Raw genomic sequence first — 115343 nt, 5'->3', positions numbered from 1 at the left:
GCTCGGTGCCGAGCCTGGACCACATCAACATGACCATCGCCGTGCTCCGCGGCGCAGGCGTGGTGGTGGATGACTCCACGCCCAACCACTGGATTGTCAGCCCCGGCCCGATCCGTGCGTTCGACCAGCGGATCGAACAGGACCTGTCCAATGCAGGACCGTTCCTGGCTGCCGCACTGGCCACCGGCGGCACGGTGCGGATTCCGGACTGGCCGGAGCACACCACGCAGGTGGGTGACATGTGGCGCAGCATCCTCAGCGACATGGGTGCTGCCGTCACCCTGCAGGACGGCACCCTGACGGTGACCGGAGGCAGCGAAATCAAGGGCGCGGACTTCGCCGAAACCAGCGAACTGGCGCCCACCGTCGCCGCGCTGTGCGCGCTGGCCTCCGGCCCCTCGCGCCTGAGCGGCATTGCCCACCTTCGGGGACATGAGACGGACCGGCTCGCCGCGCTCGTCACGGAGATCAACCGCCTCGGCGGCGATGCAGAGGAAACCGCGGACGGATTGATCATCCGGCCAGCGGAACTGCACGCCGGCGTGGTGCACAGCTACGCGGACCACCGGATGGCCACCGCCGGGGCCATCCTCGGCCTGGCGGTCAGAGGTGTGGAAGTGCAGGACATCGCCACGACATCCAAGACCATGCCGGACTTCCCGCAGCTGTGGGCGGGCATGCTCGGCCAGCGGAGCAATGCTGTTTCAAACAGGGCAGCGACCGACACCGCGGGGACCACCGGTGGCACGCAGCACTGATTCCTGGGACGAATCCGATGTCCGGATCCGGCCGAACAAGAAGGGTTCGAGGCCCCGGACGAAGGACCGCCCCAGCCATGAGGACGCCGTCACGGGGCGGATCATCACCGTTGACCGGGGACGTTACACGGCAGTCGTAGGCGAGGACTCCGGCCATGAGCGGACCGTCATCGCCGCCCGCGCCCGGGAATTGCGCCGCTCCCCCGTGGTGGCGGGTGACTTCGTGTCCCTCGTGGGTGATGTCTCAGGCGCACCGGACACCCTCGCCCGGCTCGTGAAGATCCTGGACCGCAAGACGCTGCTGCGCCGCAGCGCCGACGACACCGATCCGGTGGAACGCGCCGTTGTGGCCAACGCTGACCAGCTGGTGGTGGTTGTCGCTGCCGCCAACCCGGAACCCCGCACCGGGTTCATCGACCGGGCGCTGGTGGCCGCCTATGACGCCGGAATCGAGCCGCTGCTGCTGGTCACCAAGGCGGACGTCAAAGACCCCACCGAGCTGCTGGGCAACTACCGCCATCTCGACTTTCCGGTCATTATCAGCCGCACTGCTGACTCTGACGCATCCGGCATCGACGCCCGGTCCGACGACGGTCTCTCCGCCCGGCTCGACGTTGCCGCGGTGTCCGAACTCCGCGCCCATCTGGACGGCAAGGTGACAGTGATGCTGGGCCACTCCGGCGTCGGAAAATCCACCATGGTCAACGCGCTGACCGGCGCCGAACGTGCCACCGGCGGCGTCAATGCCGTAACGGGCCGCGGAAGGCACACGTCGTCGTCGGCCCTTGCCCTCAAGCTCGCTGACGCCCCGGCCGGGAGCTGGATCATCGACACGCCGGGCATCCGCTCCTTCGGGCTGGCCCACGTCGACCCGGACCGCATCCTGCACTCCTTCCCCGACCTTGAGCCGGGCACCGAGGCCTGCGAACGCGGCTGCAAGCACGACGCCAGCGCCGTCAACTGCGGCGTGGATGCATGGGTCGCGGCCGGCCACGCCGGCCCCACGGGAGCGGCCAGGCTCGCGTCCCTGCGCCGCCTCCTGGGCACCGACCCGCGCGCGGAGGGCCAGGAAACCAAGGAACTCGGCAGCGTCGGATAGCCTCCCCCGGCGCAGCCCGGCCACTGCCTCCCCGCCCCGCCGGGCCTTTGAGGGTAGTTTGGAACCATGACCCAACCCGCTTCAACGTACAACGATGACCTGCGTCTGGCCCATGTGCTGGCCGATTCCGTGGACGACCAGACCATGAGCCGGTTCAAGGCGCTGGACCTTAAAATCGAGACGAAGCCTGATCTGACGCCGGTCACCGATGCGGACAAGGCCGCCGAGGAGTCCATCCGCGGCCAGCTGTCCCGCTCCCGTCCCCGTGACGCCGTGCTCGGTGAAGAGTTCGGAAGTTCCGGCCACGGTTCCCGCCGCTGGATCATCGATCCCATCGACGGAACCAAGAACTTTGTCCGCGGGGTGCCGGTGTGGGCCACGCTGATCGCCCTGGTCGATGAGGGCGAACCCGTCGTGGGCGTGGTCAGCGCCCCTGCGCTCGGCAAGCGCTGGTGGGCGGCCAAGGGCGCAGGGGCGTACTCGGGCCGTTCCCTCGCCGCCGCGACCAGGCTCAAGGTATCCAACGTGTCCAGCCTCGCCGACGCCTCGCTGTCCTACTCAAGCCTCGGCGGCTGGAAGGACCGCGGCAACCTCGATGAATTCCTCCGGCTCACCGAGGATGTGTGGCGCACCCGCGCCTACGGCGATTTCTGGTCCTACTGCATGGTGGCCGAAGGAGCGGTGGACATCGCCTGCGAACCGGAGCTGAACCTGTACGACATGGCGGCGCTGGTGCCGATCGTGACGGAGGCAGGCGGCCGTTTCACCTCCCTCGAAGGCACGGACGGCCCGTTCGGCGGCAACGCCCTGGCGACCAACTCGATCCTGCACTCGGAGGTCCTGAAGCGGCTGAACCCGCAGCTGGACGATTTGCTCTAGCTTTCCCCCCTCCCCCGGCGCCTTAGCGCTGAATATTACGACGGCGGTCGTCCCCTTTTGGTGACGACCGCCGTCGTTTATTCGGCCGTGAGCCGCATATCCATGCTGCGTAATAATCCGCTTAACATTCCGAACCGGCTTTTTCATCGCCCCTCCGGATGTCCTAGTCTCGTAACAGGTCACGAGTGCCAGCGCTAAACCCCGGTTAGCTGGCCGGCAACCCTCCATTCGCGGTGGGGTGCCCCGGGTGACGACCAGGCCGATCCGGAACGGACCCGGCAAGCGCGGATCCCCGTCACACGGGGTCCTTTCTCAGTGAGGTCCCATGACGACTGCAATCATTTCCCCCACCACCGACGCTGGCGTGCTGGACGGCCGATTTGCCGCCGCAGGCCGTCCCCTGGCCGCCGTCACCGGCGCGGAAATCCAGGCTCCGCTGATCCAGGGCGGCCACGTCCGCTATGCCAACCTGGACTACGGCGCCTCCGCGCCTGCCCTGTCCGTCGTTTCTGCATACCTCAACGAGATCCTGCCGTACTACGCAAGCGTGCACCGCGGCGCGGGTTATGCCTCGCAGATCAGCACGTCCGTGTACGAGAACGCGCGGGACATCGTGCGGGAGTTCGTGGGCGGCCGCGCCGATGACGCCGTCATCTTCACCCGGAACACCACCGACTCCCTCAACCTCCTGGCCGGTTGCCTGCCGGTGGAGGGGCACCACCACACCGGTGAAGTGCTGTACCTGGACATCGAGCACCACGCCAACCTGCTGCCGTGGCAGGGTGTGCCGCACCGCAGCGTCGTGGCCTCGGAAACGCTGGAAGCGACCATCAGCAGCCTGCGCACCGAACTGGAGCACGGTGACGTCAGCCTCCTTGCCGTGACCGGCGCCTCCAACGTCACCGGCGAGATCCTTCCGATCCGGCGCCTCGCTGCGCTGGCCCACGAATACGGTGCCCGGATCGTGGTTGACGCCGCGCAGCTCGCGCCGCACCGGCGCGTGAACATCGCCGCGGACGACGTCGACTACCTCGCCTTCTCCGGCCACAAGCTCTACGCCCCCTTCGGGGCCGGCGTGCTGATCGGCCGTCCCGACTGGCTCGACGCCGGCAACCCCCACCTCGCCGGCGGCGGCGCTGTGAGCGAGGCCAGGCTCGACGGCGTCAGCTGGGCCACCGGCCCCGCCCGCCACGAGGGCGGCTCACCCAACGTGCTCGGAGCCGCCACCCTGGCCCGGGCAACCCAGGTCATCGCCGCCCTGGATCCGCAGAGCTGGCATGCCCATGAGGCCGCCATCCGGTCCTTCCTCGTCGAGGGGCTACGCAAGATCGACGGCGTCACCGTCCACCAGATCTTCGAGGACAGCGACCCGGACGACGCCATTGGCGTGGTCAACTTCTCCTTGGAGGGTTACGACGCCGGCCTGGTGGCCGCTTACCTGTCGGCCGAACACGGCGTGGGACTCCGCGACGGCCGCTTCTGCGCGCACCCCCTGCTCAAGCGCCTAGGCCTGCCGTCCGGCTCCCTGCGCGCCAGCTTCGGCGTTGGGTCACGGCTCGAGGACGCCCAGCGGCTGCTCGCCGGCATCGAGGAGCTCCGCCGCTCCGGCCTCGGCTGGGACTACGTGGTGGACGCCGGTCGCTGGGTTCCGGCGAACGACACCCGCACCTACCCCGCGTGGGCACCCAACACCCCCGGCACCGCCGGCGCCGCCCCCTGCGTGCAGGACTAACCTCCGCCCCGGCCTGCCACGGCGGAGGTCCACGCCAGCGCACCCTGTACGGTAAATTCGAAAGGTAATTTTCGACGTCGGACTAAGGAGACTGTGCGTGGCACGGGGCGGTCCCAAACTTCATCACGGACGGCGTCAGGAGCTCGGGCAGAGCTTCCAGGACGGCGGCGAGCATTACCACCGCGTCCGTCCCGGCTACCCTGCCGATTCCGCGGACTGGCTTATTCCGGCCGGGGCCCGCACAGCTGCCGACATCGGCGCCGGAACCGGTAAATTCACGGCCTTGCTGGTGGAACGCGGGCTGAGCGTCACCGCCGTGGACCCTTCCGCGGACATGCTGGAGCAGCTCAGCCGTGTCTTTTCGGGCGGTGACTACCGCCCGGTCCGGGTTCTGGAAGGGACCGCGGAGGAGACCGGACTGCCCGACGCGGCATTCGACGTCGTCAGCGTTGCCCAGGCGTGGCACTGGTGCGACCCCGCGCGGGCCAGCACCGAGATTTCCCGGATCCTCAAACCCCACGGGGTACTGGGCCTGATCTGGAACCAGCTGGACACCTCAGTGCCGTGGGTGCACCGGCTGTCCCGCATCATGCACGCGGGGGACGTCCACAAACCCGACTTCCGCCCCAAAGTCGGCCCGGAATTTACGTCCCTGGATAGCCACCTGACCCGGTGGGAGGATCCCGTCACCCCGGACGACATCCTCGAACTGGCCAAGTCCCGCAGCTATTACCTGGCGGCCAACGACGCCACCCGCGCCAAGGTCACCGGCAACCTGACCTGGTACCTGCACGAGCACCTGGGGCATGCCGAGGGCGCACTGCTGCAGCTTCCCTACCTCACCCAGACCTGGCGGGCTGTCAGGGCCGAACGCCGTGGTGGCAGCGGGTAGGCTTGACGCTGTGAAGACCAGTACGCCCTCCTCCTCGATCGAGGACTACGTTAAGGTCATCTATTCCTTCACGGAATGGCAGGACAAGCCCATCACCTCCACCCAGCTTGCACAGCGCCTCGGCGTGGCCAATTCCTCGGTTTCCGAGATGGTGCGCAAGCTCAAGGACCAGGGCCTGGTCCTCCACAAGCCCTACAGCGCCATTACGCTCACGCCCGAGGGTGTCCGGCTTGCCCTCTCCATGGTCCGGCGGCACCGGCTCATCGAGACGTACCTGGTCAAGGACCTCGGTTACAGCTGGGACGAAGTCCACGACGAGGCCGAACAGCTGGAACACGCAGTCTCGGACACCTTCATTGAGAGGCTGGCAGCCCGCCTGGGCAACCCGTCACGGGATCCGCACGGCGATCCGATTCCCGCCGCAGACGGCACCGTCCGGATGCCGTCTGCCCACCGGATGATCGAGCTCGACGACGGCCACACGGGCAGGATTACCCGGATCAGCGACGAGAACCCGGAGCTGCTGCGTTACCTTGCCGCGGAAAAGATCAGCCTCGACGCCGACGTCGAGGTGCGCGGCCGCAAGCCCTTCGGCGGCGCACTCGTGGTCCGCATCGGCTCCCCCGGGACCAGCCGTGACGTTGACCTGGCCGACGAAGTGGCCTCCGCACTGTGGATCCACAGTGACTCCGCGCATCCCGGCTGCCGCATGGCCGGCCTGTAGGCACAGGTGCCTGCTCCCCTGGCCGGCAGCACCGGCACCGCCCACAAGACGGGGGCCGGCTACGGCTGGCGGGTCTGGACGGCCGTGGCCGCCGGCGGGCTGCTGGGCACGGAACTCCGGTACGCGCTGGGACTGCTGTTCCCGGACCAGCCAGGCGACCTGCCGTGGGCCACGCTGGGCATCAACGTCGTGGGCAGTTTCGTGCTGGCGGCCCTCACCACCATCTGGATCGCGCGGCCGCACACCGCGTTCTGGCTCCGCGCAGCCATCGGGCCAGGCGTGCTGGGCTCGTTCACTACCTTCTCCGCCGTCGTATTTTCCACAGACCAACTGACCCGTGCCGGGCTCCCCGGTCTGGGGCTTCTCTATCTGGGACTGTCCGTCCTGCTGGGGCTGGCGGCGGCCGCCGCCGGCTGGCGGACCGGCAAGGTGCTGGGCGCCCCTCGTGCTCTCCGCGGCACTGACGGGGTTGGACCGTGACGGCGCTCCTCGTGGGGCTTTTCGGCGTCGCCGGGGCCCTCCTCAGGTTCGCCGTGGACGGCTGGCTGGCGGGGTTCCCGTCCCCGTGGCGGCACTGGCCCTGGGCTACCCTGCTGGTCAATCTGGTGGGCTCGTTCGTGATCGGGCTGTCCGTGGGTGTCAGTTCGGTGTTCGGCCCCGAATGGCATTCTGCTGTGGCCACCGGGCTCGCCGGCGGGCTGACCACCTTCAGTTCCTGGACCACGGCCACGGTGCGGCTGGCCAGTGAACGGCGCTACCTTGCCGCCGCCTCAAACATCCTCGCCAACCTGGTGCTGGGGCTGGCTGCGGCCGCGGCGGGAATCGCGCTCAGCGGCGGCTAGCCGGCACGGGGTTGCGGATTCCGACGGCGGAACAGGCCGCACCCAGCAACAGCAGCGCGGCCGTGGCCAGCAGTGCGCGGTGCAGGCCCGGCGTCGTCAGCTCCGGACCGACGATGAAACCCGCAAACGCGATGCAGACCAGGCCGGCGATCCTCGAAACCGCATTGTTCACCGCGGAGCCCACGCCCGCCTGCTTCTCGGGCACGGATCCCAGGATGGCCGCCGTCAGGGGTGCCACCGTCATGGAAAGGCCGAGGCCGAAGACCAGCTGCCCGGGCAGGACCTGGCTCCAGTAGTTCAGGGCGCCGCCAACGGACAGTGTGAGCAGGAAGCCGGCCGCACACAGCACCGGCCCGGCAGTCATGAACCACCGCGGCCCGTACTTGCCGGCAAGGCCGCCGAAGAATGATGCCAACAGCATCAGGATCACGGTCGAGGGCAGCAGCGCCAGGCCGGCGGTGGTGGCCTTCATGCCGCCCACCTGCTGGATGTAGATGCCCAGCGCAAAAAACCCGAGGGAAAACCCGCCGTAGATTGCGGCGGTGGCGATGTTGCCCCAGCCGAAGTTCCGGACCGCGAACATGCCCAGGGGCAGGAGCGGGGCGGCTGTCCGCGATTCGTGGATGAGGAAGGCCACCGTGGCCACGAGGCCTGCGGCCAGCGACAGCCAGACCTGCAGGCTGCCCCACCCCGCGCTCCCCTGCTCGATCAGGGCATAGACCGGACCGCCAAGCGCAACGACGGCAAGGAGAGCCCCCGCAATGTCGATCCTGCCGGAAACGCCGGGTGCGGTGTCGGCCTTCCGCAACCTGGCCAGCACGGGCCAGATGGCCGCCGCCGGCAGGACGTTGACGAAGAAAATGACCCGCCACGAGAGCAGGTCCACCGACACGCCACCGATCAGGGGGGCCACGATGGCGGCGGCACTTGTCCACGCCGACCATTTACCGATGGCCGCACCTTGGCTGCCGCTGTCGAAGTGGCTGACGATCAGCGCGAGCGAGCTGGGAACCAGCAGCGCTCCGGCCACGCCCTGCAGCCCGCGGCTCACCACAAGCATTTCGGCGGTCCATGCTGCCCCGCAGAGGACCGAGGTGAGGGCAAACCCGCCCAGCCCCCACTGCAGCACACGTACCCGTCCGAAGTGGTCCGACAGCGAGCCGGCCGCCAGGATAAGGGCGCCCAGCGTGAGAAGGTAGGCGTCCACCACCCACTGCTGGACGCGGAGGCCACCGCCGAGTTCCCTGCCGATGGCGGGCAGCGCCAGGCTGACGACGAAGCTGTCAAGGATCGCCATGAACGACGCCACAATCGCAACCGTCAGTACCTGTCGCTGGAGTCGCGTGGGCGCGGTGGTCTGGCTGGCATCGCTCATGACTTACCGTATCGTGGACTGGATGATCAGCAGACGTGATGCGGCAATTGCCCTGGATGTACCTCTGGAAATGGCCCAGCGCCACGGCATTCCCAAGCTTCTGACCGAAGCCCAGCTGGGCGAGCTGCTGGACAATCCGCCTGCCTGGCTCGTCCAGTCCCGCGCCAACCGAACAGGGAAAAGGCCGGTGTGGGTGCATCTCGTCTGCGCGGTCTGCGGCTACGAGGAGGCGGCCCGGCCCAAGAAGTGGTGGCCCGAGTTCACGTACGTCGTATGCGACCATCACCGCCCCTCCGAGGTTCCCCCGCCGGCGCCCGGATTCGTACGGAGCGAGTTCGACGGCGTGGGCACCAGGTTTGTGGGCATCGCCGACGTCACGGGCTGACAGGTGATTAGGGCAGTTACATTTGTGCGGGAACAGGCGTAATTTACGTAGGGAGGGGCACCCTCCTGCCCCTCGGACGAGGGAGCACGCAATGCCGGACAAGTCGCCGCACCAGCAACAGCAGAAAAAAGCGGGCAAGACCATCAAGCAGAAACGCGCGGACAAGAAGGCCAAGCACCCAATTGAGGGAGCCCCGGACCCTGTGGCGCATCTGAAGAAACGCTGATTGCCGGATTACACCGAACGGGATGGCCAGGATTCCTTGGCCACCCCGTTTGCTTCTGTCTACCCCCAGTCCGCCATTTCGCCCGGAACCGCCGCGATGTCGGTGACGTGCCCGTCGCGGAGGACGGTTATGTTCATCGGGACGCCAATGGCCTCGGCGAACAGCAGTTTCTGCAGGCTCTCGGCGTTGCTGACCGCGCGGAAGCCTACCCGCAGCAGCACATCGCCGGTCCGTAGCCCTGCCTGCTCCGCCGGGGAGCCGGACAGCACCTCAACCACTCGCAGCCCTTCGCGCTGGCCCGTGCGGACCACGTCACTGGCCGCCAGGCGTACTGGTGTGCTCACCACGCCCAGGTACGCGCGCCGCACCCGGCCGTCCGACAGGAGCGCGGAGATTATCCGGCGCGACGTGCTGTTGATGGGAACGGCCAACCCCAGCCCGGCGCCGGCCACCGCAGTGTTGATTCCCACGATCCGGCTTCGTGAGTCGGCCAGAGCCCCGCCGGAACTGCCGGCGTTCAGGGCGGCATCGGTCTGGATGACATCCTCAATGACCCTCCGGTTGCGTCCGGCCCAGACAGGGATGGCCCGTCCCAGTCCGCTCACCACACCTGCCGTCACCGAGCCCGAGAGCCCCAGGGGGTTCCCGACGGCAATCACCAGTTGCCCGACCTGCAGTGATTCGGCGTCCCCGAACTCCGCGGGCGCGACGTGCGGAGCACGGCCCCGGACCACGGCCAGATCGGACAACGGATCCGCGCCCACCACCTCGAGATCAGTACCGGAGCCGTCAGCGAAGACAGCGCGGCCCTTCTGGGTCCCGGCCACCACATGGGCATTGGTCAGCAGGTAGCCGTCCTCGGTGAACAGGACTGCTGATCCGGCGCCGACCCGGAACCGTCCGTTTCGCCGGTTCCCCGTCATCTCGATGGCAGCCACGTGGGGTGTGACGGTTCTGGCCACCCTGATGACCGTCTCCGAATAGGAGTCAAGGGCCGCGCCGTCGTCGACGGGACCCGGTTCGTTTGCAGCCGCCGTGGACATGGCATGCCTCCCTACCGCTGATTTCGAATCGCTGGATTCGTGATACCTGTCACAACTCCGCCGGCGGGGTGGGTAGTCCCGCGCTGGCTACGCCGTGGGTGAACAGCTGCGGCTGCCGCGGCCGGGATCAGCAGCTTAAACGCCGAACGCCCGGACCGAGGTCCGGGCGTTCTTCGTCAACAAGGCATAGGAAACCCCGGAAACTCGAGGTTTCCGGGGCTCGCTCTTGTGGAGATGGGGGGAATTGAACCCCCGTCCGATGTCGTGTTGTCAGGGCTTCTCCGGGCGCAGTTTGCGTCGGATTTTCTCGGCCCCAGCCGTCCTGCAAACAGGCGGCTGATCCGGGCCCAGTCATCAAAGAGTCCCGTTTACTCCGATGACGGGAGCAAACAGCAGTGGCTATCTAAATGACGCCAGGATCCGGGGCGATAGCATCCCCGGGCTGACGGACTGAACTACTGCTTAAGCAGCGAGTTCGAAGTCAGTGCGCTTAGATTCGGCACTTATTGGTTTGCAGACAGCGTTTACGAGATAATTCTGCATCCTCGGCCCGCTTCACCTGTCGCGACTAACATCGTCGAAACCGATCATCCCCGTATTTTGTTACCAAACCGGCGGGGACAAGGTTCTGGACCAGTTCCCTGCCGGACTATTCATCATAACGCATCGGCGAGGACAATCATTCCAGCCGGCGAAGGGCGCGTCGGCTTTTCAGTCCTAGCGCCGGTTGCGTTCCCGCATGACGCGCTGGGCCTCGCGCTTGTCCTGCTGCTCGCGAAGGGTCTGGCGCTTGTCGTAGTCCTTCTTACCGCGGGCGATGCCGATCTCCACCTTGGCCCGGCCGTCCACGAAATACAGCTGCAGAGGAACAATGGTAAAGCCCGATTCACGGATTTTGTGCGAGATCTTGATGAGCTCCTCGCGGTGCAGCAGAAGCTTCCGCCGCCGGCGCGCCGCGTGGTTGGTCCAGCTTCCCTGGTTGTACTCAGGGATGTGGATGCCCTCCATCCAGAGCTCGTCGTTGTAGAACGTGCAGAACCCGTCAACCATGGACGCGTGGCCCTCGCGGAGGGACTTCACCTCCGTCCCCATGAGCGCGATGCCCGCCTCATATGTGTCCAGGACGTGGTAGTCGTGCCGGGCCTTCCGGTTGGTGGCCACGACTTTACGGCCACTTTCTTTGGGCACGGTTCAACTCCTCAGTTCTCGGTACTGGCTGTTCCGGAGGCACCGGAACAAAGTCTTACTATTCTACGGCAGGTGCGCCGACGGGCCTGAGCCGTCAGGCGGCGGCCCTTCCTTGTCAGAGCAGCCGCATCGGGTCAACCGCTTCACCGTTCAGCCAGGTCTCAAAGTGTGAGTGGCAGCCGGTGGAGTTTCCCGTGGTGCCCGAGTAGGCGATGAGCTGGCCCTGGCTGACCTGCTGCCCGACGGAGACCACAACGCTGGTGTTGTGGTAGTAGATCGTGGTCAGCGAGTTGCCCTGGACCACGCCATGCGAGATCTTGACGTTATTTCCGCCGCCGTCATCCGCCCAGCCGGCCGAGAAAACCGTGCCGGCTGCGGCCGCGTACACCGGCGTGCCGCAGGCGGCACCGAAGTCAATGCCCGTGTGCATGTAGCCGCCGGTGCCGTAGAAGTCGATGGTGCCGGGCGGCGTCGCACGCCATCCAAAACCGGAGGTGATGGGTACGCTGTCGGGGAACGGGTGGCGGAGGCCAAAGGCCGACGGCGGGCCGGCCACCGGAGGCACGTAAGGCGCGGGTTGCTCGCCCTTGGCCTTAGCAGCGGCGGCAGCAGCTGCGGCGATCCGCCGCTGCTCGGCGAGCCACGCCTCGCGCAGCCTGCGGTCACGCTCTTTGATTTCTGCGGCGACGGCGTCCTGGCGCGCCTTGACTCCAGCCAGCTTCTTCTGGATGCCGGGCTTGGCGGCCTCGAGTTCGTTGTTCAGGCGGGTGGTGTCGGCGATGAGCTTGTCCACCTTGGCCTTTTTGGCGGCGGCCTCGTCGCGGGCGGCTTTCTCTTTGACAAGCGCCGCGTCGGCCTTGGCCTTGAGGTCCTTGATCTCGGCTTCAACCGCCTGCAGCCGGGCCTGCGAGTTCACGTTGGTGGCATTCTGCTGGGTGAGCTTGTCCATTGCGGAGTTCTGGCTGCGCAGCGCCTGGTCAGCCAGGTCCATCGTGTCAGTGAGGCTGCCGGTGTTGTTGGAACCGAAGAAGAGGGTGAGGTCCGAGGGAACGCCGCCGGATTTGTAGGCCTGCGTGGCGATCTGGCCGATCAGCTTCTTCGTGCTGGCGATCTTCTGCTTGTCTGCATCCAGCTGCTGGGTGATCTTGGCCTTGTTCTGCTGCGCCAGATCCACCCTGGCAGCGAGTGCTTCCACTTCCTTGACGGCACTCGCCACGCGGCCCTGGGCCTCGAGCAGCGCCTGCTGGGCGGCCGGAAGCTGTCCCCGGTAGATCACGAGGTCCCCGGCCGCTTTCGAAATTCTTGCATCGACGAATTCGAGCGACTGCTGGACCCGGGCGGCTTCGGCCTTCAGGGCCGCCTGCTGGTCCTCAAGGTCGTCTGCATAAGCGGCAGGGGCTGACGCACCCAGGCTCGCGGCCAGCACTAGTGCCACTGCGGCACTGAGAATTCTGCGCTGGCGCCCCGCTGGGCTCTTTCGCATGGGCCTGCCGGAACTCATCATGGGCATTCCTTCGGTGAGCATGGCCTACACCCTCAAGTATCGGCGGAGCGTGAGCAGAGATGAAGTGCCCGCCAGTACAACGCCCAGCCCGATGAGGGCCGGGGCGAGGAGCAGGGTCTGTGCCGGCGAGATGAATGCTGTGTCCGGATACTGCTTGGACAGGTATTCGCCCAGGAAGAAGTGGGCCACGGCCCACAGCGTTCCGGACGCGAGGGCGGCGCCGATGACCGCGGCGATGACGCCCTCGAGGATGAAGGGCAGCTGGATCACCGTCTTTGACGCGCCCACGAGCCGCATGATGCCGGTTTCCCGCCGCCGGCTGAACGCCGAGAGCCGGATGGTGGTGGCGATGAGCAGGATGGCGCACACCGTCATCACTCCGGCGATGCTCACTGCCACGAGGGACGCCGCATTCATCACCGAGAAGAGCCGCTCCAGGACCTGCCGCTGGTCGATGACAGTTTCCACGCCCGGCTGCGAGGCGAAGGTCTCGCTGATGATCTGGTACTTCTCCGGGTCTTTCATGTTGATCCGGAATGAGGCGGGAAGCTGGTCCGGCGTAACCGAATCGACGATGGGAGAGTTCGAGAACTGCTCCTTGAAGTGCTTGTAGGCGTCATCCTTGGACTCGAACTGGAAGTCGTTGATGTACTGGGCCACCGCGGGTGATTCCAGCAGGGTCCGCACGTTGTCCTGCTGTTCGGCCGTCACCGGTCCCGAGGCGCAACCGGCCGCCGTCGACCCTTCACCGCACAGGAAGATGGCCACCTGGACCTTGTCGTACCAGTAGCCCTTCATCTGGTTGATCTGGAGCTGGAGCATCCCGGCGGCGCCCACGAAGGTCAGGGACACGAAGGTCACCAGGATGACGGAAACGACCATCGACAGGTTGCGCCGCAGGCCGCCGCCGATCTCGCCGAGGATGAACTGGAGCCTCACAGCCGGTCCTCCCCTGCCTGGTCGCGGGCTGCCTCGTCATCGCGTCCGCTGGCGTCCTTGAGCCGTCGGGACTGGCCGACCACGGGAATCATCGATGTGTAGAGGGCCCGGGCTTCGTCGCGGATGACTTTGCCGTTCTTGAGCTCCACAACGCGCTTGCGCATCTCGTTAACGATGTCGTCGTCGTGGGTGGCCATGACCACGGTGGTGCCGTTCTGGTTGATCTTGTCCAGCACCCCCATGATGCCCATGGACGTGGTGGGGTCCAGGTTGCCGGTGGGCTCGTCGGCCAGCAGGATGCCGGGGCGGTTGACCACGGCGCGGGCAATGGCCACGCGCTGCTGTTCACCGCCGGAGAGCTCGTGGGGCATGCGTTTCTCTTTGCCCTCGAGGCCTACGGTTTTGAGCACCTCCGGGACGGTGTCCCGGATGACGCTGCGGCTCTTGCCGATGACCTGCATGGCAAAGGCCACGTTGGCGAACACGTTTTTCTGCGGCAGCAGGCGGAAGTCCTGGAACACCACGCCGATTCCGCGGCGCAGGCGGGGCACGCGCCAGCTGGAGATGTTGGCTACGTTCTGGCCGGCGACGTAGACCGTGCCGGAGGTGGCGCGGTCCTCCTTGAGGACGAGGCGCAGGAACGTGGACTTGCCGGATCCTGACGCGCCGACGAGGAAGGCGAATTCACCACGGTCAATTTCAAGGCTGACAGAATCCAGGGCGGGCCTGGCTTTCTGGTCGTAGACCTTGGTGACATTTTCGAATCGGATCATGACCCTAAGACCCTGCAGGACACGGCTTTAAGGGCATGGTCTGCAACCGGTGCGGGGGCTTTCGCTAGGGGGAAGTAGAGCTCCGGCCTCTCGACTATACGCACGGGCTGCCATGCTCAGGCGGGAGTCAGAGGGGCGTGTCGCGGGATTGGGCCCGTTGCCTCCTGATGCGCCTAGCGTTCGGCGTTGCGGTTGTCAGTGCGCCAGCGGATCCCGGCTTCGATGAAATCGTCAATGGCGCCGTCCAACACAGCGGTGGTGTTTCCCACCTCGTGCTCGGTCCGGAGGTCCTTGACCATCTGGTATGGGTTCAGGACGTAGGAGCGCATCTGGTCGCCCCAGGACGCCTTGACGTCGCCGGCGAATGCCTTCTTCTCCGCGTCCTCCTGCTCCTTCTTCAGCAGCAGGAGCCGCGACTGGAGCACCCTCATCGCGGCGGCGCGGTTCTGCAGCTGCGACTTCTCATTCTGCATGGACACCACTGTGCCGGTGGGTATGTGGGTCAGGCGGACGGCCGAGTCGGTGGTGTTGACGGACTGGCCGCCGGGGCCGGACGAGCGGAAGACATCCACTCGGATTTCGTTGTCCGGGATGTCAATGGAGTCGGTCTGTTCGATGAGGGGGATGACTTCCACTGCGGCGAAGGAGGTCTGCCGGCGCCCTTGGTTGTCGAACGGGCTGATCCTGACCAGCCGGTGTGTTCCGGCCTCGACGCTGAGCGTGCCGAAAGCGTACGGCGCATTGACCTCGAAGGTGGCGGATTTGAGGCCCGCTTCCTCGGCGTAGGAGGTGTCCATGACGGTGGTCGGGTAGCCGTGGCGCTCCGCCCACCTCAGGTACATGCGCAGCAGCATCTCGGCGAAGTCTGCGGCATCGACGCCGCCGGCTCCTGAGCGGATGGTCACCACGGCCTCGCGCTCGTCATACTCGCCGGAGAGCAGGGTGACAACCTCAAGGTCCTTCAGCGACTTGCGGATGGACTCCAGCTCGGTCTCCGCCTCCCCCATGGAGTCGGCGTCGTCCTCGTCCTGGCCGAGTTCCACCAGCACCTCAAGGTCATCGATGCGCGAAACCAGGGTGTTCAGCCGTTCCAGCTCGGACTGGCGGTGCGACAGCCGCGAGGTGATGACCTGCGCAGCCGCAGGGTCATCCCAGAGGTCCGGCTCGCCGGCACGCTCGCTCAGTTCTGCGATCTCTTCCTTGAGCGCCTCGACATTGGTGACGTTCTCGATGGAGGTATAGGTGCCGCGCAGCGCGCGGATTTCTGCAGCAAAATCAATTTGAGCCATGGTTGTTTAAGCGTACGCTATCCGCCCTGACCGCCCGGACGGTGACCCGGTTGGCAGCAGCGGCGGACTCGCCTAGCGGGTCAGCCGCGAGCGTGCGGTGGATGAGGCCGCAATGGTGATGCCGTCCGGGATGAGGAAGTTGACCACCGGCGGGTGCACGGTGGCGCTGAGAACCACGACGGCGGTGGAACCGTCGGGCGTCCCCGTTCCGGACGCGACGGCCAGCCCGTCGAGACGGCCGAAGGCGCCGTTGCGGCTGAGATAGTCGCCCGCGACGTTCCGGACCCGGTCACCGTTCAGCAGGGCCGAGGGAGTGCCGCCGGCTGTTTCGACCTGGCCGAGCGTGTAGGAGTCGGCGGCGGCCACCGACGCGCCGTCCGCGAGCGACAGGAGTTTCTTGTGCTCGATGTAAAGGCTGGACGCAGCCATGACCACGGTGCCGACCAGCAGGGCCAGCATGACGAACCCGATGATGAGGACCGTCATTTGACCATCCTCATCATGGCTCGTTGGCGCTGATCCGGTGGGAGTACGGCCGGCCGTCGGAGGTGTCAACGGAACCTGCCCACGACCTGGGTGGCCGAGGCGCTCAGTTGGCCGGCGTTGAGCCGAAGTGCTTCGCCAAAGGGCACGAAAGGCAGCGGCACGGTGAGCCGTACGGTGACAGTGACCGCGGAGCCCGCCGCCATGCAGTCGCCGCCGGCGTCACAGCGGATTTCGACGCCGGCGTTCCCGGCGGGATGGCCATAGTCGGCAAGGGCAACCATGGTGGCCTGCTCTGCGGCAGCCCGCCCGGACAATGCATCGGGCTGCGTCACGAAGACCTTGGCCGCCTGGTCCGCGGCTCCCACCACGGCGAAAGAGCCGCCCTGAATCTGGCCAACCGTGATGATGAAATAGACCACGGGCACCATGAGGAGCAGTCCAAGGAACGTGAACTCGACCACCGCGCTCCCCCGCTGCCCGTCGTCGCCCCTTGGCTTTGCCCGGTCGCCTGCGCCATGGGCTCCGAGACTGCCCCGCGCGCCGACAGCAGTTGAACTCTCGAGACACAGCGCCTCGTGGAGCCTGCGCACAACACGGCTACTGATGTGCCGCCGCCCGCGGTCAACCGGTGATCGCAGCATGTCCGGTGACCTCCAGCCCGTCGCGCGGACCGATCAAACCGATGACCGGCAAGGGGGCCCTGACAGTCACTTCCAGCGTCCGCAGCCCCTGAAAAGTGACCTCGCGCGTTTCGATGTCGCGGGCAAAGTCGGCGTTGAGCGCCGTACCGATGAGCTCGCCGGTGCGGCGCCTGGCGTCGTCGGCACCGCGGTCGGCCAGGGTCCCGTACCGGGCGCCGGATGCCGCAGCGTCGATGAGTGTGTTCCGGACGTGCAGGATGAGCGCGAGCTGGATGATGGACACAAAAAACATGGTCAGCAGGGCGCCCACGAGCACAAAGTCGACCACGGCAGCGCCGTGCTCGCGCCCGGAGGTTTCCGCGCGGGTCCCGTCCACAAGCTACTTTCCGACCGTGTCCATTGCCTGGTTGAACATGGCCTCCAGGGCAGGACCGGCCAATGCCAGCAGCGCAGCAACTAAGACCGCCGACATCAGGGTGATCATGACCCAACCGGGCACATCCCCGCGCTCAGGATGGTCGGAGGCTGGCGCGATCCTCCCTGGCCGCGGTACCGCGGCAAAGGAGTGACCGATCAGCGCCGCCACTGCGGCGACAAGTGCAAGTCCGTGCCTGGCCATGAATGTCATGTGCTTCCCTTTTCTCCGAGTTGTTTGTTGGGCATGGCCCCTGCCGGCGGTTGCCGGAGCAGCGGCGTCAAAAATTCAGGCTCAGCGCCGCTATTCCGGGGAACACGGCGAACACCACTGTCAGGGGCAGTACGCCGAAGACAAGCGGCACCATCATGGCGATTTCCTTCTTGCCGGCCGACTCCATCAGCTCGCGCTTGGCCGTATCCCGGACGTCCTGGGCCTGGGCCCTCAGGACTTCGGCCAGTGGCGTTCCGCGCTCCACAGCCACGATGATGCCGTCAACAAAGCGGATAAGCGGCCCCAGATCCGTGCGGGCGGAAAACTCCTGCAGCGCCTCCACCAGGGGCTTCCCCGCCCGGGTTTCAGACAGGACCCTGCTGAATTCCTTGGAAAGCTCGCCCCGGGCCGTTCTGCAGACGCGGTCGAGGGCCCCGGTGGCGCTTTCCCCGGCGCCCACGGCGAGCGCAATCATTTCCGCCAGGCTCGGGAACTCGGCCAGCATCCGCGCCTCCCGCCGCTTGATCTGCACGCCCAGCCAGTAATCACGGAAGAGGAATCCGCCGATTCCGCTGCCGACGGAGACCGCCACGGCCAGGACAGGGCTGAACCTCCCGGTCAGCGCCGCTGCCACGATGACGCTGACTGCAGCGATGAACGCGCAGAGCGCCCACAACAGCTGCTGGGCCCGGAAATCCAGGGAAGACTTATCAATTCGTGCCTGGGCGAGCCTGCGGCTGAGGGCTGTGGAGCCGAGGTTGAACCGGGCCAGTTTGGCAGTGGCTTCCCTGATCAGCGGGCGGAGAATGCGTTCGAGGGGACCAAACGGAGTGAGGACGCGTTCTTTCGCCCGCAGGAGCCTCGATTCAAGGTTTTGGGACCTGAGCTGTGGTTCGATGCGCTCCACGAAACTGACGGACCGCATGAACGGGAGCCTGACGAGGAGGAGCCACAGACCGGCACCGAGGAGTGCACCACAGACGATCGCGGCCGCTGGAACTGTGGTCATCGAAGCAACGGTGGTCATCGCAACACCCGCTCTTCCTCCGGGAGGGCTCCGATCTTCAGCATGACCGAGTAGCACACCAGCGAGACGACGAGGCCTCCCAACAATACGGCCGCTCCCATGGGGGTGTTGTATGCAGCCACAGCCTCCGGACGGCTGACGAGCAGCAGCATGACAATCCACGGCGCCGCGACGGCCAGCCGGGCAGCGTTGACCGTCCACGACTGCCGTGCTTCGAGCTCACTCCGGGTCCGGGCGCTTTCGCGCAGGAACTCGGCGAGGGTCCCGAGCAGCTTGCCGAGATCGGAGCCGCCCACCTCCCGGGTGAGCCTGAGTGCCTCGATGATCCGGTCGGCTACAGGGTCCGCCAGCCTTTCCTTGAGCCTGTTGAGGGACGCGTCGAACTGGCCGCCGGAACGGTAATCCGAGCCGAAGTCCCGGAACACGTGCCGCAGCTCCTCGGGTCCCTTGTCTCCCAGCTGTATCAGTGCCTCCGGAAGGGACAGCCCTGCCCGGATGGCCGACCGAAGGTGATCGACGACGTCGGGCCACACCCGCCGCAGGACGGCGGTGCGTCGCTTGGCGCGCCACTTCACCACCGCCACCGGAAGCCAGCCAGCGAACAAGCCGAAGCAAAATGAAATCGGCCAGGATCTGCTCACGGCAAAGAAGACCAGTGTCGCAAAAGCGCCAAGGCCGAGGCAGCTGCCGATGAGACCGGCAGCCGTGACCTTTTCAATGCCGGCAGACAGCAGCAGGTCATGGAGACGGCTTGTACGCGGTCCGCGCTTGGGACGCGCAGGCTGGTCCCAGGCCGACCACCAGATGAGGAACAGACCGGCACCCGTCAGAACCCCTAACAGCGCAGCCATCAGCGCGGATCCAGGAGTGCCGCGACCTCATAGCCGGCCCTCGCGAATTTTTCCTCAGCCGGCATGGTGTTGGCCGTCGGCTCCAGCACGCCGCCGATCATGGAAAAGATCATGGAGGACTCGATGATTCCGTTCTCGACCCGCCTGCCCAGCGAGAGAATCTCCGTCACCTGCCTGCGCCCGTTCGCAAGGCGGCTGCAGTGCACCACCAGATCAATGCACGAGGCCACGGTAGGAACCACAAACGCGCTGGAGATGTTGTCCCCTGCGAGCAGCGGCAGCGTGCACAACTTGGTCACGGCGTCGTGTGCCGAGTTTGCGTGGACGGTGCACATCCCGGGAAGGCCGCTGTTGAGGGCGATCAGCATGTCGAGGCTCTCTGCTTCCCGCACTTCACCTACGACGAGCCGGTCGGGCCGCATCCGGAGGGCTTCCTTGACCAGCCGGCGGAGCGGGATCTCCCCTTCGCCTTCCAAGTTGGGCTGCCGGCATTGCAGGCCGACAACATCGCGCAGCGGAAACTGCAGTTCGAAGATCTCCTCCACCGTAACGACGCGCTCGCGGCTGCCGATGCTGGCTGCGAGGCAGTTCAGCAGCGTGGTCTTTCCCGCCTGCGTGGCTCCTGAGACCAGGATGTTGAGTCCGCTCGCGACGGCGGCGCCCAGGAAGCGCCCGGACTGCGGAGTCAGGGTGCCGAGTTCCACGAGGTGATCCAGCCGGGTTGCCTTCACAACGAACTTGCGGATGTTGACGGCCCAGTGGCGCCTGGTGACGTCCGGAATGACCACGTGCAGGCGAGACCCGTCGGGAAGGGCCGCGTCCACGAAGGGCGATGAGATGTCCAACCGCCGGCCCGAGCTCTTCAGCATGCGCTCAACCAGGTCCCGGACCTGCTGGTCCGTAAGACTCAGTGATGTGAGTTCGGATTCACCGTTCCGCGCAACGTAGATTTCCGTCGGTGCGTTGATCCAGATTTCCTCGATCCCCGGATCATCCAGCAAGGGCTGGAGGGTCCCGAACCCGGCCACAGCATCAAAGACAAACCGCCGTGCTGACTCCAGCGGGCCAAGCGGCGGAAGCGGCCCCATGAGGGCACGCTCGTCGTAGTCGGTAATGGCTGCTTCCACGAGCCGCCTGACCTCGGCAGTCTGATGCAACGGATCGAGACCCCGCCGACGGATCAGCTCCCGGACTTCATCCTCGACAATGCGTACTGCATCCATGAATTCCCCCGAACGACTGCCGCCCCCAGCGGAGGCAGTACATCTGGGTTAAAGCTAGAGGATGCTGTCCCGTGAGCCAAGACACAGACCCCGGGTATGTGGATAAGCCTAGGGCCGACCGGGCAATGGATCCGGTTGGATCGAGCGCGGCTTTCCTGCCCTGGGCGTGCCCAGCATCAACGGGGCCAGCGGCGTACGGAGGACGAGCACGGCGAGAAGCCAAGGTATGACGAGTGACCCGGAAAACACGAGCCAAGGCTCCGCTCCCCACTGCATGAGAACAATCAGTAGAAGTGCATGCGTGAGAACAACCAGGAAACCACACCTGGCCAGCAGGGTCACCCCGGCGGCAAACCGCGGGCCGGCCAGCGGAACAAGAGTCTCGGCAACAAGCACCATCCCGGCACAGATAGCAATGGCGACAACAACAGTTGTTACGGGAACTCCGAGCTTGGCATTCTTGAGGTCGAAGTACGACGACCAGTCCGCCAGGATCGCGCACACACTTCCCAGGAGCAGAAGACTTCCAATTAGCAACGGCCGCATCAGCCGACTCCGGAGTCGCTTGAACACCCGCCCTGCCAAAATAAAAACAACGCAGGTGCAACCGATTCCCGCAGCCAAGGGAATTTTGGCGACCAAATTGCTGTCGGCGTAGGTAACCGCAAGGGCACCCAGCGCAACGGCCCATTGAAGCCACTGCGGGAATCGCTGAATTGCACGAAGAAGAACTACTGCCACAAATAGCGCCGTGACGAACCAGAACGCCGCAAACGGGCCGGTAAGGCGAGATCCGCCCTGAATGAGCCTGCTGAGCGTGGAGAACCCGACATCATCCAGCTGGGAAATCCACCAGGCCCCGATAACAACCAGCCAAAACAGGTATGGAACCAGCAGGGACTTTGCACGGTTCCTGATCTCAGACGTCAATGTCCTGTTTTCTGACCAGAAGTAACCGGACAGAAAGAAGAACAAGGGCACATGCCACGGGTAGAGCGTCTCCCGGGTCAGTGGGCCGGCCCACGCTGTTACATGCCCGGCAACCACTGCGGTTATCCCCAGAACGCGAAGAAAGTCCACAGCGCCGGAACGGCCAGGAACGGGCCGCCTGCCCTCCCCAACTTCCCCCCGTGGGTTGGGCTCGTGAGCGCGCCCTTGGTTCGAGACGTGTCCGTAATTTGGCTCCATGGACACTAGGGCGTGCCTGAGGCTGCTACCGGTTCAGCCGCTTCTGCGCCGGCGTAGCCGAAGGGGTTAGCGCTCTGCCAGCGCCAGTGGTCAGCGCACATCTGGGCCAGGTCACGGTGCGCGGACCATCCCAGGTCCGCCAAGGCTGCAGAGGCGTCGGCGTAGCTCACGGCCGCGTCCCCCGGCCGCCGGGGTGCAAACTCATAAGGAACCGGATGCCCGGCCGCGGCGCCGAAGGCGTCGATCACTTCCAGGACGGACGATCCGCGTCCGGTGCCAAGGTTCCAGCGGAACGAGCCAGTCTTCGTCTGCAGGTAGTTAAGCGCGGCCAGGTGGCCGGCCGCGAGATCCATGACATGGATGTAGTCGCGGACCCCCGTGCCGTCGGGTGTGGGGTAATCGTTGCCGAACACCATGACCTTCTCACGGCGACCCACCGCAACCTGGGCAACAAAGGGCAAGAGGTTGTTGGGAATACCGTGTGGGTCTTCGCCGATGCGCCCTGACTCGTGCGCGCCGACGGGGTTGAAGTAGCGCAGGAGCGCGATACTCCACCGCGGGTCGGCGTCGCTCAGGTCCGACAGGATGTCTTCGATCTGCTCCTTGGTCCTACCGTAGGGATTCGTCGCGTCCAGCGGCGACTTCTCGATCAGGGGAACATGCTCCGAAGCCCCGTAGACCGTGGCCGACGAGCTGAAGACCAGCCGCCGAACACCGGCCTTCTCCATGCCCTCCAGGAGGTTGAGCGTGCCCACCACGTTGTTCTTGTAGTACCACAGCGGCTTGGCCACGGACTCGCCGACGGCCTTCAGGCCCGCGAAGTGGATGACGGCTTCAAACCCGCCTTCCGCAAAGACCCGGTCGACAGCCTCGGCGTCGAGCAGGTCGGCCTCGCGGAACTCCACCTTCTTGCCGGTGAGCTCTTCGACGCGGTGCACTGCTTCGATGTTCGAGTTCATGAGATTGTCCAGCACGACGACGTCGTGCCCGTCCTCGAGCAGGCAAAGAACCGTGTGTGATCCGATGTAGCCGGCGCCGCCGGTAACCAAAACCTTCATGGCCATCAGTTTAGGCGGGATGCGGCGACGCCGTTAACTAAGTCACGTCCCCGGCCCGGAGAGTGGGAAGAGGTGCATCGGACGGTGCGGCCAGCATCACATTGGTCACATTGGTCACATGAGCATCTTCAGTGCTAGGATGGGCCGCCTGTACCGCCGCCGGCGTGCTGGGAGTCAAGACGGCGAGGACGTCAGCCATGAGCCGGCTCTCTGCCCGGAATTTGAAGGCTACGGAGTATTACATGCAGTGTTCCCCAAATAACAAAATCTCCGCGGCTCTCACCATCAAGGTGAAGCGCATCGGTCTCCTGGGCGGCACAGCGCTCCTGTCCATGATGCTGTGCCTCGGCGGCGGCCTTCCCGCGCAGGCAGCCCCCACCCCCGCGGATCCGGCAACCCCCCAGACGCCGGCGGACTCTCCGTCGCCCATGCAGACCCCACCGGACGCGCCAGCCGCTGTTCCCTCCCAGTCAGCGGCGCCGGGCCAGAGCCTAAACACCGCCCAACCGAGCCAAACCGCTCCACAGCAGGACCCCGGCCAGATCGACATGGCTGCCCTGCGCGCCGAGATCGGAAAAGACGGCGCCTACCTCGGGCAGGGCGTCAAGCGCCGGGCCGCGACGTTCGCAAAGCAGTCCACCGCATCGTCCCTGAATGCGATCTCCACCGAAGCGGCCAACACGTGGATGGCACCCGGCGTGCAGGGGTTGGACGTCAGCAGCCACCAGACAGCTGTCAACTGGGCGGCCCAGTACAGCATGGGGGCACGGTTTGCCTATGTGAAAGCCACGGAGGGAACCACATACAAGAACCCCTACTTCGGGGCCCAGTACGGTGGCGCGCTGGACTCTGGCTTGATTCACGGGGCCTACCACTTTGCCCTTCCCGGGGTTTCAACGGCCGCAGCCCAGGCTGACTACTTCGTCAACAACGGTGGCGGCTGGAGCGGCGACGGAAAAACCATGCCCCCGCTTCTCGATATCGAGTACAACCCCTACCCCTCGCTGGGAAACACCTGCTACAACATGAGCCAGGCAGCGATGGTTAACTGGATCGCGGCTTTCTCCAACAGGGTGCTGGCCAGGACCGGGCGCCTGCCGATGATCTACACGACCACCGACTGGTGGACCCAGTGCACCGGCAACTCCGGCGCCTTCAGCCGCCAGCCGCTGCATCTGGCTTCCTATTCCCGCTACGTGGGATCCATGCCCAACGGCTGGGGTACGTACAGTGTTTGGCAGTACAGCGCCACCGGGCCTTTCGCCGGCGACTCCAATGCCTGGAATGGAACGCTTGCCAGCCTGCAAAAGTTTGCCGCGACGGCCGACGGCACCGTGCCCACGCCCTCCATCACATCACTGGGCGACGTGGTGGCGGCGGATTCTTCGGGCATCCTCTGGGATTATCCGGCGACCGGCAGCGGGACGTTCCGCACGCGCAAGCAGATAGGCGTCGGCTGGAGCGGACTGCGGTCCATCAACGCCATCGACTGGAACGCTGACGGCGTTCTTGACCTCGTTGCCCAGTGGAACACGGGACGGGTCAATGTCTATCTGGGAAACGCCGCCGGCGGGTTTGCCGCCGGCCCGGTGCTCGCGGCGTCGGGCTGGGAAAACTACCAACTGACGGTGGGCTACTGGTACAACAGCAGCTACTACCCGCAAATCATCAGCCGTGACGACTCAGGCGTGCTGCGCCTGTGGCAGAACACCTCGGGTGCCGGTGTCAGCGGCGGAACAGCCATCGCCCAGGGCTGGGGCGGGCTCAACCTGACCATGATCGACTTTGACGGTGACGGCAACCAGGACATCCTGGCCCAGAACCCGGCCGGCCAGATGCTGCTGTACCGCACGAACGGCAGCGGGCTCTTCGTCGCCGAGGCCCGCAGGACGATCGGCAGCGGATGGCACAGCATGACAAGCGTCACGGTCACCACGAACTTCAAGGGGGCCGCAACGAACGGCCTCATGGCCCGCAACACCAGCGGACAGCTCTACTACTATCCGGTGCCCGGCAACTCCGCCTGGGGCCCGGTCACCGCCATCGGGACGGGCTGGAACAATTACCTTATCGCCGGCGGAGAAACCGTCAACGTCGCCACGGCCACCCTTACGCCGCCGGCCGCGACACCTTCAATCACTTCGGCTTCCGACGTCGTAACCGTTGATGCTGCCGGCAACCTCTACCGGCGCAGCTCGGGTACCGGAACGCTGGGGACCGCCGTCAGGATCGGCACCGGCTTTACCGGGCTGGCGTCCGTCCACGTCACCGACTGGAACACCGACGGCATCCAGGACCTGGCCACACTGAGCACCACCGGCGTACTGGGAATACAAACCGGGCTGGCAGCCGGAGGCTTTGCAGCACGGACCGTTCTCGCCTCGGGTCTGTCCGGAGCCGATGTCACCTTCGGCCCGTGGCTCAAAGCCGCCAAATATCCCGGCGTTGTGGTCCGCCGTGCGGACGGCTCGCTCCAGTTCCACGCGAACCCTTCCGGAGGCGCGCTCGCCCCTGCGACCACCCTCGCCTCCGGCTTCGCGCGGACCGACGTCTCGATGACGGACGCTGACGGCGACGGCAACCAGGACCTGGTCGCAGTTGACTACTTGGGCCGGCTGACGCTGTACCGCTCCGGCGGAACAGGAACGCTGGTTTCCGAAGCCCGCCGGCTCTTGGCGGGCGGGTGGAACACCCTGAACAGCATCAGCGCGGCAAGGGGCTTCGCAGCCGCCGGATCAAACGGGCTTCTGGCCCGCGACCGCTCAGGACAATTGAGCTACTATCCGCTGACGGCCGGCGCCCTCGGTGCGAAGTCGGTGCTGCCCTCCGGCTGGAACGGTCTCCTTATCGGGGGCAGCGGGCTCCTGGTCCCGGGACGGGCCATCACCAGCACTGCAGACATCCTGACCGTGGACGCCGCCGGCGGCCTCTGGAACCGCCCGGCAGGGAACTCCTCTGTTGGCAGCCCCTACCAGATCGGAGTGGGCTGGTCTGGAATGAAGTCCCTGAACGTCGTTGACTGGAACGGCGATGGCGTGGCCGACGTCCTGGTCCAGAGGTCCAACGGCGTGTTGTCCCTGTACCCGGGTTCGGCGTCCGGCGGGTTTTCGGCGCCCTTCACGGTTGCTACCTCGGGCTTCGCCCAGATCAGCCTGGTCACCGGCAAATGGGTCTCCGGATCCCGGTATCCCGGCCTGGTGGGCTATGGCCCCGACGGCGCCCTCTACTACTGGGCAAATGCGGCCGGACGGTCCGTCAGCGCCCCGGTACGCATCGGAGCCGGCTGGTCAGGGCTCAAGCTGGCCATGATCGACTACGACTCCGACGGCAAGCAGGATCTGCTGGCCGTCAACACCGCAGGCGCCATGCGGCTCTACCGCTCCACGGGCGCGAACAGGTTTGTTTCGGAAGCCAGGAAGACCGTCGGCAGCGGCTGGCAGTCGTTCCGTCAGTTTTCCGCCAGCACGGGCTTTGCCGGAGCAACGAGCAAGGGCGTGATGGCCGTCCAGACCGACGGACAGCTGCGCTACTACCCGGTGACGGCCGGAAGCCGGTGGGGCACCTCCTATATCGCCGGGTCGGTGGGAATGGCGTCCACCGTCTCGTCCACCTCCGGCGCCAGCTAAGCAGCGAACGAATACAAAAGGCGGCTTCCCCGAACATCGGGGAAGCCGCCTTTTCTGTTTAGCTGTGTGTACCGCCGCTACGCCTCAGGCACGCGCTGTCTGGGACGCCACAATCTCCTCCACAGCCTTCTGCCAGGCCAGCACCTGCGACTCGGCGGAGAGCGGACGGGCTGCTGCGTCTGCCGCCCGCTTCCACTCCGAAATCTTCTCCGCCGTCAGCCCGTGCAGGGTGTTCCGCAGCGAGTCCGCCGAGAAATCAGCCGTCACTGCACCCAATCCGTGCTGCTCCACGAGCGCGACCATCGCCGGCGACGGGCCCACTATGAGTCCAATGCGCGCCTGGACGGCCTCGAAGAACTTGTTCGGCAGGGCGTTTTTGAGGTTGAAGTTCGTGGGCGGCAGGAATACGAGGGAAACGTCGTACTCGCTGAGCGTGGCTACCAGCTGGCTGTACGGCACCGGGTCACGGAACCGGATGGCAGGCACCGAAGCGGCCTTCTCCTTGAGCTCGGCAACGTAGTCCGGCTCATTGGGCATCACAATCATGTCCAGCGTCAGCCAGTCGGGCGCATCACGCATGGCGTCTATGAAGTTCTCGAGCTTGCGGTAACGCTGGCCCGCAGCGCTGTGGATGAGGCGGACCGGCGTGCCCACAGTGCGCACCTCACGTTCGGAGTACGGCGCTGCGTTGGTCACCACACCCGCGGCCACCCCGTAGTCCTTCGTGTATTCGTCCGCTATTCCCTGGGATACGGTGGTGACGGATTCGGCCAAGGGCAGATAGCGGCGGCAGAGCCAGCGCATGAACGGTGCCACGAATAGCCTCCACTTGAGGTCATCCTCTTTTTCACGCGGGGCGAATTCGTGCAGGTCGGCGTGGACGCCCAGCCGGGGCTGAAGTTCCATCGCCAGCGGAAGCGTATTCAGGTCGTTGGCCAGAATAACGTCGAACTCCCCGCGCGGAAGAACGCGGCGTGCAGCCGAAACGGCGGTCAGGCCGTTATAGACGCGCGGATAGCGGCGCGCGATGAGACCCAGCTTGTCGGAAGGCCAGCCGCGGGAATCGGCCGGAAGCGCGAAATGGTTGTCCACGCCGTCCGGCGCGTCACCGTAGCCGCACGTTGAAACGCGGTACTTCCCTTTGAACAGCTCAACCTGCTTGAGGACCCTGGGATCCGAGCGAATAGGTGAAAAGGTCAGGATCAACAGCGAGGGCAGCTCAGTCATATGGTTCATTATCCCAGACAGCCGCGGCCGAAAGTGGCCGTACAGCTCAGCGGAAGGCACTGAGAGACGGCACGGCTTGGGCTCAGAAGATGCTCCGCAGCACGGGCACCCGGCGGGCGGCGATAGAGACCGCAAAGCTCCCCACCAGGGTGGCGGCATAAGCGAGCCCCATGGCCTTGACCGACATCCCGGCCGCCACGGCCGGAAACTGTAGCCGGATGGCTTCGAAAATGACCAGATGCACGAGGAAGACCCCGAAGGTAGCGTTCGACAGTGCCGTAAGCGGCTTCCCCGATCGCCCTACCCTCAGGTTCGAGGCCAGCGACAGTGTCACCACGAATATGCCCAGCGCTGCCAAGGCCACTCCAACCCCAAGGTAGGAGACTGAAACTACGGCATCCAGAAGGCGAATCTCTCCCTTGTTGCCGTAGTGCCACACCGTTCCGGCTATCAGAGCGGCAGTTGCGAGGGCGGTCACTGTGAGCTTAAACCCGGTGAGGCGCACATTTCGCAACGCGTATCCGGCGAGGAAGTAACCCACGTACGGCATCCAGTGCGTCAGGAAGTTGAGGCGGACCGGACTCGATACGCCGAAAAGGCCGAGTACGCCGGGAAGCATGTAAAAGAGCACTGTCGCGGCAAGGAAAGCAGCCGCCGCCTTCGCGGCCCGGGCCTCACCTCCTCCGCGCAGGAATCCGGCGAGCACGGGGGCCACCGCGTACAGCCCGGCGATAAGCCAGAGAAAGTACAGCTGCGTGAACACCGAACCATCGACCAGCAACTGAAGAGTCCGCTGCGGGGTCAGGTCCTCGCCCCGCATCCAGATGCGCACTCCGATGAGGTACACCAGGTTCCACGCGACGAGCGCGGGAATGAGCCGCGTTGCCCGGCGCCGGTAAAACAGGCCCGGTTGTTCCGCCACCATCCTGGAACCGAGCATGAGCGCCCCGGAAATCATCACAAAGACGGGAACGACCCAGATCCAGCTCACGTCCAGCACTACAGCGATCCACCACGGACGGCTCTCGCGCGGTGCCCGGCCCAGCATGTAGCCGAAGACGTGGATCGCGACCACACCGCAGATGCTCACGACCCGGAGAATGTCCAGGCCGTATTCGCGCGGAGGCGCCGTTTCCGGAGCCGAGGCCGCGGCGTGGGCTGTGCCGGACAGAACCGGCACTACTGTCCTCCGTGCGCCGGTGGGGTCAGGCGCCGGTCAGGTTCCGCTTCCTTGCGCTCAAGGGGCCCGTCAGTGCCGGGCTGCGGGGTCTCGTCCAAGGCAATCCTTCGGGAGAGCTTGGTGAGAGTAGATTCCATGTGCCGGAACCGCTGGTAAGTCGTTGCCATGAAGACCAGGAAACTCACGATGAGGCCATAGAGCACCAGGTCCGTTCCGCGGCCGATGCCAAGCAGTCTGGCCACGCGGGTGAGCAGTTCAGGGAAGAAGATCGAGAGCGCCGCGAGGCAGGCGAAGAGAACCAGCATGATACGGCGGATGGCGAGGTGCCGTGCGTTGGAGCCGCCTCGCATCAGCGCAAGCGAGACAATGATGACGGCAAGGACGAGTGCTACCTGGACAATGATCTGCACAATTTCACCTAAAGAAGAGGTCAGCGACGATATTGACCGAGTTCAGCAACGACTGGCCTTTGGATTTCGAGTAGTCCGTGTAGATGATCTCCACCGGGTGCTCCACCCAGCGCGGATTCATCTCGGCAAGCTGATGGATCAGCTCGGAGGCGTGGGCCATCCGGTTCTGCTGCAGATTGATGTTCCGGGCGACGTTGGGACTGAACGCGCGAAGGCCGTTATGGGCGTCCGTCAGAGCCATGCCCGTTGACATCCGGGACTGCACCGCGGCCGTCCGCAAAACCAGCCGCTTCAGCGGTGAGAGCTTGGTGCGGTCATCGAGGAACCGGGACCCGAGGACGACGTCGGCCTCGCCCGAACGGATCCGGTCGGCCATGGCCAGCGCGTCAACGACGCGGTGCTGGCCATCGGCGTCGAAAGTAACGATGCAGTCCAGTTGCCGGTCCTGCAGCGAATACTCGATTCCTGTCTGCAGGGCCGCACCCTGGCCCAGGTTTACCGGGTGCTGGACAACCACGGCGCCGGCCCGGCGGGCGATGTCCTGCGAACCGTCGGTGCTGCCGTCGTCAACGCAAACAACGTGCGGAAATTCCTTCCGCAGCCCCTCGATGACGGTACCGACGACGGACGCTTCGTTGTACATGGGTATGACTATCCAGGTTCGACTCACCCGTCAAGTATTCCACAGGCGACATGCCACGGACTCATCGGCAAGCCTGACGGACGATCACTTCCGCAGTGTCTCCCGGAGTGCATGCAGCATGGCGATAGGGCCGTGAACGAGGCCGGCACCTGTGTTGTTGCGCAGATGCCAAACGGAGCGGTCTGCGGTGAGGTCAGCGGCCACAACAACGTCCGAGCTCCGGAACTTTTCCTGAAGGTCCACACGGCCGGCGAGGGTCCGCGCAAGGCGCCTGGACTCGAGATTGTCCCTCAGAAGCCGTCCGGCAACACCGGCCGGGCCGGGCTTTCCTGCGGCGGCTGACACTAGCGAGGCGAACCGGCTGCCGCGGGGCTTCGCCAGCGGCACCACCGTCAGACGGTCGTCTCCGGCCGTGACGGTTGGCACGCCGTCATACGCGTAGACTGCCGTCCCTGTCATCTGGCCGGCATGCTGACCAACGGCTCCCAAGGCACGGTTCCACAGATCATCAATGACGGCCTGTGGGTGGCTGCTGCGGCCGACGACGATACTTACGTGCAGGGGTTTGGCGGAAGTCATGCCTGGCTCCTTTCTTCGGTGGCCGGCTGCGGATTGGCCGCGCCGCACCCTGCGATTTCCCGCAGCTCGGCGATGACCGGCTCCAGGATCGTACTGCGCAGGAACTGCTGGCCGTAGGCCCAGGCAGCGGCCCAGCGCTTTTCGTCCGGCTCCTGCAAAGCCTGTGCGCAATCACGCAGCGCATTGGATATCCCCTCAGGGGTGAGCTCCTTCGCAGGGAACCACAACGGATAAGCCCGAAGGAGGTCCGTGGCTGCGTTCTCCATGTCGTGCACGGAGACGATCGGCAGTCCGGTGGCCAGGTACTCAGTCGTCTTGCCGCCGGTCACGTATTTGCCGCTGGACAACAGGAGAATCAGGGCATCCATGCTGCCGTAGAACCCGGCAACATCGCGTTTGGAGATCGGCCCGTCGTAGCGGAGTCCGTTCTCGCGCCCGGTTCCAAAGATCTCGAGAATCTCGGCGCCTGCCGCCCCGGAAGCACTCAGCTTCCCGCGGAACACAGCCTCCGCCTGCGGGCTGTCCGGACCGAAGGCGGCGCTCCACCCGTCCAGGAATTCCTGCAGCGGCATATTCACGTACTGCAGCGTGCCGAGGTAACCAAAGCTTGGGCGTTCCGCAGGCTGCACGGCCGGCCTGGCGTGGCCCGGCTGGGGGTCGAAGCCGTTGGCCACCACCCGCATCAGGTGGGCCGACTCGGGGTAGCGGCGGGCGTACTCGTCCCTGATCTGGCTATTGACGAACCAGACCTGCGCGGCCTCGCGGAGATATTCCGCTTCGCGCTGCCCCACCGTGCTGTCCGGGGTGAAGTCTTCGGCCCCGGAGATGGTGTTGAAAGCCCATGCGTCGCGGTAGTCCATGACATACGGAACGCCTTCCAGCGCCCGGGCAACGCCAAATGCGACGTACGGGCTGGCCGACGCCATGACCAGGTCGACTGGCTTTTCCGCATGAATGCGCCGGGCGGCCTCGCTGGCGGGCTTCAGCCACGCCCCGTGGAAGTCCTCGGGGAAGTTCCGCCGGCTGCGGCGGCGCAGGGCGTCCTTCCACAGGTAGGGAGCCTCAATCCTGAACCGCGAGTATCGCCGGAGGTCTCCCTTTGCCGGTTCTTCCGCACCGCCGTCGTTCACTGCGACGATCCGGATGCCTGGGTGGACAGATTCCGCCAGCTTCGCATCGACTCCCGAAATCTGGGACCAGACCTGCGGGTCGACAGTGAGGACCGTGACATCCCAGCCGTCCTCGGCGAACGCATTGGCTACCGCCGTGCAGCGGTAGACCGACGATGCGGTGCTGGGCGGAAAGGCAAACGCGATGTAGAGCAGGTGGGGCTTGTTCATCGGGCGTTCTCCAGGGCTTTGGCGTAGCCTGCCTCGAGCCTGGGCAGCATGACTTCGGCGCTATGGTTCCGGCGCACGTAGGCGGGGCCGCCGAGTTGCCGGGACAGCGCCTGCGGATCTTTTAGCGATTCGAGGACGGCCTGACCGACGTCGGCCCTGGCGACGGACACGGTGGCCAGGTCATCCGGGTATCCGGACACGGGATCGGCGACGACGACCGGAACGCCAATCCCCAAGGCCTCAAGCTCGCTGGTGGCAAGAATTCCGGCAACCTGCCCTACCGCAACATGAGCGCTGGCCAATTCCTGGAGAAACTCACTCTTGGGCATCCTGGGCAACAGCGTGACTCCCAGGCCGGCCGCTTCGGCAGCCCGGTCACCCCAGTCCAGCCCAACAATGTCAACGCCGCTGTGTCCAACCGCGGCAACCACATCCGCCGCCACTTCGAGCAGGCGGTCGCCGCCCTTCGACGCATCCCAGCGCGAGGGGAAGAACACGCGGGGCCTGGCCGCAGGGCACCACTCTGGCAGTTCATCCGGCTCGACCGGAATGGGGAAGTATTCGGCATCTGAACGGACACTTTCAGCCTTGTCACGAAGGTCGGGAGTCATGTACCACACGTGCCCCGCGCCGTCGATGTCGCCTTTCATCACTGCGTGGTGCTGGTCCTGCCAGTAGTTTTCCCGGATGTCTGTCCCGTGAAGGGTGAGCGCGTACGGACGGGAGAATAGTCCGCGTGCCCATTTGGCCCTGCCGCCCATGTTCACGTGCCACAGCTGGGTTCTCGGATAGGCCGCTGCCTGCTCCAGCCGGAACCGGTAATACGCGGCCTTTGTTCCGCCCCTGGTCCAGGGACCCTGGATTATCTTCCAGGGCTTTCCGTGGCTGACCCCTGCCCTCACGATTGTCTTACCGACGTCGGCACAGTCGAACAGCTGGGTAACACGGATTTGGTCGCTCATGCCTTTTATCCTCTCATTGAGACCCGGCGTGGGCGATTCGCGGCGGGTGCGGCCCGTCGCAATATTCCGGCGAACCGTGTGCCCCCTAGCGAGGCAGTGCGGCGTCGCCAGCACAGCCTCGGCAAGCTGTGGCGCGTAGTATTGGAAAGACTCTTCCCCTTCCGTTCTGGAGTGATTCTTGAGACACCTGCGCCGCATCATGCGCGAACTGCTGCCGCTTTTGCCACAGAATGCGCGGAGGTTCCTCCTGCTCTTCGGTGTCCTGTCGGCGGTTCTTGCGCTTCTCGACGCAGCCGCCCTTGGCGTGTTTGCCCTCGTCCTTAACCAGATTCTCAAGGGCGGGGAAATGAGCCTGCCCTTGATCGGATCCATGAGTCAGGAATTTGGGCTGCTGTTGCTCGTCGGATCAGCCATGGTGATGATCCTGAAGTCAGTGCTGAACATCTGGCTGCAATGGGTCTCCACCAGGAAATTCGCCGATTATGAACTCGAGATCGGCACGGTGCTATTCCAGAGCTACATCCGGGCCCCGTGGACAGAGCGCATGAAGCGGTCCACAGCCGAGCTAGTACGGATGATCGATGTTGGTATCGCCAACACGGTCTCCGGCGTGCTGCTTCCAGCCGTCACCCTGCCGGCGATGGCTCTGACTTTTGTCTCCGTCCTGGTCGTTCTTATCGGCGCCTCGTGGCAGACCGCGCTGGCAACCCTCATCTACCTTGGCGCCATTGCCGCATTCCTCTACCTCTGGTTGTCCAAAAAATCCTATGAAGCCGGCAAGGTGAACCGGGACGCCGCCATGCGGATGTCCACCCTGGTTTCCGAGATGCTTGCGGCCCTGAAGGAGATCACGCTCCGGGACAAGGCGGATGAGGTTGGCGGCATCGTGATGCAAAGCCGTGAAACGGCCGCACGGTCCCGCTCGAATATCCGTTTCATGGGCGCGGTCCCGAAGTTCGTGATCGACATGGCCCTCATTGGCGGATTCCTCCTCATTGGCACAGTCGGCTACCTGATCGGCGGCATTGAGGCGGCAATGTCATCGGTGGCCATCTTCGGCCTGGCCGGCTTCAAGATGGTTCCCGCACTTACCGCCATGCAGTCGCAGATAACCGTGGTGCAGTCCACTCTTCCGTACACCGAGACCGTGATGGGCGACATCAAGGATGCCGCCGAATTCCGCAAGCACGCGGAAAAGCTGGGTAAGACTCCTATTCGGCATGAACCGAAAATGCTGGAACTCCATGACGTGGAGTTCACGTATCCGGGCGCCGGCCAGCCTGCCGTCCAGAACATCAACCTGCAGCTGCCCATGGGCTCGTCCATAGGTGTGGTGGGACAGTCGGGCGCCGGCAAATCCACCCTGATCGATATCTTCCTGGGCCTTCTGACACCTTCAGCCGGAACCATGGCCCTCGACGGCGTCCCCCTGGAGGATGTGCTGGCCGACTGGCGGAAGCGCGTAGGCTACGTGCCGCAGGAAGTCGCCATCTTCGACGGCACGGTGGCCCAGAACGTCGCCCTGACCTGGGGCAACGACATCGACGAAGATCGCGTTCGCACCGCCCTGCAGCGCGCCCAACTCCTGGAAACCATCGAGTCCCGCAGGGACGGCATCAACGGCCGGGTCGGCGAACGGGGCCTTGCACTGTCCGGCGGCCAGCGTCAGCGCCTCGGAATCGCCCGTGCGCTGTACATGGATCCGCTCGTGCTGGTGCTGGACGAGGCGACGAGCGCACTCGACACCGCCACAGAGGCGGCCGTGGCCCAGGCCATCAGTGAGCTGCACGGCGAAATCACCGTCATCTCGGTGGCGCACCGCCTGTCGACCATCCGCAACAACGACCAGGTGTGCTTCATGAAGGAAGGCACCATCCTCGCGCAGGGCACCTTCGACGAGGTTGTCCAGGCCAACCCGGACTTTGCCCAGCAGGCAGCCCTTGCCGGACTGCACTCCCCCGCCGGAGCAACCGCAGCCGGCAGTTAGCAGCGCGCCGGTAGCTGCCGGCTGCTCACCGCAGCCGGCAGCTAAACGTTCCCGGCCGCGATTCCCGCATACAGCTCCGTCAGGCGCGGCACAAAGGCCGCCGCGTCATAACGGGGCAGCGCCCATTCCCGTCCGCCCAGCCGCTTGGTGACCGCAACGGGATCATCCAGAGCCGCCACGACCTGCTCCACCACGTCCTCATCGGTTCCCTCGATCACGGGCGGCGTGGTCCCGTCGTCGGGCCGTGGAAGCCGGGACCCCAGGGCGGCGAGCGGGGCACCCATGCAGAGGGCCTCGAACTCGCTGGTGGCGAAGTTGTTGGTGGCCTGGCCAATGGTCACGTGCGCCTGCGACATGATCTTGTGGAAGTCATCCTGCGGCATCCGTTCCAGCAGGGTCACCCCGTTCCGGCGCGCGGCTTCGGCGCCAGGCCCCCAGTTGAGGCCGAGGATTTCTGCGCGGCTTCCGACGGCGGCGCTGAGCTTTCGCGCCAGCTCCAGCTGCCGCTCCACGCCCTTGTCGTCATCCCACCGCGAGACGAAAAGAACGGAGGGGCGCCCGCCAGGGTGCCACGAGGGCAGCGCCGCGGCGTCCACGAGGGCAGGAAGGAACTCGGCATCGGGCCGGGCGCGCAGGGCGTTCTCCGCGGTGTCGTTGTTGGCGAAGAAAACGTGGGCGGCCCCGTCGATCGCCTGCTGGATCTCGCCGTGGAACTGCGGATCGACCCATTGCTTGCGGATATCGGTCCCGTGAAGGGTGAGCGCGTACGGCCTGCGCGGCATGCCGCGCTCCCGGAGGAGCCGTGCGCTCGTTCCGTAGTGGACATGCACAACCTCGGCCGCGCGGAGCCGGAGCGCCCGGCGCGCGACGAAGGGAACGAACCGCGCCCGGGCAAGGAGCGGGTTCTTCGGGGCAGCGGTCATCGGCCGGACCTGCTCCGGCGGCATGTAGGCCCATTCGATGCCGGCCCTCGCCGCGGCCCGCACCATGTTGCGGGCCACGAAGGCACAGTCGTTGAACTGCAGAACCCTGGGTTCGGACCTCAAGAATTTCCCCTCGCCTGACTCGTTGGCTGGTCGGTTTTCAGGCACGTGCCAGCGCCGCCGTGTAGGCACGGTCGAACAGCTCACCCACGGCCTCGGGTGAGAATCTGTTCCGGATGGGGCGTGCAATGTCCCCTGCGGACACGTCTTTGAACGCGTCCCGCGCCTCCAGCACGGCCCGTCCCAGCGACTCCGGTGTCACGTCCTCCACCAGCCTGCTGTTTGAGGCGTCGGCGTAGTCGCTGAAGCCTCCCACCCGGGTTGCAACGACGGCGCGCCCGGCAGCAAGGGCCTCGGCTGCCGACGTGAAGAAGTTTTCCTGCGCCGTCGGGAGGAAGAAGAGATCGGCGGCCGACAGGTGCCGGGCCACCTCGGCAGGCCGGACCGATCCAGCCAGCGTCACGTGGTCAGCCAGGCCGAGCTCCGCAATACGGGATTCGACCGCGGCCCGCAGCGGCCCGTCCCCCACCCAGGTCAGGTGGGCCTCGGTGCCGTGGTCCCTGAGCCAGGCGATCGTGTCCACCGCTTCCAGCGGCCGCTTCCTGGCAACCAGTCCCCCGACGGCAGCCAGCCGGAGCGGATTCCCAAATGATGCGGGGACGACGGCGTCCGGCCCCTTCACCACGCACGGCACCACCGTCGCGGCTCCCGGCCGGGCAAAGCGCTGCATCTCCGCGGTCAGCTGTCCAGTAACGCCGGTGACCACATGGGGCAGCCGCAGGACCGCCCGGACTCCGGCCAGCTTTTCCCACAGGGGTGAAACACTCCCAGGGTTGACCACGCCGTTCCAGTGTTCCGTGTGCACCCAGGCCCGTCCCCGGCCGGCAAAGGTCCGGGCAGCCCATGGCAGCATGGTGACCAGGATGGAGGAGAACGCCATGGTGTGGACGGCGTCCGCCCAGGCCATTTCCTGCGCCAGCATCCGTGCCGACTGCACGAGGGTGAAGGGGCGCCCGGGATCGGCGGCAATGCGCCGCACCGGCGTTCCCTCCCACAGTCCGGATGCCTTCCCGGGCATGCCGAGCGCGCGTCCGAGCCTCACATGAACCACCCGCACGTCGTGTCCCCTGCCACGGATGGCTTCCACGTGTTCGGCGTTGAAGGGCGCCTCGGTGGGGTTTTCGTCATGGGGATACCACGTGGCAACTACCAGGATCTTCATGTGTTCCTTTGGCTGTCTGGGAATTATGCGGGGCCTATACGAGGGCTGAGGCGCTCATGAACCGGAAGGGGGCTTCCGGGTGCAGCACCCTGGTGACGTCGCGGGGCACCCATGTCTGCGGGCTGACAAAGCGGCGCCGGGCCTGGGCCAGCGACTTCATTACGTCCACGTCCGCTTCCTCGCGCGCTACGGCGTCGAGCAGTTTTCGGTCCGCCAGCGAGAGCGGGCGGGCAGCGTGCGGCGCCCGGAACAGCAGCTTCCGCAGCTCCTGGGCCATCTCCCGTGCATCGTCCCTGTCCCAGGTTCCGGCCTCGGCGCGCAGCAGGACATGCCCAAAGACGTGCACGCGGATGATTTTCGTGACGATCGCTTCCCTGGCGCGCTGCGGAAGCTCCGCAAACCACTCGGACAGCACCAGGTCGGTGGCGAAGGCCAGGTCCTCTGTGACCGGGCGCGGAGTGTGGGTCACCCGGACGGCAGCATCGGCGTGCACCAGGTAGCGGGGCAGGCCCCTGCCGTAGCTGATTTTCGCGCCGGAGAACCACAGCTTCGCGGAAAAGGACTGGTCCTCCCCCGTGGCGTAGGTCGGCGGGAACGTGAGGCCGAGCCCCCGCACCAGTGAGAGTCGCATGAGGCCCAGCGGCGCGGTCCGGTAGGTAAGGCGGTCCGCCACCGGGTCCAGGTGGCCGCGCCGGGTACGCCGGACCACGGGGGTGCGGATTGCCCCGCCGCCGGCATGGGCCATTGGGGCGATCAGAACGTCGGATCCGTCGCGTTCCGCGGCCTCCACCCACTGCGCCAGGGCGCCGGGCTCAACGGAGTCATCGCTGCCCATGATGGCCACCCAGGTGCCGCTTGCTTCGGCAATACCGTGGTTGAAGGGACCTGCCGGGCTCTTGATGCCGTCCACGTAGTGCAGGAAGCGGACAAGTCCCCGGTGCTCGGGAGCCACGCGGTTCCGGATCGGCTCCACGTCCGTGTTGTGGCAGACCACGTTGATCCGCAGGCGCCGCGGCGCTCCGGCCTGCGCGGCCAGACCGCCCTCCAGCAGGGACGCTACAGCGCGCCCCACCGGCCGGTCCGGGGTGTGCACGGCAATCACCACGTCGAGCAGCACGGAGTCCTGTGTTTCGTTGTCCACCCAGTAAGGTTATCGCGGGTCCAATGAAACCTTGCCGAGGAGCACGCACACCCCCATGAGCCAGAGCATCGAAGTGGTCATTCCCGTCCATGATGTAGAACGACCCTTCAAACGCGCTGTCGGCTCCGCCCTGGCACAGCGCGCGGAGCTGTCCCGGCTGGGTATTGAGCTCCGGGTGACGGTGGTCCTGCACAACCTCGGCGCCGACGCCGGGATGGTCAGCGCGGGTTCTGAATCCGGCGCTGGGTCAGCAGCCAGCTCTGAGTTCGACGGCGTCACCTGGCTGACGTGCGACGACGGCGTCCGGTCCCCCGCCGGACCCCGCAACCGTGCGCTGGACGCAAGCACGGCAACGTATCTGAGCTTCGTTGACTCGGATGACCATCTGGAACCCGGGTCACTGGCCGCCTGGTGGAAGGCCGCCCAGCCGGCCGGGGCCTCCGTAGTCATCGCTCCCCTGCGCACGCCGGAGGGAACCATCCTGCCGGCCCCCCGCATTCGGCCCTCGAAGCCGGCCGTCCTGGATCCCCTCAAGGACGGGCTGGCATACAGGAGCGTGCCATACGGACTGCTCCGGCGCTCCGTCCTCACCGACATCGGCTTCCGGTACGCAGAAGGGCTGCGGACCGGCGAGGACATCGAGGCAGCCCTGAAGCTGTGGTTCCGCTCAGGCCCCGTCTGCTACCCCTACGGCACCCCCGCCTATCACCAGACCGACGATTCCGGCGCCGGCCGCGTCACCAGTTCCCTCAGCAACCTGGCGGACGAATTCACGTGGCTGGAACGGCTGCTGGCGACCGATTGGCTGCAGCAAGCCCCACTGGCTGAGCGGCGCGCCGTGGCACTGAAGGTCCTGCGCGTCCACGGTATCGGCGCGCTGCTCCGCCGCGCCGGCGCCTCCGGCGTCCCGGACGATGCCCTGTGGAACGAGGCGGAGCGTGCGTACTGGGCGAATATGTCCTCGCGGCTGTACGCCTTTGCCGGCGGCAGCCTGCCCGAGCTGAGCCGCCGGGACGCGGAACTGACCCAGGCAGCCGCCGCAGCGGCCGATCTTCAGTCGCTGCGCACCGCCGTCGAACGCCACCGGACCGCCGGCCGCCTGGGCGACCTCGTCCCGGCCAGCCCCGCGGCGATCCTGTCGCGGGACTCAGTGCTGCGGCACTACCTGACGGAACGGCTGCGCGCCCGGGCCGGCGTCTTTACCCGGTCCTGACGGTACGCAGGCCGCCCGGGCGGAAATCTGTGCTGCCTGCAACTAAACTGGAACCCATGCGAATTCTCAGCGTCGTTGGCGCACGTCCCCAGTTTGTGAAACTTGCGCCGATTGCGGCAGCCATGGAGGGCCAGGCCGAACACCTGATCGCCCACACGGGCCAGCACTATGACGAGCTCATGAGCGATGTGTTCTTCCGCGACCTCGGCATCCCCGCACCGGACTTCAACCTTGGCGTTGGCTCAGGAAAGCACGGTGCCCAAACCGGTGCCATGCTGCACGGACTCGAGGAAATCCTGGAACAGTCTGCCCCGGATTGCGTCCTCGTCTACGGTGACACCAACTCCACCCTCGCCGCGGCCATCGCCGCCATCAAGATGCACATCCCCGTCGCGCACCTCGAGGCAGGACTGCGGTCCTTCAACCGCCGGATGCCCGAGGAGCACAACCGCGTCCTGACCGACCACAGCGCGGACCTCCTGCTGGCCCCCACCGAAGTGGCCGTCAAGCACCTCGCCACCGAAGGCCTCGCCGAGAGGACCGTCCTGGTGGGCGACGTCATGACCGACGTCCTCTTCAAGGTCCGTGACCTGCTCGACGGCGGTGACCAGCCCCTGCCTGTCGACGCGGCTCCGGGCGAATATTACGTCTGCACCATCCACCGGCCGGACAACACCGACTCCCCGGAACGCCTGGCCGCCATCATCGGGTCCCTGGCCAGCCTGGCGAAGCCGGTCTTCCTGCTGGCCCATCCCCGGCTCGTCAACCTTGCGGCCAAGCACGGCATCGAGCTGGAGCAGGGAGCGGTGCGCGTTGCGTCGCCGCTCGCCTACCCGCAACTGGTCCACGCCGTCCGGAACAGCGCCGGCGTCATCACCGACTCCGGCGGACTGCAGAAGGAAGCCTTCCTGCTCCGCACCCCGTGCACGACGATCCGCCCCGAAACCGAATGGGTGGAAACCGTGGAACTCGGCTGGAACGTGCTGGTGAGCAAGGACCTGAGCATCCTGGCCGACACGGTGCAGCGCCCGGCACCGGCTGCGACGGATGCCACGCCCTACGGCGACGGCCACGCCGCCGAACGCACTGTGGCAGCGCTGATCCAAACCTTCGGAAGCTGACACCACAGACCGCCTAAAATCAAGACCTCCGGAACGGGCGCAGGACGCCCGTTCCGGAGGTCTTTTGCTGTGTTAGCTGCAGGCCACCACTTTGAACAGCTTGGCGTTGCCCTGCTGGTCCACGAGCTGAACCGCCCCCGAGGATGCGAGGTTCTGCAGGCCCTGATAGGTCCTGCTCTGCGGGTGGTTCAGGAGATACTGCGTGCCAAAATCCAGGGCATAGGAAACTTTCGTCGCCCTCACAGCGTCACACACCGCGGGTGAGGTACCAGCGTCCGCGAGCGACTCCGCCACCACGCGCATGCTCTTGCTCTCCCGCTGCCCCATATGGAACTCCAGCACCTTGCGGTCGGCAAAAGCGTAGGCAAGTGACCCGCCGTTCCACGGGTTCACCGCGATGACCGCGTCTTCGGGTACCTCCGAGCCGAGGCGGGCCAACAGGGCGTACTCGTCTGACGACAGGATGGAGTCCTTGGTGTCGCGTTCGAAGAAGTACTGGCTGGACGCCACATAGCCCCGGACCGGGCCTGTCTGCGCGGCCCAGCCAAGGGCAAGGCAGACCGCCAGGATTCCGGCCAGGCCCGCAACGCCGGTCAGCCGCATCCGGCCTACCCTGCCCGGGGGCAGTTTCAGGGCAAGGACGCCGGCAGCTGCCTTGACAGTGTCGGCTGTGGCCAGCACGCCCAGGGCTGCAAGCACCACAGCGAAAATGGGAAGGTAGGCCGCGAGGCGGTAGGTGTCCTGGTACCAGGTGCCTGTGAAGAATGCCCGGGCCCAGCCCGCGGCAAAACCGGCGTCCACGACGTAAAGGAACCCGGCCACCAGGTAGCACCCGAGCAACCAGAGCTGTGTCCGCCGCCGGATGATCCTGGCTATGCCGATCAGTGCCAGTACGGAGATCAGAAGGGTGGCGTCCGTTTTCATGGGCCCGTTCGCAAGGACTTCACCGATGGCGCCAGGCACTGTCTGATGCGGTACCCAGCCGTTATACGGCGCTGGACGGAGCTTCTGCCACGCCACCACTACCGCAACCGCGCCCGCCACCGAGCCCAGGACCACGACCGCAAACTTCTTCGGTGCCGCCTTGGTCCGGATCAGCTCCCGGATGTAGAGGAAAAGCCGTGCCAGGACGACCGGAATGCTGAAGGCCAGAAGCGCGTTGACGGCGCTCATGTGGGACAGGGCCAGTCCAGGAACTGCCACGAGGAGGGCGAGCCAAGCGCGCAGCGGAGGTTCCCGGAGCGTCGGTGACAGCCGGCAGACGAAGATAACAGCGGCGACGCCGGCCGGCAACGCGCTGACGGAGAGCAGGTTAGGGAACAGCGGGCCCCACACCAGCAACAGATAGGGGAAAGCGAGAAAACCCGCCGACAGTACCCCTGCGGCCATGAGCCCAACGGGGCGCGGCCCGATGACTACGCGCGTCAGGAACACCACGGAGATAGGCCAGATGACCGCCGAAGCCACGAGGTTGACCGCGTTCACCGAGACAGGGACGGACGCGCCGGTCAGCTGGGTCACGAGGGCAGCCAGCGAATGCCACACGGCGGGGTACACGGAGGACAGTCCGCCGGTCCCGCCGGCCATGCTGCCGAGGTTCAAGGTTGAGGCGTTGCCCGTATCCAGCACGTAGCGGACCGCGTTCAGGTGAAAGACGTTGTCGTAGCGCTGGGAGATGTTGTCGGGTTCACCGATCAGCTGGATGACCCGGCGGGCAATGAGGAGTGCACCGACGGCAACACCGATGGCGCCGGCCGCAAGGGTCGGCCAGCCGTCGCCCTGCTGCGCCGCCCGCTGCAGTGCCGTTGCTTCCCGGCGCTGCCACGGGCGCCGCATCACGGCCCATGCTGCGGCGGACGCCAGAGCGGCCGTCACAAGCACGACGCCGATCCCCCACTCCAGGTGGACGAAGGGTGCCAGCACGGCGCCAACGCCCGCGACGGACAGGGACAGCACGGGCGCGAGTCCCAGCAGGCTGGTGCGCCGGAACCCGAGAGACCACGCAAGCGCAGCACCGGGAACGAGCACCACGGCCACTGCCGCTAGCAGCGCCGGCAGCGAAGTCAGCCAGGACAAATTTCCTCCAAGAGTGTGTTAGTTGCCGCGGAGCCGGCTGATCACGTCGGCCACCGGGCCGTCCATGGTGACCCGGCCGTGTTCCAGAAGTACTCCGCGTTCGCAGACGTGGGCCACGAGGTCGAGGTCGTGGCTGACCACCACCAGCGTCTTGCCGGCCGCCGCGAGTTCCTTGATCTTGGCCAGGCACTTCTTTTGGAACGGCTCGTCGCCCACGGCGAGGATTTCATCGACCAGAAAGACGTCGGGGTCCGTGTGGACTGCCACTGAGAACGCCAGCCGGAGGTACATTCCCGAGGAATAGAACTTGACCTCTGTATCGATGAACTCGCCGATCTCGGCAAATTCGACGATGGAGTCGAATTTTTCCTTGATCTGGGCCTCGGTCATCCCCAGGATCGCGCCGTTCAGGAACACATTGTCACGCCCTGAGAGGTCAGGGTGGAACCCGGCGCCGACCTCGATCAGTCCGGCAACGCGTCCGCCGGTGCGGACAGTGCCGGAATCGGGGAGCATGACGCCGGAGATGTGCTTGAGCAGCGTTGACTTTCCCGAGCCGTTCAGTCCCAGGAGGGCCACTGTCTCGCCATGTTCGACGTCGATGGACAGGTCCCGGAGCGCATGGAACTTCTTTGACAGGTCACCTTTGCGGCCCCGCAGGAGCCACACAAGGGCTTCCTTGAGTGACCGGGTGTGCCGCAGGACGAACTGTTTGTTGATGTTGCGGATTTCAATTGCGGTGGTCAAGACTCACAGCTCCTGTGCGAAGCGGCCCTCAAGCCGGCGGAATGTCCACTGGCCGAGGAAAAGGATGGCAAGCGAGACGAGCAGCCCCACGGGAACCCAGACGGTGACCAGGTTGGGCGGGCTTCCCTCTGCCCCTGCCGTAGTCGGCAGCCAAAAGGCATGGTGGAAGCACTCCACCGCGATCGTGATGGGGTTGAGCTGGTAAACCGTGAACCAGGCTTCGCCGGCCTTGTCCAGCACCATCCGCCAGGAGTACAGCACCGGGGCGACCCAGGTGGCGATCAGCAGAATCAGGTCAACGAGGTTCTCCGAATCGCGGAAGTACACGTTGACGGAGCCGAAAAACAGGCCCAGGCCGGTGGCAAGCAGCGCAATCATGACAAAGCCGGCGACGGCGGTGACCGCCTCCAGCGGTCCGGGGCGCCAGCCGCTGAAGAGGCAGGCCACCACAAGCACGAACAGCTGCGGGAAGAAATGAACCGCCGAGACCCATACCGAGGACACCGGAAACAGTTCCCTCGGCAGGTAGATCTTGTTGATCAGCCCGCTGTTGTTGACGATCGACCGTGTTGCCGTGCTCAGGGACTCCGTGAAGAAGTTCACCAGGATGATGCCGGAAAACAGGTAGACCGCGTAGTTGGGCAGTCCTCCCCTGTTGGTAGGGCTCTGCTCCAGTCCCAGGAAAACACCGAGGGCAATGTAGAAGGCAATGAACTGGACCCCGGGCTTGACATAGGTCCACAGCAGTCCGAGGACCGAGCCCCGGTACCTGATTCTGAGTTCCTTGCGGACCAGGAGCTTGAGGAGGAACCTGGAACGGAAAACGTCAACGAGCCCGTTCCCGGTTCCCGGCGCCACCAGCGCCCGGCCGGAGTCCTGCTGAGTGGGAGAGGTGCGTCCGTTTGTCACTGACCGGGCTTCTGCTGATCAGCCTCGGAGCCGGAGTTGGCCGCGAAGGTCTGGCGCCAGGCATCCGGAGACGTGAAGTTGGGCAGTTCCTTCTTGTAGGACGCGGAGAGCTCGTCCCAACGGGCCAGCACGCGAGTGTGCAGGGCAAGGCTGCGCAGCAGCTCCTTGCGGAAGCGGACGTTGTCGCGGCGGTACCAGGAGGCGCCAGTTCCGTCCGAAGCCGACACGAGTGCTGAATCCAGGTGCGAAAGCCGCCACCAGCGTGCGTCCGCCGCGGGTACCACGGCCTCGGGGTGCTCTGATGCGGCCGGGTCCACGGGGCGGAGCTGGCGGATGGCCCCGGACAGCGCGCTGGACACGGTCTGCGCGAAGTTCTTGGGCCGGGAGGGAACCAGGCCGAACTTCGGCAGGTGCAGCCGCTTGACGGCGGGGAACTCGGTGATGTCCTTGCTGACCTGGGCATCCGGGAATTCCGAACGGACTTTGCGGATCTCGGGGAGCTTGCCGCCGATTGTACGGTGCAGGTGCGAGGGCCCGTCGAGCAGGTCCTGGAGGGCACGGTTCCTCAGCTCCACAGCCGAGTACTGGAGCGAAAGCAGGTGCCGGACATCCTGGAGGAAGCTTTCGATGGGAAGGCGGCCGCCCTTTTCGTACTGCGAGTACAGCATCGCCGCCACCCACCGGTTCCGCTGGTGGAAGTAGGCCTGCCAGTCGATGGTGTCGTCTTTTTCCGTCCAGGGCATGTGCCAGACTGCCGCGCCGGGCAGGCTCACCGTCGTGTAGCCGTTTGCCTTGGCACGGATGCCGTATTCGACGTCGTCCCACTTGATGAAGACGGGCAGGGCCAGCCCGATCTCCCTGATGATCGACGTCGGGATCAGGCACATCCACCAGCCGTTGTAGTCCACGTCGATCCGGCGGTGCATCCACGGGGTGGTGCGCAGGTTGCTGGCGGAGAAGTCGTGGGCGCTCTGTCCCTCGCCGATCGGCTCGTACTGGAACCGGTACTCGTTGATGCCCTCGCCGAAGTTGTGGATCACGGAGCGTTCAAACAGGTTGAACATGTGGCCGCCCACGATGGTGGCGCTGCGGGTGAAGTCGGCGAAGTTGACGGCCCGGAGGACGCCTTCGGTCTCCACGACGACGTCGTCGTCGAGCAGCATGACGTACTTGCTCTCTCCGCCCTCGACGGCCTCGTGCATGCCCCGGGCAAAGCCGCCGGAGCCGCCAAGGTTGCCCTGCTCAACGAGCTTGAACTTGTCGCCGAGCACGGCCGCGGCTTCGTCGAAGCCCGGCTCGTCCCGGACCTTCTGGTTGCCCTGGTCCGTGACGATGAGGCGGTCCATGACCGCCAGCAGGTCCTCGGACTCGGCAAAGGTCCGCAGGTGCTTGACGCAGTAGTCCGGCCGGTTGAACGTGGTGACCGCAATGGACAGTGACCCGGCCGTGAACCCCTCGGGCTGCGGAACAGACCAGTCGGCCTGCTTCAGCTTCACATCGTGGCCGTGGGCGACGAGGTCGAACCAGTACCAGCCGCCGTCGGCGAAAGTGGTCAGCGAGAGGTCGCAGGTGGCGGTGGCGCCGCCCGTGACATGCAGGCTCTGGACGCGGTTTGAGCTGCCGCGGGGGCTGGACTTGTAGACGATGACCGTCGCCTCGGCGTCCACCTCGATGCTCAGGCGGACCTGCTGCACGTCGGTGTGCGCCCGCCAGTAGCTGGCGGGGAACGCGTTGAAGTATGTTCCGAAGGAAACGCGGCGGTGCGCGGGCAGCGACAGCTCGCGGCGGCCAAGGATGAAGTCCGAACGCATCTCGCTGCGCTGGGACACAACTGGTGATGCCGCGCCCCGCTTGCTGCTGGTGTCCTGCGATTCCACCACTCGGCGGGCGGCGTCGAAGTCGACGTACAGCGGGAGGGTGTCGGTATCGCCGTCGACCGGGAATACAACGCGGTGGACTGTCTTCCACACAGTCCCGTCAGTGCCCGGTTCGGTTCCCTGCCGGAACTCCGTCGCTACGCTCATGCGTCTACTCCTCCGCTTTCCAGCTTCGCACCGCCGCTGAAGTGCGGCTTGATCTTGTTGTCGAACATGCTCAGGGCTGATCCGATGGCCATGTGCATGTCGAGGTATTTGTAGGTTCCCAGCCGGCCGCCGAACAGCACGGAATCCTCGCCGCGGGCCAGGTCGCGGTAGGCCAGAAGCTTCTCGCGGTCCACTGCAGTGTTCACCGGGTAGTAGGGCTCGTCGCCTTTCTCGGCAAAGCGGGAGAACTCCCGCATGATGACCGTGGCGTCCTTCGTGTAGTCACGCTCGGGGTGGAAGTGACGGAATTCGTGGATCCGGGTGTACGGGACGTCTTCGTCCGGGTAGTTCATCACCGCGCAACCCTGGAAGTCCTCGATCGGGAGGACTTCTTCCTCAAGGTCGATGGTGCGCCAGGACAGGTCGCCTTCGGCGTAGTCGAAGTAACGGTCCACGGGGCCGGTGTAGATGACCGGCACCTGGCCGCGCACGGCCTCCCGGCCGAATTCGCCGCCGTCGAAGAAGTCGGTGTTGAGGTGGACCTCGATGTTCGGGTGGTCGGCCATCCGCTCGATCCACGCGGTGTAGCCGTCAACCGGCAGTCCCTCATACGTGTCGTTGAAGTAGCGGTTGTCGTAGTTGTAGCGGACCGGGAGCCGGGAAATGATTTCCGCAGGCAGATCCTTGGGGTCGGTCTGCCACTGCTTGCCCGTGTAGTACTTGATGAACGCCTCATACAGGGGCCGGCCGATCAGCTGGATCCCCTTGTCATTCAGGTTCTGCGGATCGGTGCCCGCCAGTTCGCCGGCCTGCTCCTGGATGAGGGCCCGTGCCTCGCCGGGGCCCATGGAAGACCGGAAGAACTGGTTGATGGTGCCCAGGTTGATGGGCATGGAGTACACCTCGCCCTTGTGGCTGGTGTAGACCTTGTGCTGGTAACCGGTGAACGCCGTGAAGCGGTTCACGTACTCCCAGACCCGCTCGTTGGAGGTGTGAAAGAGGTGGGCGCCATACCGGTGGACCTCGATGCCGGTCTTGGACTCATTTTCGCTGTACGCGTTGCCGCCGATGTGGTGGCGGCGGTCCAGGACGGCAACCTTTAGCCCCAGCTCCGTGGCGGCGCGTTCCGCGATTGTCAGGCCAAAAAAACCCGAACCGACTACGACGAGATCAGCGTTCACAACTCTCCTGTGTGTTTTGGTGGCAGGGTTCAGCAGCCCTATCTGCCGGGTCTAGACTACCCGAAGTTAAAAAGCGTCCCGTATTCCGGGGCGGCTCGGGCACGCCAGCCCGACGATTCCGAATGAGGTTTCACCGGCGGCGAAGGCGGCCATCCCGGCCTTGGTCTGACGCCGCAAACTACGCCCCGGACGGAACGGTGGCGAGCACTTCAGCGGCGGCATGCTTCCCTGACGTTGCCAGCGACGCATGCTGCAGTACCCAGCCGGCCCTGGCGTCCCGGCCGTCCGCGTTGCCGCCGGATTTTTCCCCGGACGCCACACGGCACATGGCCGCGGCAACGCTTTCCACGTCGTAACTGGCCGATTCGCCAAGTCCGTTGCCGGAGACGAGCGCGGCACCCTCCCCCGTTCCGGCGAAGACCACAGGAGTCCCGCAGCCCGCCGCGGCGTAGATCTTGGTGGGCTTGGCAAAGTCGTAGCCCTGGCCCGGCTTGATGCTGACCAGGGCCGCGGCTGCCCCCCGGATCCAGCGGGCCGCGTCGGCGGGAGGAATGACGCCGCCGAACGTCACGTGGCCGGGCGCTGTTTCCTCTGCAAGCTCCCTGAGATGGGGCTCGTCGGCACCCTGGCCGAAGAAGCGGATGCTGGCGCCGGGGTGCTCGGCGAGCACAGCAGGCAGTGCACGGATGAAGATATCGGCGCCCTGCCACTCGGACATGGTTCCGGTGTACACAAAGTACGGTCCGTCAGACCCGGCGGTCTCCCCCTCGGGTCCGAACACCGAGGTATCGATCCCGTTGCCGACCACAGTGATGCGGTTCGGCTGAACGCCGAACTGCCCGACCTTCTCAGCCACGGCGTCAGAGATGGCGATGACCCTGGCTGCCCGGCGAAGCGCAAACCCTTCGGCGGCCCGCATGACGCGGATGACGACGTCGGGCACGTCCGTCGCGGACAAAGCTTCAGTCCAGATGTCGGCGGCGTAGTAGACAAACGGCCTTCGCCGCAGGGCCGATGTCAGCGCCACGACCACGCCGGTGGTGGGCGGCGGCTCCGACACGACGACGTCCGCCCGGGAAAACAGCAGCCGGAAAAAGGCGGGCACGTCAAAGCTCATGTACTGCACGTAGCCGCGCACGTTGCCCCCGGCGTCCCGCAGCACGGGCCACCGGGAGACCTTGTAGCGAGGCAGGAACGCCGGCGATCCCTTGGGCGGCCTGGTAGTGAGGACGCTAACGTCGGCACCCTTGGCCGCCAGGCCGTCCACGAGGGCTTTCAACCGGAACGAGGCAGCACCCACTTCCGGAGTGAAGAGCCGTGTTGCCACGGTGACCCTGACAGGCCGGTTTTCACTCACGAAGCAGCAATCTTCACGATCTGCCGGTTGGTGGCGGACTCCAGCACGGCTTCGGCCACGCGGAGCGTGTCCAGGCCTTCGCGCATGGTGACGACGTCGCTGCGCAGTCCGAGGACGGCGTCGCGGAAGGCTTCGTGTTCGGTGCGCAGCGGCTCCGGCTTGGCGATGGCGAGCCGGGTGACGTTTCCTTCGGAAACCCCCCGGAACGCGGCCATGGACTCCCATTCGGTGGCGACCGTGCCGTTCTCGAAGAACGTCAGGTCTGCCGTGATGGTGTCGGCGACGAAGGCGCCCTTTTCACCGGTGACGATGGTGAGGCGTTCCTTCATCGGGGAAAGCCAGTTGACCAGGTGGTTGGTGATGACGCCGTTGCCCAACTGACCTGTCGCGGCGACCATGTCCTCGTGCGGGCGGCCGCTGCGCGTGGTGGTGCGCGCGAAGATCGACTCAAAGCGGCTCTGCGCGAGCCATGCGGTCAGATCGATGTCGTGCGTGCCGAGGTCCTTGACCACTCCGACGTCGGCGATCCGGGCCGGGAAGGGGCCCTGGCGCCGGGTGGCGATCTGGTAGACGTCGCCGAGTTCGCCGGCTTCGATCCGCTTGCGCAGTGACTGCAGTGCCGGGTTGAACCGTTCGATGTGGCCGACGGCGCCGACGAGCCCCTTGGCGTCGAAGGCGTCGACCAGGCGCTGTCCGGCCTCGGCGCTGGAGGCGATCGGCTTTTCCACGAGGGTGTGGACGCCGGCCGCTGCCAGGGCGAGTCCGACTTCTTCGTGCAGTCCGGTGGGGACAGCCACCACTGCCATGTCGATGCCGGCGGCAATGAGCTGTTCCACGGACGACAGGACGTCCAGCTGGCCGGCGACGCCGTGGGGGTCGCCGAAGGAGTCGGCGACGGCGACCAGGTCGACGCCGTCGAGCTCCCGCACCACCCGTGCGTGGTGGCGGCCCATCATGCCCAGGCCAATGAGGCCGACGCGCAGGTTAGCCATCAGGCACCTGCCTGGACGAGCTTGTTGACCGCGGTGACGATGCGGTCCAGGTCGTTCTGGCTCAGGGACGGGTGAACCGGCAGGGAGAGGACTTCCTTCGCAGCGGTTTCCGTGTTGGGCAGGTCCTCGGTGCGGTTGAACGAGGGCAGCCGGTGGTTCGGAACGGGGTAGTACACGCCGGTGCCGATGTTGTATTCCTCGCGGAGTGCCTTGGCCAGTCCGTCGCGGTCCTCCGGAACACGGATCGTGTACTGGTGGTAGACGTGGGACGCGCCCTCGGCAACCTTGGGCGTACCGACGCCCTGGAGGTTGGCGGTCAGGAACGCCGCGTTCTGCTGGCGCTGCTCTGTCCAGCCGAGGACTTTCTTGAGCTGGACCCGGCCGATGGAGGCGTGCAGGTCGGTCATCCGGGCGTTGAAGCCCACGAGCTCGTTTTCGTACTGCTTTTCCATGCCCTGGTTCCGCAGCAGGCGCAGGTTCCGCTCCACGCCGGCGTCGGGGGTGGAGACCATGCCGCCCTCGCCGGAGGTCATGTTCTTCGTCGGGTAGAGGCTGAACATGGCGAACTTGCCGAACGTTCCAACCTTCTGGCCCTTGAAGCTGGCACCGTGGGCCTGGGCGGCGTCCTCGTACAGGTCGATCCCGCGCTCTGCGGCGAGCTTCCCGAGACCCTCGACGTCGAACGGGTGGCCGTACAGGTGCACGGGCATGATGCCCTTGGTCTTCTCCGTGATCAGCGAGGCGACGTGGTCCACATCCAGGGTGTAGTGGTCCAGTTCGATGTCGGCAAACACGGGGGTAGCCCCGGCCAGCGCCACGGAGTTGCCTGTGGCGGCAAACGTGAACGAGGGAACGATGACTTCATCGCCCGCCTTGACTCCCGCGGCCAGGAGCCCCAGGTGCAGGCCCGAGGTGCCGGAGTTTACGGCCACGGAGGAGCGGCCGTCGAGGAGGACCTCGGAGAATTCCTTCTCGAATTCGGCGACCTGCTGGCCCTGGGCCAGCATTCCGGTGGCCAGAACGGCGTCGACGGCGGCCCGCTCGTCGTCGCCGATGATCGGCTTCGCCGCGGGGATAAAGTCGTAGCTCATGCGTTCTCCTCAGACTCTTTCAGGGAATTTCCGTCTTCAATGTACTTGGCGCCGGTAGCGGGGCAGACCCAGAAGGCGCCCTCCTGGCGCAGCGGCTCGCCGGCCTTGCCCACCCAGCCAAGACGGCGGGCAGGAACCCCGGCCACCAGGGCAAAGGCCGGCACATCCTTGGTGACGACGGCGCCGGCCGCAACCGTGGCCCAGCGGCCCACCGTCAGCGGGGCAACACACACGGCGCGGGCACCGATGGAAGCGCCGTCCTCGATGGTCACGCCCACCGGAATCCAGTCATGGGCACTCTTGAGGGAGCCGTCGGGGCTGACCGAGCGCGGGTAGGTGTCGTTGGTCAGGACCACGGCCGGACCGATGAAGACACCTTTGCCGAGCTTGGCCGGCTCGTACACCAGGGCGTAGTTCTGGATCTTGGTGTTCTCGCCGATCTGCACTCCGGTGCCGACGTAGGCGCCGCGCCCCACGATGCAGTTCGCGCCGAGGTTCGCCTGTTCGCGCACCTGGGCCAGGTGCCAGATTTTCGTTCCGTCGCCGAGGATTGCCTGGTCCGAAACGTCGGCGCTCGGAGCAATGGTCGTCGTCATACTTTGGTTCCTCTCAGAAGTGCCGCTGCGGCCCGGCCACAGCGGCAAGGCTGCCGCTAAGCGCTCTCAGGCCTTGCCGATAACGCGGTAAACGACGCCGTCCCACTGGTCGGCGGAGCTCACCCGGCGGCCGTCAATGAAGGCCTTGATGCCGGGCAGGTCAGCCGGGGACAGCGTGCGGTATTCGGCGTGGTCGGCCTGGACGACGGCCGCGTCGACGGGTTCGCCAACGTGGTACGCCGTGAAGCCCAGCTTCTCGAGTTCGGCATCCGTGTAGAGCGGATCGTGGACCGTCACCACGGCGCCGCGCTTCTCGAGGCTGGACACGGCGTCGAAAACGCCGGAGAAGGCCGTTTCCTTCACACCGCCGCGGTAGGCGGCGCCCAGCACCACCACACGGGCATCGGCGAGGTCGCCGTAGGCGCCCTCAAGGAGGCCCACGGTGTAGTCCGGCATGTCAGCGTTGGCAGCCCGGGCAGCGCGGACCACCGTCGCCTCGGGGTCGTTCCAGAGGTACAGGCGCGGATACACCGGGATGCAGTGACCGCCGACGGCGATGCCCGGCTGGTGGATGTGGCTGTACGGCTGCGAGTTGGAGGCCTCAATGACCTGGTAGATGTCGATGCCCGCGGTGCCGGCGAACCGGGCGAACTGGTTGGCCAGCCCGATGTTCACGTCGCGGTACGTGGTCTCGGCCAGCTTGGCCAGCTCGGACGCTTCAGCGGACCCCAGGTCCCACACGCCGTTGGGCCGGCGAAGGTCAGCACGCTCGTCGAAGTCCAGCACGGCTTCGTAGAACTCAACAGCCTTGGCCGCGCCCGCCTCGGACAGGCCGCCCACCAGCTTGGGGTACTTGCGAAGGTCCTCGAACACCCGCCCGGTCAGCACGCGTTCCGGGGAGAAGACCAGGTGGAAGTCCTGGCCCTCAACCAGCCCGGAGCCTGCCTCGAGGGCGGGCTTCCAGCGCGTCCGCGTGGTTCCCACCGGCAGGGTCGTCTCGTAGGACACCAGCGTGCCCGGGGTCAGGTGCTTGGCCAGCTCGGCGGTTGCGCCGTCCATCCAGCCGAAATCAGGCTTGGCGTCGGCGTCCACGAACAGCGGAACAACCAGCACGACGGCGTCGGCGCCCGGAACAGCTTCGGCATAGTCCGTGGTGGCGCGCAGCTTGCCCGCCGGCACCAGTTCGGAAAGTTTCTCCTGCAGGTGGGCCTCGCCGGGAAACGGCTCGGTGCCCGCGTTGATAAGCTCCACGACCTGCTGGTTGACGTCGACGCCAACGACGTCATGGCCCTTGGAAGCAAACTGGACGGCCAGCGGCAGCCCGATTTTTCCCAACGCAATTACAGCAATCTTCACGAGTCAGAAGCCTTTTCTCTCAGGACTGGCAGGCGGCAGCCACGCTGCCACACCCGGTTTTGCTTAACACTATCCGCTGACCGGACCTTACGCCGATTCGCGGCTGCGTCGGGGTAGCAGTTCTTCGGGCTTCCGGAGGAGCGGCCGGGGTTTTCCACATGGACGAATTCACCGCACCCGTTCCGGCCGTGCCGTCACTAGCGTGGTGCCCAGGTTTTCCCACAGAACGGAGGTCGCCGGTGCAGCTGCAATGTACCCTGGTCCGCGCCCCCGGGGCCGCTTCGGCCGGGTCCGGTTCCCCCGCCGGGCCGGTCGAGCTGACGGTGGCGGCCCCGGACGGTTGCCCGGGCGCGGACCTGGAGGCAGAGCTTTCGCGCAGCTTTCGGACGCGCGGACTGACTGTAGCCGGCCTGCCACTCAGGGCTCTGACGCTCGGCAGGGCGCCCCTGATCAACGGGGCTGTGCTGGTGGACGGCGTCGCCGACGGTCCTGGGTCCCGGGCGGGATCGGCGGGCGACCTTCCCGCGGCTGTACTCCTCGCGGTGGACAGCGGCCCCGCCGCAGGGACTGTCCTTCCGCTGCAGCGGGGAAGCTACCGGATCGGCCGCACCAACACTGAGCTGACCATTCCCGATGCCGATCTCTCCCGGGAGCACGCCCGAATTGAGGTTTCGGACACAGCCCTGACCCTTGCGGACCTTGGCAGCATCAATGGAACCGAGGTGGACGGCAAAAGGGTGTCAAAAACGGCCGTCGCCATCGGTTCCCGCATTCGCTGCGGCAATTCCTCCCTGTCAGTTGTGCTGGCCGCGCCGTCGGCGGCAGGTGACGCTGACCTGGGGTTTGCCGGGAGCCCTGTGGCGGAGCCGCTGATCGTGTCGCGCCCGGCCGCGCCGGCGGGCCGGTCCGTGCTGGTTCTCGGGGCCGTTCTCCCCGTGATCATCGGGGTGGGACTGGTACTGGTGACGGGGTCGTGGATGTTTCTGGCCTTCACAGCGGTCTCGGCAGTGACACTCCTTGTCCCGGTGGCCTCGGGCGCCCGGCAGCGCCGTGAACTGAGATCGGCAGTCGCGGCGGCAGCTGAGCAGGATCTGGATCGACGACGGCGGTCCGCGCCGTCCGCTGCCGTCCTTGCGCTGCGCGCTGCGGTTCCCGCAGTGAACCCTGCCGGCACCGGCCGGGAGACAGCACAGGAAACATCAACGTACACGGGTGATCCGGCGCCGTTGCCCGGGCCCGGCGTCTGGCTCAGACTCGGCCTGGCTGATCAACCGGCCAATATACGCCTGGAGCCGGACCAGCCGGGCTTCAAACCCCCTCGGCTTGGGGCGGTGCCGCTGCTCCTGGACCCCGGCCTTGCGGTCGTGTCGGTCCGGGGAACCGACTCAGAGGTTCACGGCCTGGCCCACTCGTTCCTCATGCAGCTCACCGGGTATCCGCTGGCCAGGGGTACCCGGATCGCGATCCACGGGCCCGCTTCCGTCCTGCCGCTCGCGGCACGGTTTCTTCCGGGTGTCTCACTCCATTCAAGAATCCCTGACACAATTGCGGCACTGACGGACACGTCCGGCGGACAGGGCATGTCCCGCATCCTGCTGCTTTTCGGCGAAGAACTCGACGGAACAGAAGAACTCGGCGGAACAAAGGACAGCACCGCCGGGGCCGGCGTCATCGCAACTGCCCGGCGGCTGGGCTGGCGGGTGGTCCATCTCTTGGGCCGGGGACAGGAGCCAGCGGAAACCGATATTGAGCTCGGCGAGCGCGGGGCCATGCTTCGGGCCCGCGCTTTATGTCACCGCTTTGTTGCAGACCTGGTGCCGTCCGGCGTTTTCGACCGCTACTGCCGGGCGTACCGGCAGTCCCTCCCTGATGTGCAGGCCGGCGGGCACTCCATGCCGGTGCGCTGCGGGCTTGGCGATCTGCTTGACCAGTCGACCGGTGCGACTGCCAAGCGCTGGGCAGCAGGCCGGCAGATGCCACGACTCACCATCCCCCTGGGCCGCACAGCCCGGGGCGTGCGCGTCCTCGACCTTGAATCAGATGGCCCACACGTCCTCGTTGCGGGCACCACAGGTTCCGGGAAGTCGGAACTGCTCCGCACCATTGCCGCCGGGCTCGCGCTGTGCTATCCGCCGGACCGCGTCAATATCCTCTTCTTCGACTTCAAGGGCGGGTCCGGACTCAGTCCGCTGACTGATGTCCCGCACTGCGTCGGTATGCTGACGGATCTTGCCAGCAGCCAGCTGGAGCGCACGATTGTGTCGCTGCGGGCAGAAGTCCGCAGACGTGAGCATCTGCTCGCCGCCGCCAACGCCCCGGACCTGGCCGCCTATCGCCTGTCCCCGTCCGGTGGTCCGCCGCTCCCCCAACTGGTCCTCATCATCGATGAGTTCCGAATGCTCGTCGAGGACGCTCCCGGGACCCTGACCGAACTGATGCGGATTGCAGCCATAGGCCGGTCGCTGGGCATCCACCTGATCATGGCCACCCAGCGCCCGCAGGGGGCTCTCACGGCAGACATCCGCGCGAACGTCACAACGAGCATCGCCCTCCGCGTGCAGTCCGCACACGAGTCGGCCGACGTAATCGGCACCAGTGCGGCCTCGTCAATACCCGTCAACCGGCCTGGCCGCGCCTACCTGGCCAGGGGCGCCGAAGCTGCCGAGGAGTTCCAGTCGGCATCAGTTGCCGGCGCTGACAACGGGGGTTCTGCTTCTTGCCGGGTCAGGGTGCTTGAGACCACGGTGGCCCTGGCGATGCCAGCTTCCATCAACAGCAGCGGCCCTCCGCCGGAAACCCCGTCGGACGCCGCCAGGCCGTTGGTGGAGCTGACTGCCTCCCTGTGGGCGGGGATGGGCGGTTCCGCAGCGCGCCGTCCGGTGGCTCCGCCGTTGCCGGACGTGCTGGCGAGTCCCGCTGACGTGGCCGCACTCACCGCAGATGTCCGCGACCCTGCCGGCGTCGGCCGTGGAGGCAATGTCCGTTCAGGCACGGTCCATTCCGGCGCCATCCCCACAGGCACCGTCCCTGCTGGCACGGTGCCGGGAGCGGCAGAAGATTGGGCTGTAGGTCTGGGCTTGCTGGACCTGCCCGAGAAGCAGCGGCTTGCAGCGCTCACCTGGCGGCCGGGGGCCGACGGACACTTGGCGCTGATAGGCGCCGGATCCCGCGATGCCGCGCAGGCAATGTCAACAGCAATGCAGCAGCTCCTGTCCCATCCCACGGAATGCCACCTCTACGTCCTCGATGCGGACGGGTCGTTAACGGGCCTGGCCGGTGCGAACCGCACCGGATCCTTTGTGCACCCCCACGACGTCCGCCGCGGCGTGCGCGTCCTGGAACGCCTGGCGGCCGAAATGTCCCAGCGGCTCAGCCGGCTCCAGACACCCTCCGGTCCGCCGCTGGTGCTGGCCATTTCGGGCTGGGGCACCTGGCTGTCTGCCCTCCGCACCGGCCCCCTGACCCGCGCCGAAGACCACATCCAGGACATCGTCCGGGACGGCCGCCCTGCCGGAATCACCGTCGTGATCTCGGGCGACCGCGAACTCGTGACGTCTCGGTTTTTTCCGGCCATCCCCAACCGCATTTACTGCCCGCGGGGCGCCAGCGCCGAGAGCAGGCTGGCCTGGCCCAAAATGCCCGACCTTCCGCCGATTCCGGGCCGCGCCGTGGCATCCGGGGCCTTCTCCGCCGGGCGCCCGGCGGTCTGCCAGCTCTACGTCCAGGTCCCGGGGAGTGGACGTGCAGGTCCCGGAAAAGTCACGGCCACCGGCGAGATCATGCAGGGTCCGGTGCGGGTCAAGCCGTTCCGCGTGGATCCCCTTCCCGAGCAGCTCTCTGTGGCGGATGTACTGTCCCGAATGCCCCTGGCGGAGCGGATTTCGGACGCACGTGATCCGGACGCACCCCAGCGGGGATCAGATCCCGAAGCACCTTACCCGGCGCGCACAGCCGCCCGCCGCCTGGTGGTCGGCGTGGGCGGGGACGAACCCGTCCCTGCCGCGGTGCGCCTGCCGAAAGGTGCTGTCCTTGCCGTGCTGGGCAGCGCCGGTTCAGGCAAGTCATCGTTCCTGGCATCCCTGCCGGCGATCAACCCGTCGGTGTCCGGGTGGCTGCACCCCGGCCCGCAGCCGAGTCGTGGCGACTTTTGGGCGGAAGTGCACCGCGATGCCGCTGAAGGACGTCTACCGAGAAACGGCATACTCCTCGTCGATGATGCCGACGTGCTGCCTGCAGCCTCCCAACAGCACCTGATGGAGCTGAACAGCCGCGGCTGGGCGGTAATTTTTTCGGCCGCGTTCAGCCAGTCACTGATGCAGCGTGTCCCGCTCGCGCTGGCAGCCCGCAGTAGCGGCACGGGCATCCTCATTGCGCCCCGCAGTCCTCATGACGGCGACATCTTCGGACTGCGGATTGAGCCGGATTCCCATCCCCCGCCAGGACGTGCCCTGCTTGTGGCGGACGGCGCGGCAATGACAGTTCAACTGGCCGTGGCCGAGGATGTCAGGAGGCTCTAGAGTGCCGGCGGATCGGAAGCGGCGCGGGAGGCGAAGCGAATCACGCGTTTGTCGAACAACAGGACGATGGCCGCGCCGGCAGGGATCAGCATTGCGGCGCCAGCCGCCGGGAGGCCGGCGGTGAGCGTGGGGAAGCCAATGGTCAGCACCAACAGCTGCGCCACCAGCGCCCCGGCCCGCGGCCAGCGGAAACCACGGAAGAGGAACACGGCAACGGCATACAGCCAGGCCGCAAAAGCCAGCAGCAGGCCGAGCGTGAAAACGGCACCCCAAAAGGACATGACAGGCGCCCCGCTGGCCAGCTGGAATCCGTACCAGCCTGCTGCGGCCAGCAGCGCCGTGGCCTCGGCTGCCACAACCCCTGAGATCACGGCGACAGCGCGGGGACGGACGGGGCCCGAAGGCTGTGTTCCTGCTGAGCCCCGGTCCTCCGGAGTACCACCGTTTCCGGCATCAGCGAACGGACCGGACGGGTCTTTTGGGGGTCTTGACACACTGGCACACTACCCGACATAGTCGACACACGGCGGGACAGCCTGCCGATGTGATGCATCGCTCACGTTTCTTGGGGATTTCGTGGCCCACTACCCCTTGTTTACACAGCGTTAACATGAAACGCTTGATCCAGATGACCAAGGGGGCCCTGCCGGGCCCCTTTCCTATGTAAGCCCTAGTGAATATTTTCACAAAGGGTATTGACTTCCCAGGAATGGAGTGACTGATCAGCATGGATTGGCGTAATCGCGCGGCCTGCCTCGACAAGGACCCGGAGCTGTTTTTCCCCGTAGGCAACACTGGCCCCGCGCTCTTGCAGATCGAAGAAGCCAAGAGCGTCTGCCGCCGGTGCCCGGTTGTTGACACCTGCCTGCAGTGGGCGCTGGAGTCCGGACAGGATGCCGGCGTGTGGGGCGGCATGAGCGAGGACGAACGCCGTGCACTCAAGCGCCGGGCCGCACGGGCCCGCCGCGCTTCCTGACCCGGCACCAAGCACTCAGGCAGTAAGCGCCTCAGAGCAAAAGGCGACGGCCGGGGACCCATGGTCCGCGGCCGTCGCCTTTCCTTTTAACGGTTTGCCAGGCTCAGGACAATCTGCACCGCAGTGCCGCCGCCTTCGCGGGGCTGCCACTGGATGGTGCCGCCAAGTTCGCTGGTGACCAGCGTCCGGACAATCTGTAGCCCGAGGCCTTCCACGTGCGGCGTCTCCGGCAGGCCAACGCCGTCGTCCGCCACGGTAACAGTGAGCAGTTCTTCGTCGTCATCGCCTGCCGAGCGGTCGGCAAGCAGCCATACCGTGCCGGTGCGTCCCTCCAGCCCGTGCTCGACCGCGTTGGTGACAAGTTCGTTAATCACCAGCGCCAGCGGCGTCGCGAAGTCGCTGGGAAGCTCACCAAACAACCCGGACCGCTGTGTCCGCACCTGCTGGGACGGTGACGCCACTTCTGCGGAAAGGCGGAACTGGCGTCCGATGAGTTCATCAAAGTCGACGCTTTGGGTCAGCCCCTGCGAGAGCGTCTCGTGCACGAGGGCAATCGTTGCAACGCGCCGCATGGCCTGTTCCAGCCCCTGCTTTGCCTCGTCACTGACCATTCGACGGGACTGCATGCGCAGCAGTGCAGCAACAGTCTGCAGATTGTTCTTGACCCGGTGGTGGATTTCACGGATGGTGGCATCCTTCGTGACCAGCTCCATCTCGCGGCGTCGCAGTTCGGACACGTCACGGCAGAGGACCAGCGCACCGAACCGCTGCTGCTCGTCGCGGAGCGGGATGGCGCGCAGAGACAGGCTGACGCCACGGGATTCAATCTCGCTGCGCCACGGCATCCGTCCGGTAACAACGAGCGGGAGCGTCTCGTCCACCATCCGGCGGTCCTTCAGCAGACCCGCCGTGACCTCGGCCAGCGAGCGCCCCTCGAGGGATTCGCCGTCGCCGAGGCGCCGGAACGCCGAGACCCCGTTCGGGCTGGCGTACTGGACGATCCCTTCGGCGTCGAGGCGGATCAGGCCGTCGCCCACGCGCGGGGCGCCGCGGCGGGAGCCGGTCGGCGAGGCGAAGTCCGGCCAGAGCCCCAGTGTGCCCATGCGCAGCAGGTCATAGGCACACTGGCGGTAGGTCAGCTCCAGCCTGGACGGCATCCGCGAGCTCGAGAGGTCCATGTGGGAGGTGACCACCGCCAGCGTCCGGCCGTTCCTGACCATCGGCACGGCTTCGACCCGCAGCGCCATGTCGCTGCTCCAGTTCGTCTCACTGGAACGCTCAATGGTGCGGCTCTCCCACGCCTTGTCCACGAGCGGCTGCAGGTCCGACCGGATGCCCTCCCCGACGAAGTCAGCGTGGAACACCGTATGCGTCGTGGAGGGCCGGACGTGCGCCAGGGCAACGTAGCCGTGCTCCGGATGGGGAAACCACAGGGCCAGGTCGGCAAACGCGAGATCGGCCACCATCTGCCAGTCGCCCACCAGGAGGTGCAGCCATTCGGCATCCCCCGGCCCGAAATCAGCGTGCTCCCTGATGGGGTCCGTAAAGATTGCCACTGCACCTCCAGTTTTTCGACGGCGGGACCCTTGTCCTAGCGTCGGACGATTGACCTCAAGAGCCTCAATGCTACCGAGAGCGAGGCCATGTCGTCCGCTTCGAGGGCGTTGACCTCATCGAACATGCTCTTCGCACGGCCCAAATGTTCGGCATTCAGCTGCTCCCAGGCCTTGAGCCTGTCCTCGGCGGGCGACCCTTCGCCGGTCGAGTCCAGGACCGCCGTCGTCATGTCTGAGACGGTCGAGTAAAGGTCATCACGCAGCGCGGCACGGGCCAGGGCCTGCCAGCGGTCCTTCCGCGGGAGGGAACTGATCCGCTCCAGCAGGGAGTCCGCGTGGAACCGGTTGAACACCGTGTAGTAGACGTTGGCGATGTCCTCCACCGGCTCCTTGCGGTTGTGCGCAATTTTGGCGATGTCCAGCAGGACGAAGCTCTCAAACAACTCGGCCCAGCGGTGGCCAAGGTCCTCGGGCAGGCCCCAGGACCGCGCCTTCTCAAGCCAGGAGGCAACGCGCTCACGGTCGTCACCGCGCAGGTAGTCCAGCAGCCGCGCCCGCATGGGTTCCATCGGCGGCTGGAACTCGGCGACGATGTCGGCGATGGGCCGCGACGCGCTGCCCTGGGCCAGGACCCACCGCACCGCTCGGTCCAGCAGCCGCCGGATATCGAGGTGGACGGTGCTCCAGTGCTCAGTGGGGAACGACGCAGGCAGGTCGTTGAGCTCCGACACCATGACGTCGAGTTCGTAGATTTCCCGCAGCGCCACGAACGCCTTGGCCACCGCCACCTCGCTCGCAGAGGTCTCCTCCATGGTCCGGAAGGCAAAGGTGATGCCGCCCAGGTTGATCATGTCGTTGGCCACGACCGTTGCGATGATTTCCCGGCGCAGCGGATGGGTGTCCAGGTCGGCGTCGAATTTCTCTCGAAGCTGGACCGGGAAGTACTGCCGGAGCGTTTCCCGGAACCAGGGGTCGTCGGCCAGGTCGCTGTCGCGCAGGGCGGTCGCCAGTTCGATCTTGGCGTAGGCGGCCAGCACGGACAGTTCAGGTGACGTAAGCCCCTGCCCCTGTTCCAGCCGTTCGCGCAGGACAGCGGTGGAGGGCAGTGCCTCCAGGTCGCGGTTCAGGTCCGCCGTTTTCTCCAGCCAGTCCATCAGCCGCTCGTAGCTCGGGCTCCATTCGGCGACTTTCTGGCGGTCATTCAGGAGCAGGATGTTCTGGTCGATGTTGTCTTCCAGGACCAGCCGCCCCACTTCGTCGGTCATCGCCGCAAGGAAGTCCGAGCGCTCGGCGGCGTCGAGCTTGCCGGCCGCAACCATCCGGTCCACGAAGATCTTGATGTTGACCTCGTGGTCGGAGCAGTCCACACCGGCGGAGTTGTCGATGGCATCGGTGTTCAGGATGACGCCCTGCAGCGCCGCTTCGATACGGCCCCGCTGCGTCATGCCGAGGTTTCCGCCCTCGCCCACAACCTTGACGCGAAGGTCGCGGCCGTCCACCCGGATGGCATCGTTGGACTTGTCGCCCACCATGGCGTGCGTCTCGGAACTGGCCTTCACATAGGTTCCGATGCCGCCGTTGTAAAGCAGGTCGGCGGGCGCGAGCAGGATGGCGCGCAGGAGTTCGGGCGGGCTGAGCTGGGTCGTGGCCTCCGGCAGGCCAAGGGCAGACCGGACCTGCGGCGACACCGGGATCGATTTCGCCTGCCGCGGGTACACCCCGCCGCCTTCGCTGATCAGGCTCCTGTCATAGTCGTCCCAGGACGACCGGGGCAGCCCGAACAGCCGCTGCCGCTCCGTGTAGGAGGTTGCCTCGTCCGGGTTCGGGTCGAGGAAGATGTGCCTGTGGTCGAACGCCGCGAGCAGCCGGATGTGCTGGGACAGGAGCATTCCGTTGCCGAAGACGTCCCCGGACATGTCACCGACGCCAACGACCGTGAAAGGCTCGGACTGGGTATCCAGGTCCAGCTCGCTGAAGTGCCGCTTAACCGACTCCCAGGCACCGCGGGCGGTGATGCCCATGGCCTTGTGGTCATATCCCACCGAACCGCCGGAGGCGAAGGCGTCGCCCAGCCAGAATCCGTAGTCCGCTGCCAGTCCGTTTGCAATGTCAGAGAAGGATGCCGTGCCCTTGTCCGCTGCGACCACGAGGTAAGAGTCGTCGCCGTCGTGCCGTACAACGTTCGACGGCGGGACAAGCCGTTCGCCGTCTGCTCCCGTCACGAGGTTGTCGGTGACGTCCAGCAGTCCGCGGATGAACGTCTTGTAGCTTTCGACGCCCTCCGCCATCCAGGCCGACCTGTCCTTGGCGGGATCCGGCAGCCGCTTGGCGAAGAACCCGCCTTTTGCGCCCGTCGGAACGATCACGGCATTTTTGACCGTCTGAGCCTTGACCAGACCCAGGATTTCCGTGCGGAAGTCTTCCCGCCGGTCCGACCAGCGGAGGCCGCCGCGGGCCACCTTGCCGAAGCGCAGGTGAACGCCCTCGACCCGGGGAGCGTAAACCCAGATTTCGAACATGGGCCGCGGGAAGGGCAGCCCTTCGATGGCTGAGGGGTCGAGCTTGAAGCTCAGGTGCGGCTTGTCCTGGTAAAAGTTGGTGCGCAGCGTTGCTTCGATGAGGTTGGTGAACGTCCTCACCACGCGGTCGGCGTCGAGCGTGGCGACATCGTCGATCGACGACGACAGCTCAGCGCGGACTTTTTCCTGCCGTTCGGTCCGCTCCAGCTCGGTCAGCGCCGGATCGAAGCGTGCCTCAAACAGGGCAGTCAGCCCGCGGGTGACCTCCGGGTTGGCCAGCAGGGTGTCGGCCATGAACTCAAACGAGTTGGTGTTCCCCATTTGCCGCATGTACTTCGCGTAGGCCCGCAGCACGATGACCTGCCGCCACGTCATGTCCTCGCGAAGCACCAGCCGGTCAAAACTGTCGGATTCCACGGCACCGGAAACGGCCGCGCCGAAGGAGTCCGCCAGCAGCCGGCCCGTGGACACCGGGTCCACCCCGGCGGGGTACTTCAGCCCGAGGTCGTAGAGGAAGAAGTCCCGGCGGTCGGCGGTCTCGATCTCGAACGGCCGCTCGTCCAGCACCTCCAGCCCCAGGTTGTGGAAATACGGCAGGATCTGGCTCAGGCTCTTCGGCTCCAGCATGTAGAGCTTGACCCTGGCGTCCTCCTCGAGGGTGGCGCCGGCCCCCTCGGGAAGATAAACGTGGACACCTGGCCGTTCCTGCCTGGCGCCGGCAACACGCTCGGCTTCGGCCCCGTACTGTTCAAACCGGGCGATGTCCTCGAGGGCATCTTCGATTTCGTAGTCGACGCGGTAGCTGGCCGGGAAAGCCTCGGCCCAGATGGCCGCGAGTTCGTTGGCACCGTCGTCGGCGCTGCGCTCGCGGAGTACCTCGGCGATCCCTTCACTCCAGGACCGGGCGGCACGGACCAGCCGCTGTTCCAGCGCGTCGGTGTTGACGTGGCTGACATCCGCGCCCTTCGGCAGGCGGATCCGGAAGAAGAGCCGGGCGAGGGCCGATTCGGTCATCCTCGCCTCATAGTCGATGGACTCGGCGCGGAAGGTCTCGCGGAGTTCCTGCTCGATCCTCAGCCGGACGTTCGTGGTGTACCGGTCGCGAGGAAGGTAGACCACGGCCGACATGAACCGTCCGTAGATGTCCGGCCGAAGGAAGAGCCGGGTCCGGCGCCGTTCCTGCAGCCGCTGGATTCCCGTTGCCGTCGCGGCCAGGTCGGGAATTTCGATTTGGAAGAGCTCGTCACGGGGGTACGTCTCCAGGATGCCCAGCAGGTCCTTGCCGGAATGCGAGTCCGGCGGAAAACCGGCGCCGCGCAGCACGGCCTCGACCTTTTCCCGGACAATCGGGATATTGCGTACGGAGTCGGTGTAGGCGCTGGTGGCAAACAGTCCGATGAAGCGCTGCTCACCGTTGACGTTGCCGGCAGCATCGAAGCTTTTCACGCCGATGTAGTCCAGGTACGCGGGCCGGTGCACTGTTGAGCGGGAATTTGCCTTGGTGATGACCAGGGCACGCTTTTCGCGGGCCTTGCGCCTGCCCGCGTCGGTGAGGTGCTGCACCTGATGGGTGTCGTGGTGTGCCCGCAGCAGGCCCAGGCCGCTGTCCTCGCGCAGTTCCAGGACATCCTCGCCTTCTTCGTTGACCAGGTCGTATTCCCGGTAACCGAGGAAGGTGAAGTTGCCCTCGTCCAGCCAGCGAAGCAGATCCTGGGCCTGGCGCAGCTCTGCGATCTGCGTCGGATGGGCCACCCTGTCCAGATCCAGGGCGATCTGCAGTGCCTTGTTGCGCATTTTCGGCCAGTCTTCGACGGCAGCCCGAACGTCTCCGAGGACCCGCTCCAGTCCTTCCTGCAGCTGCCCGGCGGCTTCGTTACTGGCGCGGCCGATCTCGACGGCAATCCAGGACTCCATGTGGGACGCGTTGTCGCCCTGGGCAATCAGGTGGGACAGGACGGGCAGCGCCGCGGTGTCGCCGCTGGAGATGCCGATGCTGGACGGGACCCGGTCCACCTTGACGAGCTCGTTGGTTTCGCGGTTGCGCGTGACCACGAACATGGGGTGCTGCACAAGGTGGATGGCCGAATTCTGACGTACCAGCTCGGCGTTGACTGAATCCACGAGGAAAGGCATGTCGTCCGTGACGATGTAAACAACGCTGCGGTCGCCCTCAGGAACGATGGAGATGTTGGCGCTGCCCGGACGGCGTTCAAAACCGACGGCGCGGTGGGTCTCAGCCCGGGCCGCCAGCAGCTCGTGCGGATAAGCGCGCGCGTCCTCCTCCGCCAGATGCTCGTAGTAGTCCGCAAAGAAGCCTTCCTCGGCTCCGATTGAACGGGACTGATCCTCCACGCTGGACCCAGACGACATCGACACACGCCTCCATCAGACAGTTTGCGGCTGCTTCCTTGCAGCCCTCACCGTGAGCCTAGCCCGTCAGCCTGCGCCTTGCTGTGGAGGAGAACACAGAAGATCGGCGTTTTTGCTGGACAGGTGCACAAACCAATTCCGCGATCGCCGCCCGAAGCCGGGATTCCGGGGCCGACTCCAGCAATAACGAGCCGGACAGCAGCGCCGCGTCCGCTGCGCCCGGGTCCCACGGAAGGAAGGCCTTAATGCCCGCCGACGGGCCGAACCGGTCCCACGCCTCGCGGAGCTGGCGTTCCGGCGAACGGCCCACGGCCGAGGCCCGCACCTTGTTGAGCACCACCTCCGGGTTGACTCCCGGCAGCGAACCCTCGAGTTCCGCCAGCCCCCTGACAAGGCGGGGCACACCGACGGGATCCGCCGATCCGACGGCGATCACAGTATCGGCCAGTTCAAGACTCCTGAGGGTTGCGGCGTTGCGCCGCGGTGCCATGGTGTCGAAGCTCAGCTCCTCGTCCGCCTCAAGGCAAAAGCCGGCGTCGACCACGGTGACGTCCGCCATTTCCCGCGCCCTGTCCAAAACAAGGGCCAGCGCGGCCGCGCGCAGCTCGGTCCAGCGGTCAGCCCGGGTTATGCCGGTCAGTACCCGGAAATTTCCTGCCGTGGCGGTAACTGGAACGGCGACGCGAAGCAGTGCTTCCCGGTCCAGGAGGCCCTGGTCGGCCAGCCGGCAGGCCTGTGCCAGACCAGCTGCCTCGTCGAGGAGCCCGAGGACGCCGGCGACGCTGGCCCCGTAGCTGTCGGCATCGACCAGCAGGACTGACTTGCCTTGGGCAGCCAGCTCCCCTGCAATGTTGACGGCAACCAGGGTTCTGCCAGGGGCCCCGGCCGGCCCCCACACGGCCAGGACCCTGCCGGTTCCGGCCAGAGCCTGCTCCGGTTCGGCGTCGACGGCCTCCGGGCGCAGGGCCGCGCCGGCGTCGGCGAAGCCTGTGGTGTAAGCGGGACCGGCGCCGGGGTTCAGCCCTGCCAGCCCCAGGCCTGCGTGCCGGCTGACGGCGTCGGCAATACTTTCCGCGAGTACCGTGGATTCAACGGTCGAGAGTGCCGCCGTGACCCCGATGCCGCGAAGCCTCAACCGCTCCTCGGGGCTGTCGGTCAGGGCGATGACTGCTACGCCCACGGCGGCGAGCCTGTCCACCAGCGATGCAGTCAGGTCCGCACTTCCCTCGGCAACAACGGCAGCCCGCGCCAGACCGCTCTGGCAGGCGGCCAGCAGCTCCGCGAGCTCTGCGCACCGCCGGACCACCGTGACTGGACCGTGCAGCCGCTCGAGTCCACCAACCAGGTCTTCCTGGGACTCACCGACGGTGACAACCGGGATGCTCACTTGGCGGCCCCGCCGGGATTCCAGACCACGGAGATTTTGGCCTCGTTTGCCTGTGCGCCAAGGAGCGAGGCCAGCTGCCCGTCCCCCACCAGGACCATCAGGACGGTGGATTTCGAGGCGCCAAGAGCGGTGGATCCTTCTGAGACCTCCGCGATTTCCGCGCCGGGAAGCAGCAGCTTCGGCTCGGCAAAGCCGTTCCGGGCGTCAGGCATGGAGACCCAGACGTCCACCCGGGTTCCCGCCACCGCCTGTTCAGGCAAGGCCTCCTGAACCGTGACGGCCACCGGCTTTCGGTCCAGGGCGTCGACACTGCCCAGGCTTTCACGGGGAACCAATTGGTTCTTGGCGATCCTTTGGACGGCCACCTGGCCGTCGGGAATACCTGACTCGGCCGTGACATAGTGCGGTTCGATGTCTCCCAGGCGCACCTTGACCCGGCTGATGTTTTCAGGCGTGAGTTTCTGCCCGACGGCGATTGGCTCACGGGCGGCAAACACCTCTGTGGTTCGGTCCGCGCTGCCGACGAGGGCTACGACTCCGACGACAGAGGCGAGGACCAGGAGCACACCCACCAGAAGCCTCGGGTCTTTCCAGGAAGGCTTCTTCAGCCGGGCTCCGGTGGCCGCCGTGCTTGCACTCATGCGTACTGCTCCCCCTTGACGCCTGGGCGCTTCACCCGCGCCGGTCATGATCATTGTTACGGCATGACTGCTCGATCGGAAAGGTATTCAGGCAAACAACATCAAACTGTGGATAACGGCATCATCCACGCCCAACGGTGGCACAATTGGACTATGCCCCGATTCCTTACGCTTGCAGATGTAGCCGAACAGCTTCAGATCAATGCGCCGGCAGCGTATGCCCTCGTCCGCAGCGGCGAACTGAAGGCAATCCAGGTGGGTGGCCGCGGCCAGTGGCGTGTCGAGGAAAAGATGCTTGAGCAGTACATCGAAGAGCGTTATGCCGAGGCAAGCCGCATGATCCAAGAGGCCAAGTCCAAGTCCGTTTGAGCACGGGAGGACCCGGCGGGACGGTGGATTCCCCGCCATCAGCCGTCAGAGGTCGCCGCCGCGCCTTGAGCGGAGCGCACCCAGCGCCTGAAACGGGACCGTCGCCACATCGGAAACCCGGCCAGCCCTGCGCGCTTCGCCGGGCAATGTCATGGCGAGGTCAAAAAAATCCCGCCCCACCCTGTCGATCACGCCGGAGAACTGCATGTCCGTTGACCGCCCTAACAGCAGGACGGTGAGTTCAGCCCTGTCCCGCGCCAGCACCCGCAGCGCGCTGGCGAGGCCGAGTTTCCGGCGCACCGGGGATGCCTCGCCCACGGCGAACCGCCCCAGTCCGGTGTAGCGGCCCACGGCGGCATACGGTATCAGCAGTTGATGCGCCGCCTCGTCAAGGACCAGGCTTTCGGACCCGGCATGACTGAGGGTGCCGGCAAAGACCGGTCCCGAACTCAAATGGATGCCAACGTGGCAGCCCAAGGACCCACGCAGCCTGTCATCGAGCGCGACGGCGGCCGTTTCCGCTCGGGAGCGCTCGGCAATCTCGGACTCCAGGCCCAGCACCCCGGCCTCGGCGAGCTGCAGCTCAAGATCCTGGAAAAGTGCATTCCATCGCATGGCGACAGCGTAGGCGCGCCCTCGGGGGCGGTCAATTAATCCACAAACTTTTCTATCTCCCTAGACAACCCAGACACACTGCTGCAAACTGTCTCGAACAGGACCAAACACATCAAAGTTTGTCAAACTGCATCAAATACACTGATTGGGGGAAGTCATGGTGGAAGAGGTACAGCGCCCGGTCAGGGCAGAAGCCGCCCTTGCCTTTGTCATCCTGGGGCTCGGAGTCTTTCTGGCTCTCACCGGAGCCGGAATCGTCGATCACTGGATGAGGTCCGCTGCACGTCAGCAGGCTTTGCTCTTCGACGACCTGCTTGGCCTGCTGGCCCTCGCCGCGGGGCTGACCGTCATTGCCTGGTGGCTGCTGTCCCTGGCCACCGCCTTCGCATCGGCACTCCTGGAACGGACCGGGCATCACGCTGCCGCCCGCGCCACGGGGCGGTTCAGCCCTGTTTTCATGCGCCGGCTGGCGCTGGCCGCGGTTGGCATCCAGCTCCTCGGCGCGCCGCTGGCCCAGGCGGATGAGTTGCCGGCCGCAGCCCTTTCCGCGAGCAACGGAACGTCCCTCTCTGCAGCGTGGGCGCCCCTGGCCGAGCGGCCAGACCTGCCCGCCAGCAATTCCGCGGACTCCAGCGGCACCGAAAGACCCGGCCGCACCGAAGGAACCGGGGTCACCGAAGGATCCGGCGGCGGAGGCAGCGAACACCAGCCGCAGTGGAAGCCGCGCGTCCCGGTGGCGCAACCCGGCCTCGTCAGCCCATTGCCCGCCCGGGCCACGGCTGAGCCAGCCACGGCCCGCCGCGAAGTACCCGTCCGGGCCGGGGAATCACTGTGGACCATCGCCGCACGCGAGCTGGGGCCCGGCGCCTCCGAGGTGGAAGTAGCGGCCCGCTGGCCGCTCTGGTATCAGGCCAACCGGAAAGTCATCGGAGCCGATCCCAACGTCCTTCTCCCAGGCCAGCTCCTCAGCCCGCCGCCACCGCCGTAAGGAGCGCCAGCAGGTTTCCTTCCCCGCCACCGACCCGCGGCCGCGCCCTTCCTGCGGCCTTCCCAAGCCAGCCTCTACCGAAGGACCGATCATGACTGCAGTAACTCCACTACGGCGCGCAGGAAACGCTGTTCTTGAGCCCGTCCCGGCAGAGCCGGCTCGCGCGGGAGTGGCTCCCATCCGCCCTGAGCCAACCCGGCCCCGGGAAACCGGGCCAACACAAACCGGCCCGGTGCCAGCCCGGCTGGCGCTTGCACCCGCCCCTGACGACGAGGCGAGAGAAATCTGCGCCATCACCAGGGCCACAGTCCAGGCCGCCATTGAAGTCCTCGCAGGAACACGGCCCATCCACCAGCTGGCACGGCGGCTGGACCAGCGCTGCCTCACCGTCCTCCAGCACCGGGCGGCCCTCACCCGGCGGGTGGCTGCCCGGTCTCCCCGGAAAATGGGGCTGCTCCACCGCAACGCGTCAGTCCGCTCGGTCCGCGCGTGCGGGGTGACGCCTGACGTTTACGAAGCCAGCGCGGTGGTGATTGATGAACTGCGGGTCCGGGCAGTGGCCGTCCGGCTGGAACGCAGCAAGAACATCTGGCGTGTGACAGCCCTGGAGATTGGCTGACTCGAAAACAGGAAGGGACCGGAAGCCTGAGCTCCGGTCCCTTCCTGTCTTTATCCGCAGGCTAGCGCTTTTTCTTCTTGCCGTCGCGCCGGTCCTGCACTGCGGCCTTGGCCGGGTTGCCCGAACGGCCCGCCGCCGAGCCTTCGACACGAGTCTCGGCTCCGCCAGTCTCGGTGGGCGCCGTGTACTGCAGCTGGGCAGGCTTCTCCGGAGCCTCCAGGCCGGCGGCGCGGATCTGCGGCTCGTGGTGTTCGGTGTGGCCACCGGCGGCATCGGCAACTACAACGTCCTCGGCCGGGGTGACTTCCACTTCGAGGTTGAAGAGGAAGCCGACGCTCTCCTCCCGGATGGCTTCCATCATGGACTGGAACATCGTGAATCCTTCACGCTGGTATTCCACCAGCGGGTCACGCTGGGCCATGGCGCGCAGGCCGATGCCTTCCTTCAGGTAGTCCATCTCGTAAAGGTGCTCCTGCCACTTCCGCCCGACGACGGAGAGCACAACACGCCGCTCGAGTTCCCGCATGCTCTCGGAACCGATGGCTTCCTCGCGTGCCTGATACACCAGCTTGGCGTCAGACATGATTTCTTCCTTCAGGAACTCCACGGTGATGCGTGACTTGCCGCCGGCCTCGTCGATGACATCGTGCGGCGTCACGGTAACGGGGTAGAGCGTCTTGAGGTTGGTCCAGAGCTGGTCAAAGTCCCAGTCGTCACCGTTGCCCTCGGCCGTCGCTTCGTCGATCAGTGCGTTGATGGTGTCCTCCAGGAAGAACTGCACCTTTTCGTGCAGGTCGTCGCCTTCGAGGATCCGGCGGCGGTCGCCGTAGATGGCTTCGCGCTGGCGGTTAAGGACGTCGTCGTACTTCAGGACGTTTTTGCGCTGCTCGGCGTTCCTGCCTTCGACCTGCCCCTGGGCCGAGGCAATGGCACGCGAGACCAGCTTGGATTCCAGGGCCACGTCGTCGGGTACGGAGCTGTTCATCAGCCGCTCCGCTGCGCCGGAGTTGAACAGGCGCATGAGGTCGTCGGTCAGTGACAGGTAGAAACGGGACTCGCCGGGGTCTCCCTGGCGGCCGGAGCGGCCGCGGAGCTGGTTGTCGATGCGGCGGGACTCGTGGCGCTCAGTTCCCAGCACATACAGGCCGCCCAGGCCCAGGACTTCCTCATGCTCGTCCTTGACAGCCTTTTTCGCAGCTTCCAGCGCCCCCGGCCACGCGGCCTCGTACTCGTCCGAGTTTTCTTCAGGGTCGAGTCCGCGCTGTGCCAGTTCGGCGATGGCGGTGAACTCGGCGTTCCCGCCCAGCATGATGTCCGTACCGCGGCCGGCCATGTTGGTGGCTACCGTCACCGCGCCCTTGCGTCCGGCCTGGGCCACGATGGCTGCTTCACGGGCGTGGTTCTTGGCGTTGAGAACCTCGTGCCTGATGCCCTCCTTCGCCAGCTGGCGCGAGAGGTACTCGCTCTTTTCGACGCTGGTGGTGCCCACCAGGACGGGCTGGCCGTCCTCGTGGCGTTCGGCGATGTCCTTAACCACGGCCTCGAACTTCACGACCTCGTTCTTGTACACGAGGTCGGACTGGTCGAGCCGCTGCATGTCGCGGTTCGTGGGGATGGCCACCACGCCGAGCTTGTACGTGCTCATGAATTCGGCGGCTTCGGTTTCGGCCGTGCCCGTCATGCCGGAGAGCTTGTCGTACATGCGGAAGTAGTTCTGCAGCGTGACCGTGGCGAGGGTCTGGTTTTCAGCCTTGATCTTGACGCCCTCTTTGGCTTCGATCGCCTGGTGCATGCCTTCGTTGTAGCGGCGGCCGGCCAGAATACGGCCAGTGTGCTCGTCAACGATGAGGACCTCGCCGTCGAGGATGACATAGTCCTTGTCCCGTTTGAACAGTTCCTTGGCCTTGATGGCGTTGTTGAGGAAGCCGATCAGGGGGGTGTTGGCGGATTCGTAGAGGTTCTGGATGCCGAGGTAGTCCTCAACCTTTTCGATTCCGCCTTCGAGTACGCCGACGGTGCGCTTCTTCTCGTCGACTTCGTAGTCCTTCTCCGGCTGCAGCCGCAGGACAACCTTGGCGAACTCGCTGTACCAGCGGTTGGTGTCACCCTGGGCGGGGCCGGAAATGATCAGCGGCGTACGGGCCTCGTCGATGAGGATCGAGTCGACTTCATCGACGATCGCAAAGTTGTGGCCGCGCTGCACCAGCTCGGACTTGTCCCAGGCCATGTTGTCGCGGAGGTAGTCGAAGCCGAATTCGTTGTTGGTGCCGTAGGTGATGTCGGCAGAGTACTGCTCGCGGCGGACAGACGGGTCCTGGTTGGCGAGGATGCAGCCACTGGTGAGCCCGAGGAAGCGGTAAACGCGGCCCATGAGCTCAGACTGGTATTCGGCCAGGTAGTCGTTCACGGTGACAACGTGCACGCCATTGCCCGTAAGGGCGTTGAGGTAGGCCGGAGCAGTGGCCACCAGAGTCTTGCCTTCACCGGTCTTCATTTCGGCAATGTTGCCCAGGTGCAGGGCAGCGCCACCCATGAGCTGGACGTCGAAGTGCCGCATGCCAAGCGTGCGGGAGGACGCCTCACGCACGGCGGCGAAGGCTTCCGGCAGGAGGTCGTCGAGCTTCTCGCCATCCTGGTGGCGCGCCCGGAGCCGGTCTGTTTCTTCACGAAGTTCCGCATCCGTGAAAGTTTGGAACGATTCTTCAAGGGCATTAATGGAATCAGCATAGTTCCGCAGTTGCCTCAGGAGCTTTTTGTCACCTGTGCGGAGAATTTTTTCGATTAGTGATGCCACGTGAAGTTGCTCCCAGTCTCATGCTGCCGAATTCTGGCGTGATTTAGTCTACGGGAGAGACGCATGGCACGTTGCCCTGTTCCCTCACAGCGGATAGCCGGTGATGGCCGCGGCGACCGCGGGAGCAAGGTCGCCCACAGGCGAGACGGCAACGCCCTCCAGTCCCAGCCAATCCGCCATCAGTTGCAGCTCGGCAGCAAGTTCGACGGCGGTGTCCGCCGGGGCGTCCGGCTCACCGAAGCACGCCCTGGCAAGCAACACGCCGGCGGCCCGGTCTGCCTTAAGGTCCACCCGCGCCACGATGCGGTCGCGGAGCAGGAACGGAAGCACGTAGTAGCCGAAGCGGCGTTTGTCCACGGGCGTGTAGATCTCGATCCGGTAATGAAATCCGAAGAGCTCCTCGAGCCTGCGCCGTTCAAACACCAGCGAATCGAACGGGCTGAGCAGAGCGCGGCCAACGGCCTGGCGCGGGAGCCGTGCCTGGGCGTGGCGGTACACCCTTCGGTCCCAGCCGGAAACTGTCACAGGCTCCAGGCGCCCGGCTTCCACGAGCCGCTGAACCGAGGCCGTTGCTGCCTTGATTGGCGTCCTGAAGTAATCCGCGAAACACCGCACGCTCCCGATGCCGTGCGCCTGCGCGGCCGCGTCGATGAGCCGGTCCATGGCGTCCGAAGGATCCGGTACCGCTGCGAGGTCATGGCCGGGCAATACCTGGCGGGTCAGGGCATACTGGCGTTCGAACTGGTCCGTCCTTGACGCAGATGAGACGACCCCCTCTTCAAACAGGTGCTCGAGAACGCGTTTGACGGCGTTCCAGTTCCAGCCCCAGTTCACGTGATTGCGGTCTTCAACGTGCCCGAGCCTGGCCGTGAGTTGGGCAGCCGTCATAGGTTTTCCGTCGGCGAGCGCCTCCAGGACACGGCCGGTCACACCCGAACGCAGCCCGGGGTCCATCCCTGCCGCGCCCACCCACTTGCGGTTCTGCCAGACCACCAGGTCCAGGAAGTGTTCCGGGCGGATGTAGCTGGCTTCGTGGGCCCAGTACTCCACCATGCGCCGCGGGTGCCTGCCTGCCATTTGGTGGAGGATGGACCGGTCGTAGTCGCCGAGCCGGGAGAAGAACGGCAGGAAATGGCTCCGGGCCAGTACGTTCACGGAATCGATCTGGACGAGCTGAATCCGGGCAAAGGTCCGGCCCACCGCCCGTGAGGTCACGGGGCCGGCGGGCCGTCCTTTGTCCAGTCCCTGGGCTGCCAGTGCGATCCGCCGGGCCTGCGAGAGGCTCAGCGATGCACCCATGTCAGCCCTTTCGTTGCCTGGGCTCCATCTTATGCAGTTGCGGCCGCATCGTCCGAGCGGTACGCGAGGATTTTCTCCTCATGCGTGTTCTCGCCGGGTTCGCAGTAGTGGTCCAGAGTGATAACTCCATAGGTCCAGCCGCGGCGACGGTATACAACAGATGGTGCGTTCGTGGCCTTGTCCACGAAAAGGTAAAAATCGTGACCGATAAGTTCCATATTGTCCACGGCGTCGTCAAGGGTAAGTGACGCGGCCGGGAATACTTTGCGCCGGATCAGTACCGGCGAGTCGCCGGCAGGGATGTCGTTGTCGACGTCGTACGGCGATTTCTCAGCCGGTTCCGGAGCGGCCTGGGTGTTATTGCTCGCTTCGACGTAGATCGGCTGGTTGGAGCTCGCGGGCTCCAGTGTTGCAGTTGCCTCGCGGACGGCCTTGGGCGTGTGCCGCCCGTGGTGGACCTTCTTGCGGTCCTTGGCCCTGCGCAGCCGCTCAAGCAGCTTGTTGTAGGCGAGGTCGAACGCGGCGAACTTATCTGCGGCGCTTGCTTCGGCACGGATCACGGGGCCTCGGCCCAGGACTGTCACTTCAACCGTGAGCTGGTCACCGGTCTGCCGCGCATTTGTTTCCTTTGAAACCTTCGCGTCGACCCGCTGGACCTTGTCCCCAAGCGATTCGATCTTCGAGATCTTCTCGCCGGCGTATTCGCGGAATCGGTCCGAGACCGTCAGATTTCGTCCGCTGATCATGAACTCCATGGTGCCCTCCAAATGACTTCGGTGACACGACGGCGGCGCTTCCTGGGGACGATCTGATTGACAGTCGAGCCCCTTTCCGAGCCGCTATCGAAAGGTACAACTGATCTTGGTACCCATATCCGACGTTAGTTCATAGCAACCAGTTATTCATCCTTTCGCAGTTTATTTTTTTCTATGTCTCAGGTAAGCCCCAGGCAGTCCCCAGGATGCCGTGACTGCGCCGGGGCGGCCGCCGCATCCGGCGCACGGGTGGCGGCAAGGACCACAGCACCGCGAACAATTCCGCCGGCTTCGTGGACGGCCCGGGCGGCTTCCGCCAGGGTGGCACCGGTGGTCAGGACGTCGTCGACGATGACGCACTGCCTCCCCCGCAGCGAGCTTCCGCGGGCTCCCCGCGTGGTGCGCATGGAACCCCGGACCCTACGGGACCTGTCTCCTCTGCCGAGTCCCTTCTGGCCTCCTGACAGGCCTATGCCTGCGCCGCGCTTCCCGCACTTGCGCAGCGCATCGGTGCAGTCCACCTTACGGTCGTTGAAACTCCGCCCGACGCCGGCCAACAGCAGGTGAACGGGGCTGAACCCGCGTTTCCGGTATGCACTGCCGCTGGTCGGGACCGGAACGAGGACTACGCCCTCCGTTCCCGGATATGCTGCCGCAAGTGCGTTGGCGAGGACCTTCGACAGCACACGCCGCAACTGCCCCTGGCCATGGCGCTTGAAGGCCAGGATGGATTGTGAGAGCTCCTCGCGGTAGATGCCCGCCGCCACCACAGGCAGGATCACCGACCCGTCGGTGTCCATGAGCGCGGGCGCCCCGGTCTCCGCCCGGAAAGGATGCCGGGTGAGCATCCGGAGCCTTCGCTCGCAGCCGGCACACAGCGCAAGATCCTCCTTGCCGCAGCAGACGCATTCCACGGGCAGCGCGAGGGCCACGATGTCGGCTACGGCCCCCGCCAGCAGGTCCCAGGCCCGCAGAAGGTGCTGCCCGTGCACCCCGCGGTGGCGGGCGTGCCACAGGGGCTGGACCAGGAGATCCGGATCCGCCGAAGTGCTCTGCCTGCCTTCCGTCCTATGGCTCCCCACGGTTCAAGGGTGCGGCGACGGAGCCGGCCCGCAAAAGGGCGGGCAGACTCCATGTGGAAAAACACGAGCCTGGAAACGCCCCACGCAGGAAGAACGGGGTAACGGTCAGCCGGGAAAGGACGGGTCGGTGGGTCCCCTCAGCTGCGCCGACCAACCATTACCAAGCCTCTGGAAGATGCCGTCCCTGGACTGCGCGTAGATCTCCTCGGGACCGTTGCCTGCGCTGAGGGCGACCAACCCCGGCCACGGTGCAAGCTTCTGCGGCTGGGAAGAGGTGAGGGACAGAAGTTCCGGAGTCACGTTCGCCGTGCCGTCACCCCGCATGACCACTGCTGTGGTGTCGTTCACCCATACTCCCTGGTCCGGGTTGCCGCTGGCCTGCAGCGTGATGGGCGTCGTCAATTCCTTTGGAGTGCCGTCAGCACCGCGGATGATCCCGGTCACCTGCACCCGCGTTGTGCCGTTCTGTTCGGAGATAACCAGTGCCCGGACACCTTCGCGGGACACCCGGAAGTCCTTAACCGTGCGGCCGGCGAGCCAGGACGGCGTCAGCGTTACGGATGGCACCGCCGCGCCCTGGGCAATTCCCGTGGGACGGAAGGCGGTCAGCTCCGTGATGCCCTGCGCCCCCGGCCCCGCTGTCCACAGCCAGTCGTGCAGGCTGAACGACGGGTGCGTCAGGGTGCTGCGGGTGGTCAGGGCGCGCGCCGGCTGGCCGGGCACCATCGAATAAAGGGTGCTGCGGCCGCCGTTCAGGAACGCCACCGTCTGCGAGACGGGCGACTCGGCCGGCGAGCGTGGTTTCAGGGCCGCCACCGGCTGCATGTCGGGCAACGGTGACACCCTGTTGTTCTCGTACCGCACTAGCTCGTTGTTGCTGACTGCGATCTGGCGCGCGGGCACATTCCTGTTCTGGACCGGCGGCAGCACGGAGCCGTTGTCTTCCACCCGGACGAGGTCCTGGTTGGCCCGCAGCTCCACGTTGATGACGTCCGGCTGGCTGCGGAACGTGAGGGCCAGCTGTGTCTGCATCCTGAGCCTGTCCTCGGTGGAGGCGTCTGTCAGTTCCTTGGCCGAAAGGTCCACCTGGGCCGCGCCCGAGACGACGGGCACCGACTCCCTGGCAAGCTTCATGCCGGACGGGAACGCGCTGACGACGGCGCCCTTCAGATACGGGGCGGGTCCGCCGAGCAGGGCGCTCGTCATGGATTTCACTGTCTTCTTTTTAATGAACCAGCGGACATCCGGGACGGCATACGTGAAGCTGGGGTCGTAGAAGTAGATGGGGTAGGCGCCGTAGATGACCTTGAAGGTCTCCTCGGGAATGGCGGTGCCGTCGGGGATCTTGGAGATGCGCCATTCGCCGTCGACCTGCACCAGCGTCACGGGGATGTTTTCCTTGGTTCCCTCCGGCATCTGGGTGGCCACGCCGTCGGAATCCACTGAGTACGCGACGTCCAGTTCATAGTTGTAGACGCCCTCGACGCCGGTCTTCACCACGCGCTCGGAGCGGAACACCAGCGTCCGCTGGTCCGGCTTCCAGGCCACCGAGGAGGCCTGCGTCAGGTACTGCCGCGCCACGGCGTAGTCGTCCTCGTACCCGCTGCCGGCCAGGTAGAAGTCCTCGATGACTGCTTCAGGACTGGACCCGGTGCGCGGAGCGACGGGAAAGAACACCGGCGCATTAGGATTTCCGGCGCTTTCATCCGTGCTCTTTCCAACGGGGCCGGACCGCGGGATCTGGGCGCACGAGGCCAGGAACAGCAATAAGACGGCCAGCAGCCCCGCGGCCAGTCCGCGGGCCGCCGGGCGCACCCGGCTCACGAACGCTCCCCCGTACGCGCTGCCTCCGGTGTGCCCGGCCGGGCGGCCGCAGCAGGCTCTGCCTCCCTGGCCGGCGCAACACCATCAGCGGATTCGCCGGCGGCCGCGGGGGCCCCGGTTGCGGAGGCCCCATGAGCGGAGGCCCCGGCCGCGGCGTCATGAGGCGCAGCGTCCCCGGTCGCGGAGTCCCTGAACACTGAGTCCGTGGGCGCCGGTGTGGCCCCCGGGCCCAGGACGAGGACGCTGTGGTCGCCGGGGCTGCCAAGTCCCAGGTCTGCCGGCTCAAGGGGCAACGGCGACTTTGTGATGGTTCCGCCCTGTTTGAGCGGAAGCGTGAGTCTGAAACTTGAGCCGACGCCGGTGTTTCCCCAGGCCTGCAGCCAGCCGTTGTGCAGTTTGGTGTCTTCGGTGGCAATGGACAGGCCCAGACCGCTGCCGCCGGTGGTGCGGGCCCGCGCCGGGTCGGCGCGCCAGAACCGGTCGAACACCCGCGCCGCTTCGGCGGGACTCATGCCGATTCCGTGGTCCCTGACGGTGACAGCGACGGCGTCCGCACTCGAGGCGACGGAGATATTGACGGGCCGGCCTTCGCCGTGTTCGAGGGCGTTCAGGATCAGGTTCCGCAGGATCCGGTCGATGCGCCGGGAGTCCATTTCCACCACGACGCTGCCTTCCGGCGCATTCAGCATCATCTTCGAGCAGTACTCTTCGGCGACCGGGGCCGCGCCCTCCATCACATGCGAGATGAGCTGTACGATGTCCGTCGCCTCGGCGTCGAGCATGGCGACGCCGGCGTCGAACCTGGAAATTTCCAGCAGGTCCGCCAGCAATGACTGGAACCTCTCCACCTGGTTGTAGAGCAGTTCGGCCGACCTCTTGTTGATGGGGTCGAAGTCGTTGCGGGCGTCGTACAGCACCTCGGCGGCCATCCGGACGGTGGTCAGCGGGGTGCGGAGCTCGTGGGACACGTCGGAAACGAACCGCTGCTGCATCTGGGACAACGTGGCCAGCTGCGTGATCTGTTCCTGCAGGCTCGCGGCCATGTGGTTGAATGACGCCCCGAGGCGGGCCACCTCGTCCTCGCCCTTGACTACCATGCGCTCCTGCAGCTGGCCCGCCGCCAGCTTTTCCGACACCACGGCGGCATGGCTCACAGGGCTCACCACGTTGCGGGTGACGTACCAGGCGATGGCGCCAATCATAAGGATCAGTGCAGCGCCGCCGGCCCAGAGGACGTTCTGGATTTCGTTCAGGGTCTGCTGCGCGGTGTTGAGGTCGTAGATCAGGTAGAGCTCATAGACAGTGCCGTTGAACGTCACCTTGTTGCCGACGGCGATGCCTGGCCGGTCCTCGGTCCCCACCGGGAACTCCGTGGAAGCCCAGAACTGTTCCTTGCCGGAATCCTGGACTGCCTTCCGGAGGTCCGGAGGGATGACGCTGATGGTCAGTTGGTCCGATGCGCGCGACTCCACCCACCGGTTGCGGGGCTTGGTCTGCTCCGGCATCGCCTCAAAGACGTAACGGCGCTGGATCACCGAGCCCTTTCCCTCCACCGCGTTCAGGGTGTCGTAGACCAGGGTGATCACACTGGACTGGTCGGTGACCTGGGCGCCGTCGAACGTGTCCTGGACCTGCTTGACGTTGTAGCGGGTCTCGGACTCCGCCTGCGTCAGCCGTTCCTGGAACAGGTTGTTGGCAATCTGGTTGGACAGGTAGGCGCCAACGATCGCGAACGAACTGATGGATAGCAGCAGGGTGGTCAGGACGGTGCGGAACTGCAGCGACCGGCGCCACCGGCGCTGCAGGGAATGCAGCAGATACCGGATGCCGGGAAAAATACGGTCGACGCCGGTGCGCACCAGGCGGGCGACCCGCAGCACGACGATCAGGGCGCGGCGCCGCCAGATCCGGGCCTGCGAAGGCAGCCCCGCGAGCCCGGCGCCAAAGGCGTCGGTGTGCTCCGGGGTCGGACGGGGACCGGCTTTGCGCGAACCGTCCCGGGCATGCTCCGCCGTGGGAGCGCTTCCGCGGGTTTCGGAACCGGAACCCACGGGCGTCTCAGGGGGATTCTGGCCCTGGGGTTCAGGACCCTGCTTTGTAGCCGACACCACGAACCGTCATCACAACTTCCGGGGCTTCCGGATCACGTTCAATTTTGGACCGCAGTCGCTGGACATGGACATTGACCAGCCGGGTGTCAGCCGCGTGGCGGTAACCCCAGACCTGCTCCAGGAGCAGCTCACGGGTGAAAACCTGCCAGGGCTTGCGCGCCAGGGCCACCAGGAGATCGAACTCGAGCGGGGTCAGCGAAATCCGCTCGTCGCCGCGGCTCACGAGGTGGCCGGCAACATCAATCGTGATGTCCGCGATACGCAGCGTCTCTGGCGCCTTCTGGTCACCGGGGCGCAGGCGCGCCCGTACCCGGGCAACGAGTTCCGCCGGTTTGAAGGGCTTGGGCACGTAATCGTCGGCACCCGATTCCAGTCCCCTGACCACGTCGGAGGTGTCCGACTTGGCCGTCAGCATGACGATCGGAACGTCCGACTCGGAGCGGATCTGCCGGCACACCTCGATGCCGTCCGTTCCCGGCAGCATCAGGTCAAGGAGCACGAGATCCGGCTTTGACGAGCGAAACACGTCCAGGGCCTGTCCGCCGTCCGCGCAGAAGACGGGCTCAAAGCCGTCGTTGCGCAGGACGATGCCGATCATTTCTGCGAGCGCCTCGTCATCATCAACCACCAGAATGCGTGCCTTCATAGTTATATATTCCCTTATTGCTCTTGCTTTGTCTTATTGATGGAGTTTTCGGCGGGGCGCGTGCCGGGCGCCGCCCGGCCCGGAAGCTAGGATGCCCGACGGCGGAACTATAGTCTGGAGGTGCCCGGCCGTTGGCCGGTACGCACCTTGGGGAGGAACAGGTTGTCAGAGCAGGATCCGCAGCACCCGCCGTCCGGACAAAGGCCGCCTGAACACCGCCCGCCGGAAGACCCCGCTTACGGGCAACTGCCCCCAGACCAACTGCCCACAGACCAACTGCCTCCGCACCGGCTGCCTGCGCAGCCCGCCGGCCAGCCCCCAGCGCCGTGGGCTTCACCGCAGCAGCAGCCCTGGGGCTCACGCCCGCAGTGGGGAAGCCAGCAGTGGGGAAGCCAGCAGCCCGGACCTTACCAGTCCGGCGCCCACCAGCCGTACGGGCCGCCGCAGCAGTGGGGCGGAGCGACGAATCCCACTGGCCAGAATCCGACAGGGCCTTATCCCACAGCGCCGAGCCCCGCCGTCCCCTATCCCATGTATGCGGCCCCGCCGAAACCAGGAGTTGTGCCGCTGCGGCCGCTGATGTTCGGCGAAATCATGGACGGCGCCTTCCAGACGATCCGGCGGAATCCCAAAGCGATGCTCGGGGCAGGCCTGCTGGCGCAGGCGCTGGGCGCTGTGCTCGCCGGCGTTGTCCCGCTGTTCGCCCCAGCGTCAGATGCTTCCGCGGAGGCCTGGCTGGCGAACCTCAGCACCTCCGAGATGACCGGTCTCTTCGCGGGTGTGGCGGGCGGCTTCATACTTTTCGGCCTGGTGTCCGTGTTCATCTCCGTGGTGATGCAGGGGGCCATGGTGGTCCCCGTGGCCAGGTCCATCCTTAACCGGCCAACCGGGTTCCGGCAGATGTGGCTGCTGGCGCGCGGCAGGGCCTGGACGCTGGTCCGTCTGGCCGGAATCGGGGTGGCAGCCGTGCTGCTGGCGATGGCGCTCATCGTCGTGGCCACCGCGCTGCTGGCCAATGCGATGGGCACAGGGTCGTTGGTCATCGTCCTTCCGCTGTTTCTGGCCTTTATTGCAGCCATGATCTGGGTGTCGGTCAAGCTGACAGTCGCGCCAGCGGTCATCGTCGTCGAGGACGTCGGGGCGCTGGACGGTATCCGGCGCTCCTGGGCCGTCACCCGGGGAAGCTGGTGGCGCGTCCTGGGCATTGTCCTCGTCGTTTCGCTGCTCGTGGGCATCATCGGGCAGATCGTCCTCATCCCGGTCACCCTGCTCTCCGGGCTGCTCACGACCGTCACCGGCCCCCAGGACCCGGCCAGCCAGGCGGCCACCCTGCAGGTGGTGGTCGGTGTGGCCACGGCGGTCGTGTCCGCCGCCGTCGGCGCGGTGGCGTTCGCCTTCCAGACATCGGTCATGGCCTTGCTCTACCTGGATTTGCGGATGCGCAACGACGGCCTGGATATCGCGCTGCTCCGGCTGCTGGAATCCAGGACCGACGACGGCGGCATCCCGGGCCGGGGCGTTCCCGTCTACAGCTCGGGCCGGAACACCCCGGGACCCCACCAGCCGTGGCCCTACCAACAGGGGCCTCACCAAACCGGGCCTTACGGAAATTCAGCAGGCTGGCCGCCGCCCCCGGGCCCGCCCACGATGCCGGGATGAGCGCCGCCGGCCTCCTCACAGCCCTGCAGCACTCGACGCTGCTGCTGCAGCGAACCCTCGAACCGCCGGTGCAGCCCGACCGGGAGGAAGCGCGCCGCTGGGCGATGGAGGAGCTCTCCAAACGCGAGTACCGGGAGGCGGCACCCGGCTGGCTGGAAACCCTCTGGCAACAGTTCCTCGACTGGCTGCAGTCCGTGACTGATGGCCAGTCCCCGGCCGATGGACCTCCGGTGGCGCCCTTCATCGGCCTGGGCATCGCCATCCTGGTAGGCGTGGCCATCATCCTGGCCCGGCCCCGGCTGAATGCCCGCCGCCGCGCACCCAAGGAAATTTTCGACGCCGAAGTAACCGCCACGGCAGCCGACTACCGGGAGCGCGCAAAAGCCGCAGCCGCCCGCGGCGACTGGGCGGCCGCCGTCGTCGAACAGTTCCGCGCGCTGGTAAGTTCTGCCGAGGACCGGGCCGTCCTGGACCCCCAGCCCGGCCGGACAGCCGACGAGGCTGCCGGACAGCTCACGCGCGCGTTTCCGGCGGCCAGCGACAGACTCGACGCCGCTGCCCGCATGTTCGACGCCGTCCGCTACGGCAGCGGGAGCGCCGCGGCAGCCGACTACGCCGCGATGGTTGAGCTGGACTCGACTCTGGAAAGGCTCACGCCCTCCTACGCAGCGGCCGCCCCCGGCGGACTGGCGGTGCCCAGATGATGCCTCTCCCCCGCACCGGAGCCGCCGCCGCGGATACCCCGTCCGACGGCGGCAGGCCAGCAGACGGTGTTCTTGTCGCGGCCCCGCGCAGGAGAACCGGCTTGTTCCGCAGGCACCGGGCGGGAGTGCTCTTCGGCGTTGCCATGGCCGTTGCCCTTGCGGTGATCCTCATACTCCAGTCGACGCAACGGGCCGACAGCCAGGAGCTGTCCATCCACAATCCCGGTCCGCAGGGCGCCAGGGCAGCAGCCCAAATCCTTGGTGCGCACGGCGTCACAGTCAACCAGACGGCGTCGTTCGAGGAAACGGTGTCAGCGGCGCGTGCGGCCGGTGGCAGCGGGTCCGGCTCAACGGTCCTGGTCTACGACCAGCGCGGATTCCTGGCTCCCGAAAGGCTCCGCCGGCTGCTCGCGGAGACGGACCGGCTGGTGGTCGTGTCGCCGCGCCTAGCCACGCTGACGGGACTCGGCGGCAGCATCCGGCAGGCCGGCGTGGTCCCCGGCACTGAGCAGACCCTGCAACCCGGCTGCGCTGTCGCCGATGCCCAGGCCGCCGGGGATATCAGTGCGGACGGCGGCTTCCTCTACACCGGCGGCACCGTCTGCTACGGCGCCGGCGGCAACGGGCGGGGCATTTACGCCACGGCCGAGAACGGAAAGCTCGTGGTGCTCGGCAGCACGGCCGTGATCAGCAACCAGTTCCTGGCAGCCAACGGCAACGCCGCACTCACCCTGCGAACCCTGGGCAGCCAGGGACACCTCGTCTGGTACCTGCCGGGTCCCGGTGACCTCGGAGTCAACCCCGCGCCGAAGACCCTGGCCGAACTTGCACCTGCGTGGTCAGCATTTGTGGCCCCGTGGCTCATTGTGGTGGCCCTGGTTGCCATACTGTGGCGCGGACGCCGCCTGGGCCCGCTGGTCTTCGAACCCCTGCCTGTGGTGGTGAAGTCCGCGGAAACGGCCGAGGGCCGGGCCCGCCTGTACCACGAGGCCCACGACGTTGCCCGGGCGGCAGACACGCTCCGGGCAGGCACGGTCGTCCGGCTTGCCTCGGCCCTCCGGGTTGGCACCGCCGCCGGGCTTACCGACGTGGCCTGCTCTGCCGTGGCCGCCGCCGCTGCCCGGCACCTGGACCGCAACGCCGCAGAAATACAGCAGATCCTGCAGCACCGTCCCGCAACCGAGGCCCAGCTGGTCCGCTGGGCCCAGGACCTTGTCCGACTAGAGAAAGAGGTAAAGGCCAGATGAGCCAGCAGCCAAACGGCCACCAACACGGAACCTACGGCGAGGCGCCGGTGGGCACCATGGCCGCTCCGCACGCGCCGGATCCTGCCCGGCAGGCGCTCCTGGACGTCCGGCATGAGGTGTCCAAGGCAGTTGTGGGCCAGGATTCCACGGTCACCGGCCTGCTGATCGCCCTCCTGTCACGCGGACATGTGCTGCTGGAAGGCGTGCCGGGCGTGGCCAAGACGCTGCTGGTCCGCGCCCTGTCCGCTGCCCTGAGCCTGGACACCAAACGCGTTCAGTTCACCCCGGACCTCATGCCCGGCGACGTCACGGGATCACTGGTGTACGACGCCGCCAATTCGGAGTTCAGCTTCCGCGAAGGTCCCGTCTTCACCAACATGCTCCTGGCGGACGAAATCAACAGGACGCCACCCAAGACCCAGGCCTCACTGCTGGAAGCCATGGAGGAACGCCAGGTGTCCGTGGACGGCGTGTCGCGCCGGCTGCCCGTGCCGTTCATTGTGGCGGCCACGCAGAACCCCGTGGAGTACGAGGGCACCTACCCGCTGCCCGAGGCCCAGCTGGACCGCTTCCTCCTCAAGCTGACCATGCCCCTGCCGGACCGCGCCGCCGAAATCGAGGTAGTCCGCAGGCATGCCGCCGGCTTCGATCCCCGCGATCTCGCCGCGGCCGGCATCCGCCCGGTGGCGGGCGCCGACGAACTTGAACGGGCGCGGCGGGCAGTGGCCGCCGTCGAAGTGTCGCCCGAGGTGCTGGGCTACATCGTGGACGTGGTCCGGGCCACGCGTGCCGCCCCGTCCTTCCAGCTTGGGGTCTCGCCGCGCGGTGCAACCGCGCTGCTGAACACCTCACGGGCCTGGGCCTGGCTGTCCGGCCGGAACTTTGTCACCCCGGATGACGTCAAGGCGCTGGCCCACCCGTGCCTGCGGCACCGTGTGGCGCTCCGGCCCGAAGCCCTTATGGATGGCGTCCAGGTGGACGACGTGCTGGGCAGCATCCTGGCCTCCGTCCCCGTCCCCCGCTGATCCGGTGGCGATTTCCGGGCGGCTGGTACTCCTGGCGGCGGCCGGGCTGGTGCCGGTGCTGCTCTTTCCCGGCTGGCTGACCGTGCTTGCCGTGCTCCTGGTCCTCGGCGCCCTGGTCCTGCTGGACTTGCTGCTGGCCGCCGCGCTGCAGCAGGTCTCGGTGGAAAGGTCAGCGCCCGCCAACGTTACGCTTAGAGGCACGGCAGACTCTGTGCTGACGGTGCATAACAGCGGCACGCGCAGGCTCAGGGCCGTGGTCCGTGATGCCTGGCAGCCTTCCGCCGGCGCGGAAAATCCGGTCCGGGCGGCAGAGGTTCCGGCCGGTGAAAGGCGACGCCTGAGCGTGAGGCTCCGGCCCGTGCGCAGGGGTGACCTCAAGGCGCCCCACGTCACCGTCCGGTCCTTCGGGCCGCTCCGGCTGGCCGCCCGCCAGAAAACTGTGCATGCACCCGGATCGCTGCGGGTGCTGCCGCCCTTCAATTCCCGGCGGCACCTGCCGTCAAAGCTCCGCCGGTTGCGGGAACTCGACGGCAAGGCGGCAGTGCAGATCCGCGGTGCCGGAACCGAGTTCGATTCACTGCGCGACTATGTGCGCGGCGATGACGTTCGCTCCATCGACTGGCGCGCGACGGCGAGACGGTCCGCCGTCGTCGTCCGCACCTGGCGGCCGGAGCGCGACCGCCGGGTGGTGATCATGCTGGACACCTCCCGGACCGCCGCTGCGCGCGTGCACGACGAACCCCGGCTGGACACCGGCATCGAGGCTGCACTGCTGCTGGGGGTCCTGGCCGAACGCGGCGGTGACCGCGTCGACTTCTTCGCCTTCGACCGCAGGATGCGTTCCCGGGCGGCCACGACGGCGGGCGGCAACCTGTTGGGCCAGCTGGTACAGGCTATGGCGCCGCTGCAGGCCGAACTCATCGAGCTGGACTGGGCACAGGTGCCCGCCCAGGTCCGCGCGGTTTCGGCGCACCGTTCCCTCGTGGTCCTGCTGACCTCGCTGGACAGCGGCGCCCCGGAGGAAGGACTCATTCCGATGGCGGCGCGCCTCGCCCAGCAGCACGTCGTGGTGGTGGCGTCGGTCCGCGACCCACTTCTTGGCGAGATGCTCCAGGAAAGAACGACGGCGGCCCAGGTGTTCCGTGCCGCAGCCGCGGAACGCGCCCTGCTCGAGCGGGAAGCCGTGAGTGTCCAGCTGCGCCAGCTCGGCGTCGAAGTGGTGGACGCCGAGCCACACCAGCTGCCGCCGGCGTTGGCCGACGCCTATATCCGGCTCAAGGCGGCCGGGCGGCTGTGATGGCTAACCCGATCTACCGCCAGGCCCTGGGGGCCGGCTTCGACCGACTGCAGCCAGAACTGCAGGAGTACTTTTCACTTACCCCGGGCTCCGGAACCTATGGCGTCGGCGAGGGTGTTTTCGAGGTGGTGGGCTGCAGGCAACGGTGGCTGCGGCCCATACTGAGGCTGACCGCCGGCGAGCAGGCCTTCTTTCCTGAGTACGGCGAGGGTGTCCGCTTCCGGATCGAAAACCATGCGCACCTGGATCCGTTCGGCCGCTCCAGCCTGACGGCGCGGCGCGAGATTTTCTTCCCGGGCAGGACCAGGATTTTCCAGGACACCACGAGTGTGGAAGCGGGCGGCGCCGGTGCCCAGGCCCGTCTGGTGGACTATGTGGGCCGGTACCGCCGGCTGGTCACTGACCTGAACCTGATGGTGACGGCCGAGGGCCGGCTGCGGGGAGTCTCCGAGGTATCCCGGCTGTTCCTCGGCCCGGTCCGGCTGCCGCTGCCGGCGGCCCTTGACGCAAAGGCCTACGCGGAGCAGTGGTGGGACCCGGCCGCGGGAGAAACCGGGCGTCACAGGATCCAGGTGAAGGTGATCCAGCCGCAGCTCGGCCTCGTCCTGGTTTATGCAGGCCACTTCGACTACCGGCTGGAGCCCTATCCGTCCGGAAGATCTTCGGCGGGCTTCCTTCCGGCGTATGCCAGGCCGGACCGCTGGGAGCGGCGAAGCTAAGAAACGGCAGCGCGCCCAGCCCGGCGCAGCAACTTAGCCGAGCGCGAACTGGTTCAGGCCGTCGGCAACCTGGGTCAGCCGGGTGAGGACCTCCGTCGCGGCGGCGGGCGACTGCTTTTCAAGGCCGCCCGACGGCGTGACGCGCACTGTGCCGAGCGCCGCCAGCGGGAGTCCGAGCTGCTGCCACGGACGCCTGACGCATTCAACAACCGCTGAGGCCTTCGGCACGCCGCCCGGCCCGTCGGCCTGCAGGGCCCCGGCCCACAGCCGCTTGCCGGCCTCGACTGCCTCCGCGAGCTGTTCCCACTGCCGGGTGGTCAGGGCCCTCAGCGGGACGGCGATGGCGTCCGCGCCCGCAGCAAGGATCCTCTCGAACGGGGCCTCGATTTCCGGCACCGCTATCGCAATTTCGGCGGCGCCGGCCTCGCGGAGGGCGTCGATCACCACGCGCCAGAGCTCGGTGACTTCCTGCCCGGCGACGGAGCGCAGGGTGCGGTAGCCGCTGGATGTGGGGATCGTACCGGCGAGGACAGAGGCGATGTCCGGTTCGTCGATCTGCACCACGAGTCCGGCCCCGGGCACGGCGGCAGCTACCTTGGCCAGGTGCGCTCCAACGCCGGCGGCGAGGGACGCAGCGATGTCGCGGCGGGCGCCGTAGTCGATCAGGGCACGTTCACCGTTATGGAGGTGCAGTCCGGCGGCAAGGCTGAGGGGACCCCGCAGCTGGACCTTGAGCTCGCTGGCGGCACTGTCCTCTTCGCCGGCAATGTCGGCCAGCACGTTGATGTCCGTGGACAGGGCCGACCGCGCCCGGACCAGGTCGCGCCCGGGCCGGTCGACGATCCGCCAGCCGTGCGGCTGGACGTCCACTGCCAGGTCAACGAGGAGCGACGCGGTGCGCCCTATGGCGTCGGCACCGACGCCGCGGTCGGGCAATTCGGCAAGAAAAGGCAGGTGCGGGCTGCCGAGCTCACCGCGGATGATGCGGGTGGCCTCCACCGGGTCCTGGCCCGGCCACGGTCCCAGGGCGGTGGCCGTTACCTGGGCCGGCAGCTGGGCGTCTGCGTCCTGCACGGCTTAGGCAGTGAGCGGGGCGGTGGGGCTGGCTGTTCCGCCGGCAGCGTTGTGGTCCTCCGCGATCGCCTCGTGGTGCCGGATCACCTCGCCGATGATGAAGTTCAGGAACTTCTCCGCGAACGCCGGGTCCAGCTGCGCGTCCTCGGCAAGGCGGCGGAGCCGGGCAATCTGGGCTGTTTCACGTCCGGGGTCCCCCGCCGGAAGTCTGTGGGCAGCCTTGAGGAAACCCACCTTCTGTGTCGCCTTGAACCGCTCCGCGAGGAGGTAGACGAGGGTCGCATCGATGTTGTCGATGCTCGACCGGATTGACAGCAGTTCCGCCATCACTGCAGGATCCACATGCCCGGCCAGGGAGCTGGCGGCGGGATTGTAGGAGTCAGTGTCAGGCAGATCATGGTTTAGCTCGGTCATGGTTCCAGTCTATGGGCAGCGCCGGATTCTCTGCCCGTGTTAAGGATGCTGGCAGAGAATGTAAGTGTTCGCACATACCGATGAGGGAGGATGCACATGAGGATTGCAGTTCTTGGTACCGGGGTGGTGGGCAGGACCCTGGCGGGAAAACTCGTGGAGTCCGGGCACGACGTCGCTCTCGGGTCCCGAAGCGCCACAACGGAGGCCGCCGTGGGGTGGGCAGCGGGAGCGGGGCCGCGGGCCAAAGCCGCGACGTACTTCGACGCCGCGGCGGAGGCCGAGGTGGTCATCAACGCGACGCCAGGCGCGGTATCGCTCGAGGTGCTGGCCGCGGCAAGCACGAAGAACCTCGCCGGCAAGGTGCTGATCGATGTGGCCAACCCGCTGGACCATTCGGCCGGCTTCCCGCCGTCGCTCTCTATCTCGAACACCGACAGCCTGGCGGAAACCATCCAGCGGGCGTTTCCCACTGCCCGCGTGGTGAAGGCACTGAACACCATGCGCGCCGACGTCATGGTGGCGCCGGACCGGCTGGCAGGCGGGGATCACGACGTGTTCATGGCCGGTGATGACGCGGCGGCCAAGGACGTGGTGGCCGGGCTCCTGCGGGAATTCGGCTGGCGGCCCGAACACATCAGGGACCTGGGCCCGCTAGAGGCGGCGCGGGGCCTGGAGATGTGGCTGCCGCTGTGGCTGCGGATTTTCCTGAAGCAGGGAGACAGCGTGTTCAACATCAAGGTGGTCTCTGAGTAGCGCTGCAAAGGCAGGCGTCCCCGCCCTCTGCAGAGGACGGGGACGCAGGTCTTGGGCGGTGGCCGCTAGATACCCAGCAGGGCGCGGTGGTCCTGCCGGCGTTTGGCCTGCTCGGCGGGATCCGGGACGGGCAGCGACGCGATGAGGCGCTTCGTGTAGTCATGCTGCGGAGCACCCATGACCTGGTGGCCGATCCCCTGCTCAACGAGCTTGCCCTTGTACAGCACCCCTACCCAGTGCGACAGCATGTCCACCACCGCGAGGTCGTGGCTGATGAACAGCGCCGCAAACCCGAACTCCTGCTGGATTTCTTTGAAGAGTTCCAGTACTTTCGCCTGCACCGAAACGTCCAGTGCCGACGTCGGCTCATCTGCGATGAGCAGTTTCGGGTTCAGGATAAGCGCCCGCGCCAGTGAAGCGCGCTGGCGCTGCCCGCCGCTGAGTTCATGCGGGAAACGGTCAGCGTACGACGCCGGCAGCTGGACTGACTCCAGCAGCTCACCGACACGTTTGCGCGCCTGTGCCGGCGAGGGGTTGGTGTGGATGATGAGCGGTTCGGCGACGCAGTCGCCGATGGTCAGCTGCGGGTTGAAGGACGCCGCGGGATCCTGGAAGACGAACCCGATCTCCTTGCGGAGCGGCTTGAAGCTCCGCTCCTTGAGGTTCAGCATCTCGTAGCCGAGCACGTTCAGGCTTCCGCCGGTGGTCCGGTTGAGGCCTGCGATGGCCCGGCCGATGGTCGTCTTACCCGACCCCGATTCGCCGACGAGTCCGAACACCTCACCCTCGGATACCGTGAAACTGACGCCGTCCACTGCCTTGAAGGCGGGGCTGCCCAGCCGGCCGGGGTATTCGATGGTGAGGCCCTTCGCCTCCACCAGGACCTTGCCGTCCTGGTGCGCCCGTTCCGTCATCCCTTCCGACGCCGAATGGCGGCCAAGGTGCGGCACGGCGGCCAGCAGCTTCCGGGTGTAGTCCTGCCGCGGCTCGGCGAAGAGGGACTTCGCCGAGGCCTCCTCGACGACGTCGCCGCGGTACATCACCACCACCCGGTCGGCGAGGTCGGCCACCACGCCCATGTTGTGCGTGATCAGCACAATGGACGTCCCGTACTTGTCCCTCAGGTCCCGCAGGAGCTCCAGGATCTCCGCCTGCACGGTGACGTCCAGGGCGGTGGTGGGCTCATCCGCCACGATCAGCCCCGGGTTCAGGGCGAGCGCGGCGGCGATGACCACGCGCTGCTTCTGGCCGCCGGAGAACTGGTGGGGGTAGTAATTGACCCGCGTTTCCGGGTCCGGGATGCCCACTTTGCGGAGGGCCTCGATGGCCCTGGCCTTCGCCTCCTTCGCGGTGACCCGCTTGCCGCCGTCACGTCCCGCGTGGGCGAGGATGCCTTCGGCGATCTGCCACCCGACGGTGAACACGGGATTCAGCGCCGTGGATGGTTCCTGGAAGACCATGGCCACGTCCCGTCCCCGGATCTGGCGGAGCTTCGCGGGGCTGACGCTGATGACGTTGCTGCCGTTGATCACCACGGCGCCGGAACTGATGGCAGTTTCCGGCAGCAGGCCAAGGATGGTCTTGGCCGTCACGGTCTTGCCGGAGCCGGATTCGCCGACGATGGCGAGCACCTCCCCCGCCTTCACCTCGAGGCTTACGTCCTTGACTGCATGGACGTCCCCCGTGTCGGTGGCGAATGTGACCTTGAGATGGTCGATGTCCAGCACCGGTCCGGTGCCGGCCCCATGCCGGTCAGAAACAGATCCGATATTGATGGTCATGAGCTTCTCACATCTGCTGAAATGGCTGCCTGGGCCGCCGCGGTGGAGTCCGGGCCGCCCTTGTTCCCGGCGCGCTTCCGGCCGCGGAGGCGGGGATCGTTGAGGTCGTTGATGCTCTCCCCCACCAGCGTGAGGCCAAGCACTGTCCACACGATGGCGAGGCCCGGGAACACGCCGGTCCACCAGATGCCCGACGTGGTGTCTGCCAGGGCCTTGTTGAGGTCAAAGCCCCATTCGGAGGCGGACGAGGGCTCGATGCCGAATCCCAGGAAGCCCAGGCCGGCCAGGGTCAGGATCGCCTCGGAGGCATTCAGGGTGAAGATCAGCGGGAGGGTGCGGGTGGCGTTCCGGTAGATGTGCCGGCCCATGATGCGGATGCTGGAGGCGCCCACCACCTTCGCGGATTCGACGAAGGGTTCCGCCTTGAGCCTGATGGTTTCCGCCCTGATCACCCGGAAGTACTGCGGAATGAACACCACGGTGATGGAGATCGCCGCAGCGAGCACACCGCCGAAGAGGTTGGACTCGCCCCCGCTGATGACGATGGCCATGACGATGGCCACCAGCAGTGACGGGAACGCGTAGATGGCGTCTGCCACCACCACGAGGACCCGGTCGAGCCAGCCGCCGAGGTATCCGCTCACCAGGCCGAGGATGACGCCGGCGAAGATGGACAGCACCACGGCCACAACGATCACGAAAATGGCGGTCTGGGAGCCCCAGATAACCCGGGACAGGACATCATAGCCGCCGACTGTCGTGCCCAGCAGGTGCTTTCCGCCGGGCGGCTGCTGCGTGGGGAAGCTGCCGTCGGCGTCGGAAAGCTGCGAAAATCCGTAGGGCGCAAGGAGCGGCGCGAAAATAGCGGTCAGGAGGAAGATGCCGGTCAGGACGAGGCCGACGACGAGCATGCCGCGCTGGAGTCCGACGCTCTTGTTGAAGTGGGAAATAACGGGCAGCCGCCTGAACAGCGGGGCCCTGCGGTCCACGGTGGCTTCCACCGGAGGGGCGGTGCTCATGTCAGTACCTCACACGGGGGTCGATCAGCGCGGCCACAATGTCCACGATGAAGTTGGTGACGGCGACGATAACGGCCAGGAGCACCACGATGCCCTGGACGGCCACGAAGTCACGGGCCGTCAGGTAATTGGCCAGCTGGAAGCCCAGCCCCTTCCACTCGAAGGTGGTCTCGGTGAGTACGGCGCCGCCCAGCATCACGGCGATCTGTAGGCCCATTACGGTGATGATGGGGATCAGTGCCGGCTTGTAGGCATGTTTGGTGACCAACCGGAATTCGCTGACGCCCCGCGAGCGTCCCGCCTCGATGTAGTCCCGGCCCAGGGTGCCGATGACGTTGGTGCGCACCAGCCGGAGGAAGATGCCTGCTGTCAGCAGCCCCAAGGCCAAGGCAGGCAGGACGGCATGCGCCATCACGTCGCCGAGAGCGGCCATGTTGCCGCTTCTGAGCGCGTCCAGCCAATAGATTCCCGTGGGCGCCTGGAGCCCGGTGAGGGCAAGTTCGCTGGAGGTTTTCGCCCGCCCCGCAACAGGGAGCCAGCCAAGCCAAACGGCAAAAGTCAGCTTCAGCAGCATGCCGGCAAAGAACACGGGAGTGGCGTAGCAAAGGATGGCGAAGACGCGCAGCACGGCGTCGGGAAGGTGGTCGCGCCGGTGTGCGGCGATCATCCCGAAGGGAATGCCTACCAGGAGCGCGACGATCAGCGCGTTGACGGTCAGTTCAAGGGTGGCTGAGCCATAGGTGGCCAGCATCTCGACAACCTTGCGGTTGTCGGACAGGGTGGTTCCGAAATTGCCCGTGACAAGTTGCCCCAGGTACTCGAAGTACTGCACGGGAAGCGGACGGTCATAGCCTGCGGCGTGAATCCGTTCCTGCAGTTGCTCCGGGGGCAGCCGGCCGCCCAGCGCGGCCGTGATGGGATCGCCGGTGATCCGCATGAGGAAGAACACCATGGTGACCAGGATGAAAATCGTCGGAAAGATCAGGAGGAACCTGATCAGGAGGTATTGGCCCAGTCCCCCGCCGGACTTCTTTTTCTTGGTCGGCAAAAGGCCGTCGGCGTCGCTTGGCGGCGCCTCAATAAGAGTTGTCATTACTGCCTGATTCTGTGTTTCCGGATCCGCAACGGAACCGGAATCGGCTGTTCACTGTCCAGCAGGAAGGCGGGACGCCCGGAAGGCGTCCCGCCTCCTTGGCTGGTCAGGACCTGATGGGGTGGAGCCCTACTTCGAGATCACCCCGAGGCGGGTCTTGAACGAAGCGTCGAGGGTCTGGTCCACGCCCTTGACGTCTGCCCCCGCAACCATGAGCTGTGCCCCCTGCAGCAGCGGCAGGGTGGAGAGGTCCTTGGCGACGGCGGTCTGCGCCTCGCCCAGCACCTTCTCGCGTTCGGCCTTGTCCACGGTGGTGAGCTGCTTGGTGACAAGCTCGGTGACGGAGGAGTTCTCGTAGTGGTTCTTCAGGAAGTTGCCAGGGATGAAGAACGGCGTGAGGTAGTTGTCGGCGTCGGAATAGTCCGGGAACCAGCCGAGCTGGTAGACCGGGTAGGCATCGGCCGTCCGGGCCTTCGAGTAGGTGACCCATTCGGTGGACTGGAGGTCAACCTTGAACAGCCCCGACTTTTCCAGCTGTTCCTTGATCATGGCGTATTCGTCGCCTGAGGACTTGCCGTAGTGGTCGGGGTTGTACTGCAGCTTGATGTTGACGGTACCGGTGATGCCGGCGTCCGCGAAGGCCTTCTTGGCCTTGTCCAGGCTGGGCTTGCCGTTGCCGTCGCCGTACATTTCCTTGAGCGGCTGGATGGCCCCGTTGAAGCCGTCCGGAACTACGGAGTACGCGGGCAGGTAGGTGCCCTTGTAGACCTGGGTGGCAATGGCTTCGCGGTCCACAATGTCTGCCATTGCCTGGCGTACGGCGAGCGCCTTCTTGGCGTCGGCGTCGGCCGTCTTGGCACCGAACGGCATGGTGTCGAAGTTGAAGACGATGTAGCGGAGTTCGCCGCCCGGACCCTTGTGCACCTTGACCTTCGAGTCCTTCTCAAGGTCGGCGGCGTCGGTGGCCGTCAGGCTACGGCCGGCGACGTCGATGTTGCCCTGCTGGACGTCGAGCTTCAGGTTGTTGGAGTCGGCGTAGTACTTGATGTTGGCGCCGTCGTTGGCAGGCTTGCCCAGGAGCCCCTGGTAGTCCGGGTTGGCCTTGAGGCTGATGAGCTCGTTCTTCTTGTAGCTCTCGATGGTGTACGGCCCGGCAAATGGCTTGCCCTTGACGATCTCGTCGTCGCTGAGGACCTTGTCCGCCGGGAAGACCTCTTCGTCGACGATCGGTCCGGAGTTGGCGGCCAGAACGCCGGGGAAGACCTGGTCGTTGCCCGCCTTGAGGGTGAAGACCACGGTTGAGTCGTCCTTGGCCGCCACGGACTTCAGGTTCGACAGCAGGGCGGCCGGACCGTTGGGGTCGGCAATCTTGACCACGCGGTCGATCGAGAACTTGACGTCCGAGGAAGTCAGCGCGTGGCCGTTGGCGAACTTGAGGCCCGGCTTGAGCTTCACGGTGTACTCAGTGGGAGTGGTGAACGACGCCGATTCGGCGATGTCCGGAACAGCGTCGGCGCTGCCGGGCTTGGAGTTCATGAGGAACGGGTAGATCTGGTTCATCACCATGAACGAGCCGGCATCGTAGGAACCGGCAGGGTCCAGGGTGACCACCTTGTCCGTGGTCCCGTAGGTGATGGTGCCTCCACCGGCGCCTCCGGTGGATGTGCCGCCGCCACCGGAAGGGCCGGTGCAGGCTGTCAGTGCGAAAGCGGAAACACCTGCCAGCGCGATAGCGCTCCGCAAGGCCCTCTGATTCTTTGCCATCTGTGAACTTTCTGTTCGATGAGTACGCACGGGGTGCCCGATCTGACTCGTGTGCGGGCAGCCCGCTGATGCCTCTGATTCAACCAGAAGGTTGCCCGGTGAAACATTGCATCGTGTGAGTTGAGACACAAAATTTACCAGAATGGCGTGCAGTCTGCTGACCGAACGGTCGGGAACCGTGAAATGGCAATAAAAAACGGCCAGCGGAACAATCCGCTGGCCGCTCATTCTTCCTCCGGAAACCGGAGCACGGTGTAAGAATGTTGGGGCTAAGTCAGAGCTGGGCCCGCTGCAGGGACCGCGCAGCGTCGATGGTCGCTTGGCCGAGTACCCTGCTGCCCTGGTAGAGCACCACGGTCTGGCCGGGCGAAACACCGCGCAGCGGATCCGTCAGGGTCACCACAAGGCTGTCCCGGTCGATCCCGGCGTCGTCCGCAACCCGCTCCATCCGTGCAATGGCAGGAACGGGGTCACCGTGCGCGCGGACCTGCGCATGGCAGTCAAAGTCGGCGCCGGAGCCAACCTCATCGATGGGCAGGCCGGCCCAGGAAACCTTGATCCCGCGGATCTCGTCGATGGCCAGCAGGGCCTCGGGCCCCACCACCACTTTGTTTTCCTTCGGCCGGATTTCCAGCACGAACCGCGGCTTGCCGTCGGCTGCCGGCCGGCCAAGCTTCAGTCCCCGCCGCTGCCCGACAGTGAACGCGTTCGCACCGCCGTGTTCACCCACCTTGGCGCCGGTCTCATCCACGATGTCGCCTGTGGTCATGTCGATCTTTTCCGCGAGCCATCCGGCGGTGTCACCGTCCGGGATGAAGCAGATGTCATGGCTGTCCGGCTTGTTGGCCACTGACAGCCCGCGCCGTTCGGCTTCCGCGCGGACCTCCGCCTTCGACGGCGTGTCCGCGAGCGGGAACATGGAGTGCTTCAGCTGCTCGTGGGTGAGTACGCCCAGGACGTAGCTCTGGTCCTTGGCCCAGTCGGCGGCGCGGTGCAGTTCCCGGTTTCCGTCGGCGTCCTCGATGACCTTGGCGTAGTGGCCCGTGCAGACGGCATCGAACCCGAGGGCAATCGCCTTTTCGAGCAGGGCGGCAAACTTGATGCGCTCGTTGCAGCGCATACAGGGGTTGGGGGTGCGGCCGGCGGCGTACTCGTCGATGAAGTCCTGGACCACATCCTCCTTGAACCGCTCCGAGAAATCCCACACATAGTAGGGAATCCCCAGGACGTCACAGGCCCGCCAGGCATCGCGCGAATCTTCAATGGTGCAGCAGCCCCTGCTGCCGGTGCGCAGTGTACCCGGCATCCTTGACAGCGCGAGGTGAACGCCGACGACGTCGTGCCCCGCCTCGACGGCGCGGGCGGCTGCGACGGCGGAGTCAACTCCGCCGCTCATGGCTGCTAGAACTCGCATTATGGCTTTCTGTTGACACCGGTTGCCGAACTATTCTAATGCCCACCGGAATCAGGGCCTAAATTTCCTTGACGGCTTCGGCCCACCCTTCTAAAGTCGCGAGTAACGTTTTTAGAACGCAGGCCCCTGGCCTGCCGTGCGAATCGAGTAGCGCCATGACCCCTGAAAGCATTGTTATCGCCGGCGCCGGGCTGGCCGGAGCGACGGCGGCCCGCACCCTGCGCGCCGAAGGGTACGCCGGGAACATCACCCTCGCGGGGGCCGAGGCGCACCCTCCCTATCTCCGGCCGCCGCTGTCCAAGGAATACCTGCTCGGCAAGGCCGGGGACGATGCCGTCGAGGTCGCCCCCGAGAGTTGGTACGCCGACAACAACGTCAGCCTCCGGCTGGACAGCCGAGTGGCATCGATTGATCCGGCGGCACACACGGTCCGCTTCACAGACGGAACAGTCCAGGGATACGGGGCACTCCTGCTGGCGCCTGGCGCCACGCCCCGGACCCTCCCGCTGAACGGCGCGGAACTGGACGGCGTCAGCACCTTCCGCACGATCGGTGACAGCCGCCGGCTGCGGGAACAGCTAGCGGCCGGCGGCCGGAACGTCGTCCTAATCGGCTCCGGCTGGATCGGGATGGAGCTGGCGGCAGCAGCGAGCACCTACGGCAACCAGGTCACGCTGCTCGGGCTTGAGGACATTCCGCTCGAGGCGGCGATCGGCCCGGAGCTTGGCAGCTTCTTCCGTACCCTGCACGAGGGCAACGGAGTCCACTTCCGGCTTCCCGCCTCCGCCAGGGAGATCACCGGACACAACGGAAAGGTGACAGGTGTGGTGACCGACGCCGGCGAGCTCCTGCCTGCGGACATCGTGGTCATCGCAGTGGGAGTGGTTCCGGAAACGGCACTTGCCACCGCGGCCGGACTGGATGTCCGCAACGGCATCCTCACCGACGCTTCGCTGCGCACCAGCGCCCCGGATATTTTTGCCGCGGGCGACGCCGCCAATGCGCTGCATCCGTTCACCGGCGAGCATCACCGCAGCGAACACTGGTCCAACGCGCTCAACGGGGGCAAGGTGGCGGCCAAGGCCATGCTCGGCCAGGACGTTGCCCTGGACATGGTTCCCTACTTCTACACCGACCAGTTCGACGTCAGCATGGAGTACTCCGGCTTCCCCTCCATCGCAGCCAAGGCGGCCCCGGTTATCCGGGGCTCGCTGGAAAGCAAGGAGTTCGTGGCGTTCTGGCAGCAAGACGGGCGCGTCGTGGCCGGCATGAGCGTCAACTGGCCGAGGTCCGTCAAGCCCAGTGCCCAGAAGACCATCAAGGCGCTCATCACTGCCCGCGCAGAGGTGCCCGCGGAGAAGCTGGCCGACCAAGCCGTGCCCTTCGAGCAGCTGGTGCCGGAGGCCAGCTGATACGGACGGTCAGCTGGTGCCGGAACTCTGACGGGCTACGGTGGCAGCCGTCTGAATGGAGGATTCGTGTCCCGCCATTCCGGCTTGGCGCGCCCGGGAATAAGCGCCGGGCAGGGCCTCGAGGAATGTGTCCACGTCCGCTTCAGTCGAAGGATGCCCCAGCGTGAAGCGCTGCGCACCGCGCGCCGTCTCCTCATCCAGGCCCATGGCGAGGAGTACATGTGACGGACGCGGAACACCTGCCGTGCACGCGGAGCCTGTGGACGATTCGACGCCGGCGAGGTCCAGCAGGAACAGCAGGGAGTCACCTTCGCAGCCGGGGAACGTGAAGTGGGCATTTCCGGGCAGGCGCCCGTCACCCTCCGGACCGCGCAGCACCGCCGCCGGAACCGCGTGGCGGACCCCGGCAATGAGCCGGTCGCGCAGCCGCGAAATCCGCGCCGCCTCGGCGTCGAGGTTCCCCGCGGCGGCGGCGGCTGCGGCGGCGAAGGCCGCTATGGATGCCGTGTCCAGTGTCCCGGAACGGACGTCGCGTTCCTGGCCGCCGCCGTGCTGAACCGGCGTGAGCTTAACGGACCGACCAAGAATGAGCGCACCGACGCCGACCGGGCCGCCGATCTTGTGGCCTGAGATGGACATGGCATCCAGCCCCGAGGCCCGGAAATCCACGGGTACGGAGCCAAACGCCTGCACCGCGTCTGAATGTACCGGGACCCCGGCGGCGTGCGCGAGCTCCACTGCGCGGCGGACGGGCTGAATGCTCCCCACCTCGTTGTTGGCCCACATGACCGTCACCAGGGCAATGGACTCGGGCTCGCGGTGCAGTTCCGCCTGCAGCGCCTCGAGGTCCAGCACACCGTCCTGGTGCACGGGCAGCCACGCGACCTCCGCCCCTTCGTGGCGCTCCAGCCACTCGACAGTGTCCAGTACGGCATGATGCTCGACGGCGGAGCACAGGATCCGCCGCCGGCGCGGGTCTTCAGCCAGCCGGGACCAATACAGGCCCTTGACGGCCAGGTTGTCCGCTTCGGTGCCGCCCGAGGTGAAGATGACCTCCGAGGGATGGGCGCCTGCTGCGGCGGCAAGGGTTTCCCGCGCGTCCTCCACGGATCGCCTCGCCCGGCGGCCGGAGCCGTGAAGGGACGAGGGGTTCCCGGTCCGGGACAGCTCGCGCGTCAGGGCAGCCAGGGCTTCGGCGGCGATGGGCGTGGTGGCAGCATGGTCCAGGTAAACAGGCACGCTTAAATACTAGACGCCGCTAAATACTAGACGCCGCCGGATTTCGGAACGCCGTCATGGCTTGATCCTGGCGCAGCAGCGCCCGACCGTCCGGTCTTCCACCACTTTCTCCTCCGGCACCCCGCAGGCAGCGGCGGCACCACTGAGGAATGCTCCGTTCATGGCACACACCACGTCCGTGTGCCCGTCAGCGAGCCGGTGGAAAGGACAGTTCATAAGGATGGTCCCGCCCTCGCCGTCCTGTTCCGGCATATAGCCGATGCTGCCGAGCACTTCATCCAGGGATGCTCCATTCCCGCCCAGGGCACGGCCCTTGGAGTACGAGGCATCCGCCAATGCCTGGCGGACCCCTCCCCCGTCGGCGATTGAGGATTCAATCGCGGTGGCCATCAGCTCTCCGGCCAGGTCGTAGCTCCGTTCCGGAACTGACGCACCCACCTCGTCCAGGGCGGGTCGGTAGAGCTTGGCCGGCCGGCCCGACCCCGGGCCGGCCTTTCCGCCGAGCTTGCGGAACTCGACGGCGAGCAGCCCGTCCCGGACCAGCCTGTCCAGGTGGAAGGACGCTGTGGACCGGGGCATGTCCAGTGCAGCCGCAGCATCGTCCCGCCCCACAGCAGAACGCTGCCCGGCGACGTACTCAAAAAGACGCCGCCTGCTGGCGTCACCCAGCGAGGCCAGCGCGGCCAGACGGCCGGTCCATGGCAGAGCGGTCTTTGATTCGCGGTCTTCAGCTTTGCGGCTCATAAATCCAGCGTAACTCTAAAATCAAGATCTGTTGCTAAAGAAGCTCAAGCGGTTCTAAAATCAAAGCATCTACTTTTAGAAGGGAGTTTCACCATGAAAACCACACTGAGGGAGTCGACAAACCCACGTACGCTCGGATCGGATACGGGCCACCAGGCGTTCCTGCTCCTGCGCACCGTCTTCACCGTGGCGCCCGTCCTGTTCGGCCTGGACAAGTTCACCAACCTCCTGGCCGACTGGACCGGCTATCTCGCGCCGATGGTTCCGGATACCTTGCACTTGCCGGCGCAGACAGTGATGTATGCCGTCGGCGTCGTGGAGATAGTTGCCGGCATCCTGGTAGCCCTCCGGCCGCGGATCGGTTCGCTGGTGGTGGCTGCCTGGCTCCTGGGGATCATCGTGAACCTGATCATCCTCGGGGCTTTCTACGACGTCGCCCTCCGCGACTTCGGCCTGCTCGTGGGCGCGCTGGCCCTTAACCGGCTGGCCACCGCCGCGACGGTCCGTCAGCCGGGCGGAACCACCGTCAGCCACTGAGCAATGTCTGCCCGGGCGGCGGCGAGCGACGCCGCCGTCGGGCACGACGCCGACACGTACACCGACGAGCCGGCCGCACCAAAAACGCGGGCCAGTACCGCGGTGGCCCTGCCGGCTTTCCGGCCTGCTGGTTTGGCGCTCCGTTCCAGGACCAGCACCTCCACGGACGGCCCTGGCTTGCCCCGTTCACCGCCCCAGCGCAGCGACGCCGGCTTCAGGTAGGCGGGCAGGATCGTGGGGTCCAGATAGGCAAAGAGGGCGGCCGTCGATGCCCTGTCATCAGCTGCCACCAGGGGCCACTGGTTCTGGCGCACCTCGGCCGCAACCTGGCAGCCGTCAGATTTTAGGTAGCGGCTTGCCCCACCCGCGCCGCTGACCACCTGCTTCCAGTGCGCGGCTTCGGTCAGGTCATCCGACAGCCCGACCGGAACACCGCGCGCCAGCGTAGCCCCTGCCGAGAAGGGCATGTCGCGGGCGGCCACGGCACCGGCGTCGTGCCCGGGGGTGATGGTCGGCGTGCCCGGCCCGCTGGTGACAGGCACGTTGCTTGGGACGGCCGGATCCGGGACACCGATGCTGCAACCGCCGAGGAAGGCCGTGGCTGCAACGGCTGCCACCACCACACATGTACGGCGGGCACCGCCGCGACCTGTCCGAAGTCCCATTCCGAAAAGTCTAGACGTCCCGCGTTTCCACCGGCGGGAACCGGCAGCCCTGCCGCGGTCGTTGTTCCGTCAAGACCGTCAAGACCGTCAGGACCGGCTTATATGCTTGGCACACCAGCCGCGCACGCACGCCGGCAACAACGACCTAAGGACCATGCTTGACCAAGGGCAGCAGTTCCCACTACGAAGTGCTCCGCGTGGCGGCGACCGCGACGGAGAGGGAAATCAAGGTGGCCTACCGCAAGGCTGCCCGCGCTTCGCATCCCGACCACGGAGGCGACGCCGCAACGTTCCGCCAGGTCACCCTTGCGTATGAAACGCTCATCGATCCCCGGCGGCGGGCCGCCTATGACCGCTCCTACGCGACCGGGCCGCGCAGGAGCAGCGCAGACGGTGACGAGGCGCACTTCGACGCCCCCGCGGCCGGCAGCCACGCCTCAGCAACGATCCACAAGCCGGGAACGCCCCGGAATACCTCCGGCGATGCCCCCGTCTATGTTCCACCCTTCGACACGCCCGGCGCCGTGCCCCTCCTCCCGCCGGAACTCGCCGGCCAGCAGGTCCACGGCATGCCCAGGAAGCGGGGCATCTTCGGCGCTGAAGCCAGGATCCAGCGGGAGCTGCGCACGGTCCAGCTCATCAGCAGGCAGGTCCTGCCGGCGATCCCTGCGGCGCGCCTGATTAACGGCCTGCAGTCGCCGGCGGACAACAGCCACATCGACCACGCTCTTCTCTCGGGCTACCGGCTTGCACTGATCGGCTCCATGCTGCTGCCCAAGGGGGCCTACGCCTGGGACGGAAACACGCTGAACCACGGCGGCAGGTCGGTCGCCCCGCCGCAGCTGGCCCACGTGGTCCGCCGGATGCAGGATATTTTTCCCGAGCTCAACGTGACCGCGTGGACCGTGGTCCACAGCCCCGACGGCAACCTCCACGAACCGGTCATCGACCGCCACCGCCGCTCCCGCGGCGGCTCCGACATTGTCCAGGTGGTCAATGCCGCCGGCCTGGTCCGCGGGCTCAAGGATTTCCTGTCCTCGGGCCCGGCACCGAACACCGTCAACGTCCCTGTCCTCGCCAGGCTGCTGAGGGGCATGCACTGAGGTCGCGACCGAAGCCAGGCACTGAGGTCATGACCGACGGGCCCCGGTCATGCCGCCGCTAGGATGGAACCGTGTTCCGCATCCTCTTCCACACGCCTGAAATTCCCGGCAATACGGGCAACGCCATCCGACTCGCCGCCATCACCGGCGCCGAACTCCACCTCGTGGAGCCTTTGGGCTTCGACTTCTCCGATGCCAAGCTCCGCCGCGCCGGCCTCGACTACCACGACCTGGCAGTGGTCACTGTCCACCCCAACATCGAGGCCGCCTGGGAGGCACTGCAGCCGGAGCGCGTCTTCGCCTTTACCTCTGACGGCGAAGTGTCCTACACCGACATTGCCTACCGGCCCGGCGATGTCCTGATGTTCGGCCCGGAGTCCGTGGGCCTGCCGGATGACCTGAAGCGCGATCCGCATGTCACGTCCCGGGTCCGTCTGCCCATGCTGCCGTCGCTGCGGTCGCTGAACCTGGCGAATGCGGCATCCATCGCCGTCTACGAGGCCTGGCGCCAGCAAGGTTTCACCGGCGCCCAGCTTTGAGCACAGCCCACCCCGACTGCCACCCATCCAAGGCCTGCGCCGCGCCGAATCCCTCCTGAGCATGTCCGAAGGGCATGCACGTCCACAGGCGTAAGGAGCGGCAGGTGACAACACATAGGCCGGGCAACACAGCATTCCGATTTACCCGGCACGATGCTGCCATCGCCGGAAACGGTGTGCCGCGCCCGCCAGCAGGCAACCTATGCTTGAGAGTGATGGAAACTCCCAACGCGCCGAACTTTGACGCCACCGCTCCGCCCGGCACCGCCGTCGACCTTAACCAGCAGCTGGCACAGCTGCTGGAGCGGATTGCCCAAGGCGACCAGGCTTCCTTCGCCGAGTTTTACCGGCTGACGTCGCGGCGGGTGTTTGGCATGGCGCGCCGGGTTCTGATCGACCCGGAGCTGAGCGAGGACACCGCCCAGGAGGTCTTCCTGCAGGTCTGGCAAAACGCCGCGAGGTTCGATCCGGCCAGCGGAAGTCCCCTGGCCTGGCTCATGACCATCTCGCACCGCCGGGCCGTGGACCGGGTCCGGTCATCGCAGTCCGCGAGCGATCGTGAAGCTAGGTACGGCGCCAACAGCCAGGACATCGACCACGATTCGGTGTCGGACGAGGTGGACAGCAGGCTCGAGGCCGAAGCCGTGGTGCGCTGCCTGGAGACCCTGACCGAGACGCAGCAGGAGTCCGTGAGGCTCGCCTACTACGGCGGCCTCACCTACCGCGAAGTGGCTGAGAAGCTGAACGCGGCCATTCCGACCATCAAGTCCCGCATCCGCGACGGACTGATCCGACTCAAGACCTGCCTGGGGGTGAGCTGACAATGACTGATACGAATGATTCCCGCGGGCGACAGCTGCCCCGGGCATTTGCTGCCGACATTCCCACCGACCTTGCGGCGGGCCGTGCGGTTGAGCTGGCCGAGATTTACGCCCTGGACGCCATCACCGACGCGGAGCGGGAAGCCATCGATGCCTACGTCAGCGGCGCTCCGGAGGCTGAACGCGCGTCCTTCAACGAACGCGTCCGCCAGGCCAGGGAGACACTGGCAGTGTCCTTTACAGCCGAGGAAGAGCCGCCTGCGGACCTGTTCGCCCGGATCGTCGCGCAGCTTCCCGCTGCTGCCCCGGCTGCGGAGGCGGCCAAGGCCCACACAGACGCGGATGCGTTGGCCGGGCCGGCCACCGACGAACTTTCCGCTGCGCGCCAGCGCCGCGAAGTACGACGCCGGTCGGCCGGCCTCCGGAACTGGCTGATCGGTGTTGCGGCTGCTGCCGTGCTCGCGCTCGGCGGTGTGGGGCTCGGGGCCTACGTGGCCAACCAGAACGATCCCTTCAGGCAGGTCATCGAGGCGCAGGATACGCGGCAGGCGACTGTCGAGGTCACCGGCGGCGGGACGGCGACGGTTTTGATCTCGCCGTCGCGCGATGCGCTGGTGGTGCGGATGAAGGATGTTCCGCCACCGCCCGCGGGCAAGGTGTACCAGATGTGGCTGATTCCGAGGGATGGCTCCACTCCCGTGTCGCAGGGGCTGATGGATGCGGAGGCGTTGTCGAAGCCTGCCCTGGTCAAGGGCATCGGCTCGGCCGCCGCGCTCGGCATCACGGTCGAGCCTGTGGGTGGGTCGGCTACCCCGACGCTCCCTACCGTGGCTGCCGCCCCGCTGAACGCCTGACGCACACCGCCTGGATCGGGTTAACTGCAGCGGGCTTGACGTTGACGTTGCGTCAACTTCTACGCTGGAGGCATGAAGCACGAAGAACTCCGGAGCTGGTCCATCGCCGAGCTGGCGAAGCTGAGCAGGGTCTCGTCCAGGACCCTCCGGCACTACGACCAGCTGGGGTTGCTGCTGCCTGCCTACACCGGGCACAACGGCTACCGCTACTACACGCAGTCTGAACTGCTGCGTCTTCAGCGGATCCTGCTTCTCCGCGAACTTGGCTTGGGACTTGAAACCATTGGCCAGGTTCTGGACGGCCAGGCAGACCAGCTGGATGCGCTGAGCGTGCACCGGAAATGGCTCCTGGCCGAGCGCGACCGCCTGGACCGGATGGCCAGGACCGTCGGGGCAACCATATCGGCACTGCAGCAAGGAGACCCCATGTCAGGCGAGGAAATTTTCAGGGACTTTGATACCAACCCGTACGAGGAGGAGGCCCGCCAGCGGTGGGGCGGCCAGGCCGTCGAGGACAGCAAGGCGCGGCACGCGGCGCTCAGCTCCGCCGACAAGCAGGCCTTTCTGGCGGAGGCCGGGGCGATCAACGATGAGTTGGCCGGGTGCCTGGACGCCGGGCTGCCGGCGGACGACGCCCGGGTGCAGGCCGCCGTCGAACGCCATTACCGCTGGATCTGCGTCAGCTGGACCCCGGATGCGGACAGCTACGTCGGACTGGGCCGGATGTACGTCGAGGATCCCCGGTTCACCGCGTTCTACGACAAGAGCCGCGCAGGCCTCGCCTCCTACCTGCTGGAGGGGATCAAGGTCTACGCGGCATCGCAGCTCAGCTCTGCCGCAGGCTAGAGAGGCAGCCTAGAAACCGGCAATCGTCCCCGGGCCGTTGACCATGACCACGTGGAACGCCTCGGCGCTCCGGCCCTCGGGCAGGGCGGCACGTTCCGCATTCGCCCGCATGCCGCGCCGCACGGTGGCCTCCATGGCCGCGGCGTCAGGATGCTGGCTGACGTGCACGTGGATGGCCTCGAGCTTGCCCTCCACATGCTCCGTGACGTCCACAAAGTGGTTTTCCCGCTCCTCCGGACCAGCGTAGAGCCACAGCCACGGAAGCTTGAAGGCCTCCAGGCCGGCCTCGGCGAGGTCCGGGTATGCGAAGGGGTTTTCCACCGCCGGGTAAACGGCACGGGTCACCGCCTCCCCCACTGCCAGGTGGTCAGGATGGCTTTTCTGGATGCGCTTCCAGTTGCGCTCCGGATGCATGGAAAGCACGACGTCGGGCCGAAGTTCGCGGATCAGCTTCACCACTCCGCGCATCACCTCGTGGTTGGGTTCAAGGTATCCGTCCCGCTGGTGCAGGTAGTGGATGTCCGTGACGCCGACGAGGGCCGCAGCGCGTTCCTGCTCGGCCGCCCGGAGGGCGATGATTTCGGCGCGCTGGGCCGGGTCGAAGCCCCCGGCGTCGCCGTCGGTCATGATGCAGTAGCTGACCTCGACGCCGGCCGCCGTCCACGCGGCGATGGTGCCGGCGGCGCCGAAATCGATGTCGTCGGGATGGGCTGAGAGACAGAGCACCCGCTCAATCCGGTGCTGTTCCGGATTGAACGGGCTCTGCGATGGTGCAGCGTTTGGGGTCAAGGATTCAGCCCTTGCGCTTCTTGATCTCTTCAGTTGCCTGCGGCAGCACCTGGAAGAGATCGCCGACGATGCCGAAGTCCGCAATTTCGAACACGGGCGATTCGGCGTCCTTGTTCACCGCGACGATCACCTTGGCGGTCTGCATGCCGGCCTTCTGCTGGATGGCGCCGGAGATGCCGGCGGAAATGTACAGTTGCGGCGAGACGGTCTTGCCGGTCTGGCCGACCTGCGCGTCGTGGCTGATCCAGCCGGCGTCCGTGGCCGCGCGGGAGGCGCCCACGGCCGCACCCAGTGCGTCCGCCAGTTCCTCCACGGGGCCGAAGTCACCGTCGAGGCCGCGTCCGCCGGCCACCACAATGCGGGCATCGGTCAGGTCCGGGCGGCCGCTGGCAACCTTCTGTTCGCGGGAGGTGATGCGGGCAGCCGCGGCGGTGGCGTCAGCGGGGGCGTCGACGGTCACGGTTTCGGGTGTGCCGGGAGCCGGCGCGGGCTCGGGGTCCACGGAGTTTGCCTTCACGGACAGCACGGTGACGGCGGTGGTGGCCTTCGCCGTCGTGGTGTACGAACCGGCGAGCACCGACTTGTGGGCGGTGCCGTCGGCGTCCACCGCGACGACGTCGGTGATGACGCCGGCGCTTAGCCGGATGCCGAGCCGGGCGGCGATTTCCTTGCCTTCGGGTGAGTTCTCAAGCAGGACGGTGGTGGCACCGGACTTGTCCGCCACGGCGGCCAGGAAGGCGGCCTTAGGCGCGACGAGGTAATCGTCGAGGTCCGCTGCGGACGGTCGGAAGACGCTGGCCGCACCGTAGGCACCCAGGGTGCCGGCGGCGTCGTCGGACAGTTCGCCGTTGACCGCCACGGCGGTTTCCCCAAGGGAGCGGGCGATGGTGAGGAGTTCCAGGCTGCTCTTCTTGAGAGCCTGCCCGGGGTTGTCAATGAATACCAGTACGTTTGCCATGTTGTGGAGTCCTCTTAGAGCAGCTTCTGGGCGGCCAGGAAGTCAACCAGCTTGATGCCGGCGTCGCCTTCGTCCGTGATGATGGTGCCGGCGGTGCGCGGCGGCCGTTCCTCGGCCGTCGTCACGCGGGTCCAGGATCCGGCGTGGCCCACCTGCGAGGAATCGACTCCGATGTCGGCCAGGGAAAGGGTGGTGATGCTCTTGCGCTTGGCCGCGATGATGCCCTTGAAGTTGGGGTAGCGCGGTTCGTTGATCTGGTCGGTCACGGAAACCACTGCGGGCAGCGTCGCCTCGACCGTCTCCGAGTGGGTGTCCGCGTCGCGGCGCGCCGAAACACGTCCGCCGTCGACGTCCAGGGAGGAAGCGAAGGTGACCTGCGGAAGCCCCAGACGCTCGGCAAGCTGCGCGGGCACCAGGGAGGTCTCGCCGTCGGTGGAGGCCATGCCGGTCAGCACCAGGTCCACGGGGGCGTCCGCGCCGAGGTGGCGGACGGCAGCTGCAAGCGCCAGCGAGGTGGCGGCCGCGTCCGAACCGGCGAGCGCGGCGTCGGTGAGGTGCACACCCTCGGTGGCACCGATCTGCAGGGACTTCTTGATGGCGTTCACGGCACCGGCCGGTCCCATGCTCAAAGCGATCACCTTGTTGCCGGCCTTGGCACCGCCGCGGGCCTCGGCAAGCTGCAGTGCGGCCTCCAGGGCGTACTCATCCAGTTCAGACAGGATGCTCTCGTCGCGGTCCGTGGTGTGGCCCTCGCCGCTGAGGTGCCGGTCGAACTGGGCGTCCGGCACATGCTTGACCAGGACGACGATCTTCAATGTCTCTTCCACTGTATTTACAGCAGCCTTCCGTGCTTGTGGATAGCCAGCCGGGTGAGGTCATGGCCGTGGAACGCCCGGGATACGGGTAGCTCCTAGCTAACCATATTGGGTCCGTCATATGACGTCCCGTTAACGCCTGTGTCAAAGGGCCTGGACAACAACGACGGCGGGCCGCCCCCTGGAACCCAAGGGTGCGGCCCGCCGTCGTGCTGGGCGCAGTTACTGCTTTTGGCCGGCTACTGCTCTGCCGCCGCGCCGAGCGTGACGTCCAGCTGCTGCTCGCGGCCGTTGCGCAGAACCGTGATCTTCACCGGGGAGCCGGACGGCTGCTCGCGGACAGCTGCCGTCAGCTGGTTCGGGTCACTGATCGCCAGGTCGTTGAAGCGCGTCACCACGTCGCCCACCTTGATCCCGGCCTTCGCCGCCGCCGAGCCCTGTTCCACCGACGCCACATCGGCTCCCGTGGAGAACCCGGCATCCGATGCCGACTTTGCCTGGACACTCACGCCCAACTGGCCGTGGGTGGCCTTGCCGTTGTTGATGATTTCCTGCGCCACGCGCTTGGCATTGTTGATCGGGATGCTGAAGCCCACACCGATGTTGCCTGTTCCACTGGCTGCAGAGCTGCCACCGGCGGAGGCGATCGCGACGTTGACGCCGATCACTTCACCCTTGCTGTTCACCAGGGCACCACCGGAGTTGCCCGGGTTGATGGCCGCATCGGTCTGGATGACGTTGATGGAGATCGAACCCTTGTTGGCCGAGCTCTGGCTCTGCCCCTGGCCCGGAGGAGCGAACTCGAAGCCCTGGTCGCCGCCCTGGGAGTTGTCCGTCCCTTGCTTCGGGGCCGCCGACGACGCAACGCTGATGGTCCTGTTCAGCGTGGAGACGATGCCGTCCGTCACCGTGCCGGTGAGGCCGAGCGGCGAGCCGATGGCCACGGCCGTGTCCCCCACGTTCAACTTGCTGGAGTCCCCCAGCGCTGCCGGCGTGAGGCCGGACGGGTTGTCCACCTTGATGACCGCCAGGTCGGAGAGCGGGTCGGTGCCGACCACCTTGGCGCTGAGGACGCGGCCGTCGTTCGTGCGGATTTGAATGTCCGCGTTCGCGGTGGCACCGTCCAGTGTCACCACGTGGGTGTTGGTGAGGACGTGGCCCTGGTCGTCGAGGATGATCCCGGAGCCGGTGCCGCCCTCGCTGCCGCTGGTGGCCTTGATCGTCACCACGCTCGGCGATGCCTTGACGGCTGCGGCCGTGATCTCGTTGACCGAGTCCTGGTTGTTGACGATCACGGTTCCGGGCTGGCTGCCGGAGCTGACGGCCGGCGCGGTTCCGCCGGCGTCGAACAGGTTGCCCGAGCCGACGGTGGCAACCCCGCCGCCCACGAGGCCTGCGGCCAGGATGCTGGCCACGAGGGTGCCGACACCGAACGTCGCCTTGCGCTTGGGCTGGTTGGCACGGTTGTCCTGGAAAGCGGGGCTGTTGTGCTGGGAGTACTGGCTGTTGTGCTGGGAATACTGGGGACCGATCGGTTGCGTCGCCGGTGCCGACTGTTGCCCGTAGAAGGGGGCGTGCTGGGGGTAAACCGGGTGCGGACCGCCGGGATGCTGCTGCTGCGGGTGTTCGCGGCCCTCCGCGGGGCTGCCATACGGCTGGCCCTCATCGGCCTGGGTTCCGCGGGGCTGGCTTTCAGGAGCCAGGCCTTCACGGGGCTGGCTTGCGTCCTGCGCGGGCCGGTACAGCGGCCGGGTGGGGTTGCTCTCGGAGTCAAGGCGCACCGTGGGGTTCTCGGAACCGCCGGCGGCGCGGTATTCGCTGTCCTGCGGCGCAGGGGGCTGGAGACCCTCGGCGGGCTCAGGCCGAGGGGTCGGATCAACAGGGCGCCCTGAAGGATCTCGGTTCTCAGGTGCTGCGCCCGGTACTGGGTGCTCAGTCATTGGACTTCCTTTCATCCGCGTCTGTATTAACTATGGACGATCGGACTGAAACTAATTCGGACGTTTGCTGGGAGGTTCCTGAATGCTGTCCTTGACAGTGTTACTGCCAGTGTTCTGGACCGCCACCAAGGTCTCCAGCGCTTTTCGCTGGTGGCATATTCCCCGCCGTGGACGGTCCCGCTGGTGCACCATAGAATCAAGAAGAATTGCCACAGCGACCTGCGGCTTTACACCCGGCGTGGGGGCGCTGCTGCATTCTATGACGGCTGTTCGTCCCGAACCAGCCGCGGCGTGCTGAAGGGTTGCCATGCGGTCAATGTTGAAACGTGTTCTCGCCGTTATCGGCCTGACGGCAGCGCTGGCGGCTCCGGCCGCGGCGGCCTGGGCCGAGGATCCGGTAGCCATCCCCTCCGGCCAAAACATCGTCGACGACGCGAATGTCCTCGGCGGCCGGAAGGGCGAAGTTGAGGACTCAATCCAGAAACTCCTCAAGGACCACAAGTACAACCTGTACGTGGTCACCGTAAAGTCATTCCAAAATCCGGCTGATCCCAAGTCGTGGAGCCAGGCTGTGGCCACCAGCAAGGGCATGGGCAGGGCCGACGTTCTGCTGGCGATCTCCACCGAGGGCAAATATTATTTCGCTCCCAACTCGGCAAGCGCCATCGCGTCGAAGACCGGGAACATCACGCAGAACGCAATCGCGGCCAACCTCGGCGGCGGCAAGCGGGACTTTGCGCAGGCCGCCATTGACACTGCGGCCGCCATCGGCGACGCCGCGGGCGGCGGAAGCGGAACAGTCCCCTCGGGTGGCGGTGCGGGCACGGCCGTCCTCGTTGGTGCCGGTGTTGTGGCTGCCGGCGGCGCGGGCACGTATCTTTACCTGCGCAACAGGCGCAAGAAGGCCGGCCAGGCGTCGAGCGCAAGCTACGGCCCCCAGGGTGCCGAACTCGATCCCCTGGCCGGCATGAGCATCGAGGAGCTCCGCAGGAAGAGCGGCTCCCTGCTCATCGAAGCCGACGATGCGATCAAGACCAGCGAGCAGGAACTGGGGTTCGCCGAGGCGCAATACGGCGAAGCCGCCGTGGGCAACTTCACCAAGGCGCTCCAGGAGGCAAAGGCACACATGTCCGAGTCGTTCAAGCTGCAGCAGCAGCTGGACGACCACATCCCGGACACCGAAGAGCAGCAGCGCAGCTGGCTTGGCGAAATCATCCGAAGGTCGGAAGCCGCCCTCGCATCACTGCAGGAGCAGAAGGCCGACTTCGACTCGCTGCGCGAACTCGAGAAGAACGCGCCGCAGGCCCTCGCGGCAGTGGACGCCGGCGCCGCGGAGGCGGACGCGAAGATCGCCCGGGCGGACCAGACCCTGGCCGAGCTGCGCGGCAAGTACGCGGACACCGCCCTCGCCCAGGTCTCGGACAACATCAGCCAGGCCAAGGAACGGCTGGCCTTCGTGCAGAACGCCAGCGCCACGGCGCGTGAAAAGCTCGCAGCAGGAGAGGGCAGCCTCGCAGCCGTGGCCGTCCGCGCGGCGGAAGAGAGCCTGCACCAGACGAACGTGCTGCTGGACGCTATTTCCAAGGTGGCCGGCAACCTCGACACGGCCCGGCAGGGACTGGAATCCGCCGTCGTGGACACGTCCCAGGACCTGGCCCAGGCGAGGGCCATGATCCAGTCCGGGGCCCACCCGGAGCTTGAGGGACCCGTGGCCGGTGTGGAGGCAGCGCTCGCCCGGGTGAAGAGCGAAATCCAGAGCGGCAAGATTGACCCCATCGCCACGCTGGAGCGGGTCGAGTCGGCGCACCAGGCCCTCGACCAGGCTCTTGGCGGGATCAGGGACCAGCAGGAGCAGGCCCGCAGGGCGCAGGCTTCACTGCAGCAGACCATCATGTCCGCGCAGGCACAGATCAGCGCCACCTCGGATTACATCACCGCCCGCCGCGGCGGCGTGGGCACCGAAGCCCGGACCCGTCTGGCTGAGGCCCAGCGCAACCTCGATTATGCGCTGTCCATCTCGCGCAACGACCCCGTGACTGCCCTGACCTACGCGCAGCAGGCGCACGCGCTGGCGGCCCAGGCGGCCCAGCTGGCGCAGTCCGACGTCGACAGCTTCGGCTACGCCAACCAGGGGTATGGCCGCGGCGGCATGTTCGGCGGCGGCGGAGGCGGCGGCCTGGGCGGTGCCATCCTTGGCGGCATCCTCATCAACTCCATCCTCAACGGCGGCAGCGGCGGCGGCTGGGGCGGTGGACACAGCGACGGCGGCAGCTGGGGCGGCGACTCCGGCGGCTTCGGCGGAGACTTTGGCGGAGGAGACTTCGGCGGGGGCGACTTCGGCGGCGGGGACTCTGGCAGTTTCTAGCCCGATGACAAACTAAGCGCCGGCCCGGGTAACCGGGCCGGCGGGTAGAAGCGGTACACAACTGTTCACTGAACTCAGTGGCACACACGGAGCAGGACGAAAGGTAACACCATGGTTAAGCAGTCCATTTTCGGCCGCATGGCGCAGCTGGCGAAGGCAAACATCAACGCCTTGCTGGACCAGGCCGAGGACCCGCAGAAGATGCTGGACCAGATGGTCCGGGACTACACCAACAACATTGCTGAAGCCGAGTCCGCGGTGGCCCAGACCATCGGAAACCTGCGCATGCTCCAGGACGACTACAACGAGGACATCAAGAACGCACAGGACTGGGGCAACAAGGCCCTGGCCGCCTCCCGCAAGGCTGACGAATTCCGCGGCACCGGCAACGCGGCCGACGCGCAGAAGTTCGACAACCTGGCCAAGGTGGCCCTGCAGCGCCAGATCTCGTCCGAAAACGAGGCCAAGTCTGCCGAACCGAGCATCGCGTCGCAGACCGAGGTGGTGGACCGTCTCAAGAGCGGGCTCGACCAGATGAAGGTGAAGCTGAACCAGCTCACCAGCAAGCGCAACGAACTGGTGGCCCGCTCCAAGACCGCTGCTGCCCAGACCCAGGTCCATGATGCCTTGAAGAGCATTGACATCATGGATCCGACCAGCGAGGTGGGCCGCTTCGAAGAGAAGATCCGGCGCGAAGAGGCCAAGGTCCGCGGCCAGCAGGAGCTCGCGGCATCCAGCCTCGACGCGCAGTTCAACCAGCTTGAGGACCTCGGCGAGCAGACCGAGATCGAGGCCCGCCTGGCGGCACTGAAGTCGGGCGGCGCACGGCCCGCGATCGGCGCGTCCGAATCAGCCGCCTCCGGTTCCACCGTGGACGAGGCAGACTTCGACAAGCTGTAGTCCCCCACGCTGTGCGAGGCCGGGATCCCAGCGGATCCCGGCCTCCGCCGTCTCCGGGACGCGTGTCTCCGGGACGTGTAGCGTGAATCCATGGCTTCCACCATTGTCTGGCTCCGCGACGACCTCCGACTCGACGACAACCCCGCCCTCGCCGCAGCGGCGGCACTGCCGGATCCGGTAACTGTTGTGTATATCCTCGACGAGGACTCCCCCGGCATCCGCCCGCTGGGCGCCGCAGCCAGGTGGTGGCTCCACCACTCGCTGTCCGCCCTCGCGGCGAGCCTCGACGCGCACGGGTCACGGCTGCTGCTGCGCCGGGGCGCCGCCGCTCCGGTCATCGAGGAACTGGCCGCCGGGACCGGCGCCGGCAGATTGTTCTGGAACCGGCGGTACGGCCAGCCGGAGCGGAGCATCGACGCCGGCATCAAGGAGTGGGCTGCCGGGCAAGGCATCGAGGCAGCCAGCTTCCAGGCAAACCTGCTGTTTGAGCCGTGGACCGTACGCACCGGCTCTGGCGGCCCGTACAAGGTCTTCACCCCATTCTGGCGCTCCTGCCTGGCCGGTGCCGAACCGCGGCTTCCCGCCGATGCCCCCGACCGTTTGCCGCAGCCTGCGCCTGGAACATCCGGCCGCCCACCGGCCGGTGACCGGCTGGACAGCTGGCGGCTCCTCCCCCGGCGGCCGGACTGGAGCGGCGGCCTCGCCGGGACCTGGACCCCTGGCGAGGACGGCGCCCACGAACGGCTGGAGGATTTCCTGGACGGTCCCGTGGAGGACTACAGCAGGGGTCGTGACCTGCCGGGTGTCGAGGGCACCAGCCGCCTCTCGCCGCACCTTCGCTTCGGCGAGATCAGTCCCTTCCGCGTCTGGCATTCCCTCCGGGAACGCTTCCCGCGCCACGCACCGGCCGACGTCGGGATTTTCCGGAGCGAACTGGGCTGGCGTGAATTCTGCTGGCAGCTGTTGTTCGAGAATCCGGACCTGGCCACGCAAAACTACCGCCGGGAGTTTGACCGCTTTGCCTGGCAAACGCCGTCGGACGCCGAACTGGAGGCCTGGCAACAGGGGCGGACCGGCTATCCCCTGGTGGACGCCGGCATGCGGCAGCTGTGGCAGACCGGCTGGATGCACAACAGGGTCCGGATGGCCGCGGCGTCGTTCCTGGTGAAAAACATGCTGGCCGACTGGCGGGTGGGCGAGGCCTGGTTCTGGGACACCCTCGTGGACGCCGACGCCGCCAACAACCCGGCCAACTGGCAGTGGGTGGCGGGCTCAGGCGCGGACGCATCGCCTTATTTCCGTATCTTCAATCCGGTGACGCAGAGCAAGAAGTTCGACGCCGGCGGCAGTTACCTTCGCGGCTACGTCCCGGAACTGGCGGACCTGGATGACCGGACGGTGCACGAGCCGTGGAAAAACCCGGCGGCGGCCCCCGGCTACCCTGAACCGCTGGTGGGCCTGCAGGAATCCCGCGAACGGGCCCTGGATACCTACCAGCGGCTCAAGGACGGGTGAGAAGCTAGCGGCTGGTGACCTTGCCCATGAGCGATGCGATGGGGCGCAGGAACAGCGGCCGGGCCAGGAACCAGGCGGCAATCATTACCGCTACAGATGCCACGAAGAACCAGAACCCGACCCAGCTCACGTCGTCGCTGCCGCCGTACATGTGGTTGAGGTTCCGGAGCGCGCCCGTGGCCAGGACCAGGAAAACGTGCACCACGATGAAGGCAACAAAGTAGATCATCACGGGGAAGTGCACTGCGCGGGCGGCCTCGATGGGAAAGGCCCTGTTCAGCCCGGCGGCCTTTTTGGGCCACGCTGCGGACATCCGCAGGCCAGTGATGAAGGCCAGCGGAGCTGCGATGAACACCGTGGCGAAGTAGGTCAGCAGCTGCAGGGCGTTGTAGTTCACCCAGCCGTTCTCCGTCGGCCAGTTCAGCGAGGCGTACTGAAGGGCGGCCGAGACGGCGTTCGGGAAAACATCCCAGGACGTGGGGACGATCCGGGTCCACTGGCCGGTGGCGAACAGCAGGATCACAAAGACGAGCCCGTTCAGGATCCACAGCGCATCCAGTGTCAGGTGGAACCAGAGTTCCAGGCTGATCTTGGTGGGTGCTGTCCTGGTCTTGATGAGACCTTTGTTGTTTCGGGTCCAGTAACCACCGGGGCGGGTGGTGGTGCGGACCTGCCAGCCTGAACGGATGATCAGCAGCAGGAAGAAGGCGTTCAGGAAATGCTGCCAGGCCAGCCAAGCCGGGAAGCCGACGGGGGCGCCGGCGGGAAGCCCGGAATGCCCCGGGTAGTCCGCGAGGAATGAGCGAACGTCGGGCAGGCCGGTGATCCACTTTGCGAGGAGCACCACCAGCACCAGGGCCACGAGCGCTGCAGGCACCGCCCAGTACAGCCTGGCGCGCTTGCCCCTGGCGGTGCCGGACTTGTTCTTCGTTGTGGACATCGAGCTACACGTTCCTCTCGAGAATGACTGACCAGTGTGGGCGCCCTGCGCCGGCCAGGAATTCCGGGCCCTGCGAATAGAGAATACTAGGAACCCTGAGCACATGAACAAATACTCCGGTAATGCAGAAAGCCCCGACCACATTGTGGTCAGGGCTTCCTTCTGTTGCGGGGACAGGATTTGAACCTGTGACCTCTGGGTTATGAGCCCAGCGAGCTACCGAACTGCTCCACCCCGCGTCGCTTGGTTAACACTACCCTACTTTTGCGGGCGCTTTGACCACGGCCGTTCCGCGGAGCCGCGGGCCACTGGCGCACACCCCGGGATGCGCTCCCCCGACGCAAGACTTCGGCAGGAAAAATCCCAGACAACAAAAAACCCGGACCACCAAACGGTGATCCGGGTTTTTTCTTCAGTTGCGGGGACAGGATTTGAACCTGTGACCTCTGGGTTATGAGCCCAGCGAGCTACCGAACTGCTCCACCCCGCGTCGCAAGAACTACTCTACCGGCCGGTGAACAGGAGGCCAAATCCAAACGACGTGATCTGCGTCTCGGGCCCCCCAAAGTTCTCTCCTACGGAAAAGGCCGGCCCCTGACTCTTATACAAATCTGACG

General features: G+C 66.2%; 100 protein-coding genes, 2 tRNA genes, 1 other RNA gene and 1 riboswitch (1 of these 104 running past the window's edge). Of the genes, 36 read left to right on the top strand and 67 right to left on the bottom strand.

The window, feature by feature from the left end; genetic code table 11:
- The 8 genes from aroA to ACFRAU_RS13265 all read left to right on the top strand — a co-directional run.
- A protein-coding gene (gene aroA, locus ACFRAU_RS13300; RefSeq protein WP_378000241.1) for a 3-phosphoshikimate 1-carboxyvinyltransferase crosses the window boundary here: on the top strand, nt 1-758 show its 3' portion. The gene continues 649 nt to the left of window position 1, outside the view; 758 of the gene's 1407 nt are visible here — the last part of the coding sequence; its start codon lies off the left edge, out of view; the stop codon is at nt 756-758.
- On the top strand, nt 742-1857 hold the full coding sequence (locus ACFRAU_RS13295; RefSeq protein WP_378000240.1) for a ribosome small subunit-dependent GTPase A: 1116 nt from the start codon (nt 742-744) through the stop codon (nt 1855-1857). The genes aroA and ACFRAU_RS13295 overlap by 17 nt, the downstream gene beginning before the upstream one ends.
- A 66-nt stretch (nt 1858-1923) precedes the next feature.
- Nucleotides 1924-2736, top strand: coding sequence for a histidinol-phosphatase (gene hisN / locus ACFRAU_RS13290; protein WP_377998184.1), 813 nt, complete (start codon nt 1924-1926; stop codon nt 2734-2736).
- Between the two features lie 177 nt (nt 2737-2913).
- Nucleotides 2914-3027: riboswitch (SAM riboswitch) on the top strand.
- A gap of 34 nt (nt 3028-3061) precedes the next feature.
- Nucleotides 3062-4468, top strand: coding sequence for an aminotransferase class V-fold PLP-dependent enzyme (locus ACFRAU_RS13285; RefSeq protein ID WP_378000239.1), 1407 nt, complete (start codon nt 3062-3064; stop codon nt 4466-4468).
- A gap of 97 nt (nt 4469-4565) precedes the next feature.
- Nucleotides 4566-5360, top strand: a complete 795-nt coding sequence (locus ACFRAU_RS13280; RefSeq protein ID WP_378000238.1) for a class I SAM-dependent methyltransferase — start codon at nt 4566-4568, stop codon at nt 5358-5360.
- A 10-nt stretch (nt 5361-5370) separates the two neighbouring features.
- Nucleotides 5371-6084, top strand: a complete 714-nt coding sequence (locus ACFRAU_RS13275; protein ID WP_377998136.1) for a metal-dependent transcriptional regulator — start codon at nt 5371-5373, stop codon at nt 6082-6084.
- Nucleotides 6085-6090: 6 nt separating this feature from the next.
- Nucleotides 6091-6564, top strand: coding sequence for a fluoride efflux transporter FluC (locus ACFRAU_RS13270; protein ID WP_378000237.1), 474 nt, complete (start codon nt 6091-6093; stop codon nt 6562-6564).
- On the top strand, nt 6561-6926 hold the full coding sequence (locus ACFRAU_RS13265; RefSeq protein ID WP_378000236.1) for a fluoride efflux transporter FluC: 366 nt from the start codon (nt 6561-6563) through the stop codon (nt 6924-6926). The genes ACFRAU_RS13270 and ACFRAU_RS13265 overlap by 4 nt, the downstream gene beginning before the upstream one ends.
- Here the strand turns inward: ACFRAU_RS13265 and ACFRAU_RS13260 are convergent.
- Entirely contained in the window at nt 6913-8301 is a 1389-nt protein-coding gene (locus ACFRAU_RS13260) for an MFS transporter (protein WP_378000235.1), read from the bottom strand. The two genes, ACFRAU_RS13265 and ACFRAU_RS13260, sit on opposite strands and share 14 nt — an antisense overlap.
- Before the next feature lie 22 nt (nt 8302-8323).
- Between ACFRAU_RS13260 and ACFRAU_RS13255 the strand changes: the two genes are divergently transcribed.
- Entirely contained in the window at nt 8324-8686 is a 363-nt protein-coding gene (locus ACFRAU_RS13255) for a hypothetical protein (protein ID WP_377998146.1), read from the top strand.
- A 91-nt stretch (nt 8687-8777) separates the two neighbouring features.
- Nucleotides 8778-8912 (top strand): hypothetical protein, encoded by a 135-nt coding sequence (locus tag ACFRAU_RS13250; protein WP_377989966.1) that lies wholly within the window; start codon nt 8778-8780, stop codon nt 8910-8912.
- A gap of 59 nt (nt 8913-8971) precedes the next feature.
- Here the strand turns inward: ACFRAU_RS13250 and ACFRAU_RS13245 are convergent, their stop codons facing one another.
- The 16 genes from ACFRAU_RS13245 to galE all read right to left on the bottom strand — a co-directional run bounded on the left by ACFRAU_RS13245 (nt 8972) and on the right by galE (nt 22750).
- A complete protein-coding gene (locus ACFRAU_RS13245) occupies nt 8972-9955 on the bottom strand; it encodes a S1C family serine protease (protein ID WP_378000234.1) in 984 nt (327 codons plus the stop codon).
- 226 nt (nt 9956-10181) lie between these two features.
- Nucleotides 10182-10550, bottom strand: a transfer-messenger RNA (tmRNA) gene (gene ssrA, locus ACFRAU_RS13240).
- A gap of 122 nt (nt 10551-10672) precedes the next feature.
- Nucleotides 10673-11143, bottom strand: coding sequence for an SsrA-binding protein SmpB (smpB, locus tag ACFRAU_RS13235; RefSeq protein WP_377951175.1), 471 nt, complete (start codon nt 11141-11143; stop codon nt 10673-10675).
- Between the two features lie 115 nt (nt 11144-11258).
- Nucleotides 11259-12626 (bottom strand): peptidoglycan DD-metalloendopeptidase family protein, encoded by a 1368-nt coding sequence (locus ACFRAU_RS13230; RefSeq protein ID WP_378000246.1) that lies wholly within the window; start codon nt 12624-12626, stop codon nt 11259-11261.
- A 45-nt stretch (nt 12627-12671) separates the two neighbouring features.
- On the bottom strand, nt 12672-13586 hold the full coding sequence (ftsX, locus tag ACFRAU_RS13225; protein ID WP_377997408.1) for a permease-like cell division protein FtsX: 915 nt from the start codon (nt 13584-13586) through the stop codon (nt 12672-12674).
- The gene (ftsE, locus tag ACFRAU_RS13220) at nt 13583-14359 is read right to left on the bottom strand and encodes a cell division ATP-binding protein FtsE (RefSeq protein WP_377997407.1); all 777 of its coding nucleotides are present in this window, start codon (nt 14357-14359) and stop codon (nt 13583-13585) included. Before ftsE ends, ftsX begins: the two co-directional genes overlap by 4 nt.
- A gap of 173 nt (nt 14360-14532) precedes the next feature.
- Nucleotides 14533-15648: a peptide chain release factor 2 gene (gene prfB, locus ACFRAU_RS13215; protein WP_377997406.1), complete on the bottom strand. Its 1116-nt coding sequence runs from the start codon at nt 15646-15648 to the stop codon at nt 14533-14535.
- Nucleotides 15649-15720: 72 nt separating this feature from the next.
- Nucleotides 15721-16134, bottom strand: coding sequence for a pilus assembly protein TadG-related protein (locus ACFRAU_RS13210; protein WP_378000233.1), 414 nt, complete (start codon nt 16132-16134; stop codon nt 15721-15723).
- A 65-nt stretch (nt 16135-16199) separates the two neighbouring features.
- Nucleotides 16200-16595 (bottom strand): hypothetical protein, encoded by a 396-nt coding sequence (locus tag ACFRAU_RS13205; protein ID WP_378000232.1) that lies wholly within the window; start codon nt 16593-16595, stop codon nt 16200-16202.
- Nucleotides 16596-16755: 160 nt separating this feature from the next.
- Nucleotides 16756-17151, bottom strand: coding sequence for a TadE family protein (locus ACFRAU_RS13200; RefSeq protein ID WP_378000231.1), 396 nt, complete (start codon nt 17149-17151; stop codon nt 16756-16758).
- Between the two features lie 3 nt (nt 17152-17154).
- Nucleotides 17155-17403 (bottom strand): hypothetical protein, encoded by a 249-nt coding sequence (locus ACFRAU_RS13195; protein WP_378000230.1) that lies wholly within the window; start codon nt 17401-17403, stop codon nt 17155-17157.
- 67 nt (nt 17404-17470) lie between these two features.
- Nucleotides 17471-18412 (bottom strand): type II secretion system F family protein, encoded by a 942-nt coding sequence (locus ACFRAU_RS13190; RefSeq protein ID WP_378000245.1) that lies wholly within the window; start codon nt 18410-18412, stop codon nt 17471-17473.
- A 14-nt stretch (nt 18413-18426) separates the two neighbouring features.
- Nucleotides 18427-19281 (bottom strand): type II secretion system F family protein, encoded by an 855-nt coding sequence (locus ACFRAU_RS13185; protein ID WP_377997400.1) that lies wholly within the window; start codon nt 19279-19281, stop codon nt 18427-18429.
- On the bottom strand, nt 19281-20504 hold the full coding sequence (locus ACFRAU_RS13180) for a CpaF family protein (protein WP_377997399.1): 1224 nt from the start codon (nt 20502-20504) through the stop codon (nt 19281-19283). Before ACFRAU_RS13180 ends, ACFRAU_RS13185 begins: the two co-directional genes overlap by 1 nt.
- A gap of 108 nt (nt 20505-20612) precedes the next feature.
- Complete coding sequence (locus ACFRAU_RS13175) at nt 20613-21692, bottom strand: acyltransferase family protein (RefSeq protein WP_378000244.1); 1080 nt, start codon at nt 21690-21692, stop codon at nt 20613-20615.
- A 5-nt stretch (nt 21693-21697) separates the two neighbouring features.
- A complete protein-coding gene (gene galE / locus ACFRAU_RS13170) occupies nt 21698-22750 on the bottom strand; it encodes a UDP-glucose 4-epimerase GalE (RefSeq protein WP_378000229.1) in 1053 nt (350 codons plus the stop codon).
- Between the two features lie 242 nt (nt 22751-22992).
- On the opposite strand from galE, the gene ACFRAU_RS13165 reads away from it, so the two are divergent.
- The gene (locus tag ACFRAU_RS13165) at nt 22993-26376 is read left to right on the top strand and encodes a GH25 family lysozyme (RefSeq protein WP_378000228.1); all 3384 of its coding nucleotides are present in this window, start codon (nt 22993-22995) and stop codon (nt 26374-26376) included.
- A gap of 84 nt (nt 26377-26460) precedes the next feature.
- Here the strand turns inward: ACFRAU_RS13165 and ACFRAU_RS13160 are convergent, their stop codons facing one another.
- The 7 genes from ACFRAU_RS13160 to ACFRAU_RS13130 form a co-directional block, all read right to left on the bottom strand.
- The gene (locus ACFRAU_RS13160) at nt 26461-27603 is read right to left on the bottom strand and encodes a glycosyltransferase (protein ID WP_377997395.1); all 1143 of its coding nucleotides are present in this window, start codon (nt 27601-27603) and stop codon (nt 26461-26463) included.
- A gap of 82 nt (nt 27604-27685) precedes the next feature.
- Nucleotides 27686-28783, bottom strand: a complete 1098-nt coding sequence (locus ACFRAU_RS13155) for an acyltransferase (protein WP_378000227.1) — start codon at nt 28781-28783, stop codon at nt 27686-27688.
- Nucleotides 28783-29193 (bottom strand): DUF2304 domain-containing protein, encoded by a 411-nt coding sequence (locus ACFRAU_RS13150; protein ID WP_377997393.1) that lies wholly within the window; start codon nt 29191-29193, stop codon nt 28783-28785. The genes ACFRAU_RS13155 and ACFRAU_RS13150 overlap by 1 nt, the downstream gene beginning before the upstream one ends.
- A 4-nt stretch (nt 29194-29197) precedes the next feature.
- Nucleotides 29198-29836: a glycosyltransferase family 2 protein gene (locus tag ACFRAU_RS13145; protein ID WP_377997392.1), complete on the bottom strand. Its 639-nt coding sequence runs from the start codon at nt 29834-29836 to the stop codon at nt 29198-29200.
- An 84-nt stretch (nt 29837-29920) separates the two neighbouring features.
- Nucleotides 29921-30415 carry a hypothetical protein gene (locus tag ACFRAU_RS13140; RefSeq protein ID WP_377997391.1) on the bottom strand — a complete coding sequence of 165 codons (495 nt, stop codon included), beginning with the start codon at nt 30413-30415 and terminating at the stop codon, nt 29921-29923.
- Complete coding sequence (locus ACFRAU_RS13135) at nt 30412-31755, bottom strand: glycosyltransferase (RefSeq protein ID WP_378000226.1); 1344 nt, start codon at nt 31753-31755, stop codon at nt 30412-30414. Before ACFRAU_RS13135 ends, ACFRAU_RS13140 begins: the two co-directional genes overlap by 4 nt.
- The gene (locus ACFRAU_RS13130) at nt 31752-32717 is read right to left on the bottom strand and encodes a hypothetical protein (RefSeq protein ID WP_378000225.1); all 966 of its coding nucleotides are present in this window, start codon (nt 32715-32717) and stop codon (nt 31752-31754) included. The genes ACFRAU_RS13135 and ACFRAU_RS13130 overlap by 4 nt, the downstream gene beginning before the upstream one ends.
- 178 nt (nt 32718-32895) lie before the next feature.
- On the opposite strand from ACFRAU_RS13130, the gene ACFRAU_RS13125 reads away from it, so the two are divergent.
- Nucleotides 32896-34704 (top strand): ABC transporter ATP-binding protein, encoded by a 1809-nt coding sequence (locus ACFRAU_RS13125; protein ID WP_377997388.1) that lies wholly within the window; start codon nt 32896-32898, stop codon nt 34702-34704.
- A gap of 41 nt (nt 34705-34745) precedes the next feature.
- Here ACFRAU_RS13125 and ACFRAU_RS13120 read toward each other — a convergent pair whose 3' ends face one another.
- The 3 genes from ACFRAU_RS13120 to ACFRAU_RS13110 are packed head-to-tail and all read right to left on the bottom strand — an operon-like array spanning nt 34746 to nt 38050.
- Nucleotides 34746-35750: a hypothetical protein gene (locus ACFRAU_RS13120; RefSeq protein ID WP_378000224.1), complete on the bottom strand. Its 1005-nt coding sequence runs from the start codon at nt 35748-35750 to the stop codon at nt 34746-34748.
- A gap of 37 nt (nt 35751-35787) precedes the next feature.
- Nucleotides 35788-36909: a glycosyltransferase gene (locus tag ACFRAU_RS13115; RefSeq protein ID WP_378000223.1), complete on the bottom strand. Its 1122-nt coding sequence runs from the start codon at nt 36907-36909 to the stop codon at nt 35788-35790.
- Between the two features lie 34 nt (nt 36910-36943).
- On the bottom strand, nt 36944-38050 hold the full coding sequence (locus ACFRAU_RS13110) for a glycosyltransferase (protein WP_378000222.1): 1107 nt from the start codon (nt 38048-38050) through the stop codon (nt 36944-36946).
- Between the two features lie 55 nt (nt 38051-38105).
- Here ACFRAU_RS13110 and ACFRAU_RS13105 point away from each other — a divergent pair, with 55 nt between their 5' ends.
- The gene (locus tag ACFRAU_RS13105) at nt 38106-39263 is read left to right on the top strand and encodes a glycosyltransferase (RefSeq protein ID WP_377997384.1); all 1158 of its coding nucleotides are present in this window, start codon (nt 38106-38108) and stop codon (nt 39261-39263) included.
- A gap of 56 nt (nt 39264-39319) precedes the next feature.
- Nucleotides 39320-40384 (top strand): non-hydrolyzing UDP-N-acetylglucosamine 2-epimerase, encoded by a 1065-nt coding sequence (gene wecB, locus ACFRAU_RS13100; protein WP_377997383.1) that lies wholly within the window; start codon nt 39320-39322, stop codon nt 40382-40384.
- Nucleotides 40385-40456: 72 nt separating this feature from the next.
- Here the strand turns inward: wecB and ACFRAU_RS13095 are convergent, their stop codons facing one another.
- From ACFRAU_RS13095 to ACFRAU_RS13050, 10 genes are all read right to left on the bottom strand, one after another.
- Nucleotides 40457-42460, bottom strand: a complete 2004-nt coding sequence (locus ACFRAU_RS13095) for a DUF6541 family protein (protein WP_378000221.1) — start codon at nt 42458-42460, stop codon at nt 40457-40459.
- Between the two features lie 18 nt (nt 42461-42478).
- Entirely contained in the window at nt 42479-43207 is a 729-nt protein-coding gene (locus tag ACFRAU_RS13090) for an ABC transporter ATP-binding protein (RefSeq protein ID WP_377997954.1), read from the bottom strand.
- 3 nt (nt 43208-43210) lie between these two features.
- The gene (locus ACFRAU_RS13085; RefSeq protein ID WP_377997953.1) at nt 43211-44116 is read right to left on the bottom strand and encodes an ABC transporter permease; all 906 of its coding nucleotides are present in this window, start codon (nt 44114-44116) and stop codon (nt 43211-43213) included.
- Nucleotides 44113-46140 carry a glycosyltransferase gene (locus tag ACFRAU_RS13080; protein WP_378000220.1) on the bottom strand — a complete coding sequence of 676 codons (2028 nt, stop codon included), beginning with the start codon at nt 46138-46140 and terminating at the stop codon, nt 44113-44115. Before ACFRAU_RS13080 ends, ACFRAU_RS13085 begins: the two co-directional genes overlap by 4 nt.
- A complete protein-coding gene (gene glf / locus ACFRAU_RS13075) occupies nt 46137-47321 on the bottom strand; it encodes a UDP-galactopyranose mutase (protein WP_378000219.1) in 1185 nt (394 codons plus the stop codon). Before glf ends, ACFRAU_RS13080 begins: the two co-directional genes overlap by 4 nt.
- A gap of 178 nt (nt 47322-47499) precedes the next feature.
- Nucleotides 47500-48678: a glycosyltransferase family 4 protein gene (locus ACFRAU_RS13070; RefSeq protein ID WP_378000218.1), complete on the bottom strand. Its 1179-nt coding sequence runs from the start codon at nt 48676-48678 to the stop codon at nt 47500-47502.
- Entirely contained in the window at nt 48675-49670 is a 996-nt protein-coding gene (locus tag ACFRAU_RS13065) for a Gfo/Idh/MocA family oxidoreductase (RefSeq protein ID WP_378000217.1), read from the bottom strand. The genes ACFRAU_RS13070 and ACFRAU_RS13065 overlap by 4 nt, the downstream gene beginning before the upstream one ends.
- On the bottom strand, nt 49670-50761 hold the full coding sequence (locus ACFRAU_RS13060; protein ID WP_377997947.1) for a DegT/DnrJ/EryC1/StrS family aminotransferase: 1092 nt from the start codon (nt 50759-50761) through the stop codon (nt 49670-49672). Before ACFRAU_RS13060 ends, ACFRAU_RS13065 begins: the two co-directional genes overlap by 1 nt.
- Nucleotides 50758-51357 carry an acyltransferase gene (locus ACFRAU_RS13055; RefSeq protein ID WP_377997946.1) on the bottom strand — a complete coding sequence of 200 codons (600 nt, stop codon included), beginning with the start codon at nt 51355-51357 and terminating at the stop codon, nt 50758-50760. Before ACFRAU_RS13055 ends, ACFRAU_RS13060 begins: the two co-directional genes overlap by 4 nt.
- 66 nt (nt 51358-51423) lie before the next feature.
- Nucleotides 51424-52713, bottom strand: coding sequence for a nucleotide sugar dehydrogenase (locus tag ACFRAU_RS13050; RefSeq protein ID WP_377997945.1), 1290 nt, complete (start codon nt 52711-52713; stop codon nt 51424-51426).
- Nucleotides 52714-52952: 239 nt separating this feature from the next.
- On the opposite strand from ACFRAU_RS13050, the gene ACFRAU_RS13045 reads away from it, so the two are divergent.
- On the top strand, nt 52953-57230 hold the full coding sequence (locus ACFRAU_RS13045) for an FtsK/SpoIIIE domain-containing protein (protein ID WP_378000216.1): 4278 nt from the start codon (nt 52953-52955) through the stop codon (nt 57228-57230).
- Here ACFRAU_RS13045 and ACFRAU_RS13040 read toward each other — a convergent pair.
- Nucleotides 57227-57598, bottom strand: a complete 372-nt coding sequence (locus ACFRAU_RS13040) for a hypothetical protein (protein ID WP_378000243.1) — start codon at nt 57596-57598, stop codon at nt 57227-57229. The two genes, ACFRAU_RS13045 and ACFRAU_RS13040, sit on opposite strands and share 4 nt — an antisense overlap.
- A 359-nt stretch (nt 57599-57957) precedes the next feature.
- Between ACFRAU_RS13040 and ACFRAU_RS13035 the strand changes: the two genes are divergently transcribed.
- Nucleotides 57958-58206: a WhiB family transcriptional regulator gene (locus ACFRAU_RS13035; RefSeq protein ID WP_003804966.1), complete on the top strand. Its 249-nt coding sequence runs from the start codon at nt 57958-57960 to the stop codon at nt 58204-58206.
- Between the two features lie 86 nt (nt 58207-58292).
- Here the strand turns inward: ACFRAU_RS13035 and ACFRAU_RS13030 are convergent, their stop codons facing one another.
- The 4 genes from ACFRAU_RS13030 to ACFRAU_RS13015 are packed head-to-tail and all read right to left on the bottom strand — an operon-like array spanning nt 58293 to nt 66679.
- Nucleotides 58293-59762, bottom strand: coding sequence for a sensor histidine kinase (locus tag ACFRAU_RS13030; protein ID WP_111905820.1), 1470 nt, complete (start codon nt 59760-59762; stop codon nt 58293-58295).
- A 35-nt stretch (nt 59763-59797) separates the two neighbouring features.
- On the bottom strand, nt 59798-64651 hold the full coding sequence (locus ACFRAU_RS13025) for an NAD-glutamate dehydrogenase (RefSeq protein ID WP_378000215.1): 4854 nt from the start codon (nt 64649-64651) through the stop codon (nt 59798-59800).
- Between the two features lie 58 nt (nt 64652-64709).
- Entirely contained in the window at nt 64710-66038 is a 1329-nt protein-coding gene (locus tag ACFRAU_RS13020) for a CpaE family protein (protein ID WP_378000214.1), read from the bottom strand.
- Complete coding sequence (locus tag ACFRAU_RS13015) at nt 66035-66679, bottom strand: hypothetical protein (RefSeq protein ID WP_378000213.1); 645 nt, start codon at nt 66677-66679, stop codon at nt 66035-66037. Before ACFRAU_RS13015 ends, ACFRAU_RS13020 begins: the two co-directional genes overlap by 4 nt.
- A gap of 153 nt (nt 66680-66832) precedes the next feature.
- Here ACFRAU_RS13015 and ACFRAU_RS13010 point away from each other — a divergent pair, with 153 nt between their 5' ends.
- Nucleotides 66833-67048, top strand: a complete 216-nt coding sequence (locus tag ACFRAU_RS13010; protein ID WP_043419585.1) for a helix-turn-helix domain-containing protein — start codon at nt 66833-66835, stop codon at nt 67046-67048.
- A 45-nt stretch (nt 67049-67093) separates the two neighbouring features.
- On the opposite strand, the gene ACFRAU_RS13005 is transcribed toward ACFRAU_RS13010, so the two are convergent.
- Nucleotides 67094-67663: a hypothetical protein gene (locus ACFRAU_RS13005; RefSeq protein ID WP_377998045.1), complete on the bottom strand. Its 570-nt coding sequence runs from the start codon at nt 67661-67663 to the stop codon at nt 67094-67096.
- Between the two features lie 157 nt (nt 67664-67820).
- Here ACFRAU_RS13005 and ACFRAU_RS13000 point away from each other — a divergent pair, with 157 nt between their 5' ends.
- Nucleotides 67821-68651: a LysM peptidoglycan-binding domain-containing protein gene (locus ACFRAU_RS13000; RefSeq protein ID WP_378000212.1), complete on the top strand. Its 831-nt coding sequence runs from the start codon at nt 67821-67823 to the stop codon at nt 68649-68651.
- Between the two features lie 91 nt (nt 68652-68742).
- The gene (locus tag ACFRAU_RS12995) at nt 68743-69270 is read left to right on the top strand and encodes an Rv3235 family protein (protein WP_378000211.1); all 528 of its coding nucleotides are present in this window, start codon (nt 68743-68745) and stop codon (nt 69268-69270) included.
- A 61-nt stretch (nt 69271-69331) separates the two neighbouring features.
- Here ACFRAU_RS12995 and secA read toward each other — a convergent pair whose 3' ends face one another.
- The 7 genes from secA to mtrA all read right to left on the bottom strand — a co-directional run bounded on the left by secA (nt 69332) and on the right by mtrA (nt 79781).
- Nucleotides 69332-72064 (bottom strand): preprotein translocase subunit SecA, encoded by a 2733-nt coding sequence (gene secA, locus ACFRAU_RS12990; RefSeq protein ID WP_378000210.1) that lies wholly within the window; start codon nt 72062-72064, stop codon nt 69332-69334.
- Nucleotides 72065-72148: 84 nt separating this feature from the next.
- Nucleotides 72149-73363, bottom strand: coding sequence for a winged helix-turn-helix domain-containing protein (locus tag ACFRAU_RS12985; RefSeq protein ID WP_378000209.1), 1215 nt, complete (start codon nt 73361-73363; stop codon nt 72149-72151).
- 29 nt (nt 73364-73392) lie between these two features.
- Nucleotides 73393-74118: a ribosome hibernation-promoting factor, HPF/YfiA family gene (gene hpf / locus ACFRAU_RS12980; protein ID WP_102971985.1), complete on the bottom strand. Its 726-nt coding sequence runs from the start codon at nt 74116-74118 to the stop codon at nt 73393-73395.
- 179 nt (nt 74119-74297) lie between these two features.
- Entirely contained in the window at nt 74298-75200 is a 903-nt protein-coding gene (locus ACFRAU_RS12975; RefSeq protein ID WP_377996805.1) for a ComF family protein, read from the bottom strand.
- Between the two features lie 105 nt (nt 75201-75305).
- The gene (locus tag ACFRAU_RS12970) at nt 75306-77015 is read right to left on the bottom strand and encodes an LpqB family beta-propeller domain-containing protein (protein WP_377996811.1); all 1710 of its coding nucleotides are present in this window, start codon (nt 77013-77015) and stop codon (nt 75306-75308) included.
- A 5-nt stretch (nt 77016-77020) separates the two neighbouring features.
- The gene (gene mtrB, locus ACFRAU_RS12965) at nt 77021-78949 is read right to left on the bottom strand and encodes an MtrAB system histidine kinase MtrB (RefSeq protein WP_378000242.1); all 1929 of its coding nucleotides are present in this window, start codon (nt 78947-78949) and stop codon (nt 77021-77023) included.
- Between the two features lie 157 nt (nt 78950-79106).
- On the bottom strand, nt 79107-79781 hold the full coding sequence (gene mtrA, locus ACFRAU_RS12960) for an MtrAB system response regulator MtrA (protein ID WP_003804986.1): 675 nt from the start codon (nt 79779-79781) through the stop codon (nt 79107-79109).
- Nucleotides 79782-80342: 561 nt separating this feature from the next.
- On the opposite strand from mtrA, the gene ACFRAU_RS12955 reads away from it, so the two are divergent.
- The 6 genes from ACFRAU_RS12955 to ACFRAU_RS12930 all read left to right on the top strand — a co-directional run bounded on the left by ACFRAU_RS12955 (nt 80343) and on the right by ACFRAU_RS12930 (nt 86432).
- Complete coding sequence (locus tag ACFRAU_RS12955) at nt 80343-81440, top strand: hypothetical protein (protein WP_378000208.1); 1098 nt, start codon at nt 80343-80345, stop codon at nt 81438-81440.
- Nucleotides 81437-82144, top strand: a complete 708-nt coding sequence (locus tag ACFRAU_RS12950; protein ID WP_377996803.1) for a DUF4129 domain-containing protein — start codon at nt 81437-81439, stop codon at nt 82142-82144. Before ACFRAU_RS12955 ends, ACFRAU_RS12950 begins: the two co-directional genes overlap by 4 nt.
- A gap of 101 nt (nt 82145-82245) precedes the next feature.
- The gene (locus tag ACFRAU_RS12945; protein ID WP_378000207.1) at nt 82246-83391 is read left to right on the top strand and encodes a DUF4350 domain-containing protein; all 1146 of its coding nucleotides are present in this window, start codon (nt 82246-82248) and stop codon (nt 83389-83391) included.
- 56 nt (nt 83392-83447) lie between these two features.
- Entirely contained in the window at nt 83448-84416 is a 969-nt protein-coding gene (locus ACFRAU_RS12940) for an AAA family ATPase (protein ID WP_377996809.1), read from the top strand.
- Nucleotides 84417-84420: 4 nt separating this feature from the next.
- A complete protein-coding gene (locus tag ACFRAU_RS12935) occupies nt 84421-85713 on the top strand; it encodes a DUF58 domain-containing protein (RefSeq protein ID WP_377996801.1) in 1293 nt (430 codons plus the stop codon).
- Entirely contained in the window at nt 85713-86432 is a 720-nt protein-coding gene (locus tag ACFRAU_RS12930) for a DUF4166 domain-containing protein (RefSeq protein WP_377996800.1), read from the top strand. The genes ACFRAU_RS12935 and ACFRAU_RS12930 overlap by 1 nt, the downstream gene beginning before the upstream one ends.
- Nucleotides 86433-86465: 33 nt before the next feature.
- Here the strand turns inward: ACFRAU_RS12930 and ACFRAU_RS12925 are convergent, their stop codons facing one another.
- Both ACFRAU_RS12925 and ACFRAU_RS12920 read right to left on the bottom strand, forming a co-directional pair.
- On the bottom strand, nt 86466-87506 hold the full coding sequence (locus tag ACFRAU_RS12925) for a hypothetical protein (RefSeq protein ID WP_377996799.1): 1041 nt from the start codon (nt 87504-87506) through the stop codon (nt 86466-86468).
- Nucleotides 87507-87509: 3 nt separating this feature from the next.
- On the bottom strand, nt 87510-87920 hold the full coding sequence (locus ACFRAU_RS12920; protein ID WP_377996798.1) for a chorismate mutase: 411 nt from the start codon (nt 87918-87920) through the stop codon (nt 87510-87512).
- Nucleotides 87921-88016: 96 nt separating this feature from the next.
- Here ACFRAU_RS12920 and ACFRAU_RS12915 point away from each other — a divergent pair, with 96 nt between their 5' ends.
- Nucleotides 88017-88673: an NADPH-dependent F420 reductase gene (locus ACFRAU_RS12915; protein ID WP_377996797.1), complete on the top strand. Its 657-nt coding sequence runs from the start codon at nt 88017-88019 to the stop codon at nt 88671-88673.
- 65 nt (nt 88674-88738) lie between these two features.
- Here the strand turns inward: ACFRAU_RS12915 and ACFRAU_RS12910 are convergent, their stop codons facing one another.
- The 5 genes from ACFRAU_RS12910 to mnmA all read right to left on the bottom strand — a co-directional run bounded on the left by ACFRAU_RS12910 (nt 88739) and on the right by mnmA (nt 95744).
- Nucleotides 88739-90454 (bottom strand): ABC transporter ATP-binding protein, encoded by a 1716-nt coding sequence (locus ACFRAU_RS12910; protein ID WP_377996796.1) that lies wholly within the window; start codon nt 90452-90454, stop codon nt 88739-88741.
- On the bottom strand, nt 90451-91473 hold the full coding sequence (locus ACFRAU_RS12905; RefSeq protein WP_377996795.1) for an ABC transporter permease: 1023 nt from the start codon (nt 91471-91473) through the stop codon (nt 90451-90453). The genes ACFRAU_RS12910 and ACFRAU_RS12905 overlap by 4 nt, the downstream gene beginning before the upstream one ends.
- 1 nt (nt 91474) lies before the next feature.
- Nucleotides 91475-92566, bottom strand: a complete 1092-nt coding sequence (locus tag ACFRAU_RS12900) for an ABC transporter permease (protein ID WP_377996794.1) — start codon at nt 92564-92566, stop codon at nt 91475-91477.
- 129 nt (nt 92567-92695) lie between these two features.
- The gene (locus tag ACFRAU_RS12895; RefSeq protein WP_377996793.1) at nt 92696-94330 is read right to left on the bottom strand and encodes an ABC transporter substrate-binding protein; all 1635 of its coding nucleotides are present in this window, start codon (nt 94328-94330) and stop codon (nt 92696-92698) included.
- A gap of 274 nt (nt 94331-94604) precedes the next feature.
- Complete coding sequence (mnmA, locus tag ACFRAU_RS12890) at nt 94605-95744, bottom strand: tRNA 2-thiouridine(34) synthase MnmA (protein ID WP_377996792.1); 1140 nt, start codon at nt 95742-95744, stop codon at nt 94605-94607.
- A 155-nt stretch (nt 95745-95899) separates the two neighbouring features.
- On the opposite strand from mnmA, the gene ACFRAU_RS12885 reads away from it, so the two are divergent.
- Nucleotides 95900-97156 carry an NAD(P)/FAD-dependent oxidoreductase gene (locus ACFRAU_RS12885; RefSeq protein WP_377996791.1) on the top strand — a complete coding sequence of 419 codons (1257 nt, stop codon included), beginning with the start codon at nt 95900-95902 and terminating at the stop codon, nt 97154-97156.
- 9 nt (nt 97157-97165) lie between these two features.
- On the opposite strand, the gene ACFRAU_RS12880 is transcribed toward ACFRAU_RS12885, so the two are convergent.
- Both ACFRAU_RS12880 and ACFRAU_RS12875 read right to left on the bottom strand, forming a co-directional pair.
- Nucleotides 97166-98395: a cysteine desulfurase family protein gene (locus ACFRAU_RS12880; RefSeq protein WP_377996790.1), complete on the bottom strand. Its 1230-nt coding sequence runs from the start codon at nt 98393-98395 to the stop codon at nt 97166-97168.
- 54 nt (nt 98396-98449) lie between these two features.
- Nucleotides 98450-99139 carry a helix-turn-helix transcriptional regulator gene (locus ACFRAU_RS12875; RefSeq protein WP_377996789.1) on the bottom strand — a complete coding sequence of 230 codons (690 nt, stop codon included), beginning with the start codon at nt 99137-99139 and terminating at the stop codon, nt 98450-98452.
- A 93-nt stretch (nt 99140-99232) separates the two neighbouring features.
- Between ACFRAU_RS12875 and ACFRAU_RS12870 the strand changes: the two genes are divergently transcribed.
- Entirely contained in the window at nt 99233-99676 is a 444-nt protein-coding gene (locus tag ACFRAU_RS12870; RefSeq protein WP_377996788.1) for a hypothetical protein, read from the top strand.
- Here the strand turns inward: ACFRAU_RS12870 and ACFRAU_RS12865 are convergent.
- Entirely contained in the window at nt 99646-100293 is a 648-nt protein-coding gene (locus ACFRAU_RS12865) for a hypothetical protein (RefSeq protein WP_377996787.1), read from the bottom strand. The genes ACFRAU_RS12870 and ACFRAU_RS12865 overlap by 31 nt on opposite strands.
- Nucleotides 100294-100499: 206 nt before the next feature.
- On the opposite strand from ACFRAU_RS12865, the gene ACFRAU_RS12860 reads away from it, so the two are divergent.
- The 5 genes from ACFRAU_RS12860 (at nt 100500) to ACFRAU_RS12840 (ending at nt 104504) form a co-directional block, all read left to right on the top strand.
- A complete protein-coding gene (locus ACFRAU_RS12860) occupies nt 100500-101444 on the top strand; it encodes a J domain-containing protein (RefSeq protein ID WP_377996786.1) in 945 nt (314 codons plus the stop codon).
- Nucleotides 101445-101515: 71 nt separating this feature from the next.
- On the top strand, nt 101516-101983 hold the full coding sequence (locus ACFRAU_RS12855; protein WP_003805026.1) for a tRNA (cytidine(34)-2'-O)-methyltransferase: 468 nt from the start codon (nt 101516-101518) through the stop codon (nt 101981-101983).
- A gap of 215 nt (nt 101984-102198) precedes the next feature.
- A complete protein-coding gene (locus ACFRAU_RS12850) occupies nt 102199-102804 on the top strand; it encodes a sigma-70 family RNA polymerase sigma factor (protein ID WP_377996785.1) in 606 nt (201 codons plus the stop codon).
- A 2-nt stretch (nt 102805-102806) separates the two neighbouring features.
- Nucleotides 102807-103658, top strand: a complete 852-nt coding sequence (locus ACFRAU_RS12845) for an anti-sigma factor domain-containing protein (RefSeq protein WP_377996784.1) — start codon at nt 102807-102809, stop codon at nt 103656-103658.
- Between the two features lie 72 nt (nt 103659-103730).
- Nucleotides 103731-104504, top strand: a complete 774-nt coding sequence (locus tag ACFRAU_RS12840; protein ID WP_378000206.1) for a MerR family transcriptional regulator — start codon at nt 103731-103733, stop codon at nt 104502-104504.
- A 9-nt stretch (nt 104505-104513) separates the two neighbouring features.
- On the opposite strand, the gene ACFRAU_RS12835 is transcribed toward ACFRAU_RS12840, so the two are convergent.
- The 4 genes from ACFRAU_RS12835 to ACFRAU_RS12820 all read right to left on the bottom strand — a co-directional run bounded on the left by ACFRAU_RS12835 (nt 104514) and on the right by ACFRAU_RS12820 (nt 109006).
- Entirely contained in the window at nt 104514-105293 is a 780-nt protein-coding gene (locus ACFRAU_RS12835; protein ID WP_377996782.1) for a PIG-L deacetylase family protein, read from the bottom strand.
- A gap of 4 nt (nt 105294-105297) precedes the next feature.
- Entirely contained in the window at nt 105298-106251 is a 954-nt protein-coding gene (locus ACFRAU_RS12830) for an electron transfer flavoprotein subunit alpha/FixB family protein (protein WP_377996781.1), read from the bottom strand.
- A 14-nt stretch (nt 106252-106265) separates the two neighbouring features.
- Complete coding sequence (locus ACFRAU_RS12825; protein ID WP_377996808.1) at nt 106266-107066, bottom strand: electron transfer flavoprotein subunit beta/FixA family protein; 801 nt, start codon at nt 107064-107066, stop codon at nt 106266-106268.
- 239 nt (nt 107067-107305) lie between these two features.
- Nucleotides 107306-109006: a trypsin-like peptidase domain-containing protein gene (locus ACFRAU_RS12820; protein ID WP_377996780.1), complete on the bottom strand. Its 1701-nt coding sequence runs from the start codon at nt 109004-109006 to the stop codon at nt 107306-107308.
- A 307-nt stretch (nt 109007-109313) separates the two neighbouring features.
- On the opposite strand from ACFRAU_RS12820, the gene ACFRAU_RS12815 reads away from it, so the two are divergent.
- From ACFRAU_RS12815 to ACFRAU_RS12805, 3 genes are all read left to right on the top strand, one after another.
- Nucleotides 109314-111371: a TPM domain-containing protein gene (locus tag ACFRAU_RS12815; RefSeq protein ID WP_377996779.1), complete on the top strand. Its 2058-nt coding sequence runs from the start codon at nt 109314-109316 to the stop codon at nt 111369-111371.
- A gap of 111 nt (nt 111372-111482) precedes the next feature.
- Nucleotides 111483-112271 carry a PspA/IM30 family protein gene (locus tag ACFRAU_RS12810; RefSeq protein ID WP_377996778.1) on the top strand — a complete coding sequence of 263 codons (789 nt, stop codon included), beginning with the start codon at nt 111483-111485 and terminating at the stop codon, nt 112269-112271.
- A 90-nt stretch (nt 112272-112361) separates the two neighbouring features.
- Nucleotides 112362-113786, top strand: a complete 1425-nt coding sequence (locus ACFRAU_RS12805; protein WP_377996777.1) for a cryptochrome/photolyase family protein — start codon at nt 112362-112364, stop codon at nt 113784-113786.
- A 4-nt stretch (nt 113787-113790) separates the two neighbouring features.
- Here the strand turns inward: ACFRAU_RS12805 and ACFRAU_RS12800 are convergent, their stop codons facing one another.
- From ACFRAU_RS12800 to ACFRAU_RS12790, 3 genes are all read right to left on the bottom strand, one after another.
- Nucleotides 113791-114726, bottom strand: coding sequence for a cytochrome b/b6 domain-containing protein (locus tag ACFRAU_RS12800; RefSeq protein ID WP_377996776.1), 936 nt, complete (start codon nt 114724-114726; stop codon nt 113791-113793).
- A gap of 165 nt (nt 114727-114891) precedes the next feature.
- Nucleotides 114892-114965 (bottom strand) — tRNA-Met (locus ACFRAU_RS12795).
- 177 nt (nt 114966-115142) lie between these two features.
- Nucleotides 115143-115216: transfer RNA gene (locus ACFRAU_RS12790), tRNA-Met, on the bottom strand.
- Between the last annotated feature and the right edge of the window lie 127 nt (nt 115217-115343).

The sequence above is a fragment of the Arthrobacter sp. NPDC056691 genome (assembly GCF_042791415.1).
Taxonomy (GTDB): Bacteria; Actinomycetota; Actinomycetes; order Actinomycetales; family Micrococcaceae; genus Arthrobacter.
Note: the sequence above shows the minus strand (reverse complement) of the source record. Positions and strands in the feature narration are given on the sequence as shown.

Coding starts and splice junctions, on each gene's coding strand:
- hisN (WP_377998184.1), top strand. CDS start 1,924: ATGACCCAACCCGCTTCAACGTACAACGATGACCTGCGTCTGGCCCAT.
- ACFRAU_RS13285 (WP_378000239.1), top strand. CDS start 3,062: ATGACGACTGCAATCATTTCCCCCACCACCGACGCTGGCGTGCTGGAC.
- ACFRAU_RS13260 (WP_378000235.1), bottom strand. CDS start 8,301: ATGAGCGATGCCAGCCAGACCACCGCGCCCACGCGACTCCAGCGACAG.
- ACFRAU_RS13255 (WP_377998146.1), top strand. CDS start 8,324: ATGATCAGCAGACGTGATGCGGCAATTGCCCTGGATGTACCTCTGGAA.
- ACFRAU_RS13250 (WP_377989966.1), top strand. CDS start 8,778: ATGCCGGACAAGTCGCCGCACCAGCAACAGCAGAAAAAAGCGGGCAAG.
- ACFRAU_RS13245 (WP_378000234.1), bottom strand. CDS start 9,955: ATGTCCACGGCGGCTGCAAACGAACCGGGTCCCGTCGACGACGGCGCG.
- ACFRAU_RS13230 (WP_378000246.1), bottom strand. CDS start 12,626: ATGCGAAAGAGCCCAGCGGGGCGCCAGCGCAGAATTCTCAGTGCCGCA.
- ftsE (WP_377997407.1), bottom strand. CDS start 14,359: ATGATCCGATTCGAAAATGTCACCAAGGTCTACGACCAGAAAGCCAGG.
- prfB (WP_377997406.1), bottom strand. CDS start 15,648: ATGGCTCAAATTGATTTTGCTGCAGAAATCCGCGCGCTGCGCGGCACC.
- ACFRAU_RS13210 (WP_378000233.1), bottom strand. CDS start 16,134: ATGACGGTCCTCATCATCGGGTTCGTCATGCTGGCCCTGCTGGTCGGC.
- ACFRAU_RS13195 (WP_378000230.1), bottom strand. CDS start 17,403: ATGACATTCATGGCCAGGCACGGACTTGCACTTGTCGCCGCAGTGGCG.
- ACFRAU_RS13190 (WP_378000245.1), bottom strand. CDS start 18,412: ATGACCACAGTTCCAGCGGCCGCGATCGTCTGTGGTGCACTCCTCGGT.
- ACFRAU_RS13185 (WP_377997400.1), bottom strand. CDS start 19,281: ATGGCTGCGCTGTTAGGGGTTCTGACGGGTGCCGGTCTGTTCCTCATC.
- ACFRAU_RS13180 (WP_377997399.1), bottom strand. CDS start 20,504: ATGGATGCAGTACGCATTGTCGAGGATGAAGTCCGGGAGCTGATCCGT.
- ACFRAU_RS13175 (WP_378000244.1), bottom strand. CDS start 21,692: ATGGAGCCAAATTACGGACACGTCTCGAACCAAGGGCGCGCTCACGAG.
- galE (WP_378000229.1), bottom strand. CDS start 22,750: ATGAAGGTTTTGGTTACCGGCGGCGCCGGCTACATCGGATCACACACG.
- ACFRAU_RS13165 (WP_378000228.1), top strand. CDS start 22,993: ATGCAGTGTTCCCCAAATAACAAAATCTCCGCGGCTCTCACCATCAAG.
- ACFRAU_RS13160 (WP_377997395.1), bottom strand. CDS start 27,603: ATGACTGAGCTGCCCTCGCTGTTGATCCTGACCTTTTCACCTATTCGC.
- ACFRAU_RS13145 (WP_377997392.1), bottom strand. CDS start 29,836: ATGTACAACGAAGCGTCCGTCGTCGGTACCGTCATCGAGGGGCTGCGG.
- ACFRAU_RS13140 (WP_377997391.1), bottom strand. CDS start 30,415: ATGACTTCCGCCAAACCCCTGCACGTAAGTATCGTCGTCGGCCGCAGC.
- ACFRAU_RS13135 (WP_378000226.1), bottom strand. CDS start 31,755: ATGAACAAGCCCCACCTGCTCTACATCGCGTTTGCCTTTCCGCCCAGC.
- ACFRAU_RS13130 (WP_378000225.1), bottom strand. CDS start 32,717: ATGAGCGACCAAATCCGTGTTACCCAGCTGTTCGACTGTGCCGACGTC.
- ACFRAU_RS13115 (WP_378000223.1), bottom strand. CDS start 36,909: ATGAAGATCCTGGTAGTTGCCACGTGGTATCCCCATGACGAAAACCCC.
- ACFRAU_RS13105 (WP_377997384.1), top strand. CDS start 38,106: ATGAGCCAGAGCATCGAAGTGGTCATTCCCGTCCATGATGTAGAACGA.
- wecB (WP_377997383.1), top strand. CDS start 39,320: ATGCGAATTCTCAGCGTCGTTGGCGCACGTCCCCAGTTTGTGAAACTT.
- ACFRAU_RS13080 (WP_378000220.1), bottom strand. CDS start 46,140: ATGAGCGTAGCGACGGAGTTCCGGCAGGGAACCGAACCGGGCACTGAC.
- ACFRAU_RS13065 (WP_378000217.1), bottom strand. CDS start 49,670: ATGGCTAACCTGCGCGTCGGCCTCATTGGCCTGGGCATGATGGGCCGC.
- ACFRAU_RS13060 (WP_377997947.1), bottom strand. CDS start 50,761: ATGAGCTACGACTTTATCCCCGCGGCGAAGCCGATCATCGGCGACGAC.
- ACFRAU_RS13055 (WP_377997946.1), bottom strand. CDS start 51,357: ATGACGACGACCATTGCTCCGAGCGCCGACGTTTCGGACCAGGCAATC.
- ACFRAU_RS13035 (WP_003804966.1), top strand. CDS start 57,958: ATGGATTGGCGTAATCGCGCGGCCTGCCTCGACAAGGACCCGGAGCTG.
- ACFRAU_RS13025 (WP_378000215.1), bottom strand. CDS start 64,651: ATGTCGTCTGGGTCCAGCGTGGAGGATCAGTCCCGTTCAATCGGAGCC.
- ACFRAU_RS13015 (WP_378000213.1), bottom strand. CDS start 66,679: ATGAGTGCAAGCACGGCGGCCACCGGAGCCCGGCTGAAGAAGCCTTCC.
- ACFRAU_RS13010 (WP_043419585.1), top strand. CDS start 66,833: ATGCCCCGATTCCTTACGCTTGCAGATGTAGCCGAACAGCTTCAGATC.
- ACFRAU_RS13005 (WP_377998045.1), bottom strand. CDS start 67,663: ATGCGATGGAATGCACTTTTCCAGGATCTTGAGCTGCAGCTCGCCGAG.
- ACFRAU_RS13000 (WP_378000212.1), top strand. CDS start 67,821: ATGGTGGAAGAGGTACAGCGCCCGGTCAGGGCAGAAGCCGCCCTTGCC.
- ACFRAU_RS12995 (WP_378000211.1), top strand. CDS start 68,743: ATGACTGCAGTAACTCCACTACGGCGCGCAGGAAACGCTGTTCTTGAG.
- ACFRAU_RS12985 (WP_378000209.1), bottom strand. CDS start 73,363: ATGGGTGCATCGCTGAGCCTCTCGCAGGCCCGGCGGATCGCACTGGCA.
- hpf (WP_102971985.1), bottom strand. CDS start 74,118: ATGGAGTTCATGATCAGCGGACGAAATCTGACGGTCTCGGACCGATTC.
- mtrA (WP_003804986.1), bottom strand. CDS start 79,781: ATGAAGGCACGCATTCTGGTGGTTGATGATGACGAGGCGCTCGCAGAA.
- ACFRAU_RS12950 (WP_377996803.1), top strand. CDS start 81,437: ATGAGCGCCGCCGGCCTCCTCACAGCCCTGCAGCACTCGACGCTGCTG.
- ACFRAU_RS12940 (WP_377996809.1), top strand. CDS start 83,448: ATGGCCGCTCCGCACGCGCCGGATCCTGCCCGGCAGGCGCTCCTGGAC.
- ACFRAU_RS12930 (WP_377996800.1), top strand. CDS start 85,713: ATGGCTAACCCGATCTACCGCCAGGCCCTGGGGGCCGGCTTCGACCGA.
- ACFRAU_RS12920 (WP_377996798.1), bottom strand. CDS start 87,920: ATGACCGAGCTAAACCATGATCTGCCTGACACTGACTCCTACAATCCC.
- ACFRAU_RS12915 (WP_377996797.1), top strand. CDS start 88,017: ATGAGGATTGCAGTTCTTGGTACCGGGGTGGTGGGCAGGACCCTGGCG.
- ACFRAU_RS12910 (WP_377996796.1), bottom strand. CDS start 90,454: ATGACCATCAATATCGGATCTGTTTCTGACCGGCATGGGGCCGGCACC.
- ACFRAU_RS12905 (WP_377996795.1), bottom strand. CDS start 91,473: ATGAGCACCGCCCCTCCGGTGGAAGCCACCGTGGACCGCAGGGCCCCG.
- ACFRAU_RS12900 (WP_377996794.1), bottom strand. CDS start 92,566: ATGACAACTCTTATTGAGGCGCCGCCAAGCGACGCCGACGGCCTTTTG.
- ACFRAU_RS12895 (WP_377996793.1), bottom strand. CDS start 94,330: ATGGCAAAGAATCAGAGGGCCTTGCGGAGCGCTATCGCGCTGGCAGGT.
- mnmA (WP_377996792.1), bottom strand. CDS start 95,744: ATGCGAGTTCTAGCAGCCATGAGCGGCGGAGTTGACTCCGCCGTCGCA.
- ACFRAU_RS12885 (WP_377996791.1), top strand. CDS start 95,900: ATGACCCCTGAAAGCATTGTTATCGCCGGCGCCGGGCTGGCCGGAGCG.
- ACFRAU_RS12875 (WP_377996789.1), bottom strand. CDS start 99,139: ATGAGCCGCAAAGCTGAAGACCGCGAATCAAAGACCGCTCTGCCATGG.
- ACFRAU_RS12870 (WP_377996788.1), top strand. CDS start 99,233: ATGAAAACCACACTGAGGGAGTCGACAAACCCACGTACGCTCGGATCG.
- ACFRAU_RS12850 (WP_377996785.1), top strand. CDS start 102,199: ATGGAAACTCCCAACGCGCCGAACTTTGACGCCACCGCTCCGCCCGGC.
- ACFRAU_RS12845 (WP_377996784.1), top strand. CDS start 102,807: ATGACTGATACGAATGATTCCCGCGGGCGACAGCTGCCCCGGGCATTT.
- ACFRAU_RS12840 (WP_378000206.1), top strand. CDS start 103,731: ATGAAGCACGAAGAACTCCGGAGCTGGTCCATCGCCGAGCTGGCGAAG.
- ACFRAU_RS12830 (WP_377996781.1), bottom strand. CDS start 106,251: ATGGCAAACGTACTGGTATTCATTGACAACCCCGGGCAGGCTCTCAAG.
- ACFRAU_RS12820 (WP_377996780.1), bottom strand. CDS start 109,006: ATGACTGAGCACCCAGTACCGGGCGCAGCACCTGAGAACCGAGATCCT.
- ACFRAU_RS12815 (WP_377996779.1), top strand. CDS start 109,314: ATGCGGTCAATGTTGAAACGTGTTCTCGCCGTTATCGGCCTGACGGCA.
- ACFRAU_RS12810 (WP_377996778.1), top strand. CDS start 111,483: ATGGTTAAGCAGTCCATTTTCGGCCGCATGGCGCAGCTGGCGAAGGCA.
- ACFRAU_RS12805 (WP_377996777.1), top strand. CDS start 112,362: ATGGCTTCCACCATTGTCTGGCTCCGCGACGACCTCCGACTCGACGAC.
- ACFRAU_RS12800 (WP_377996776.1), bottom strand. CDS start 114,726: ATGTCCACAACGAAGAACAAGTCCGGCACCGCCAGGGGCAAGCGCGCC.